The following is a 115,343-nucleotide window of genomic DNA, read 5'->3' as shown; positions in this document are numbered from 1 at the left end:
TCGATAGCCCTGCCTGGGTGCTGCTACGGGCGCGCAGCGCCGCCGCGGCGGTCGCGTTGCTGGGTGAGCACCTCGGGGGTGAGGAGCGCAGGATCCCGGCGCCGGAACTCTTCGAGCGGATCGAGCAGGACCTCGTCGTGCTGCGAGAGAACGACTTCGACATGCCACGTCCGGCGCAGGCCTACTGCGCTGAGTGGGTCGCTGACGGCATTCTCGTCCGACGATCGGTCGACGGCAGCCGTGACGAAACCTACGACCGTGACGAAACCTACGAACTGTCGCAGGGCGCCCTGGTCGCGATCCGGTTCGTCGCCCAGCTCCTCGAACCGCGCGCATCGGTGACGCAGTCACGGCTCGCGACAATCCTCGAGCGCGTTCATTCGCTGACGATCGCGACCGACCCGGACGCGTCCACAAGGCTGTCAGCGCTGCGCGCCCGACGCGACGACATCGACGCTCGTATCGCGGCCGTGGAGGCCGGCCGGTTCGACGTGCTGGAGCGTGGGCAGGCGCTTGAACAAGCGCGCGACATCCTGGCGCTCGCGGACGAACGGGTCTGCTGCACGTGCAGCGGGTCGTGTCCTGCGTCGGGCATCGAGACGGACGACCGGAGATGCGCCGACATCGACGTCCGTCGTGGGAGTATCGCGAGCGGAGTCGGACGGAAGTCCGAGATCGCCTCTGCGCCAGTTGGCGCTCGACACGCACGACGGAGGTGATGAACGTGCCGGAGTCCATATTCTCGACCGGGCGTGACGTCGCAATCGAAAGCGACGCCGCGCTCGTCGCCGCACGGGAGCTGCTCATCCGCGGGGTCTCGGGACTCCCCCACGCCCTCCCCCGTACGGCTTCGTCCGTTTGGGTGTGGCCTTCCGCGTACTGCCCCGTCGGCTGCGGGCACTGCAACTACGCGTCGCCTCGACCGACACGGCGGCTCGACCGCCGAACGGTGATCGAGGACCCAGCAGGCCTCCTTGCTTTCATCTCCGAGATGGAGCCGACTCAAATAGTGCTCTCCGGGGGCGGCGAGCCCATGACCGAGGAGGACTTCTGTCGCTACGTCATCGCGCGCGCCGACGCTCCAGAGCTGAAGGAGATCAAGCTTGTCACCAGCGGACACTTCGCCACGAGTGAGGCTGCCGCGCGGGCTTCTATCAATGGGCTTGTCGACGCCTGGCGCGCGCGTGACGAGAGCGTCTCCCGCATCAAGCTGACCCTGCGCGTCAGTCTCGATTGGTTCCATGCGGAGCGGATCGGCGTCGAACCGGCAGCGAACATCATTCGCGCAATGCAGCGACCCGAGCTTCGGGACGTCGGTCTGGCGATCCGGTCGATCGAACTTGATGATGACACGACTCTCAGCCGACTTGCAGCCGAGACCGGAGGGCTGCTGCGTCGGTCGGAAGACGGCTGGGTGCTGGAACTGGATGGGGGCCGCCCCGTCAAGATTCGTTCAGGGAGCCTGATCTTCGACGGTCGCATGAGCCGACGAAAGCTCGAACGGCTGCCGGTGCGCCCCCCCGAACGGCCTTCGACGGGCTCTCTTGCGGAGAGGGTTCGCGCTGGAGGAGGGCACTATGTGCCCGCGATGGCCTACGAGACCGCCTCGGGCCGCATGCTGGAGGGACTCCTCTGCGTCGTCGAGGACAACGGCAACGTCAAGATCCTCGACGGAAACGCACCTGACCGGACGCCGACCGTATTCACTCATCCCACATGGCGCGCGGCGCGCGACCATCTGTATGCCGACCCGCTGTCGCGCTTCCTGGTGCAGGAAGGCCCCCACGCGCTCGCCGAGCTCCTGGACGACGCGTACCCAGGCAGCACCGAAGTCGGTCGGTCGATGAATCAGTTGTACTACCTCGTGGATCCTCTACTGCGCACCCCCGCTCGTCGGCTGTACGCCACGCTGCGGGTGATCGAGGCACTCCATCTGCCAGTTTCGCGCGAGTCCGTGGCTGATGGATGGAGCGCGTGGCGCGTTTCGACCTCGTGATGTACGAGCTTGACGAAAGGCGTGCCCGGACCGTGGGGCAGGGTAAGGCGCGACCTTTCGCGGCCCGCGGGAGCGAGATCACGGCGGTCACCTCGACGTCACCTGCAGGCCGAGCGGGTCAAGGACAGTGCCGACGGCTCGGTGAGAGGATCACGCGATGATCAGCTACCCGCGGGCCCTCGCTGTAGGCGACGTCATCGGTGTCGCGGCACCATCGGCGGGGATCGGCGCGCAGCATGCCGCGCGGCTCGACGTGGCTGTCAGACACCTCTCCAGTCGGGGTTTCCCCGTCCGACTAGGTTCGCTTGTGCGTCGCGACGGTATCGCGGCCGGCTCGGCGGCGGAACGCGCCGAGGAGCTCATGGGACTCATGCTGGACCCGACTGTGCGGGCGGTGGTGCCCCCGTGGGGGGGACACCTGGCGCTGGCCCTGTTGCCGTCGATCGACTTCGATGCGCTCGCCGCAGATCCAACATGGCTGGTTGGCTACTCCGACATCTCCACGCTCCTTCTGCCTCTGACCCTGCTCACGGGAGTCGCGTCCCTCCACGGTCAGAACCTGATGGACACGCCGTTCCGGGTGCCCGCACCGATGGCGTCCTGGCTCGACGTGGTCCGCAGCCCCCCGGGTGCAGTCATCACCCAAGGATCCGCGCCGCGCTTTCGCCGCTCCGGCTTCGCCGACTTCGCGGCGGAGCCCGGTATCACCGAGTATGTGCTCGATACTCCGGGGCGGTGGTCCCGCGTCGACGCGACCGGCGACGTGCAGGTTTCGGGGCGCCTGCTCGGGGGCTGTCTCGAGACTGTCTCGCACCTCGCCGGTACGCCCTACGGCGACGTGGAGCAGTTCGCGGTGACGCATGCGCCCGAGGGGCTCATCGTCTACCTCGAGTCATCCGGCTCGGACGCGGCGGAGGTCGCCCGTCGGCTCCTCGGGCTGCGCTACGCCGGCTGGTTCACCCGCGCGAACGCCGTGCTGCTCGGCCGGTCTCGTGGCGCCGATCTTCCCGGCCTGTCGCAGCACGAGGCGGTAGGTCTCGCGCTGAGGGATCTGGGTATCCCGGTGCTGGTCGACGTCGACTGCGGTCACGTTCCCCCGCATCTCTCGCTCGTCAACGGTGCGCTGGCGACCCTCGACCACTCCGCCGAGGGTTCCACGATCACCCAGCAACTGAGCTGAGGGCACCCGGCTCGACGGATAGAGCGTCCGTGAGTTCTGTCGCGCAGTGAGCGAGGGCGTCCACGACGCGCCGGATCGTGGCCACGTCGACGAGCCGACCATTGACGACGACGGCGACCCGGCCCGTGTCTCCGTCGTCGATCACGTGCACGCTCACGCCGTCGTGGGCAGACTGGGGCGCCCACGGCAGGGTGATGATCTGCATTCTCCCGCCCGGCCACACCCACGACGGTGACATCGCCTCCTCGTCGGTGACGAACAGTCGTCGGGGCTGCGCCGGCGGCGCGTGGTCTTGGGGGGCGAGTTGCTCGGTCAACCAGCACAAGGGGGCCTCCTGGTGCTCTAGCGTCGTCCGGTATCCGCCAGCGAGCTGATCGAGGTGCGTGAGCGGCTCGTCGGCGCCCGACCCACGCAGGCGAATCGGCAGCGTGTGCGCCATCGACCCGACGATCGAGGCGGCTTCGGGAAGCCCCCGGTTCGCTGTCGGGACATGCGCGACGAGCTGACCGGGCCCCAGGACACGGTCCCAGGCGCGGGCCCACGTCGTGAGGACGACAGGAAGGCGCCCGACCCCGCGACTGCGACCTGCGTCCCGGAACGCACGCCACGTGTTCACGTCGAACCGGTGCTCGAGGCGGACGTACGGCTCCTGCTCGTCCGGCTCATCAGGAGCAGGGACCTGCAGGGTCGGGAGCGGTCCGCACGACTCCAGCTCCCGGCGCCAGAAGTCACGCAGGCGGCGCCCCTCGGCACCGGCCAGGCGGCGGCGCTGCCAGGCGGCCCAGTCGACGAAGTCCGGGCGCGCCGGTGCGACCGGGGCGCCGTCCGGGGCCGACAGGCGGTCGGCGAGCTCGTCGAGGAGGATCATGACTCCGTTCCAGTCGCAGACCAGATGGTCGACGACGCCGACGAGGCAGAGTCCCTCCTGCGTGCGCCCGAGGACGAAACGGACCAGAGGAGGGGCGCCTACGGCCGGGGCGTCGGAGATCATCTCGCGCACCCAGCGGGCCGCGGCGTCCGGCACCTCCTCGCTACCGATACCGGCGGAGCCACGGATGTCCACCAGCCGCATGACGGGGGCGGTGGCCTCGACGACCGGTACGACGAACGGGGTCGCGAAGCCACGTTGGACGTCCAGAACGAAACCCGTGCGCAGGCTCTCGTGTCTCGCCAGAACGGCGGCGAGCGCACGGCGCACGTCGTCCTCGGTGGCGGCAGTCAGGAGTACGGCGAACGGCAGGAGGCACGACTCGCCGGCGCCCCCGTCTCGGCGGTCCTTGAGCATTCCGAGGAGGTCTGCCTCCTGACCGTGGGACAGAGGGAGGGCGCTGCCGCGGGGCACCACTGGGATAGCGGGCCGCGCCTCAGCTCCCCCCTCCGACAAGAACCGGGCAAGATCCGCGAAGCGCGGATGCTCGAGCACATCGGCGATCGCGAGCTGCAGGCCGTCTGCGCGGAGCGTGGCAGTGAGCAGCGCGGCCCGCAACGAGGTCCCACCGAGGAGGAAGAAGTCGTCGCCGTCTTTCGGTTCGACGCCGAGAACGGCCTGCCACGCCGTCGCGACCTGTGCGGCCACGAGACTCTCGGACGTGGGTTCGGTCAAAGTCAAGAGGCGACCTCCGGCTGCACGAGCGTCGGCGTCGAGGCGATGCCGAGGGGGCGTTGGCCGGCGGTCGTGGACGAGTCTGCCGACGAGCACCGAAGTTAGCACGAGGCGTTTGGTCGCCTGGGGCGGTCACGCGACCAGTGATTTGGGCATTCGCCTGACGCGACTCCCCCGGAGTAGGTAGCCTGCAGTCCGGTCGCAGGGAGGAAGCGGATGAGCGAGCGCGTCGCGCCGACGAAGAGCTGGATCGACCCCGAGACACACATGCGGAAATCGCTGGGCTCCGCCTGGTACAGGGCCGTCGTGGCCCTGCAAGACAGTTTGACGTACTCAACCGTGCAGTTCTGGCGCGAGCGCGCGATCCCGTGCGGTCATCTGCCGGTGACGACGGGCTCGGTGTCCTCACCGATGGGCCTCGGCAGCGACTCCTTGCCCGTGTCCGTCGAGCTGTTCGGCGTCACGACCTACCTGGCCGACTCCATGCAGTTCGGGCTCGAGTACCTGTGTCGCCTCAGCGAAAGCGGGGCGTACTACCTCATGCCGTCGTTCCGGGGCGAGGCTGCCGACGCGACGCACCTGTGCCAGTTCTTCCACAGCGAAGCCGAGATCCCGGGTGGGCTGGACGACGTGGTCGCCCTCGTCGAGCAGTACGTCCGCAGGCTCGGCGCGGACATGCTCGCGAACCACGCGGACATCATCGAGTCCGTCGCCGGCAGCACTGCCCACGTGGAACAGCTGCTTGCGCGGCCCGAGCCGTTCACGCGCCTGACGTTCGACGAGGCGGCCGACCTGCTGGGCGACGAGCCGAGGTACGTCGAGGTCCACGACGGGTGGCGCACTCTCACCCGGCTTGGTGAGGGCCGACTGACGGAGCGGTTCGGTGACTTCCTCTGGATCTCACACTGGGACGCCAAGGCTGTTCCGTTCTACCAGGCGGTAGATGCCCAGGGTCGGGCGCTCAATGCCGACCTGCTCTTCGGGCCGGGCGAAGTCGTGGGTTGCGGCGAGCGCCATGCCAACGGCGCTGACGTCCTCGATGCCCTTGCCGCTCACGAGGTCGGCGCCTCGACCTACGACTGGTACGTCGAGATGAAGGATGTGCAGCCGATGCGGACATCCGGGTTCGGTCTCGGCGTCGAGCGGTTCTTCATGTGGCTGCTGCAGCAGGACGACATCCGCGACTTCCAGCTGCTCCCCCGTGAGAACGGCGTGAACATCGTTCCCTAAGCCGCCGTTCACTGCAGAGACGATCATGGGAGGGGCCTGTGCAGGAACTGGTCGAGTCCAGTTGGAGCGAGGACGATCGCAGCACCATACGCGCACGTCTCGTAGAGGACGGTTACGTCTACCTTCCAGGCTTCCTCGACGCAGTGGAGGTCCAGCACGCTGCGGCCGAGATCCACGGGGCGCTGCGGCGAGTCGGGTGGGTCGGTGACGCCGGAGACTTCAGGCCCGCGCAGAAGGGGCTCGCGTTCACTTCCGAGACGTTCGGGACGGTCTATCCGGAGGTGCAGCGCCTCGAGCCGCTGCACAGGCTGGCGCATACGGAGCGGCTCCTGGACCTCGCCGGGGAGATGCTCCTCGGTGAGGTGTTCTGCCACCCGGCCAAGGTGTTCCGTCTCGCTTCACCGCGGGCGTCGTCGGGCTTCACGACGCAGGCCCACCAGGACTACGTCGCCCAGATGGTCTGCTCCGACGTGCTGACCGTGTGGACGCCTGTCACGACCTGCACGCCATCTCGTCAGGGCATCCGGATCCTACCCGGGTCGCACTGCGCGGGGTTCGTCCCCACCGACGCCACGCTCCCGGGCGCCCGACCCCTCTACCTGAATGTCGACGCCGACGACCCCCGCTGGGCGACCGCCGACTTCCGCCCCGGAGACGTCGTGCTGTTCCATGGGTTCACGGTCCACGGCGGGGGCCCCAACACCAGCGACGAGTTCCGCGTGTCCATCGACGTGCGCTACCAGCGACGCGACGACCCGATGCTCGACACCTTCGCGCGGCCGCACGGCTGGCCGCGAACCCCGGACTGGGACGTGCTCTGCGACGGGTGGTCGACCAGGCGTTGGGTGGAACTGCCGCCCGACGTGCATCTGGTCGCTGCGTCGCTGCAAGACATCGCGTCCGGCGACCTCGTACCGCCGCCCTCCCGCCTGCTGTCCCGCTGAACCCGCCACACCGGCGGATTCCCCCACCCTCACGACCAGGAGCCATCAATGAACCTCATGACGGACGAGCAGTATGCCGACTTCTTCGAGCCGTACGCCGGCAACGTCGAGAAGTTCTACGAGTCGGCGTACTGGCGGCTCTCGGACGAGCTGATCAAGGAGCTCGTGCGCCGCCACCTGGACGTCACCGCAGGCGGTCACGTCGTCGACATGGGCGGTGGCACCGGCCGGTGGGGCCTCTGGCTCGCGCGCGAGCTTGGGGTGTCGGTGACGGTCGCCGACAAGTCGGTTCGCATGCTGGAGGAAGCCCGGCAGGCTGTCGCCGACTCGGGCCTCACGGACGTGCATCTCGTCGAGTGCGACATCGAGGACGCTCCCGAGCTCGGTGACCAGCAGTTCGACGCGGTGATCAGCACGTACGGTGTGCTGAGCTTCCTCAACGACCCGGCTGCCGCCTTCCGGACCGTCCATCGGGTGCTCAAGCCCGGCGGCGTCGGGCTGCTCATGTCCCACTCCCTGTCCAACGCGCTCACCTCGAAGGTGAACCGTGACGGGGCGGGGCCCGCCGAGCTGCGAGAGCTGCTGGAGACCAGGATCGTGCGCTGGGCGCCGCACGTCCCCCCGCTGCGGGTCTACTCGGCGGACGACCTCCGTCGGCTGGCGACGGACGCGGGGCTGGAGGCGCCCGCGGTGTTCGGGGTGACGTCCATCGCGTACCCCGGCCCGGAGGACTTCGGGTACCCATACACGTCGGTCAGCGGCATCTCGGCATCTCTGGAAGTCGAGGAGTACTTCCGGACGGCGCTCGACCTCGAGCTGGCTGCGAGCGAGCAGACCGACTGGGCGGAGCGCGGCGTGAACCTGATGGTCAAGGTCGTCCGTCCGTCGACCCACGCGTGACGGTCGTCGAGGGCCAGGGCGCCCGACCGTACGTGCACCTTGCCCGCGTGTACGACCGGTGGACCGCGTCGAACGACCACGGACGATGGGCCGAGTACCTTCGAGCGGCCGCCGGGCGCCTAGGCGTCACGGGCGGCCGGGCTGTGGACGTCTGCTGCGGGACCGGTCGGATGTCGGCGCTCCTGGACGAGGCGGGCTTCAGCGTCACGGGGATCGACTCCTCGCCCGAGATGCTGGACGAGGCACGTCGCGCCGTACCGGCCGTCGTCCTGCACCAGGGTGACGTGACCGACCCGCTGCCGGTGCTCGACGGGTCCCAGGACCTCGCCGTCTGCAGCTTCGACAGCGCGAACTACCTCGTGAGCGAGGGGGCGCTGGCGGCGATGTTCTCGGTGGTGGCGCGCTCGCTCCGTCCCGGTGGTGTTTTCGTCGTGGACCTGAACACCGGCTACAAGCTCGTGGAGGTGTTCGGGTCGAGCCACTACGGGGACGACCTCGGCGACTTCGCCTACGTCTGGCGCAACCGCACGGAACCGGACCGACGACGCACGGAGTTCCTCATCTCCTTGTTCGTCGAGTCCACCTCCGGTTACTCCCGGTTCACCGAGCACCACGTGCAAAGGTGGTTCACGTGGGACGAGGTCCGCTCCGCCGTCGACGCGGCCGGCCTCCGCGTCGTGGAGGTGACCGACGACTACGGCAGAGCCGCCCCGTCGGACACGACCCTGCGCGAGACGTGGGTCCTGCAACGGCCCGAGATCGCAGTTGCTTCTCTAGGATGACGACGTACGTACTGGTGAGGCATGGCGAGACCGACTGGGCCGCGGCCGCCGCCGCTGGGCTCGTCGGGCCCGCGTCGGACCTAGCGGTCCTCAGCCCGGCAGGGATCCGTCAAGCGGAGAAGCTTGCGGCGGAGCTTGCAGCTGATCCGCCGGACGAGCTCGTCAGCTCACCGATGACGCGGGCGCTCCAGTCGGCTCACCACCTGGCGAGTGCGCTGGGCAGGCCTATGACTATCGAGCCGGGCCTGCGTGAGTGGAACTGCGATCGACGCGGAACCTGGCGTGACCACTCGGAGTTCGTGACCAACTTCCACCGGCTGCTCGACGAGGACCGTGGGCTAGTGCCCCCCGGGGACGACAGCGTGTGGGAGTCGCTGGCCGAGGTGCGTGACCGCGTGCACGATGCGCTGTCACGCCACACCGGCCGCCGGGTCGTTGTCGTCTCGCACTGCCTTGCGATCTTCGCTCTGACAGGGACCGAGCTCAGGCCTGGTGAGAGCCTGACGTGGTCGGTCGACGGCACGCGCGGGCCAGACCGGTCATCGGTGTGACAGCGGGTCACCCGATGGGGCCTGGCGGGGGACGTGCGTCGCTGACAGCGAGATCCCTAGGTCACGGCAGGACGCCGCAAACTCTGGGGAGCTGAGCGCCGCGGAGTCGCTGACGCGGATCTCGCGCGCCCATTTCCAGCGCCGGGACGTCGGAGGGCAGAACCGCCGGAGGTCGTCGTGGTCCTCCGCCGGGTGGGCGACGATCATGTGCCGCCCGCTCGGGAGGGTTGCCACATGGTCGAGCAGGGACGCCAGCTTCGTCTCCGGCGGCTGGACGGACAGGTGCCACAGGGAGTCGAGACGCATGGTCAGGCCGGGGTGCGGGATGGGGTCTCGGCTTTCGAGGCCGTACCGCGAGCTCAGCTCCGCGAGGATCGTCAGGTCGAACGGCCGGATGTGCGATTCCATGTGCTGCGGACTCAACCCGGCGCCGACGACGGCCTCCACCTGCGCGACGAGCTCGTCGTAGGCCTCGTCGACGGAGGCCGACCGCAGTTCTGGTATCCCAGGGAGAAAGGCACCGTCGGCGGCGCGCAGGGTCGGAGCCGCGGTGAGCGGCGACCACCGGTAGAAGTCCCACTCGCACGCCAGCGTGAGATGGACGCCGAGCGGCATCCCGGTCCTGAAGGCGCTCGCGAGCGCTCGCGACGCATCTGGGGCCGGCGCCATGACGCTCGCCTGCGTGACGATCCCCGACTCGAACAGTCGGTCGACCCCGTCCGTGACGGCCGGGTGCATCCCGTAGTCGTCGGCCTGGACGACGAGTTCGACTGCGTTGTCGGATGTACTCAAAACGCCCTGCCGAAGCCGCAGGTCTGGCAGGCGGTCAGCGAGAAGTCTCCGCGGATGTTGCGCCGGTGCACCTCGAGCCTCTCCGGCATGCTCCACGCCTCCTCGATCGACATGTCGGCGATGTTTCCGAACACCTTCGATGCAAGAAAGTCCTCGCAGCACAGGACGAGCTTTCCGTGCGCGTTGATGTGGAGCTCGTTCATCACCACGCCGCACGCCTTGCGGCGCACGACGTCGAGGGGAATCAGGCCACCCCGGTTCGATGCGTTCGCCTTGATCTGCGCAGCCGTCTTGTAGCGGATCTTCGGATGATTCCCACCTGCACGCTCGAGGATGTCGGCAACGCCACGCGGCATCTTGTCCCCATGCTGCGTGATGATGAACGCATCGACCGATCTGTTGAGCCTGGCGAAGAGCTCTTCGGTGAGGAAGTCGCCGTTCGAATAGAGCGCGATCCTCGCCAGCGGCATCGCCGCACGTGCCGTCTCCAGGAGATCGGGCATCCGCTTGTCGGCCAGCGGCTCGCCGTAGTTGTGAGGGCTGAACTGGTTGCAGTAGTGGTTCTCGCCGAGGTCCGTGACGATCTTCTCGAACAGCTCGGTCGGCATCAGCACCTCGTTCTCGCGCGTCCCGCGGTCGAAGAGGCTGTTCGGGCAGTAACTGCACCGCCGATTACAGTAGGTGGTCGTCTCTACCTCGACGAACATGGGCTGGTGGTCGCTGAATCTACCCACGAGGCGACTCCATTCTGCTGGTCGCGAGGCGACGCGCGTAGATGAGGAGGAAGTAGCGGTAGTCGGCGGCGATGGCCAGGGGAGGCACACAGCTCCGGTTCCGCTCATTAAAGTGACTTACGACGTAGGTGTGGCCGTGAGAGTGCAGCGCTGCCAAGATCTCGTGCAGCGACTGGGGCAGGTCACTGAATCCGTGGTACTCGATGAGCACCTGGTCGATCGACCTGAGCACGTCGCCCAGCTCCCGGATCACGTCGGCCTCTGCGCCTTCGATGTTGAGCTTGACGAGCGGTGAGCCGTGCGGCACGAACGTACTCAGCGTCGCTGTGGGCACGGTGATGGGCGTCGCGTGCCAGACGTTGGCCACGATGCTGCCCCCATCCGTGCCCGAGGACAGGAAGGTGGCCGAGTTGGTCGCCGAGCCGGCGAGTGCGGCATTGACGAGTTGGATGTCGGTGAGTCCATTGCGCTCGACGTTGCGTCGCAGGATCTCGAAGATGTCCGGGTCGGGCTCGAATGCGACAATCGGAGTCTCTGGGTAGAGCTGACGAAACCTGATCACGCTGAGCCCGACCCACGCACCGCCGTCGATGATGGGCCCGGTCCCTGCGAGCGGGGCGGCATCGTAGATCCGGTCGCCAAAGATCAGGTCCACCGTCGACGCGAAGATTTCGGCATCCCGGTACTCCAGGTCGAAGGGACCGAGGCGGACGACACCGGTGTGCTGCGCCCCCGGCATTCTTAGTTCCGCGACGAGCCGGCTGACCTCGTCGACGTCGACCTCGTCCAGACGTTGGCTCACTCCGGTCCCTTTCCAGCCATGCGGAGTACCGACCACGCCCGCCCGCGATCCGGCGACGTGACCAAGCCGAGCTGCTCTGCGCCAAGCCCTCGGATCGCCCCCTCGACGCGAGCGACCACCTCCACCCAGCGAGATCCCGAATCGCCCCGGGGCTGGTAGAGGGAGACGAGCAGCTCGCCCTCGGGCGCGACCAGCGACAGCGCACGGGAGACAGCCCCGGGTGCGTCGCGGAGGTAGTAGACGACCTCGCTCATGACCACCAGGTCGAATGTGCCAGTGACCGGAAGCGCTCCGAGGTCGGCGCAGACGAACGCCCGTCGAGGATGGCGGAGCGCCGCGGCCGAGAGCGCCGTGATCGCCCAGTCCACGCCTAGGTACGCCCCGCGGTACCCGTAGACGTCGAGCGCCGTGCACAGCGGTGCCTCTCCACAGCCGAGGTCCAGGATCGACGTGACCTGCCGTGCGAGGGCCCGCTCCGCGACCAGGTTCAGACGCGCAGCCTCCTCGACCGAGTGGAGGTAGTCCCACCGCCCGGACCGGTACTCTTCCTCCCAGACCGCACGGGGCGCACCCACGGCGGCGGCGCTCTGGGCCTGGGTCACGGGAGCACCTCCCCCAGAGCAGCGGCAAGCGACGGCCGGCTCGCTTCGAGCGCGGCATCGACGTCTGCCCGCTGGTGAGAGGCGGATACGAAGTTGACGTCGCGCCGCATGAGGAAGCCACGTCGAGCCATCTCCGCCACGAACACCGTGGCGCGTCGAGTGTGCTCGTCAGGGCGATCCGCGAACCACAGGCACGGCATCGGGTCGTACCCGCGTGCGACGGCTCCCGCGCCGAGCTCGGCCGCCTGCTCGTTGAGGCCGTCACGCAGCCGTCGGCCGAGCTCGGCGATGTGGGAGTAGTAGTCGCTGCCCGCGTACTCCTGCAGCGCGGCGCGCATCACGTGGAGGCTGAGCATCTCGCCGCCGAAGGTGGTGGAGACGTGCAGAGAGCCGAGGTGCTCCATCACGTCGCGGCGGCCCGCCAACGCGGCGAGAGGCATGCCCGCCGCCAGACCCTTCGAGAAGCACAGGAGGTCGCCGTCCACACCGCTGAGCTCGCCGATGCCGCCGGGAGCGACGCGGAACCCGGTCACGATCTCGTCAAGCACGAGGACCACTCCAGCGTCGCGCGTCTTGCGGCGGATGTCCCGGAGCAGTTCGTCGGGCAGGACGCGGTGATACGGCGCAGAGATCACCACGGCCGCATACCGGGTCCCCCGAGTCTCCAGACGGTCGATGAAGAGCGCGTCGGCCGCGGTGTCGACGAGATCGATCCGCTCCGTGAGCCGAGCGATCTCGGCCGGCACCCCCGGGCCTTTCCCACCCAAGGCATCGTGCCATCCGTGGTAGCCGGCGACCAGGATCTCCTCCCGCCCCGTCACGGCGCGGGCGAGGCGGATCGCCGCCGAGCACGCCTCGGCACCGGACTTCAGGAAGCGGATCATCTCCGCCGGGCGCACCGCGGCACGCAGCGACTCGGCAGCCGTGATCTCGACGGCGGTGGGAAGCGACAGGATCACGCCGCGACCGGCGCGCTCACGGATCGTGTCCGTCACGACGGGATGGTCATGGCCCAGGGAGGCCGCTCCAAGCCCGCAGACGAAGTCGACGTAGGAGCGTCCGTCGACGTCCCACACGCGGGAGCCCGCGCCCCTTTCGAGGTAGACCGGGTACGCACCCGGAGCAAACTGTTCGGGTCGCTTCTGGAACGTCTGCGTCAGCCCGGGGATGAGGCGTGCCGCCCGGTCCTGCAGAGCGAGCGAGCGGTCAAGTACGAGTGGGCGGTCGACGGGATCGACGGGCGGGGCGGCGACGGGGACGGTGCCGGAGTGCGACGGCGTGATCCGCTTGAACCGCCGTCTGGCGGCGAGCCACTCTCGGCCGATGTCCCGCACGATCACTTCCCGCGTCCACAGGACGTTGTGCTGGTCGCGCGCACCGGTTTCGATCACCCGCTCGCGCATTCGTTCGTCCGGGCAGCGCACCGCATCGCTGGTCACTAGTGCAGCTGCGAGGGCGGGGACCCATCGCGCCGTCTTGTGCACGTGGGGGCACAACGGGAGATAGTCCGCCGCCCAGCTGTCGGGTGGCAGACGGATGAGCCGGTCTTCCGCCCCGGGCACGGTCACCACGCCGGGCACCTCGAAGGTCCCTCCACGGGCGACGTGCGTGTTGGCGAAGGCGATCTCGCTGCTGTCGTGGGCGTCTAGGTCCCTGATGAGCTGGTCGAGCGGGACGGTGCCGAAGAACTCCCAGTCGTCCTCGAGGTGCACCCCGAACTCGGCGCGGGTCTCCGCGAACAGCACCGACAGCGAGCCCTGCAGACCCACGTGCTTCTCGAAGCGGTGTACGACCACCTCCGCGACTTGTGGGAACTCTTCTCGAAGACCGTCCAGGAACTCCACGACGGACACTGTCTCTACGTCCGCCACGTCGTAAGCCGGGTCGATCGTGACGACGACGCGAAACGTCCCAGCGAACCGGACGTGGTCGAAGAAGCTCCGGTAGGTAGTGACAATCGTCTCCCTCCCGACGGACGTCGTCAGGACATCGACGAGCGGACCGCCAGGATCAGGTCCGTCGGCGCGAGAAGCAGTGCTCAGTAGAAACGCCCCCTCTCAGAGAGCATCACCTTCAGGGTCGAGCGTCCGCACGTCGTGCAAGGCGCAGCTGGCTCGCGGACCAGGGTCCCGAAGACTTTCCATCTCGGGTCCGACCGGCACGCGTCGCACACCGCCACTACAGCATCTCCCGAGAGAACATGTCGCGTGAGCCGTTCACGCACACGACTTCCGATACGGCGGTCGTGCTCCTGCAGCTGGACGTGAACGTCCGCTGGCGTCGGACGGCCCGCGAGCGGGGTGCGTCGCAGCGGCAGCCTCCCGACGCTCATCGAGCTCCCCTCGTCCAGCACCAGCGGCACGCCCTGACGGTGGAACGTGCGCTCGGCGCGCCACCGGGCCGCCGCCGACCCGGACCTGTCCCAGATCTCGGCGCGGACTCCCTCCCGGGCCGCGCTCGCGACCCAGTCGTCCCACGGCGCGCCACCGTCCCCCCCTGCGGGGACGACCCCGACCTGGGTGGGCGCAATCGTCGACGACAGGTTCAGCCCGTGGTGGTCGTGGTGGTGCGCCGCGGCGACGGCGAGCACCTTGCCCGTCCACCCGATGTCCAGAACCGCCTGTTCGACGCCTAGCGATCGTCGGTACTCCTCGGTCATCAGGTAGGCCGTGGACAGGACGGTCGGCCGTCCGTCAGGCAAGCAGGTGACGCTCAGGTAGCACACTGCCCCGTAGGAGGCGATGAGGTCCGTGCGCACGCTGACCACGAAGAGACCCACGGCGGCGAAGAAGCGTTCCAGAGCGAGCTGGTGCTCCAGGAGGACATCCTCCGCGCGGTCCGGGGAGACGAGATGCGTGAACTGCACGGCCGGCCAGATGTGCCGTTCCCGGAAGAGCGGGACCGCGCGCCCGGACATCCTCCGCAGGACGCCACCCCGCGCGAGGACCGCCTCGCCGCCCGATGACACCAGATGGTCGACGTTGGTGTGCATGTTGTCGGCGCGCAGCACCATCGGCACACTTTCGAACTGGGTGCGGTACACGTTGTCGTATGCCCCGAAGACATCGTCATAGCGAGCCGACGGCTGGAGAAAGGGGTGCTCGACCACCTCGGGGACGCACAGCGGTGCGATCGCGTCGAGGTAGGCGTCGACCAGCAGGTCTGCACACCGTAAGCCGCGCGCACGCCAGAGGGTGATGGCGTCGGGACTCGCGTCCGCGATGTACCCACCTGCTGCCAAGACCTGACGGTACGTGTCGGCGAGACCCGCCATCACGGGTGCCCGGCGGGTCGAGGCTCCGGGTACGCGGCGAGACGCAGGACGTGACCGCCGTGCACCAGCTCCTCCCGTGCCTGCACGACGAACCCCGCTGCCGAGAGGCGCTGCACGAGCTCCGCGCCGGTCGGGGTCGAGCCCGCCACCTCGTCGATGACGGCCTCGGCCAGAACGAGGCACTCGGTCTGGCCGACCGGGCTCAGTCCCCACCCGAGGCTGAAGCACCTCCGGACGCCCTGGCCGGGCCACGACCGCTGCATCAACTGAAAGGTCGTCCCGAAGGCGCGCACCGGCCACGCTGCGCCGTCCACCTCGATGGTCGTCGTAGCTGCAAAGACTCGAGATCCCGCGAGGGTTGGTGTGACCGGGACGTCAAGGATGCGCTCGAAGCCAGCATCACTCAAGAGCCAAGCCGCACGGCGCGCCGACGGGTCCCGGACGGTGCCCATCCCTCAGGCGACTGAGTCGAGGCGGGGGAACAGTGCCGCGATCGGCCCGACCTCGAGCCCCGAAAGGCCCTCGAGCCAAGCGCCCGCGCCCGGGACCGACTCGGCGGTGTCGCCGAACATGCCCAGCAGGCTGGCCGCCGGCGTCGGCAGGATCGGTAGCAGCATGCGTCCGAGTTGGCGGGTCACCCCGGCGAGCTCGACGAGAATGGCGTCGAGCTGCGCATCGGCCTCGGCGTCACCGGCAGCTGCCGACTTGGCAACAGCCCACGGGGCCGACTCGCTGACATAGGCGTTCGCGGCTCGCACCAGCTGCCAGATCGAAGAGATCGCCTCCCGGTGGTCGTATCGGTCGAGCGCCGCCTTGCTCGCCTCGTCCGTGGCCACGACCCGGCTGCCCAGCACGGTGTTGGCGCTCGTGCTCGTTGCGGGAACCCGGCCGTCGCGGTAGCGACCAATCATGCCGACGACCCGGCTCGCAAGGTTCCCGAGCCCGTTCGCCAGCGCGTCGTTGTAGGTGCCGACGAGGCGCTCCTCGCTGAAGTCTCCGTCGCGAAACGGCGAGAACTCCGAGAGGAGGTAGAACCGGACGGCCTCGCGTCCGTAGCGCTGGACCAGAACTTCGGGGTCGACACTGTTGCCCAGGCTCTTGCCGAGCTTCCGGCCGTCGGAGGTGATGTAACCGTGCACCACCACCTCGGTGGGCAGCGGCAGGCCGGCCGACATCAACATCGCAGGCCAGTACACGGCATGAAACCGGAGCACACCTTTGCCAAGGACGTGGATGCGTCGCTGGGCCGAGGTCCAGTAGTGCTCGTATGCGGGCGCGTCATGAGCCCAGCCGAGCGCGTTGATGTAGTTGGTCAAGGCATCGATCCAGACGTACATCACCTGGCCAGGATCGTCGGGAACGGGGATTCCCCAACCGCGTGCGCGCTCGACGGACCGCGAGATGCTGATGTCTTCGAGCCCCGACCCGATGAAGCTCAGAACCTCGTTCAGTCGCGACGGCGGGTTCACGACGAGCTCCCCGTCGCGCAGCGCCTGTGCGAGGCGATCTCCGTACCGGGAGAGTCGGAAGAAGTAGTTGCGCTCGCTCACGAGTTCCGGCACGGTCAGGTGCTCGGGGCACCGGCCGTCGACGAGCTCGTCCTCCGCGTAGAACTGCTCGCACCCGACGCAGTAGAGGCCGGCGTACGCCTTCGCGTAGATGTCCCCGTTCGCTGCCATCCGACGCCAGATCTCGGTGGCGCCCTCGAGGTGGTCGCTGTCGCGGCTCGTCTCGATGAACCGGTCCAGACGGACGTCCAGCATCTCGATGAGCCTGCGGAAGTGGACCACGTTGCGGTCGACGAGCTCTCGCGGGGTGACGCCTTCGCGCTCAGCGGCGAGCACGTTCTTCAGGCTGTTGTCGTCCGAACCGCTGAGGACGAACGTGTCGTCGCCAGAGAGTCGCATGTGCCTGGCGAAGCAGTCGGTCTGGGCGTACTCGAAGGCGTGCCCCAGGTGCGGTCGCCCGTTGACGTACGGGATGGTGGTCGAAATGAAGGTACGGCCAGGCATGTCTTCCCTATCGACGCGAGACTCTGCCGTGCTGGTCACCGGGCGGGACCAGCGCGGTTCCCCGCCATTCTACTGCCCCGGGCTCGCCGGCTCTGTGCGGTCCGGCTCACGGTCGGGATCGGTCGCAGTACTTCATGGCCAGTGCGCACACCTCAACGGCGTCGACGACTACGCCCCAGTCGTCCGTCGCGACCGCATCGCAAGGCCAACGCAATCCAGGCGTGATGTGGAGCTCGCAACCGACATGCACCCGGCCGCCAGGTCGATGGCAGTCGGGTGATCGGTGTGGCGCCGAGCGGATTTCGGGTCCGAGCGCCCCGCGTCGACAATGTCCGCATGATCGAGCGGGTTCTGCCGGACGGCGTCGAAGCGGCTGAGCACGCCGGGCCTCCTCTGCCGGCTCCTTTGTTCCCGGCGGAGGAGAGCGCGGTGGCCAAGGCCGTTCCCACGCGTAGGTCCGAGTACGCGGCGGTGCGTGCGTGCGCGCGAATCGCGCTGCGCCGACTCGGGGTGCCGGTCGAAGCCGTACCGACCGGGCCGGGACGTGCGCCCGTGTGGCCGCAGGGGATCGTCGGCAGCATGACGCACTGCGAGGGATATCGGGCAGCCGCCGTGGCGTCGGCCGAGGACTGGTCGGGGCTTGGGATCGACGCGGAGGTTTGGGCACCCCTGCCGCCGGAGGTGGTGGAGATGGTCATGAGCCTGTCCGAGCGGTCCGCCCTCGGAGCTGTTGACCCGGCGGTCTGCCCGGACCGGGTCCTGTTCTCCGCGAAGGAGTCCGTCTACAAGGTGTGGTACCCGATGACCAGCTCGTGGTTGGGATTCGAGGATGTGGAGGTCATGCTCGGGGACGGTACCTTCGTCGCGCGCATCGGGCCCGCCGGGTTGGGCACCGACGTGCTGCACGGCCGGTGGGCGGTCGGTGAGGGTCTCATCGTGACCGCGGTGGCGCTCGCTCGCTCGGGGGTGGTGGATCCGTGCAGCTGACCCTGCGGGGGCGGCGCGACGAGCGGCAGGACGAGCTGGTCGTCGTGGCTCTGCCGCACGCGGGAGCGGTCGGCGCGCCGCTCGGCGCCCTGCGACGCGCGCTCGGCCCGGCTGTCAGCGTCGTCGCGCCCGAGTACCCGGGGCACGGGATGCGGGTCGGGGACGCGCCGCTGACAGACCCCGAGCACCTGGTCGACGCGCTCGTGGAGACCCTGCGCCTGCTGCCGCTGGCGCGCACCGTGCTGCTCGGCATCAGCATGGGCGCCCGCGTCGCCTACGAGGTGTCCCGACGCCTGCTGGAGTTGGGCTATCCGCCTGCAGGCCTCATCTGCTGCGTCAGCCGCGCGCCGCACACAGGCATCGGCCACCCCCCTCTGGCCGCCCTGCCTCCCGACGAGTTCGCCGAGGCCGCCACCCGGCTCGGGCTGCTCGCTCCGGGGGTGCTGGGAATCCCGGAGGCGGCGGAGCTCGTCCGTGCGCTGCAGGCAGACCTGGAGATCCTTGAGCGGATGCCGCCGTGCAGCCCGCACAGGGTCCCGGTGCGGTCCGCGGTGATCGGCGCGAGAGGCGACTGGCTGGTGCCCGAGTCGTCGCTGAGGGCATGGGGCGAGGTCATGGTGGGGCCCGTGCTCCAACTGCGGCTGCCCGGCGGCCACCTCGATTGGCTCGGGATGACCGGGGACGCAGCCGACACGCTTCGGCGCGCGTGGCGCCATGTGACGCCGCTCGCCGCCGACGACGGCTGACTACGCGCGCACGTCGATCTCGACCAGCGACGTCAGCTCGTCGTGTAGGTCCAGCAACTCGGCGCGGGTCGTGAACCCGCCCACGAGCGCCACGACCGGGTAGATGGTGCGGGTCGCAGTAAACACGTCGCCCGGGCCGGCCATCGTGAGGGCCGAGATGACCGATGGGTGCTGACGCAGCTCGACGAGCCCACGGATCTCCTCCACGGTCCCGAACTCGCGTGGGTAGAAGGAGACCGCGGCGACGGCGGGCAGCCGGGAGTCGCCACGGGACGGCCCCGGCTGGCCCAACCCCAGGGCGGTGGCCTCGCTGGGGATGTCGACGCCGCGCCCGTGCCACGCCATCGCGGCCAGCAGGTGACCGCCCGGGCGGCCCGGATTGACCTCCACGAGCACGGGTCCGGCGCTCGGCGTGAGCATGAACGTCATGTTCGCGGTGCAGTTGTCGATCTCGAGGCACCGGACGACCTCCGCGGCGGCGTTCTCGAGGGCGCCGACGTCGTGCGGCGGCACCGAGAAGGGAGGGTGCACGAAGAAGGACTCACGGAAGCTGTCCGGGGCGAAGGTCACCTCGCTCACGAGGCAGACCTCGGTCCGGCCGTCGCGGACGACGAGCTCGAGATCGATCTCAGGTCCGGTGAGGCACTCCTCGACCAGGAACGCCTCCGCAGGGATGCGCGACGCGCCGTCGGGGTCGGGGACGGCTCGCGTGAAGAGCCCGCTGACGGTCTCTGCCGCCAGGAGCTGCATCTCTCGGACGTGCCGATCGAGTTCCGCCAGGGTGTCCGCCCTCCGGACCAGCGCGCTGCCGGTGCCGTTGATCGGCTTGATGATCACCGGCAGGCCGACGGCGTCGACGACGACAGCGCACTGCGCCGGGTCCGACACCAGCCCGAACCGGGGACCAGGCAGTCCCGCGTCGTCGAGCCGACGACGCATCGAGTACTTGTTCCGTGCCCGCTGCACGCCCCGCACTGAGGGGTGCGGGAACCCGGCGAGCGCGGCGGCGGTCGCCGTCGTCACGATGAGAGCGTCGTCCCAGCTCAGTAGGCCGACGCACCCCTCGACGTCGGCCGCGGCTCGCGCGACCGCCTCCGGGCTGTGGACCTCGACCCCGGAGAGGGCCACGTCGGCGAGGTGGCTCACGTCGCAGTCGTCGCACTGCGTGAGAATCGCCGGTTCGACCCCCAGCTCGTACGCGCAGATCGCGGCGCGCTCGACCCACGGGCGCAGGTGGTCGGTGACGATGCCCAGCGATTCCATCGGTGCCCGCTCTCGTGTCGGTGGCGTGGTGGCGCGCGTCAGGGGGTGGTAGACCGTGCCCGGTCGACCTCGGCCGCAAAGGCTTCGGCGGTCGGGTGCGTGAACAGGGTGCGCAGCGAGACCCTGACGCCTGAGGTCCGCTTGAGGTGCCCGACGACGCGCGCCGCGAGCATCGAGTCCCCGCCGACCGCGAAGAAGTTCTGGTCGGGGGTCAGGTCGGGGCGGCGCAGCAGTCGGCGCCAGAGCTCGAGCATCTCCTCCGTCGAGCCGTCCGCCGCCGTGGGGGCCTCGTCGGCCAGCACGGTCGGTCGCGGTGCATCGTCGTTCCTGACGCGCCGCTCGAGGGTGCCTGCGAACGTGATGCGGAACTGGCTGTCGAGCATCACGTCGGCCTGACCGGCTCGGCCGGGGGAGAGGCGGAGGGTGCCGAAGACGCCCGGCGGCAGTGCGACGCCGGTGGTATCGACGATGGCCACGGCGGTCACCGGGGCTCCGGCGTCGCCGGGTGTCGGCGCGGCACCGCGGTGGACGGCCACAGGCACACCGATCTCGTCGAGACCGAGGACAGAGCGAACAGCCACGGTGCCGGGGTCGCCGGGGACGAGGTGGACCGCGCCGCCCGTCGTCCACGCGCAGACCGCGAGCAGCAGGCCTGCCGGGCCCCCGGGCGCGAGCACGGTGGCGAGGGCTGCCGCGTGCGGGTCCAGGTGGTCGCCGAGTCGGGCCGCCCACTCGCGCAGCTCGCGGTGGGAGAACGTGCACCGGCCGCCCGCACCGTGCCACTCGAGGGCGGTGTCGTCCGGGTGGGGGCTGAGGGGCGGCAACACCGGTCCGGTGGTGCGTACCGAGACGACGCGGACCTCGCCCGGTCCTGGCGTCGCGTCCGATCCCACGACGGTCAGGGTGGAGGGGTGGTGGGGTCCGGCGCGGTCGACGGTGAGCCGGACCGTGCAGTGGGCGGACCAGGCCGCAACGACGGCGACGGCGGTCTCGACCGGGTCCTCGGTCGTGATCGCGACGGTCGCGCCCGGCCGTGCGCCGGCCGCCACCAACGACCCGGCCAGCGCGGTGGCGGAGGAGAGCAGCGCCCCGAACGTCAACGGGGCAACCCCGTCGGCCGCGACCGCCGGGGAGGCGGGCGAGGCGAACGCCGTCGTCGTCACGTCGTCGAGCACGCCGAGGTCCTGCTCGTCGGAGTGCGAGGCCCGGTCCGGGACGAGTGACGCGACCAGCGCACGGTCGGCGTGGCTCCACAGGTCGACCTCACCGAGCGTCGGTCGGTCGGTCCTGACCTGTTCCAGCACCGCCTCGACGCGTGCGAGCAGGGCGTCGACCTCGGCGGCGTCGAACAGGTCAGACGCGTAGATCGCCCGGAGCGATGTGCTCTCGGCGTCCTGCATGACGGCGAGGTCGAGGTCCATCCGACTGTGCAGCATGGGGACGTGCAGACGCTCCACGTCGGACGCGTCCCCACGGGCGGAGTGCAGGCCGACCACGTAGTTGAACAGGTAGCGCACGAGGGGGCGGCTGTCCGCGTCGTTCGCCTGGTAGGCGTCGGGCGCCACGTCGTCGAGCCCGACGCCAGAGTGCTGGATGCCCTCGAGCAGGCTCTGGGTGCACTGCCGCACGAGCACGTCGAACGGCAGGTCCCGCACCGGACGAACGCGCAGCGGCTGGATGGACGTGAAGTACCCGATGGCGTCGTGCCCGCGTGACCCCCGGTTGAACGTGGGTGCGCCGAGGACGACGTCATCGCCCGCGCCGTGCCGCGCGAGCACCGTCACGAACGCCGCGAGCAGGACAGCGCTCGGGACCGATCCCGTGCGACGGGCCACCTCGGCGACGGCCTCCCAGGACGTCGGGCCGAGCCGGTGGCGTGTGACCGCGCCCGGGAAGGCGGCGTCCCGGGACTGCTGTCGACCGATCTCCAGGTCCGGTGTCGGCCGGGCGCCCGCGAGAACCGTCCGCCAGTGCTCCACGCCCTCGTCGCCGGCCGGCTCGGGCGGCGACGCGTCGACCACGGTCGCGAGGTCGGCGGGGACCCGACCGGTAGACCGTAGCGAGCGGTAGAGGGCGAGCAGCTCCCGCTCCAGCACGCCGGCCGAGTGCGCGTCATAGACCAGGTGGTCGACGACGACGCACAGCACGTCGCGGCCGGGGGACGACAGGACGCGGACCCGGATGGGTGGCGCGTCGGAGACGTCGAACGGTTCGGAACCGACGCGGACCAGCCCGTCCTCGAGCTGGTCCGCACGCAACGTCTCGAACTCGACGGTCACCCGGGACCGCGGGCTCGACGGCTCCAGCGTCACGCGCCGCGGCTCGCCCGAGGTCAGAGGAAAGACGGTGCGCAGTGCGGGGTGGCGCCGGACGGCCGCATCCACGGCGGCCTGCAGGGCTCCCCGGTGCAGCTCTCCGGGGAGCCGGACGGCCAGCGGCACGTTCAGCACACCCACCTCGGGGGCGAACTGCTTGAACAGCCACATCGTGCGCTCTTTGGGGGTCAGCTCCCTCGACTCGAGCACATCGTGCGTCACGACGGACGTGCGCAGCGGCTCGATCACCCGGTGACCTCCAGTCGCGCCGCGGTAGCCGCCCGTGCGTCGGGCGGTTCTGGGTAGGGTCACCCTAGTCGTGCGAGTCACCCCAGGAAGGACCCTTTGTGCACCCACTGCTCGACGCCGCGGACGGCTCGGTGGACGCGATCGCGGTGGTGGGGCTCGCGGCACGCGTGCCTGGCGCCGACGACGTCGAGGAGTTCTGGTCGAACCTGGTGCAGGGCCGCGGGTCCATCGTCGCCCTGACGCGGGAGGAGCTGGCCGCCGCCGGTGTCCCGGCCGCGCTCGCGGCTGATCCCCGGTACGTGCCGGCCTGGGCGCCCGTACGTGAGGTGGAGTCATTCGACGCGGAGCTGTTCGGGATCACGGCCCGCGACGCCGCCGGCATGGACCCGCAGATCCGCCTCTTCCTCGAGGTGGCCCACACCGCCCTCGAGCACAGCGGCCACGCTGTGCCGTGGACCGATGCCAGCGTCGGGGTCTTCGCGACCGCGGGCGCCAACCGGTACGCCACGCTCAACCTGCCCGCCCGGTCACCCGCGGACGGTGTCGAGGTCGCCTTCAGCACCCTCAACCAGAGCGACTACGTCGCGACCTCGTTGTCCTACCGGCTGGACCTGCGAGGACCCAGCCTCACCGTGCGCACCGCCTGCTCGAGCGGCCTCGTGGCACTTCATCTCGCCTGTCAGGCCCTGCGGGCCGGGGACTGTGACGTCGCGGTCGTCGGCGGTGCCGACGTGGAGCTCCCGTGGGGGCACGGCTACACCTGGTCGGAGGGCGGGATCCTCTCGCGCGTCGGGACCTGCCGACCGTTCGACGCGGCGGCCGACGGGACGGTCTTCGGCAGCGGTGCCGTCGCCCTCGTGCTCAGGCCGCTCGCGGACGCCGAGCGGGACGGGGACCGGATCCACGCCGTGGTCCGCGGCAGCGCCGTCACCAACGACGGCGCCGACAAGCTGAGCTTCGGCGCCCCGAGCATCGCCGGCCACGCCGGGGCGGTCGTCGAGGCGATGGTCATGGCAGGCGCCAGCCCCGCGGGCGTCGGGTACGTGGAGGCGCACGGGACGGGGACACCGCTTGGGGACCCGGTCGAGGTCGCCGCCCTGACCCACGCGTATCGCACCCTCGCGGGCGACGAGCTGCAGGACGGGGCGTGCGGTCTCGGCTCCGTGAAGGGGAACGTCGGCCATCTCGGCCCGGTCGCGGGGCTGGTGGGTCTGCTCAAGGCGATCCTCGCCCTCGACCGCGAGCAGCTACCGCCGACGGTCGGGTTCACGGAGCCGAACCCCCGTCTGGACCTCGCGCGGACCCCGTTCCACGTGATCGACGAGCTGACGTCCTGGCCGCGCGTGGAGGGCAGCCCTCGCCTGGCGGGAGTGAGCTCGCTCGGCATCGGCGGCACCAACGCCCATGTCGTGCTCGCCGAGGGTCCGGCGGCTCCCGCCTCCGACCTGGACCACCGACCGCGGCTGCTGGTGTGGTCGGGGCGCACCGCCGTCACCTGTGACGGGATGGCGGAGCGGCTCTCGGTGCACCTCGCCCGCTCGGGCGACGCGGAGCTGGCGGACACGGTCGCGACGCTGCAGCACGGACGGGCGGCGCTGCGCGTGCGGCGCGCCCTCGTGTGCGACGACGCGCGCGACGCCCGGGCCGGGCTCGCGGACCCGGCCCGCGTGCTCGACGCCGTGCACCACCCCCCGCAGGTACGGCTCCCCGGCCTCACCGACGACGAGCCCGCTGCGTTCGTCCGGCTTCGCCGCGAGGTGCCGACCCTGGACGGGCACCTCGCGGAGTGGGAGGCGGAGCACGAGTCGGACGGCTCCGCCGCGGCCTGGGACGCGCAGACCTCGCTCGGCGCCCGGGTCGCGCTCGCGCGCACGTGGCTGGCGTTCGGTGTCGACCCGATGGCTCTGGCCGCGGACGCGCCCTTCGAGCGGGCGATCGACATCGCGACCGGACGGGTGACCGAGGGGCAGCCGGTCGACGCGGCGGTGCTGGGCGTCCCCACGCGCCCCGTCTATCACGTCGAGCGCGCGCACCTCGAGGCCGTCGCCTCGCTCTGGGTCTCCGGGCGGGACGTCTCGTGGGCCGACGCCGGCCTGCGACCGCCGCGGCGTCGGGTGGCGCTGCCCCCGTCGCCGTATGTCCGGGCACGGTTCTGGGTCGAGCGGGAGCAGGCCGCGGACGTCGAGCGTCCCGCCGTGGTGTCCCCGGTCTGGCGTGACGTCAGCGTCGGCCTGCTGGCGGACGGCGCTGACGCGCCCGAGCCGGGGATCGCCCTGGCGCTGCTGCCCCCCGACGCAGAGCTGGCGCGCACGACGGTGGTGGCGCTCCGGCACACCGGGTTCGACGTGGTCCGACTCGCCCACGGCAACGGGTTCGATCGTGACCGCGAGCGGTACACCGCGCGTCTGGACGACCCCGCGGACGTCGCGCGGGTCGTCGAGGACCTGCGGCAGCGCGGGCGCGTGCCCGACCTCGTGCTGCACGGCCTCGGCCTGGCGCCCGACGCGCAGCCGACCGGCGGACGCGACGGCATCGTGGCGCTCGCTGCAGCGCTCGGCGCGCTGGCGCACCCGCCCAGGTGGGTGACGCTCACCCGCGACGCCACCGAGATCACCGGGGCGTCCCGTCCGGCATCCGCCGCGGCGCTCACCGCGCACACCGCCCTCACGGTCGTCGTCGGCTCGACGTGGATCGACCTCGACGACGACGTCCCCCCGGACCTGCTCGGCCGCCGGCTGGCCGCTTCGCCCGGCACCGTGGCTCTGCGCGGCCGGCGGACATGGACCCTCGCCGGTGTCCCTGTCACCCGCCCGGGCCGCGCGCTCCCTCTGCGCCGGGGAACGACCGTGCTCGTCGTCGACGCGGACGGTGCGACGGCGACGGCGCTCGCGGAGGCCGTCGCCGAGGCGGGCTCCGGTCTCGAGCTCGTCGTCGTCACCGCGCCCGCGGCTGCCACCGAGGGGCGGCTCGCCCACATCGCCGACTCGGGGCCCCGCATCACCACGATCGCGTGGACGCCGACCACCGACGACCTCGGCCGAGTGTCCCGGGCGGTGGCGGAACCGGACGCGATCGTGCTGGTCGCTGACGTCGGCGGCACGTCGGTGGAGGCGCTGGCCGGAGCCGTCGCCACTGGCCACCCCCGAGGCGCCGACGTCGTGGCGGCCGTGCTGCGCCGAGAGGCCACCGCGACCGACGGCCTCGCTGCGGCGGCCGCCTGGCGTTCTGCCACCGACATCGGGCTGCTCGCGCGGGACCGCACGGTGTTCCTGGCCGCCGGCCCCGGCTCGTCGTCGCTCGGGAAGACGCTGCTCGACGCCCTGACTGGCGAGCTGCCCGACCTGGTCACGGTCACGTGACGGCAGGCGCGTCGCCCCACGTGCCCCTGGTCGGGACCTGGGAGCTCTGGTCGCTCGGGGCCCTGCGGACGGCGGGGATGCCCGTGGGCTGGCTGGACCTTCTCGGCGGCACGGCCGGCGCCCACCCGGCCCGGACCCACGAGCTCGCGGCGCATCCCGAGCTCGTCGAGGCCGTGGCGTGGCAGAACCCCGCCATCGTGACCAACTGGCTGGGCGACTTCCACCGGCGAGCGCTCGATGCCGCTCGGTCCGGCGCGGTCGACGTCGCGCTGTCCCGTCGGGGCCAGCGGGAGCAGCTGCTGGCGACGCTCGCCCAGCGGTACTGCGCCAAGAACGAGACGATCGGCTTCTTCGGACCGGTCGCCTGGGCACGGTTCGAGCCCGCCCAGCACGGCGTGACGACGTCGGGAGACCTGCAGCTGCGCTCACGCTCGGTCTTCGTCGAGGGCTGGGTGGTCGCCGCGATCGCCGCTGCCGTCAGTGCCGACCCGGAGCTGGCCGACCACCTGCCGCTGCGCCGTCACCCCCTGTGCGCTGTGCGGCCGGACGCGATCGTCCCGCCGCGTGGCGAGTGGCTCCCGGCCGCACCGGCGAGGGCCGCGATCCTGCAGGCTCTGGGTGAGCCGCGCACGCTCGCGGAGCTGACCCGGCTGCTCCCGGACGTCGTCCCCGCCGACGGCGGCGAGACCCTCGCCGGGCTCGAGGCTGACGGGCTGGTCCTGCGCGGGATCGCGGTGCCGTTGGGCGAGCACCCGGAGGCGTGGCTGCGCGCCCGGCTCGAGGGACTGGCGCCCTCTCCGGCTCGCGACCGCTGGCTCAGCCGGCTCGACGAGCTCGACCGTGCGGTCGCCGCAGCGGCGGACGCGGCCGGGGACCCCCTCCGGGTCGTGTCTGCGCTGGCTGCGTGCGGTGAGCTGGTGCAGGAGCTGGTGGGGGACACCCCTGTGGACCGCACGGGCGCGGACTACGGGCGGGGTGTCCTCTACGAGGACTGCCGGCGCGACCTCGACGCGGTCGTCGGCGGCGAGCTGCTGGACCCGCTCCGTGCCCCGCTCGGCCTGCTCCTGCAGTCGGCGCGGTGGCTCGTGAGCGAGGTCGCCGGCGAGGTCGTCCGTGAGCTGCGCGGCCGGTACGCGCGCCTGACGCGCACCGGCGCCGAGGTCACCCTCGCGCGGCTGCTGCTGGCGTCCGCGGACGTCCTTTCTGGAGCGCCGGCCACCGCCGTGCACCGCGTCGTCGCCGACTTCCAGGCACGGTGGTCCGAGGTGCTCTCCTGCGGCACCACCGTCGAGGGCGTCCTGCACCTGCGGTCCACGGACGTCGACGCGCTCGTCGAGGCCCTGTTCCCGGCCCCGGCCCGGCTCCCGTGGCAGAGCGCGCGCCAGCACAGTCCGGACCTGATGCTGGGCACCCGGGCCGACGGCTCCCCGCAGTGGGTGCTCGGCGAGCTCCACCTGGCGTTGAACACGCTCGAGAACCGCCCGTTCGTCACGCAGTCCGACGACCGGGACACCCTGCTGGCGTGGACGCGCCACGACTACCCCGACGGGCGCATCGTGCCGGTCTGGCCGCGGTCGTCACGCGAGGTGACGTCGCGGACGTACCCCCCGCTCGGCATGGACCTGCCTGATCACTACGACTACTGGTCCTACGCCACGGACGAGGGACGCGCCGACGGGGCCCGAGGGCTCGAGGCCACCGCGCTCGTCGTGCGCGACGACGGTGTGCAACTCTGGGTGGAGCCTGTCGGCCAGGCATGGTCGCGGCCGGTCGCCGAGTTCTTCGGCGAGTTCCTCTCCGCTCTGGTCGTCGACCGCTTCCACGTCCGGCCGGCGGCGCCGACGCTCCCCCGGCTCGTCCTGGACGACGTCGTGGTCGAGCGGGCCACCTGGACCGTCCCCGTGGCGGACCTCCTCGCGGGGCTCTCGTCGGGGCCGTCACCGCAGGACGCCGACACGCTCGCCGCGCGGCTCGCCGCCCTGGGGTGCCCGCGCCACGTGTTCGTGAAGCTCGGCGGAGAGCGCAAGCCCTTCCTCGTCGACCGAACCGCGCCGCTCCTCCTGCGGGCGCTGGCCCAGGCGCTGCGGCGCGAGCAGCTGCGCGGGCCGGGGTCGAACGCCAGGATCGTCGAGATGCTCCCGGCGCCCGACGAGCTGTGGGTGCGGTCCGGCGACGACGCCTTCACGAGCGAGCTCCGCGTCGTCGTGGTCGACGCAACGACTGCCGGCACCCCGGTCCGGCTGCCCCGCGAGGACGACCCTCGCTGAGGGCAACCGCCCGCTCAGACCACCTTGGCCGCGAGCCCGGCCAGCGTCGGGAAGTCGAGCAGGTCGGCGATCGAGGGCGCCGTCCCGAACTCGTCGCGGATCCGCGCCACGAGCTCGATCGCGGAGAGTGACGTGCCGCCGACGTCGAAGAAGTCGTCGTCGTCGTCGAGGTCGACCGAGCCCAGGACCGCGAGCCAGACGGCCCGCATCCGCTCGTTCGCGGTGGCCGTCGGCTCCTCCGCGTCTCCCGGGCCGGCCGTCGGCACGTCGGCGAGGTCGGGTGCGACGAGCGCCGTGGCGGGGCCGGCGGCCGGCAGCCCGACCCGCAGCGGGACAGGGAGCCCGTCGACGAACGGGCGGACCACGACCTGGCGGGGCGTGCGCGCGGACAGCAGGCGCAGGGTGAGGTCCACGCCGACCGTCGGGAGGATGCCCGGTCCGACAGCTGTCGCCGCGGGACCGGTCGGTGCCGCGCCGGCGTCCGACCGGGTCATGAACCCCTCGGCGTCGAACCGGCGCATGACGAAGTCCCGGATCGCCACGGCGACCGACCCGTCCGGGAGCACCAGGTCGATGTCCGCGGAGATGACCTCCGCGGAGGTGCGCGTGCGCCTGACCACGGAGGTGAACCGCCCGGGGAGCGTCCGGCCGACGCGAACTGACCCGTACATGAACGGGACGAACGCGCCGGCCGCGACGTCGCGGGCAGCCGCCGTCGCGCAGTCGAGCAGCGCCGGGTGCAGGGGGTGGACCTCGAGGTCCGCTGCGAACGGCGCCGCCAGGGCGATGTCCACGAGGGTGAGCTCGTCGCTGTGGTGCTCCGCACTGATCGCGTCCCAGCGCGGGCCCAGGACGAAGGAGCGGCTCGCGTCCTGCACGCGGTCGGCGACCGCGTGGCCCGTCAGACGCTCGCGCAGCGGCGCCAGGTCCACGCGCCCGAGGGTCGCGTCCTCTCCGGCGTGCTGGATGGTGCCCGAGGAGTGGGTCCGCCACGCGGCGGGGTCGGCGGAGGGCGCCGGCCGTGAGCGCACCTGCACGCGCCACGCGTGGCCCGTGGGAGTGAACGTGACCTCGACGCACGTCGGCTCGTGCGCCACCAGGGCCGCGGTGAACGCGACGTCCATGAGCTGCAGGGGACCCTCGCCGGGTCCCAGCACCGCCCGGAACGCTCGGACGACGAGGTCGACCTGCGCCGCACCGGGCAGCACGGGGACACCCTCGAGCCGGTGCTCGTCGAGCGCCCAGGTCGCCGACGGGCTGAGCTCCTCCGTGTATGTCGTGGTGCCGGTCGCCTCTTGGGTCAGGGCAGCCAGACCGGGGACAGCCATGCCGACGTCCCGCCAGCTCGGCCAGTCGACGCTGACCATCCGCATGTCGTGCAGCGGGGGCGAACCGGCCACGGCGTCGAGGAACGCGTTGGCGGCGGCGTAGTCGGCACTGCCCGCCAGGCCGGTGACGCCCGCTCGGCTGGCGAAGCTGACCCAGAACTCGGGCGCCCGCCGGTTCCGGAGCGCATCGACCAGCACGGTCGTGCCCGTGACCTTGGGGTGCAGAACGGCGCGCGCGGCCTCCAGGTCCCGCAGCGCCGCGACCCCGCCGCCGGGCAGGCCGGCAAGGTGGAAGACGCCGTCGATCGAGGACCAGCGCGCCGCGACGATGTCGAGGATCCGCTGCACGTCCCGCTCGTCGCCGATGTCTCCGGTGAGGACCCGGACCTCCGCGCCGAGCTCCGTGGCTTCCTCGATCGCCGCGTGGGCGCGCGACGGCGTCTCGGGGAGCGCGCGACGACCGACCACGGCGATGCGCGGCTGGAGGCCGGTGCGCGCGAGCCCGACGACGAGCTCCGCCCCCAGGCCGCCCAGCCCGCCGGTCACCAGGTAGACGCCGCGGCGTCGCAAGACTGTCGTCCCGCGGGCCTCGACGTCCAGCGGCTGCTCCGACGGTACCCATCGGCGCGGACCGCGGAGCGCGACGACGGGCTCGTCGACGCCGTCGGCGGCCAGCTCGTCGACGAGGTCGTCCTCCGCGACCCCTCCGTCGACGTCGACCAGACGAGTCCGGCCGGACCGGGCCTCCAGTGCGAGCGTCCGCACCAGTCCGTGGAGCGTGGCCTTGACGGGGTCGATGGTCTCGGCGCCCGACACGTCGACCGAGCGGCTGGTCAGGACCAGGAGCTCCGGGGCCGGCATAGGCGCGCGCGCGAGCTCCTGGTGCAGCTGGAGCACCGAGTCGAAGGAGGCGCGTTGCTGCGCACGGACGTTGGCGACGGCCAGGTCCTCCCACCCGTCGCACGTCGTCGCGTGGACGACCCGGTCCGGGACCTGCCCGGCGGCGAGGGAGTCCGCCAGCAGCCGGGCGAGCTGCGCGGGCTCCGTGGCGTCCAGAGTCGTGCCGCGCGCCGCGGCCTCGTAGGACGGACCGGGACGCACCGCGACCACCCGGTCGCTGGTCTGCTGCAGGGCGACGAGCAACCGTCGCGCGAGGTCGCGGTCGGCGGGCAGCAGCGCGACGGTCAGCGACGAGCGCCGCCGGCTCTGCGGTCGGTCGACGTCGTTCCACCGGATGGCGGAGTAGGGGGTGCTTACGACCGGATGGATGGCGGGTGCCGCGGAGGCGTCGACGGGGGCGGGGTCCGCGGCTCCCGACAGGGGGGCCCGCGCACGCCACGGCGGGGTGTCGACCCAGAACTGCTCCCTCTCGTAGCGGTAGCCGGGCACCGGCACCCGTCGCGAGGGGGCGTCCGCATCGAGTGCCCGGACGTCCAGGTCCACACCGAGCGTCCACGCGCGTCCCAGGGCGCCCAGGAGGTCGCGTCTCTCGCCGGGCCCGTCACCCGCGCGCTGCCGCGGCAGCGCCGGGACCGCGAACACACCGTCGTCCCGTCCGGCGGTGCGCCCGGCGACGAGGCCGGTGAGCACCTGGCCCGGGCCGACTTCGACGACGACGACGTCACGGCGCTTCTGGGTGCTCTGCGCGAGACCGCCCAGGGCGTCCACGGCGTCGGCGAAGCGCACCGGCTGCGTGAGCTGGTCCACCCAGAACTCCGGGCGGGTCGCCTCGTTGACGACTGCTCGGCCTGCGGCGGCCGAGATGAGCGTGAGCGTCGGCGGGCGCAGCGTGACGCCCTCGAACGCGGCCAGCAGCGGCTCGCATGCCCCGGCCATCGCGCGACTGTGGAAGGCGTGGGACGTGCGCAGCAGCGTGGTCCGGACGCCGTGCCCCCGCAACTCGGCGAGGAACCGCGCGACCTCGTCATCAGGGCCGGACACGACCGTCTCACGCTCGCCGTTCACGGCGGCGATGTCGAGGGTGTCCGGCATCAGGTCGCGGGTGGTGGCTTCGGCGGCGAGGACGGCCGCCATCGAGCCGCGCTCCATGGCCTGCATCGCCGACGCCCGTGCAACGACGACCTTGGCGGCGTCGACCGGCGCCAGGACGCCCGCGAACGTCGCCGCGACGAGCTCCCCGAGGCTGTGCCCGGTGACGGCCGAGACGGTGACACCGCAGTCGGTCATCGTGCGCGCGAGGGCCAGCTCCAGCGCGAACAGCACGACTTGCGCCACGTCGGTGTCCAGCAGGCGCGCCCCGGCCGTCGCGTCCTGCCACACGCTGCGCGCCCGATCGCCGGCGGGACCGCACAACGCGAAAGCGCAGTCCACGTGCGCGGCGAACCGGGTGTCAGTCGCGTACAAGTCCAGCCCGGCACCGGGACTGAGGGCGCCCTGCCCGGAGAAGGCGAGGACCACCGCGGGCGGGACCGCACCCGCGCGACCCGCGGCTACCGGCCGGGCGGGGAGCTCCCCGGCGAGAGCCGTGGCCGCGTGCTCGGGACCCTGCAGCACGACCGCGCGCCGGTGTCGGAACACCGACCGGCCACGCTGCAGCGTGGTCACGCTGTCCTCGTACCTTGCGGTCGTCGCCAGGTGGTCCGCCAGCGGACCCGCCAGCTCGTCGGCGGCGGCCGCCGACCGGGCCGACCACAGCACCAGGCGCTCGCGGCCGGACAACGGGGTGGCGGCGGCGACGGGACCCTCCTCGACGACCAGGTGGACGTTGGTGCCGCCCGCCCCGAAGGAGCTGATCGCCCCACGGCGCGGGGCGTCGGGGGTGCGCGGCCAAGGCTCGGCCGCGGTCGCGAGGCGGAACGGGGAGTCGACGGTGGTGAGCTCCGGCATCACGGTGTCGACGTTGATCGACGGGGGGATCACCTCGCGGTCCAGGGCGAGGGCGATCTTGATCAGCCCGGCAACACCGGCGGCCTGCACGACGTGACCGATGTTCGACTTGATGGAGCCGATCGCGGACGGCGGCGCGGTGCGGGGCCCGGGCTCGAGCGAGTCCCAGGCCGCCGCGAGCGCCGCGAGCTCGATCGGGTCGCCGACACGGGTCCCTGTGGCGTGCGCCTCGACGTAAGCGATCTGCGAGGGCAGGACGCCGGCGTCGCGCATGGCCGAGCGGATGCAGTCGGCCTGCCCATCGACGCTCGGCGCCCCGAACCCACCCTCCTTGACCTTGCCGTCGTTGTTGATCGCCGCGCCGCGGATGACGCAGTACACGTGGTCGCCGTCCGCGACCGCGTCCTCGAGGCGTCTGAGCACGACCGCACCGGCCCCGCTGCCGAACACCGTGCCGCCGCCCGACGCGTCGAACGGACGGCACCGGCCGTCGCTGCTGCGGACGCTCCCGGGCGCGTAGAAGTACCCGAACCGGGCGTCGAGCTCGACGTTCGCGCCGCCGGCGAGCGCCACGTCGCACTGGCCCGTGCTCAGGGACTGCACGGCGAGCTGCACCGCGGTGAGCGAGCTCGAGCAGGCTGTCAGCACCGTCAGCGCGGGCCCGGTGAGGTTGAGCCGGAACGCGACCTGGGTGGCGAAGTAGTCGCCGTTGTTCAGCATCGATAGCTGGCCCTGGTTGCTCGGATCGACCTGGGGCATCAGGTGCTCGAACAGGTAGATCGGCATCCCCGCGGCCCCGAACACAGCGACCTTTCCGGGCACGCGGAACGGGTCGACGCCTGCGTCCTCGAGCGCCGCGTGGCAGCTCTCGACGAACAGCCGCATCTGGGGGTCCGCCTGGTGCGCCTCCCGCGGCGTCATGCCGAACAGCCCGGCGTCGAACTGGTCCACGTCCGCGACCCGCGGCTCAGCGGCGATGAAGTCCGGGTGGGTGGAGACCTCGGACGGCACGCCCGCGGCATCGAGCTCCGCCTGCGTGAAGTGCGTGATGCCGTCCACGCCGGCCACGAGGTGCTCCCACAGCTCGCCCGCGTCGCGCGACCCGGGAAGTCGCGCAGCCAGACCCACGACCGCGACAGATGTGTCCATGCTCTCCTCAGATCCTGCCTTTACGGGCACGTGCGCGGTTCAGCTGCTGAACTCCAGCGTCCCGTCGGCGACACCCCGCCGGACCACGAGCCGGATGGAGAAGATCGCGACGGTGAGCCAGGCGAGCCCGACCAGGACTTCGAGCCCTGCCTCCCCGAGAATCCACGCTGTGGGGCTGCCGTCGAGCACGCCTCGGATGGCGGCGAGGCCGTGGGTCAGCGGGAGCAGGAGCGCGACGGCCTCGAGAGGCGCGGGCCAGAAGGAGGTCGGCACGTTGACCCCGCAGAACGCCATGATCGGCAGATAGCCGAGGTTGAGAATCAACCACGTGACGGAGAAGTGCCGCAGGGCGACGCTGGCGAGGAAGCAGCCGTAGCAGTAGCTGGACAGGCAGACGACGACGATCAGCGGCAGCGCGAGAGCGGCACGAGGCCATGGCAGCGGTACGCCGGTGGCGGCCGGGAGGACGACGAAGGCGATCGTCGAGGAGATCATGCCGCTCACCAGGAAGTGCAGGCCGCGGCCCAGGTAGACGGGCACGTGGCTCGTCGGGGCGATCGCGAGCAACGGAAGCGTCCCGGTCCACCGCTCCTGCACCATCAGGGCGACGACCACCATCGCCTCGAGCGCGCCGAGGGCGATCGCATTCCCGACGAGGGCGTACCGCATGCTCGCCTCGTCGCCCGTGTAACCCGCGACCATGGCGAAGAACACGACCTGCAGGAGCAGCCGGGCCATCCACGCGAAGAAGTAGGTGCGCCAGGTGTAGGTGGCGCGCATGTCCGCCCAAGCGAAACTGACAGACTCACGACCGAGGTCCAGGGCTCGCCGGAAGCCTTCGACCGGCACGACCGGTGTGTGGGTGCCGGTGCCGACCGTCATGCGAACGCCGCCGTCGCGGAGCGCCGCAGCCGTTCCCGGACCGTCCGCGTCAGGATGGTCGAGATCACCAGCGCGACTGCGCCGAGCCCGACGATCGCCCCCAGGCGTGCCGCGACCTCCGTGACCTGCGCATCCGACATCGACTCCCGGAGCAGGTCTGCACTCCATGAGAGATACACGACCTTGCTCAGCGGGCCGAGGAAGCCGGGAAGGAGCGCCGCCGGGACCACGACTCCGCCGAGTATGTAAATGGGGTAGCTCATCGCGTTCTTGTAGACGTCGACGGTCCGGGAGAGCATGAACAGCGCGGCGAGCATCGTCGCCGTCCCGGCGGTCGCGAGAATCGTGGCGACAAGGGCCAGGCCCACGATCCCTGGGTTGAGCACGGGGACCTCGACCCCGAACCCGACCCGGGCCACGAGCCACGACTCAAGGAACGCGAGCCCCCCGACGACGGTCACGGCCATGATCCGGCCCAGCACCGAAAGGTTCAGCGAGCCGGGCGACCCGATGATCAGCTCGAGCCGGCCCGTGTAGCGGTCTTCGCTGAGCATGGATCCGGCGACGTCGAGCGAGATCGACCAGAGTCCGATGAGCCCCGGACCCACTACGGCGTTCACCACCATGGCCGGGTCTCCGCCTTGGATCGCGAGCGAGAGGAAGATCGCGCTGAACAGCGGTGCCGCCACCAGCACGAGGAACTGTGCGGGGGTCCGTCGAGTGATGGCGAGTTGCAGGCGGAAGCCCGCGCCTACCAGCTGCAGCGCGATCACAGGGCCAGGCCGCGGGCGCCCACGAGCCGCACGTACACGTCCTCGAGCGACGGTTCGGCGCGTCGGGCCGAGAGCACTCCCCGGTCGACGAGCCAGCGGAGCACTGGCCCGATGCCGTCGGTATCCGTCGGGAACGCCCTCCACCCCTGAGCGACGCCGGGGAGCGGGTCGACCGTGTCGACGAACACCTGGTCGCCCAGCGCCACGACGAGGTCGGGATCCGCGGTCTCGAAGTCGACGCACTCCCGGGTGCCGAGCGCACGGGCAGCCTCGACGGTTCGAGCAGTCAGGAGCACGCGCCCCTTGTCGATCAAGGTCACGTGATCGCAGAGATCCTCGGCCTCCGCCATGTTGTGCGTGGTCAGCAGGATCGAGCGGCCCTCGGACTGCAGCTCGCGCACCAGGTCGCGGAACTCGCGCGCGGCGACCGGGTCCATGCCGCTGCTCGGCTCGTCAAGGAACAACACCCTCGGGTCGTGGATCAGCCCGCGGGCAAGGTGCAGGCGCTGCTTCATCCCACGGGAGAAGGACTCGACTGGGTGGTCGGCGTGGTCGGCGAGGCCCACGCGTTCCAGAAGCATCTCGGTGCGTTCCCGCGTAGCGCTGCGACCGAGCCCGTACAGAGCGCCCCAGAAGTACATGTTCCGCTTGGCCGAGACCCGCGTGTACAGCCCTCGCTCCCCACCAAGCACGACGCCGAGGGTGCGGCGGACGACGTCGACATCCTCGACGACGTCGTGGCCCAGGATGCGTGCGGTGCCGGTGGTGGGCAGGAGCACAGTGGAGAGGATCTTCACCAATGTCGTCTTCCCGGCGCCATTGGGGCCCAGCAACCCGTGCACCTCACCTTCGGCGACTGAGAGGTCAAGGCCGTCTAGCGCGACAACCGGGTCGCGGCCACCCCGACCGGCATACGTCCGAGAGACTGCCTGCACATCGACCGCGAGCACTGAGCGACGACCCCCTGTCAGCTACTTGGCGTGAATCGCGGCGACATGTGCTCGGACGCCGTGGGACAGAACGTACCGTGCCGCCGCCGCGGACGCTGGCGAATCGGAAATCGGGCATCGAGGTCACGATGCGCCCGCCCGGAGCAACAACGTGGCGGCGGGAACCACCAGCCGCAAGGCATAGCCGAGCGCCCGCGCACTCCCCGCCTCAGACGCGTCCACCGGCTCGGCCATCGCTACGCTTCAAGGAGCGTGCACGCCCAGTGCATGCCCCGCCCCACTCCAACGAGCGCGACGCGGTCGCCCGGGCTTACCCGCCCGCGATTGAGGGCGTCGGCGAGTGAGAGGAGCTGGTCGGCGGCGCCGACGTGCCCGGTGGCGAGCGAGGTCGCGAGGTTGGTCCGCTCGGGGTCCACACCCAGGACCGCAGCGAGCGACGACATCGCGCGGCGGTTGTCGTGCAGGAGGATCACGTGGTCGAGGTCCTCGCGGCGCAGCCCCGCGCGACCGCATGCGCGGTCGACCACCTCGCGGGCATTCTCGTCGATGAGGCGCGCGAAGTCCGTGAGCGCGCCGTCGTCGTAGTCGAAGAACTCCATGATGTCCCACGCGTCCCTGGCGGCAACCGGGCCGTCCGGCGCGGCTGGGGTCGTGAACGGCCGCGCCGCCCCACCGACGTCCATGCGGTAGAAGTCCGCGAACCGGCCGTCCGTGAGCAACTCGCTGGCCAGCCACCGGTTGCGGTCGTGGCCGCGCCGCAGCACCGCCGCCGCTGCGCCGTCCGAGAAGACCATCGACTGGGTCTGCATCCGGTTCCAGTAGGGCTCGCAGCACCGGTTCGCCCCGATGACGAGCGCTGTCGTGTAGTCGGGGCGCGTCGCAAGCCTGCCGGCGACCAGATCGATCGCGCTCAGCGACGCGGTGCACGCCTGCGTGATGACGACCGCTTCGGCCCGGCGGGCGCCCAACCGCGACTGCAGCGCGGCGGCCGCGTCCCAGTACAGGTACTCCGAGACGTCGGTGAGCCCCAGCACGAGCAGGTCGAGTTCCGACGCGCTGACCCCGGCGGCGTCGAGCGCGTTCTGCGCGGCGGCCAGGGCGAGGTCAGACACGCCGACGTCGGCGGGGGCGCGGTGCACGGTCGTGTAGCCGTAGCCGAGGATCCGCTCCGTGTCGGCGCTGTACTCACCGACGACATCAGCGACCAGGTATGGGGCCCCGAGCGTGGTCCCCAGGGCCACGATCCCGAACATCTCGACTCCTCGTCGGCTCAGCGGTGGTGTGCCATCATGCAGCCGAGCCGAGCCGAGCCGAGCCGAACGACCCGATTCGAGAGGAGTCTCGCATGCCGCCTGACGCGCGGGGAGCCGCACGGGAGAATCAGGGCGGAGGTTCAGCGACGACCCCCGGGGAAGTTGTCGCGGACGTGCTCGGCTCCGGTGGCGTGACCCGTCGACATGTCTTGGTGACCGGCGTCGTCCAGGGCGTCGGATTCCGGCCCCATGTCTATCGGCTCGCTGGCGAGCTCGGCCTTTCCGGTTCGGTATGCAATACCGAGGTGGGTGTCGTCATCGACGCCCAGGGCTTGGCCGGTCAGCTCGACGAGCTTCTCCTGCGGCTGCGACTCGAGGCCCCAGCGCTGGCGGACATTCGAGATGTCCAGGTCGTGACCGTGCAGGAGGAGCCTGGTCGTGTCGGCTTTCGCATCATCGCCAGCACCTCGGCCGACGGTCCGCGAGCCACGGTTCCGCCCGACTGTGCAATATGTGACGACTGCCTGAGGGAGCTGCTCGACCCCGCTGACCGGCGTTACCGACATCCCTTCATCACCTGCACCAACTGCGGGCCACGCTTCACCATCGTCACGGGACTGCCTTACGACAGGCCGCGTACGACGATGGCGGAGTTCCAGATGTGCCCCGCCTGCGATCGGGAGTACCGCGATCCGGCCGATCGACGCTTCCACGCCCAGCCGGTGGCGTGCCCAGCGTGTGGGCCACGGTTGTGGGCCGACGACGGCGCTCGTCGAATCTCCGGTGACGAGGCTGCGCTGACTCGAGCGCGGGCTGTCCTCGCGGACGGTGGCATCGTGGCCGTCAAGGGCCTCGGCGGCTATCACCTGGCGTGCCGTGCGGACGACGAGGATGCTGTCGCCCTGCTGCGGGAGCGGAAGTTCCGCCCCGACAAGCCTTTTGCGCTCATGGCACGCAGCGTGGCGGCTGCAGAGCGACTCGTCGAGCTCGACCCCGTGGCGATCAGGGCGCTCACGGACACGGCGCGCCCGATCCTGCTGGCCGCTCGCCGTCCCGACGCCCCGGTCGCCCTGGGGGTGGCGCCGGGGATGCCGGAGCTCGGGGTGATGATCGCGTACACCCCCCTGCACCACCTTCTGCTGAACCCTGGCCCAGCGCACGAGGGTCCGACCGAGGTACTCGTGATGACGAGCGCCAACTTCTCGGACGAGCCACTGTGCTACCGCGATGACGACACTGATCTGCTTCTTGGCCTTGCCGACCTGATCCTGGGGCACGACCGACAGATCGCAGCTCCGTGCGACGACTCAGTGATCCGGATCGTCGATGGCGAGATCTTCCCGATTCGACGATCACGCGGCTACGCGCCGCTGCCGCTGCACCTCGATCACGACTTTCCTGCGACGTTCGCCGTGGGCGCGGAGCACAAGAACACGGTGTGCGTGCTCGACGGTCGGGAGGCGGTGTGTTCTCAACACCTCGGCGATATGACCGGCTGGGAGTCCCAGCAGACATTGGCCGCCACCGCCGCCCACGTGATGGACCTCTACCAGGTCAACCCCGTTCAGTGGGCAGCTGACGCCCACCCGGAGTACCAGACGCGCGCCTGGGCCCGCCGATTCGCCACCGTGCCTCTCGTCGAGGTGCAGCACCATCGGGCGCATGCCGCTGCATTGCTTGCCGAGCAACGACTGCTCGGAACTCCCTGCTTGATTGTCTGCTTCGACGGCACCGGCTACGGCGACGACGGAGCCATCTGGGGCGGCGAGTGGTTCCGGACGGACGCAGACGTGGCGGCGCGCGGCCAGGCCGCCATGGTCCGAGTAGCAAGCCTCGTCGAGGCCACCATGATCGGTGGCGATGCGGCGGTCGGGGAGCCCTGGCGTATGGCATTGGCCCAGCTCCACCGTGCAGGACTGCCCTGGGACGAAGGGTTGGCTTCGGTCGCCGACACAGCTCCCGCATCGAGGTCGAGCCTCCTTGACGAGCTCAACCGACCTGGCGCCGGGGAGCCGACGACGTCGGTCGGGAGGCTGTTCGACGCTGTGTCCTCTCTGCTCGGGCTGCGCCACCGCATCAGCTACGAGGGCCATGCAGCGATCGAGCTGGAGATCCTGGCGGCTCTCGCCGCGGAGCAGGCACCCTCACGATGGACCGGGGACCCCGCCGTTGCCGGAGCGGAGGGGTGGACCGACGCAACCGGCACTGACACCAGACAACGCGTGCTCGACCCAGCACAGATGTTCGCTGCTCTTGTCGACGGGATCCACGACCATCGCGACCCGGCGCAGCTCGCCCTTGGGTTCCACGTCTGGCTGGCCCGTGCGATCGTCGATGCGGCGCGCTACGAGCGTGCGCAGACCGGTATCGAGCACGTCGGGCTCACCGGCGGTGTGTTTGCCAACGTCCTGCTGCTGCGCTGTGCGAGCGCACTGCTGCGGGATGCGGGATTCACGGTGGTGAAGAACCATTTCGTTCCCTGCAACGATGGCGGTCTCAGCCTCGGGCAAGCGGTTCTGGCCGCAGCGACGAGCCGGTGACCAGAGCTCGACATCAGTAGGGCGCGAGACGTGCATGTGCTCCGGCGGAGGTGTCGCCGATGCGTGTGCCCGTAAGACGTGAGCGTCGAGTCATCCACCCAGCGAAGTGGGAGGCCGCATACGGGGACGTCCCGTGGCCGACCACGACGCGCGGGTCGGGCTGGGAAGGCCGCAGCCGTCCGGTGCGCGAACAGGGTCCGCAGGGAGTCCATCTGCCCGAGGTCGGCCCGAGGTGCCTGACGACGCGTGCAGCGGACACGGACCTCTCACCCGCGGGCAGGTCGGGCGGCGCAGCAGCCGTTGTGACAGCTCGATCGTCTCCTCCGGGGAGCCATCTGCCGCCGGCGACTCGCCGGCGATCCTGGTCACCCCGGCCGGCGCAGGTGATCCGGCACTGACCGTCGAGAGCACTGTCGTCGGGCCGGAGGGTGATTCCTCGTCGGCTCGGCGGTGGTGTGCAATCATGCAGCCGAGCAGAGCCGAGCCGAAACGACCCGATGCGCGAGGAGTGCTGCATGTCGCCAGACACGCCGGTCCCGGTTGGGAAGAATCGGGGTGGTGGCCAACCGGCGGCGACGCTGGAGCAGGTCGTCGCCCAGGTGCTCGGAGCCGACGGCGCCGAAGTCCGTGGCAGCACCGGACCCTCGACCGACGCCCGGTGGACCAGCCTGAAGCACCTGCAGGTGGTGGCCGCGGTGAATCGGGCGTTCGGCGTCCAGCTCTCCCCCCGCCAGGTCCGCGCGGTGCGGAGCGTGGACGACCTCCGGCTCGTGGTCGAGGCGCACTGATGCTGAGCGACACTGCGCGAGGGCCCATGCCGGTCGGGGCCGAGTTCGCCGCGGGGTACGACGACGAGCTGCTGGCCCGTCTGCTGGAGATCCGTCACGTCGAGCTCGCCATCCTCGACGCTTTCGCGGACGGGCTCGTCGGCGGCACCGCGCACACCTGTCTGGGGCAGGAGCACGTCCCCGTGGCGCTGGCCCCGTATCTCGACGGTGACACCGTCTTCAGTAACCACCGCGGGCACGGCCATTACCTCGCGATGCACCGCGACGTCGACGGGCTGCTCGCCGAGATTTTCGGGCGGGCCGGGGCCGTGTGCAGCGGGGTGGGCGGGAGCCAGCACATCCTGCGTCCCGGCCGGTACATGTCGACCGGCGTACAGGGCGAGAGCGTGCCGGTCGCGGTCGGCGTCGCGCTGCACGAGCGGAACACCCGGTCGGGCCGGCTGGCGGTGGCGTTCGTCGGGGACGGCACCTGGGGCCAGGGGGTCGTGTACGAGGCGCTCAACATGGCGGCGCTCTGGAGCGTTCCCCTCGTGCTGGTGGTCGAGAACAACGGGATCGCCCAGTCGACGCCGACCTCCGCGCACCTGGCGGGGACGATCGCCGGCCGGGCCGCGGCGTTCGGCATCGAGCACCTGCTGGTGGATACCGACGATGTGCTGCGTGTTCGCGAGCAGGTCCAGGAGCCCCTCGACCGAGCGCGCCACACCCCCGCGCCCCTTGTCCTGGAGTTCGTCACGCGTCGGCTGGGCCCGCACAGCAAGGGCGACGACAGCCGCCAGGCGGACGAGCTCGCCGGCCTGCGGGCCGACGACTGGGCAGCGCGCTACGCCGAGCTCCACCGGGCACAGTTCGACCGGGTGGACTCCGTGACCCGCGCGCGGGTGGCGCAGGTGGTGGAGGACGTCCGAGCCCGTCCCGTCTCGTCGTGGCAGCGGGGCAGTGGTGGCTGAGCGGGTCGCGGAGGACCTCAACCGCGCCCTGGGGGAGCTGCTCGCCGGGGACCGGCCCGCCTACGTGCTGGGTGAGGACGTGCTCGATCCCTACGGGGGCGCGTTCAAGATCACGAGAGGCCTGTCCACCGCACACCCCGACCGAGTGCTGGCCACCCCCATCTCGGAGAACGGCATCGTCGGCGTCGCCAATGGCCTGGCCCTGGCCGGCAACGCGGTCGTCGTCGAGATGATGTTCGCCGACTTCGTTCTCCTGGCGATGGACCAGATTGTCAACTTCGCGGCCAAGTCCGTCTCCATGTTCGGCACCCAGGTCCCCATGCGGCTGGTCGTGCGGTGCCCGGTCGGAGGCAACCGCGGGTACGGCGCGACGCACAGCCAGAGCGTGCAGAAGTTCTTCGTCGGGGTGCCCGACCTCGAGATGTGGGAGGTGTCGCCGTTCGTCGGCGCGTCGCACATCCTCGACCGAGCGCTCGGTGCCGGCCGCCCGGCCGTGCTGATCGAGGACAAGGTCCTCTACACCCGTCGGATGTTCTCCGAGGGGCACGCGGCGCCCGGATGGTCCTTCTCGACGGATCCCACCGGTGCGGTGTGGACCCGGGTCCGGCACGAGTCCGGCGACCGGTCCGACGTGGTCCTGGTGACGGGGAGCTCCACCGTGCACCGGTGCCTGGAGGCCGCGGAGCGCCTGCGTGTCGAGGAGTCCCTCCTGGTCGAGATCGTTGTGCCTGCCCGGCTCTACCCGTGCGACCCGGGACCGGTGCTGGACGTCGTCCGCGTGGCCGGACGCGCGGCCGTGGTCGAGGAGTCGACGCCTGCCGGCAGCTGGGGTGGCGAGGTGGCACACCAGCTGCACCGCGACCTGTGGGACGACCTGCTCGGCCCGGTGGAGCTGATCACGTCCGCCGACAGCGTCATCCCGGCCGCCCCGCACCTCGAGCGCACTGTGCTGGTAGGGGTGGACGACGTGGTGCGACGGGTCCTGACGCTCGTGCGTGACCGGCCCGGGCGGCCACGCGCGCCGGCCGCCCCGCCGACGACGCCCCCAGCCGCGGTGGCCGGTGATCCCACGGAGGCGCCGCCCACCGTGCTGGCGCCGCACCTCGGGAGCAACGACGACCACGTCACGCTCGTGCAGTGGTACGTCGCCGACGGCGATCACGTGGTGACCGGTCAGCCCGTGGCAGCCGTGGAGACGTCCAAGGCCGCCGCCGACGTCGAGGCTCCCGCGACCGGTGTGGTCCGGTTGCACGTCGACGTGCTCGCGGAGTGCCCGGTGGGGTCGATCCTGGCGACGGTCGTACCGGAGGGCGGCGTGGCTCGACCGGCTGTGTCCCGCGCCGCACCGGCGGTCGCCGCCGCGCCGACCGACAGGGCCGCCCGGGTCCAGGAGGGGGTCGCGGCGGCGGTGACTGCCGGGCACCGTGACATCCCGGCAGCCTTCGTGACCGCCGACGCGGAGGTCGGACGGGCGCTCATGCTCCTCGACGAGGCCACGCAGGACGAAGGTGCCGCGATCGGGCTCGCCCCCCTGTTGCTCGCGTCGCTCGGCGCGGTGTTCGCCGAGCACGGCGAGCTCTTCGCGCCCGTCGGTCCCGACGGGCTGGCGAGCGGCCCGCCCCGGGCCGACGTCGCCGTCACCGTCGACACCGGGAGCGGTCTGTACCTGCCGGTGGTGCGGGGCGTGGCGCGGCTCTCGGTGGCGGACCTGGCGGACCGTCTGGTGGAGCTGCAGATGGCGAGCCTGACGGGCGAGCTCGGCGAGTCCGACCTGGACCTGACCGGCGTCGGGATGGGCCTGTCCCTGAACCTGGTGGCCGGCGTGACCGGCGTGCGGCCGATCATCATGCCGGGCCTGTCGTGCATGGTCTCCGTCGGCGGGGTCCGGCAGGTGGTCGTGCCGGACGCCGGGGACGGGGTGCGGGCCGCCTCGGTGGTCGAGCTCGCCCTGGCCCATGACCACCGGCGCGTCAACGGGCGTCCCGCGGCGGAGCTCCTGGTCGCGCTGGCCGGGGTCGTGGCGTCCGGAGCGGCCCTCCGTGGGCGGTGACGCCGAGGACAGGGGACCGGAGCTGACCGCGCGGTCGGCACCGCTCGGTCCCACGGCACGCCGGGTCTGGATGTGGCACCGCCTCACCCCCGGCTCGTCGGCGTACAACGTGGTGCGTGCCGTGCAGGTCGACGGCGACCTGGACGCGGCCGCCCTGCGGCGGGCGATGGGCGAGCTGGGTGCCCGGCACGAGGCGCTGCGCAGCCACGTCACCGAGCCGCGGCCCGGCGAGCCGGTCGTGGTCGTCGGTGACGTGGCGGTCGAGCTCACCGTCGACACGCTCGGGTCCCCCGGTGCGGGGCGTGACGCCGTGGACGCGGCGCTCCGTGCGGTGGCTCGGCGGCCGTTCGACCTCGAACGTGGCCCGCTCTGGAGGGTGGGGATCGTCCGGGACGCCGACGGTGCGCGCACGTGGCTGGTCCTCGCGCTGCACCACGTGATCTCCGACCTGCGCAGCACCGACGTCGTGCTGCGCGAGCTCGCCGACGCGTACTCCGCGTCCGCTGCCGGAGAGCCGTGGCGGCCCGTCGGTGCTGCGCCGTCGTTCCTCGACCACCTGGCGCACGACCGTGCTGTCGTGGCCACTGGGCGCGCCGCCCGTGACCTGGACTGGTGGGCCGCGCACCTGCGCGACGTGGGTGCGAGCCCCCCCGTCGCGTTCGTGCCCGACGCGGTGCCGGCACGCGCGCACGAGGGCGTCGTGCGCACGCTCGCGCTCACGCGGGAGGAGTCCATGGCGCTCGACGTCGCCGCCCGGACCAGCCGCACCACCCCCGCGACGCTCGTGCTCACCGCGGCGGCTGCCGTCCTGCACGCGTGGGCGGGATCCCCGGGCGAGCAGGTGGTCGGCATCCCGAGCGTGCGCCACGGGCGGTCGTCGGACGCCGCGCTGGTCGCCTTCCTGCTCGACACGTTCGCGCTGCGGGTCCCGATGCCGCGGGGTGCGTCGTTCGCCGACCTGTGCCTCGCGGTGCGCGACGCCTTCCTCGACGCCGCGGAGCACGCGCGCCCGCCCTACGACGACGTACTGCGGCGCCTCGACGCCGCGGCGGGCGGCGCTCCGGCGCGGTTGATCCGGCTCTGGTTCACCGACCTGAGCACCGCCGCGTGCCCCGCACGGTTCGGCCCCGGGCAGGCGCGGGAGTGGGACCTGCCCCCGTTCGGGGCGCTGTTCGACGTCAACCTCTCCCTCGGGCGGCTCGAGGACGGACGCCTCCGCCTGCACCTCGTGACGCCACCGCCCGGGATGGCGGCAGCCGACGCCGACGCCCTCCTCGAGCAGCTGCGGACCGTGCTGACCAGCGGCTGCGCCCGGCCGGCGTCACCGGTCCGACTTCCCCCGGGGCCCGGCGCGCCGGCGGTGCTCGACGGTCCGAGGAGGGCCGCGCCCGAAGACGCGGTCCGGCGTTGGCGCGACGAGGACCCCGGCGCGCCCGCCCTGGTAGACCAGCACGGCTCCCTCGACTACGGCCGGCTCGACGACGCGATCGACGAGCTGGCCTCGACGCTCGGCGGGGTCGCCGGGCGACGGGTGGTGCTGCCGGCCCGCCGCGACCGCACGTTCGTCGTGCGGCTGCTGGCCTGCCGGCGTGCCGGCGTCCACCCCGTGCTCGTCGACGCCGACTGGCCAGCGGAGCGTCGTCGAGCGGCTGCGCGCGCGGCCGGCGCGACGGCGTCGTTCCCGGACGACGGCGACGGCGGGCCCGTCGCCGTGCCGGTTCTCGGGCGGGAGAGGACCGAGCAGGAGCCGCCGTCCGACCGTGCGTGCCACGTGCTCTTCACGTCCGGCACCACGCGCGAACCCCTGCCCGTCGAGGTCGAGGCTACAGTCGTCGACCGCGAGCTGGACTCCTTGCGCGGCGTCATCGGCCTCGGGCGGCTCGACCGGTTCGGCTTCCTCGGCGGTGCCGCCCACGACGTCGGGCTCCGTGACGTGCTGCTCGCCTTCGCGGTCGGTGGCGTGCTGTGCGTGCCTCCGCCGGTCGCGGCCCGGGACCCCGCGCAGGTGGCCGGGTGGCTCCGCAAGGACCGGGTGACCGTGGTCAACACGACGCCCGTGCTGCTGGGGTTGGCCCTGAGGCTCGCCTCCCAGGAGCTGCCCGCGCTGCGGCTCGCGATCAGCGCCGGTGCTCCGCTGTCGGTCCGCACGCTCGGCCTCATACGGACGCGGGCGCCGTTCGCCACCGTGCTCAACGGGTACGGCTGCACGGAGACGCCCCAGCTGGTCACCGCCGAGCTGGTCCCGGCCGGTGCCGACCTGCCGGACGGCCGTGTGGCCATCGGCTCGCCACTGCCCGGCCGCCGCGTCCAGGTGCTCGACGTCGACGGTCCGGTCGGCGTGGGGGTGCCCGGGGAGCTCCACGTCGCGGGACCCGGCATCGCGCGGCGGTACCTCGGAGCAACGCGACCGGACCGGTTCCGCACGGACCCCGACGGCGTCCGGTGGTTCCGGACGGGTGACGTGGCCCGCTGGGACGGGTCCGGCCGGTTGCACCTGGCGGGCCGCACCGACCGGCAGGTGCTGGTCAACGGCTTCCGGGTCCTGCTCGACGAGGTCGAGGCGGCGGCACGCGCACTGCCCGGCGTGGCAGAGGCCACCGCGGCGCTGGTGTCCGCAGGCTCCGACGCCGACGCGGGGCAGGCCCTCGAGCTCTGGGTGCAGCCAGCCCCTGGCGCGCACCTGACCGAGCACGACGTCCGGGCCGCGATGGGCGAGTGGCTCGCCCCGCCCGCGCGCCCCAGGGTCCACCTCGTGGAGAGCCTCCCGACCAGCAGCAACCACAAGGTGCTCCCACCCGCGGCGCGACCCGCTGCGGTCCCAGTCCCCGCCTCCCAGGCCATCGAGCTCGTGCTGCGGGTGGCGGAGCGGGTGGGCGGCCGCAGGCTCGATCCCGACGTCACGTTCTTCGCGGCCGGTCTCACGTCCGTCATGCTCCTGCAGCTCATCGCCGAGCTCGAGCAGGAGCTCCGGCAGCCCGTGTCTGTCGTCCTGCCGTTCGAGCACCCGACGCCACGCGCGCTCGCGGACCGCCTCGGGCGCGGGGTCGTCGACCAGATCGGCAGAACCGGGGACGGTCGACCCGCCGGTGACACGGCCGACGCCCAACGCCGTCAGGCCCGGCGGGGCGTCCGTGCGGCCCTCAGGCGAGGGGAGGCCGTGCGTGTCGCGGGCGGACCAGCAGGACACCCAGCTGTGGAGGAGAACTCATGATCATCGCGCGTGTGCTCGAGCACGCTCGGAGCCATCCCGACGACACGGCGCTCGTCGAGCTGTCGTCCGGACACCGCACCACGTACGGCGGGCTCGCCCGACACGTCCACCGGCTCGCGTCCGCGATCGAGGGAGCCGGCTGGGCGGGCCGGACCGTCCTGGTCGCCCTCGGCGCGTCGTCCGCACTCGTCGCCGCCGAGGTCGCCGTTCGCGCGGCCGGTGCGGTCCCGGTGGTCATCGGGGGGGACCTCACGCCGGCTCGCGTGGCCGACCTGGTACAGGCGTCGGGGTGCGCGGCCGTGGTCACGGCGTCGGCCGACGGTCTGCCGCAGGACGTCGGCCGGGTCGTCGTCCCCGCCCGGCTGAGCGACTGGTCGGAGTCCTTCCCGCTGGACACCCCCGGCGGCGGTGTGGAGCCGGGCACCGGCGGACCGGGTCCCGAGACCTGCTACGGGGTGTTCACGTCGGGTTCGACCGGGACGCCGAAGCTGGTGCTGGTCGGTGAGCGCGCCCTCATGAACTTGCTGGACTGGTATACCGGCGAGTACGCGCTGCGCCGCGGCACCGTGACCGCGCTCATGGTCCGACCGGCCTTTGACGTGCACGTCATGGAGACCTGGGCGGCGCTGACTGCGGGTGCGACCGCCCTCGTCGTCGACCGCGCGGACGTGCGCGTGGATCCGCTGGCGCTCACGTCCGCCCTGCGTGCGCACGCCGTGGAGGTCGTCTTCGTGCCGACCCCGCTGGCCCGCGGGCTCTGCGACGCGCTGCTGGACTCTCCGGTGCCGCACGCCCTGCGGCACCTGCACGTCGGCGGCGACCGCCTCGACTTCTGGCCGTCGGTCCCCGGGGTGGCCGTGCACAACCAGTACGGACCCGCGGAGTGCGCCGTCGTGAGCACGGCCGTGGACGTCGCGACCGTGCGCAGTCCGCACGAGGGACCGCCTCCGATCGGGTACCCGGTGCCGGGCGCCACGTGTGTCGTCGTCGACGAGGCGGGGCAGCCGGTGGACCCCGGCGTCCCGGGGGAGCTGTGGATCGGCGGCGCTGGCGTCGCCGAGGGCTATGCATGGCGCCCGGACCTGACCGCCGAGCGCTTCCTCACCGTCGACGGCGTCCGGCACTACCGGACCGGCGACGTCGTGTGGGCCGAGCCGGACGGTCTCCTGCACTTCATCGGACGCGTCGACAACCAGGTGAAGGTCCGCGGGAACCGCGTGGAGCCCGGCGAGGTCGAGGCCGCGGCGCGCCGGTATCCCGGGGTGTTCGAGGCCGCGGTCGTGCCGGACGCGTCCAGCGGTGAGGTCCGGCTGGTCGGCTTCGTCGTGGGCGACGTCGAGCCGCGAGAGGTACGCGAGCACCTCGCGGGCGTGCTCCCGGAGTACATGGTGCCCGCGGTGGTCAGCATCCTGCCTCGGCTGCCGATGACAGGCAACGACAAGGTCGACCGCGCGGAGCTGGCACGTCGCGCCGCCGGGACGGCCACGGTCGACGAGCGCACCGACCAGCTCGTCGGCGTCGAGGGGCGACTCGCGCGCATCTGGGAACAGGTCCTCGGCGTGCCGGTCCGACCGGAGGACGACTTCTTCGACCTCGGAGGGCACTCGCTGGCCGCCATGCGCGTGGTGACGCTCGCCGAGGAGGAAGGACTCGAGGTCGGACTGCGCGCGCTGCTGACCGGTATGACCCTGAGCGAGGTCGCCGAGACGTGCACGGCGTCCAGCCTGGAGGTTGGCCCGTGAGCGAGGAGCGCTGGCAGGTCGTGCGCGGCGACGCCGCGGCGGGGGTCGTGGTCGTCGTCGACTTCGACGGGGGGCGACCCGACGGGCGGCTGGCCGAGCTGGTGGGCCGCGCCCGACCCGAGCCGGCGGTCGTCCAGCCACGAGTGACGGCCTTCGGGGTCGGCGAAGGGGTGCGGTTGGTCGACGGGTGGGCGGCGTCCGCGCGCGTCGCCGGCTGGACGATCGAGCTGGTGGTCGGACGGTGCGCGGGGGCAGCGCTGGCGTGCGGTCTGGCGGGTGCCCTTGCGCGCGGCGGCGACGCACGCCCGCAGGTCGTGCTGCTCGACCCCTACCGGGTGGGCGCCGGCGTCCTGCAGCACGAGCTGTCGGCGGCTCTCGGCCAGTTCGAGGACCTCGCCGAACCGGAGCTGCTCTCCCACGCGCACTCCCGCGTGGCGCACGCGCGGGAGTCGCTGGACCTGCACGGCTTCGGGGCAGCAGTGGTGCAGGTCTACCGCGACGTCGCGGCGGAGGTGCTCACGCCTCTCGACGTGGACGACGACGTGGTCGAGGAGCTCTGCTCGGCGTTCGGCGTGTACGTCGCGTACCTGCTGGAGTGCGCCGGCACCGGCTACACAAGCTCGCGGGACGCGGACGTCATCCTCCTCTCGGAGGACGTCCCACTGCCCGACGGGCTGGCTGGCTCGTCGCGCGTCGTGGCGGTGGACGCCGACGCGCTCTTGCGCAGCCTCGAAGCGGTCGAGGCGCTGCGCCAGCCCTGACTGACGGCATTGATTGGCCACCAGAACTCATCTAGCGGACGACGCACCCCTACAGAACGATCACGAGCCGAGAGATGTCCCTGCTGGTTGCGATCGGTGACCGACACCAAGCCCAGACCTCGCCGAGTCACTGCGCATGCAGGGGAGGGTACTCACAGCGTGCCCGCTGGCGCCGGGCACCACCGGCCACGCCGGCGCTTGCGTCGGCTCGTGTCGTGTACCTGGGATGATCCCTAGCGTGTACCTCGCCTGACCTGCGGATTCACAATGCCCCAGGTCAAGAAGTTGTCCCAAGACCCCACAGAGGGGTCTCGGGACAACCGAGACCTGGTAGTCCGGACAGCTCCCGGCAGGACGAGATCCTGTCGGGAGTTTCTGGTTTCTGAGGCTCCGCGGGAACCCTGACCAGCGCGCTGGCGTGCCATGACTTCCACTGTGCGCGACTGTCCGGTGGCAGCTCTAGGCGCACGCATGCCGACCAGCCCGGTCGCCGTGATAGCGCCGGGCTGGCTGAGTGTCGTGGAGTTCGGTGACGCCGGGAGCGTCAGGCGGCTGCGGGTCAGGATTGTGGCGCCTGGCCCCACCGGGGTGCTGGGCGGTACGTACAACGACAGCCGCTGCAAGTAAGTGGAGGAGGTGGGCCTGGTGACTGGCGCATCGCTCAAGGCCAAGTTCATTCCATGGCACCGCGCGTTCGCCCAAGTGGTCGGGCTCGGCGCCGGGACGGGGCTGTGGGTCGCAGGCACGGCCGACGCCCCTCCGTTGGGGTGGCAGGGGACCGTCGCATGGGTGCCGTTCGCGGTGCTCACGTTCCTGAACGTGCGCTGGCACCGCGAAGCCGACCGCGCTGCCGCGGTCGCAGGCCCGGCCGGTAAGGCCTGACTGCACCAACCGATGAACGCCCCCGGCAAAGGATGCCGGGGGCGATCATCATGCTCCGACCCAGCACGCACGGCGCACTCGTCACGTCCGCCAGCGCCATGGCTCTATCGCCCGACAGTCAGGAGTTTGAGGCCCGTTCGGAGGTCGCCCCACCCGTCGGCATCGTCAGTCGCTCTGAACCGCACGCAAGCCTCGACGATTCGGCCGGACCGAATCGCCTACGACGGGGGCATCGTGACCACGGACATGGCAGAAGCGAGCACGCTCGCGCCGCCAGCCAGTGAGTGGTGGCAGCGCGGGGGGAGGACGAGATCCTGTCGGGAGTTTCTGGTTTCTGAGGCTCCGCGGGAACCCTGACCAGCGCGCTGGCGTGCCATGACTTCCACTGGCGCGACTGTCCGGGGGCAGCTCTTGGCGCACGCACGCCGACCAGCCCGGTCGCCGTGATAGCGCCGGGCTGGCACCAGTCGTCTCGTCATGGCCTTATCCCGTCGACGTCGCCGCCGACACGGAACCAGTCGACATCCACGTGCCCGCCGGTCTCGGCCGTGGCGTAACAGAAGATCGCGAACCGGTACCCGGTGAAGTGGTCGAGGCTGTACTCCATCGCCAGGTCGTCGCCGATCGGCGTCCAGGCGGCGCCGTCGAGCGAGTACGCGAACGAGGCGCGGTCGGCGGCGTCCCGGAAGTCCACGTCCACGCGGAGCAGGACCGTCTCGGCCGTCAACGGCACCTGAGCGCTCGTGAAGGCGGCGTTCCCGTGCCGGTCGGCACGGCGCATCACGAGCCGGCGGGCGCCGTCGACCATCTCGATCCCCACGTACCCGTACTTCTGCTGGTACGCGGACAAGCCGGCGACGTCGCCGTCCACCATCGCGGAGACGTCCAGCGAGATCGCCGCGGTGCTCGCAGGCCCGCACGTGCGCTGGGTGAGCGTGTTGCGGGCGTCGATGATGCCCGACGCGATGCTGCCCGTGGTCAGCCGCAGGTGGCCGGGCCGGTCGGTGAGCGACCAGAACCGGTTGTCCGGGTTGTGGTTCCACTGCCACGGCAGCCCGAGGCTCGACCCGTTCCAGGCGTTCTCGTCCGACGTCGTCAGGGCACCGGCGTTGGCCGTGTTCCAGTAGCCGGCCGGCGTGGGCTGGTTGTCGAAGTCGTCCGAGACGAGGAGGTCCGTCGCTCCCGCCGACGGCGCCCCTGCGGCGACCGTCATCCTGGCGTCGAGCGTGTATACCGGCCACCCGTCCTCGTCCCAGGTCACGCGCGCCAGCTGCGGTGAGCGCCCGAGCGGCCCCTCGTCCTGGAAGAGCATGGCGTACCACTGCCCGTCAGCCGCCTGGACGACGCCTCCCTGAGCGACGCCGTCGCCCTGGCGCCCCTCGACCAGCACCGCCTGGCTGAGCACGATCCTGCCCTCCCAGGTTCCGCCCTGGGACTGCGGCGTCAGCGACGTCGACCGCCACACGACCTCCTGGCGGATCCCGTCCGTCGGCCACTCGATCATGAAGACGTAGTAGTGCTCGCCGATCTTGTAGGCGTGCGCGCCCTCGGCGTTCAGCCCGCTGGTCTGGTCGACGTTGGCGTCCTCGACGAGCCGGTTGGCCGGGCCGTCCCAGACGAAGGTCCCGTCGTCGTCCCGGCCGAGCCGGCGCAGGTCGATCACTCCGCCGCCGTAGACGAGGTAGGCGTCCTCGTTGTCGAACAGGAGGGACTGGTCGTGGGCGTAGCCGTCGAGGACCGACCTCGTCCACGGCCCGTGCTCGATGCTCGGCGTCGCGTAGATGTACGTCGTGCTCGTGGTCAGGCTGCCGACCGAGACGTAGAACGTGCCCTCGTGGTACCTGATGCTCGCGGCCCAGCTGCCCTGCCCGTAGGCGTTCTCCCCGTTGCGCAGGGCGAGCGCGTCCGTGTCGTCGAGGATCGGGCCGGTGTAGCCGGCGATCGACCAGTGCGCCAGGTCGCTCGAGCGCATGATCGGCACGCTCGGCGCGAAGTACATGGTCGTGCTGACCATGTAGTAGTGCCGACCGTCGTAGACGACGTCCGGGTCGGGGACGTCCGCGAAGATGACCGGGTTGGAGAAGGTGCGCGCCCGGTCGCCACGTTCCCTCAACGCAGGGCCAGACGGACGGTGACGTAGGAGTGGGCGGGCAGGTCGATCTCGAGCCCGCGCGAGTGGGGCCGCACCCCGTCGTGCGCGGCCGGCGCGACGGCGTCGAGCTGCTCCGGGGTGTTGTGCGCGTCCAGGGCGGGCGCGGTCAGCACCCGCGCCTCGTGCCCGACGACGTCGCGGCCGCGCAGGTCGAGCACGACCGTGCGGTCGGTGTCGGTGTCGAGGTTCGACAACGAGACCAGCGCGGCGTCGCCCTTGACCGACGCGGACGCCGAGACCAGCGGCAGCTCGGTCCCGTCAACGGTTCGGGTCTCCACGCCGCGCAGGTGTACGGCGAGCGCGGCGGCGTCGTGGTGCCCGGCGTTCATCGCGAACACGTGGTACGTCGGGGTGAGCACCAGCGCGCCCGTGTCGGGGGCTGTCAGGATCATCGCCTGCAGCACGTTGACCGTCTGAGCGATGTTCGCCATCACGACCCGCTCTGCGTGCCGGTGGAACGCATCGAAGTGCACGGACGCGACCAACGCGTCGCGCAGCGTGTTCTGCTGGTACAGGAACCCCGGGTTCGTGCCCTTCTCCACGTTCCACCAGGTGCCCCACTCGTCGACGACCAGGCCCACCTTGCGGTGTGGGTCGTACCGGTCCATCACCGTCGAGTGGCGGGTGAGCAGGTCCTCCATGCGGCGAGCCCTGGCCATCGTCGTGTACCACTCGTCCGCGCTGAAGCCGGTGGCATCGCCCTTGTCGCCCCACGAGCCCGACATCGTGTAGTAGTGCAGCGACACGGCCTGGAACGGCTGGGCCGGCGCGGCCGGGTCGGCGGCCAGGTCGTCGAACGAGCGCATCAGCGTCTCGGTCCAGTGCAGGTCCGACTCGTTCGCGCCGGCTGCGATCCGGTACAGAGCGTTGCCGCCATGGTTGCGCGCGTAGGTGGCGTACTGCCGGGCCAACGACGCGAACTGCTCCGCACGCAGGTTCCCGCCGCACCCCCACGCCTCGTTCCCCAACCCCCAGAAGGGCACCCGCCACGGCGCGTCGCGCCCGTTCGCCCGGCGCAGCGCCGCCATCGGTGAGTCGTCCGCCCGGGTCAGGTACTCGACCCAGTCCGACATCTCCGCCACGCTGCCGGACCCGACGTTCCCCGACACGTACGCGTCCGCCCCGAGCAGCTCGCACAGGTCCATGAACTCGTGGGTACCGAACGCGTTGTCCTCCACGACGTCACCCCAGTGCGAGTTGACCATCCGGGGCCGCTGCTCCCGTGGGCCGATCCCGTCACGCCAGTGATAGTCGTCGGCGAAGCAGCCGCCCGGCCAGCGCAGGTTCGGGATCTGCAGGGCCCGCAGGGCCGCCACGACGTCGGACCGGATGCCGCGCACGTTCGGGACGGGCGAGTCGTCTCCCACCCAGAAACCGCCATAGATGCACCGGCCGAGGTGCTCCGCGAAGTGCCCGTACACGTGCCGGCTGATCGTCGCACCGGGCAGGTCGAGGTCGATGATCGCTGTCGTGGTGGTCGTCATTGTCTTCCCATCACAGGGGTGCTCACGGGACTGGTCTCCTTTGACCGGGTAGCGACGTGGGTGACGCGGAGAGCCGCTCGCTCGCGTGTGGCTAGGCGCCGCCGCGGGTGGATCCGCGCACCACGAGGCGGACGGGTGCGACGACGTGCTCGGCAGGACCGGTCCAGCCCGACATCTGGCGGTGCAGCAGTCCGACCGCCGCCTCGGCCACGCCCTCGTGGTTGGCGTCGACCGACGTGATGCCCGGAGGGACGAAGCGTGACATGTCGAGGTTGTCGAACCCGGCGAGCTGGACGTCGACGGGGACGCGCAGCCCACTGTCTGCCAGGGCAGACAGCGCCCCGAGGGCGACGATGTCGGTGACGGCGAAGACCCCGTCAAATGGCAGCCCCGAGGCGATGACCTCGAGCATCGCGTCGCGACCACTGAGAGACGTGTAGTCACCGACGGGAACGACGTAGGCCGGATCGACGGCGATGCCGGCCTCGCGGCACGCCTGCTCCCACCCGACGCGGCGGTCCGTTGTCATCATGTGTGCGGCGTCGAACGAGCATCCGAGCGCAAGGATGCGGCGCGACCCGCGCTCGATCATGTGTGCCGTGGCAAGGCGAGCACCCGCCGCGTTCGCCAGGCGCACGTGGTTGAGGTGGTCGGGAACGTCGCGCTCGCCCAGCAGCACGATCGGCTTGGAGGTGCGAACCCGCCCCAGCTGCTCCAGGTCGAGACCGGCGACGGACAGCAGGACGCCGTCGTAGATCTGGAGCCGCGCGACGCTCAGCGCCTCCATCTCCTGTTCCGCGTTGGCGCTCGTCCGTTCGAGGACGAGGTGACGCCCCTCCGCCTCGATCAGCGGGGCGACCTGGTCGGCGAGCTCGCCGAAGTAGTCGTGGAAGCTCGGGACGACGAAGGCGACGGTGTCGGTCCGTCCGGCCCGCAGGTGCCGTGCAGTCAGGTTGACCTCGTACCCGAGGGCTTCGACGGCCGCCATGACGCGGGCGCGCGTCGGCTCGCCCACGGGAAGGCGCTCGTTGAGCACGTTCGACACGGTCATGACCGAGACGCCGGCCGCGAGGGCCACGTCTGCCATCCTCACCATGCGCGTCCTCCTTCCCGCGACATTCTGCCGGTCCAGCGCGCGCCCGTCCGACCCGGAGCCCGGCCACGCCGCCGTGGCGGCGCTCAATATATCGATAAAACGCAGCACTGCAAGGCCCGCACCGACGAGGCCCTCGAGCCAGCTTCCGGCGTGCCCACGCCGCCACGGACGGCGGCACCGAGCTCGCCGTTCCCGAGCAGGTAGCAGGCAGCACACCGGGCCTCAGGAGCGTCGTTCGCCGGGTTGCTGCGCATGCAGCACCGCACGCTGTGGGACGTGGCCGTGACCATTTCGAGATGCGCGAGGGCTTGACGGCTCGCGAGGGCGTCTCTACTTTAACGCTAAAATCCCGCTCGGGATGAGGACGCCAAGCCCTGGCTCGCGTCCGACGGGCACGGGTTCCGGTCAGTGACGACCGGAACTGTTCTCAAGGGAGAGACCTCGGTGCGTACCGCAAGAACGAAGTTGCTGACCCTCGTCCTGGCTGCAGCCGTGTCCGTGGGAGCTGTCGGATGTACCGGCACCCCCGACGACGCCCCTTCGAAGGATGCCGTCATTCCCGAGGGTGACCTCGCGGACCAGTCGGGAACGCTGACCCCCAGCAACCCGACGACTCTCACGACCTGGATCACGACGGCCTCGCAGGCGCCGGCCTCCGACAACAAGATCACCAAGCTGCTCGAGGACAAGCTCGGTGTCACCCTGAAGTACGAGATCGTCACGCCGGACAACGTGGACCAGAAGATCGGTGTCATGCTCGCGGGCGGCGAGTACCCCGACCTCGTCGGGACCACCGACCTGAGGATGCGTCTCCTGGAGGGCGGCGCTCTCCTGCGCCTGGACGACATGCTGGCCACCGGGGACTACCCCAACCTCGCCACGCACGTCGAGGACGACATCAAGAAGATGAGCTACGCGGGCGACGAGGTGGACCCGGGCCTGTACATCTTCCCGAACTACAACCGCTTCTACGGCGAGGTCACGGGCGGCACCTACTACGGTCCCGCGTTCTGGATCCAGAAGCGTGTGCTCGAGGACGCCGGCTGGCCGGACCTCAGCACCATGACGCTCGACCGGTACTTCGAGCTCATCGCGGACTACAAGGCGAAGAACCCTGAGACCGAGGGCGCCCCGACCATCGGCTTCGAGGTCCTGGCGTCGACCGGCCGTGAGTGGGGCATGACCAACCCGCCGGCGCTGCTGGCAGGCTCCCCGAACAACGGTGGCGTCATCGTCGACGACAACGACAACGCGGAGATCTACGCCGACAAGGACATCGCGAAGGACTTCTACAAGGTCCTCAACGAGCAGTACGCCGCGGGTCTCGTCGACCGCGAGTCCTTCACCCTGACGTTCGACCAGTACGTCGCGAAGCTGGCCACCGGCTCCGTCCTCGGCATGCACGACCAGGGCTGGGACTTCCAGACCGCGACCGACTCGCTGCGGAGCGCCGGCAAGGACGAGTACACCTACGTGCCCCTCATGCCCGTCTACGACGGGGTCGAGCCCTGGTACGCCGATCGCCCCGTCATGAACACCAACCAGGGGTTCGGCATCTCCGTCTCCAGCAAGCAGCCGGAGAAGGCGATGAAGTTCCTCGACCTGATGCTCAGCGAGCCCTGGCAGAAGGCGCTCTCCTGGGGCATCGAGGGCGAGGACTACCAGATCGGCGACGACGGCATGTTCACCCGCACGGAGGAGCAGCGTTCCAACGCCCGCGACCTCACCTGGCGTGCCTCCAACCGTCTCGAGGCGCTGCTCGACGTGCTGCCCAAGCACAACGGCCAGTTCTCCGACGGCAACGCCTACAGCCCCGACGACCAGCCGGCCGAGTTCTTCGCGACGCTGACCGACTACGACCGCGGTGTCATGGAGCAGTACGACAAGAAGACCTGGCTCGAGTTCATGAACCCGCAGCCGGAGAACCCCAAGTACTACCCGGCGTGGAACATCACGCTCTCCGACGACGCCAACCAGATCAACCAGCAGCTGACCGACGCCAACGTGCAGAACCTGCCGAAGATCATCGCCGGTGACTCTGCCGACTTCGATGCGAACTGGAAGGCCTACGTCGACACCATCAAGAAGATCGACGTCAAGGTGTACGAGGACGCGATCAACGCCGGCATCCAGGACCGCCTCGCCAACTGGTAACAGTCCGCGAGCGATCGTGGTGGGGGGCGCGCGAGCCCCCCACCACGATCCGTTCTCGGTCACCACCCGCTGCTTTCCGACGACGAGGTTGAACAGATGATCGACTCACCGGCCAACGTGGTGACCGGCACCGGGCTCGACCCGGCCGTGGGGCTCCCCAGCAAGTGGCGTCGCCGCAAGGCCCGGAAGCGCGCAGCCGAGGAGCCCAAGCGCAAGATCACGTGGGAGAGGATCAAGTCACAGCGGGTCCTGCTCCTGATGGCCATCCCGCTGCTGATGTACCAGATCCTGTTCAAGTACGTCCCGGTCTACGGCTGGGCGATCGCCTTCCAGGACTACAAGCCGGGTCGCGGCAACATCTTGAACCAGGAGTGGGTCGGCTTCGAGAACTTCGTCGACCTGTTCACCGGTGTCAACGGTGAACGGTTCCGCCGGGTCGTGGCCAACACGCTGGGACAGTCGGTCCTGACCCTGACCGTCGGGACCGTGGGGGCCATCGTCCTGGCGCTGCTGCTGAACGAGGTCAAGAACGCCCCGTTCAAGCGGATCATGCAGAACATCACCTACATGCCCCACTTCCTCAGCTGGGTCATCGTGGCGAGCCTGGCGTCGGTGGCGCTGTCGCTGCCCTCCTCCGGCGGGTTCATCAACCAGGGCCTCATGGCCCTGGGGTTCGTCCAGGAACCGGTCCTGTTCCTCACCGAGCCGAACTACTTCTGGGGGATCGTCGCCGGGACGTCCCTGTGGAAGGAGCTGGGCTGGAACACGATCATCTACCTGGCCGCGATCACCGCGATCGACCCGACCCTGTACGAGGCCGCTGAGGTCGACGGAGCAGGCCGCTGGCGCAAGATGTTCCACATCACGCTCCCGGGGATCCAGCCCACGATCGTCGTGCTGCTCATCATCAACAGCGGCTGGATCCTGTCCACCAACTTCGAGCTGCCGTACTTCCTCGGCAACGGCCTGATCGCCGAGACGGCCGAGACCATCGACGTCTTCGTGCTGCGCTACGGCTACCAGCTGGGCAACTACAGCCTCGCCGTCGTCGCGGGCATCTTCAAGGCCGTCGTCGCCATCCTCCTGGTCGGCGCGGCGAACGCGACGGCCAAGCGCTTCAACCAAGAGACGCTGGTCTAGGAGCCTTCATGTCAAGCACCACCCTTGCCCCGAAGCCTCTCTCGCGGCGCGCCGGACGGAAGAGAGCATCGCGACACAAGTGGACGACCGAGCGGATCGTCTTCACGTCCCTCAACACGACCTTCCTCGTGCTGCTCGGGGCGCTCATGGTCTACCCGCTGCTGAACACGCTCGCCATCTCCCTCAACGACGGCATGGACGCCGTCCGCGGCGGGGTCGGCATCTGGCCCCGAGTCTTCTCGCTGAAGAACTACGAGGTCGTGCTCAACATGGACTCGATCTATCAGGCGTTCATCATGAGCGTCCTGAAGACCGTCGTGGTCGTGGCGACGAACCTGTTGTTCACCTCGATGCTCGCCTACGCGCTCAGCCGCAAGGAGCTCCTCTTCCGCCGCCCGATCACCCTGATCTTCGTGCTGACGCTGTACTTCGACGCCGGGCTGATCCCCAACTACCTGCTCATCAAGGACCTGGGCATGCTGAACAGCTTCCAGGCCTACTGGGTGCCGGTGATCATCAGTGCGTTCAACCTCATCATCCTGCGCACGTACATGAAGGGGATCCCCGAGGAGATCACCGAGTCGGCGCGGATGGACGGCGCGGGCGAGTTCCGCACGTGGTGGCAGATCATCATGCCGCTGTGCAAGCCCGTGCTGGCCGTGGTGGGTCTGTTCGTGGCCGTCGGCAGCTGGAACGCGTGGCTGGACACGCTGCTGTACAACTCGGGCGATCCGGCGTTGACCACCCTGCAGTACGAGCTGCAGAAGCTGCTGGCGAGCTCGATGAACGCCGGCGCGAACTCCGCGAACTCCGCTGCCAACGCGGCCTCGGTGGGAAGCGGTGGGCAGCTCACCACACCGATCGCGCTGCGCTCGGCGATCACCATGGTGGCGGCCGTCCCCATCCTGCTCGTCTACCCGTTCCTGCAGAGGCACTTCGTGACCGGTCTGACGATCGGCTCCGTCAAGGGCTGACGGCGTCGGCCTCCCGCGCATCCCGTGGGAGGCCGGCCTCGCAGCTCCGCACACTGAAAGGCCCTGACCATCTTCCGGTTCAACCCCGCGTCGCGACTGTGGCGCATCCTGGACTCGCTCGGCTCCGTCATCCTGATCAGCCTGTTCTGGCTCGTGAGCCTCGGCCTCGTCGTGACGGCGGGAGCGGGGACGGTTGTCGCCTACGAGGTCTGCCGCCGGTACGTCCTGGGCAAGGACGCAGGCCTCTGGGCGGTCGCCATGAAGGCCTTGGGGCAGAGCTGGAGGCAGGCAACAGTCATCGGCCTGCTGGCCGTCCCGGTCGCGGCCGTCGGCATCCTCACGCTCTCCTACCTGCCCACTCTCGGGCTGGCCGGGGTCCTGGTGCCGCTCCTCGTCGCCGGGCTCTTCCTCCTGCTCCTGGTCTTCTGGTGCCTCCCCCTCGCAGCCCGCTTCACCAACCCCACCTGGCGCCAGGTGCGCAACGGGCTCACCTTGGGGCTGACGACGCCCAGCCTGACGTTCCTGCTCGGGATCGCCGTCGTCCTCGGGGGCGTCGCCATCTGGAACTTCATGCCCGCGGTGTTCGTGGCACCCGGGCTCATCCTCCTGTGGTGGTGCTACCTGCTCGAGCGGTTCTTCGTCGCCCGGGGGTACGTGCAACCGGAACCGGAGGAGGCGGAGGTCTGACGCTCCCGCGACCAGCGACGACCTCGGGCCTCACCACCACACGACTCCAGTGATCGATGAAAGGCGCTGTCGTGACCATCCTGCACGTCACCACCACCGGCTCCGACCGTGCGGACGGGTCGGCCGACGCCCCGTTCCGGACCATCAACCGGGCCGCTCAGGCTGCCATGCCGGGCGACACCGTCGCCGTGCACGAAGGCGTGTACCGAGAGTGGGTGAACCCGCTGCGCGGCGGCACGGTCGACGCGCCGATCACCTACCAGGCCGCGGTAGGCCCGGACGGGCGCTTCGAGCCCGTCACGATCTCCGGTGCCGAGGTGGTCACCGACTGGCGCCCCCACCCCGGCGCCGAGGGCCGCGTCTGGGTCACGGAGGTGCCGAACGCCCTGTTCGGAGCGCGCAACCCGTACGCGGAGCGCATCGGCGGCGACTGGTTCTTCGACCGGGTCAACACCTGGCACACGGGCGAGGTGTACCTCGACGGCAAGTCGATGTACGAGTCGCTGACGCTCGGCGGCGTCGAGCACCCCGAGGTCACCCCGGACTCGTTCGACCCGGAGGGCTCGCTGCTGACCTGGTACTGCGAGGTGGGCGACGACGTCACGACGATCTGGGCGAACTTCGGGGGCGCAGACCCGGCCTCGCACGAGGTCGAGATCAATGCGCGCACCTTCGTTCTCTGGCCCGCGGCGACGGGCATCGACTACGTCACGGTGCGCGGGTTCACCCTGACGAAGGCCGCCACGCAGTGGGCCCCGCCCACCGCGCTGCAGGAAGGCCTGATCGGCCCGCACTGGTCGAAGGGCTGGGTGATCGAGGACAACACGATCACCGACTCGAAGAACGTCGGCGTCTCGCTCGGCAAGGAGGCCAGCACCGGGCAGAACGAGGCGGCCGCGGGGCCGGACGGCGCCAAGGGCGGCACGCAGCGCGAGCGCGAGGTGATCCAGCGCGCGCTCGTCCTGGGCGGGCCCGGCGCAGGCGAACCGCACCCGTGGCACCGGGACCACGTCGGCTCCCACACCGTGCGCCGCAACACGATCCGGGACTGCGAGCAGGCCGGCGTCGTCGGGCACCTGGGGGCGGCGTTCTCGACCATCGCCGACAACCACATCTCGCGCATCCACGTGAAGCGACAGTGGCACGGCGCCGAGGTGGCCGGAATCAAGCTGCACGCCGCCATCGACACCCTGATCAGCGGAAACACGATTCACCACACGCACCGCGCGCTGTGGCTCGACTGGCAGGCCCAGGGCACCCTGGTGCGGCGCAACGTGTTCTTCGCCTCGACCGCCGAGGACTTCATGGTCGAGGTCTGCCACGGACCGTACCTCGTGGACTCGAACCTCTTCCTGTCGCCGTGGGCGGTCAAGGACATGTCCACCGGTGGCGCCTACGTCCACAACTACGTCGCGGGCCGCGTCGCCAACTGCACCGAGCACCAGCGGTACACCCCGTACCACGTCCCGCACTCCACGGCCGTCTACGGCGTCTCGAACATCCTCGGCGGCGACAACCGGTTCTACAACAACGTCTTCGTCGGTGACCGCGCCACCAGCGGACGCACCGAACCGGATGCACAGGCGGAACCGGAACTCGCCAGCTTCTGGTCCGGCGCGATCGACATGGACGGCGTGCCCGGCCAGGCGACCTTCGTGCCGACCCCCGTGGGCACCTCGCAGTACGACGCCTACCCGACGTCGCAGGAGTACCCGAACGAGACCGGCAGCGCGTTGGCCGGGCCACGGCTCCCGGTCTGGATCGAGGGCAACCTCTACGCGGATGGCGCCGAGCCGTTCCGCGCGGAGCCCACGGCCCTCGTGATCGGCACGTCACCGGTGCGCGTCGGGGTGGTCGACGCCGAAGCCGGGACCGTCCGCGTCGACGTGCTCGACGCGGGCGGCATCGACGTCGTCTCCCCGGTGACGACCGCGCGCCTCGGGACGAGCTACCAGGCCGAGATGTCCTACACCAATCCCGACGGGTCCGATCTGGACCTGAGCGCCGATGTCTTCGGGATCCCACGGGACCAGGTCGTGCCCGGGCCGTTCGCCGTGTCGGCACCCGTGACCCGGATCCTTGCCGCACCGGGCCCGGCTGGTCGGCGGCTTGGCGTGACCGCTCGTCGTTGACTGGTCGGCCGGAGAGGGGTCGCCCGAGGGCCCTACGCCGCCGGGTGCGGGTACTCGGCGGACCGGCCCTGGAACGTGAGGATCGCCTGGTTGCGGATCCGACCGTCCTCGATCTCGACCGCACGCTGGATCGTGTCCGAGGAGGCCCACGACTCGGGCCCCGCCATCACGGTGCGCAGGAACGGCATCAGCGCCTCGCTGATCTCCCACGTCGTCGAGTTCCACAACAGGGACGGGCTGTGGTCGACCGCGTAGTAGTTCGTGGTGTCACCCACCGTGAACATCGGGTCCGCGAACGACGTCGGCCGCGCCCAGCTGAAGCCCATCCCTTCGTCGACGGACACGTCGACGATGAGGCTGCCCGGCCGGAACTCACCCAGGTCCGAGGTGTGCAGGTACGTCAGCGGCGCGTTCGGGTCCTGCAACGTGCAGTTGACGACGATGTCGTTCTCGGCCAGGTACGGAGCGAGCCGGACCGGTCCACCCTCGCTGGTGACCGTGCTCTCGGACGGGTCCTCGGGATCGTGGTCGAAGTGGATGATGTCCACCGACGGGATCGGTGAGCCGACGGCAGCGATCTCCCGGTTCGTCAGCACCCGCACGTCGTGGATCCCGTGCGCGTTGAGCGCCGTGACGGCACCGCGCGCGGTCGCCCCGAACCCGATCACTACTGCGCTGAGCCTGCGCCCGTAGTCACCGGTCGACCCGCACAGCTGCAGCGCGTGCAGCACCGAGCAGTAGCCCGCCAGCTCGTTGTTCTTGTGGAACACGTGCAGGCCGAAGCCGCCGTCCGCCTGCCAGTGGTTCATGGCCTCCCAGGCGATCAGGGTGAGCCGCTTGTCGATGGCCAGCTGAGTGATGCGGCGGTCCTGCACGCAGTGCGGCCATCCCCACAGCACCTGACCGTCGCGGAGATCCTCCAGGTCCGACGCCTGCGGCTTGGGCAGCAGCACGACGTCCGCCTGGGCGATGACCTCGGCGCGGTCGGACATCTGCCCGACCAGCGGCGCGAGCTGGTCGTCGGCGATGCCGAAACGGGCGCCGTAACCCCGTTCGAGGATCATCTGCGCCCGCAGGTCCGCGTCGATGCGCTCGAGGTGACCGGGGTGGATCGGCAGTCTCCGCTCGTCGGGCTTGCGCGACGTGGCCAGCACACCCAGGCGCAACAACTCGGGCTTGGCAGGCGTTTTACTCATGCTTGATCGTAGTCGGGGGTGGGTCATCGCGGGCAGGACGGCGCGGGACTGGGACCTTCGGCCCTCAAGAGGCGCGTGAGGCCCCGGATCACCCGCGACGACGGGGGCGATCGGGTGATCGGCGCCCCCGACGTGCAACTGACGTGCTAGTCGCAGGAGGACAGTGGGTCACGGCCACAAGCCGCCGCGTCATCAGTGCTCAATGAGGAGACCCCCATGCACCCGGACCTTGCCATCGCGTTGTACCGCCACCACGAGCACGAGCTCGAGGTCCGGCTGGAGCAGCGCCGGGCCCACCTCGAGAAGGTCCCCGCCCGGACCGCTCGGCGGCAGCGGCTCCACCGGCCCTCCCTGCGCGCGCGACGGTAGCCGCGTCGGTCACAGCGGCCCGCCCCGGGCGTGTTCAGCCGGGCAGTGTCAGTGGTTCGTTGCACCCTGGATGCATGATCACTCTCTCGTGCTCGTGCGGGTCCGCCGGCACCACCCGTCGTCACCCCATGCGCGGCCTGTCCGCCGACCAGCGGGCGGCGCTCATCCGTGACGCGTTCTCGGTCAGCGGCGGCTTCCTCGCGCTCGAGGTCGACGCCTCGTGGCACCCGGGTTCCGACGAGCCGACGGAGGGGTGCGTGGTGCTCGCCGACCTGGACTCGCTCGACGCCTCGGCGGGTCTCGACGCCGACGGCGCGAAGACGATCCGCGACCTGCTCGAGATCGGGCACGTGCGGGGCCAGTCCCTGCCGGCCGCCGTGGAGGTCGGCACCGTGCGGTTCCGCGTCGCCCCTGCCGACGAGTTCGGGCCAGCCATGTCCTACCTGGTGACCGTCGGCACGGAGACACTCCTGGAGGCCACCGTGCAGGTCCCGCACGCGGACCTGTTGCCGGAGCTCGTGGCCGTGCACGAGGAGCTGGGGGCCGACGCCCTCGCGCGGGTCGACGTGGTCGCCGCCCGGACCGGTCTGGCGGCCGCGATCTCCCGTGTCCGGCAGGAACGGGCCACCGCCGTCGCCTGACCGGCCGCTCGAGCGGCGGACACGTCCCGACGCCTCGATACTCGGCGCATGACAGAGACGACGACGACCGAGCAGACCGGTCTGCGACGAGCGGTCTCCGGCCGCCTGCTGTTCCTCTTCATCCTCGGGGACGTGCTCGGCGCGGGCGTGTACGCCCTGGTGGGAGTGCTCGCGGACGAGGCGGGCGGCCTGATCTGGCTGCCCCTCCTGGTCGCGCTGGCCATGGCGCTGCTCACGGCCTCGTCGTACGCGGAGTTGGTCACCAAGTACCCGCGGGCGGGCGGCTCCGCCGTCTACGCGCAGCGCGCCTTCCGCCGCCCGCTCGTGGCGTTCCTGGTGGGCTTCTGCATGCTGGCCGCCGGGGTGACGTCCGCGGCGGGCCTCTCGCTCGCGTTCGCCGGTGACTACCTCGCCGTGTTCCTCGACGTGCCGACGGTCCCGACGGCGCTGGTGTTCCTCGCCCTCGTCGCCGCGCTGAACGCCCGCGGGATCAAGGAGTCGCTGCGGGCGAACGTGGTGATGACCGCGGTGGAGCTCAGCGGCCTGGTGCTCGTCGTCGTGCTCGGCGCGGTCGTCCTCGGCCGCGGCGACGGCGACCTCGGCCGCCTGACGCAGCTGCCGGAGGGCACGGGGGTGGCTGCGGCGACGCTCGGCGGGGCGCTCATCGCGTTCTACTCGTTCGTCGGGTTCGAGACCTCGGCCAACCTCGCGGAGGAGATCGTCGACGTCCGCCGCGTCTACCCGCGCGCGCTGTTCGGGGCGCTGCTCACGGCGGGTGTCGTCTACCTGCTGGTCGGGATCGTCGCGCCGGCGGTCGTGGCGCCGGACGACCTGGCCGGCTCGAGCGGTCCGCTGCTGGAGGTGGTCCGGGCGGCCGGCGGGGTCCCGCTCGAGCTGTTCTCCGTCGTCGCGCTGGTGGCGGTGGCCAACGGCGCGCTCCTGACGATGATCATGGCGAGCCGGCTCGCGTACGGGATGGGCGAGGAGGGCCTCCTGCCGACGCCGTTCTCACGGGTCCTGCCGGGTCGGCGCACGCCGATCGTGGCGATCGTCGTCACCACGGTCGTCGCCATGCTGCTCTCGCTGACCGGCTCGCTGGAGGACCTGGCCTCGACCGTGGTCCTCCTGCTGCTGTTCGTCTTCCTGAGCACCAACGTCGCCGTGCTGGTGCTCCGGCGCGAGCAGGTCGACCGTCCGCACTTCCGCACGTGGACCGCGCTGCCGGTGCTCGCGATCGTGTCCTGCCTCGGACTGCTCACCCAGCAGGACGCCCGGCACTGGCTGCTGGCAGGTGTGCTGCTGGCCGTCGGGCTCGTCCTGTACCTGGTCACGCGACGGTCGTCGGTGCGACCTACGCCACGCAGTACGGGCACGGCAGGGTGATCGCGACCGCGACTGCGGCGAGCACCAGGGCGCGCGCCATGTGCAGTCCCGCGCGCTGCAGGTCGGGTGGCGTGGACCGGTCGATCACCACCGCGGGGGCTGCCCGTCCGAAGCACCCGCACCCGGCCACGGCCTGAGCCGCCGGCGACACCCCGGTGGGTGCCAGGGACGCCCGCACCAGCGCGGTTGCCTGGACCGTGGCGAACCCGACCAGCAGCAGGGCGCTGACCCAGCCGACGAGGGTGACCTGCGTGCGGGTCAGGAGCAGGCCGCCCAGCGCGAGCTCGACGACGGGCAGCGCGCCCGCCGCCACGGCCAGCACCGGCACGGGCAGCGGGAGCAGGACCTGGAGCCGGTCGGGGTCGAGCGGGTGCCGCAGCTTGGCGATGCCTGCCCACACCCACATCAGTCCGAGGCCCACCGTGAGCATCCCCGCGACGGCGGATTGGGTTGCGGCGCTCAGCATGTCGGCGTGCACCGGACGGACCGCATGATGAAGCCGAGCCACGCGTAGATCGAGCCCCACGCGACGCCGGTGACCGCTGTCGCGATGGCGCACGGCAGCTGGCTGAAGATCAGCATGAGGATCGTGACGGCCGGCACCACGACGGCGACGATCCAGAACAGGATGCAGTGCAGGGTCCTCATGAGGCTGCACGGGGTGCTCGCCGCGCAGAGCAGCGCCCAGAGGATGAACAGGATGAGGCCGACGGCGGCGATGATCGCGCCGACGACGATGACCCAGGGCACGGCGATGCAGATCCCGATGATCGTGACGATGCCGCCGAGCAGCAGCAGGATCAGCGCGAGGACCAGCAGGATGGCGCAGCCGATGGGCGGCGGCGGCGACGTGCAGGTGAGGGTGGTCGACGTCGAGGCGTCGGGGCAGCCGGGACGGTCGGGGCTGCTGACGGTGGCGGTGGCGGTGCCGCTGGCTCCGGGCGCGAGCGTGACGCTCGTCGTCGGACCGGTCGCGGTCCCGCCGCCCGGCAGCGACCACGTGACGGTCGAGCCCGGTGAGCCGTCGGTCACGGTCACGGAGAGGTCGAACGTGCACGTCGTCCCCGGACGCTGCGTCGCCACGATGCCGCTCAGGGACGGGCAGGGCGGCGTCCCCCCGCCGCAGTCGACCGTCACCTGGACCGGCTCGACGTCCGTGCAGGCGGCGGGGTCCGACCCCGAGACGGTGAGCGTCACCGTGCGCGGGCCGCTGGTCCCGGTGGCGTAGGTGTGGCTGACGGGTGGCGGCGCGGACGACGTCTGACCGTCCCCGAAGTCCCACGCGTAGGTGACCGGCTGACCGCTGGGCCCGGGCGTCACGGTGGCGCTGAAGCTGAACGTGCAGGCGTTGACCGGCGTCGCGTTCAGGGGTCCGGTGATCGTGGGGCAGCTGCAGTCGGCGACGGGCACGATGCGCGTCGCGGTCACGATCAGCGGGTCGCAGGGCGCGGACCGGATGATCGCGGCGGTGACCGTGTACTGGCCGGCCGCCGGGAAGCTCATGGTCAGCGTGCTGCCGGTCGGTGTCGGGGCCGGCATCGGGACCGGGTTCATCTGGCTGTCGTGGACGTTCCAGCTGTACGGGCCGGTCCACGGCTGCGACGGCGTCGCGGTGAACGTCACCGGTCCGGTGGTGCCGCCCTGCACGCAGAGGTTCTGCCGGCTCGCGGTGAGGGTCAGCGTCGGGCACGGGGGTGTCCCGCAGACGGGGACGACGAGTCCGGCCCCAGGTGACGACTCGAGCTGGATCGTCGTGACGGTCGGCGTGCCGCCGCCGGGCGGCGTGAGGATGACGACGACCGACGGGAGGTAGGTGCCCGGCGGGTAGGCCACCGTCGTCCGGAGCCCGGCCAGAGGCATCGGGCCGACGGTCGCCGGGGGCGTCGTGGGCGGAGGTGCCTGCGTCGAGTTCCAGGACAGCTGGTAACCCCAGCCGGACGGCAGCGGCGGCGTGAAGGTGACCACGAGCTCCACCGGTCGCTTGCCGTTCGCGTCGCAGTCGCCGATCACCACGGACCCGGTGGCCACGACCGCCACGGGCGCCGTCAGCTCCTCGCCGTCGACCTCGACCCCGAGGATCCCCTCGTACTCGTTCCCGAACGGGGACACGTACGACTCGGACACCGCGTTGGCCGGCCCGGCGGCCGGAGGGAGGAGGGCCGGCTGCGAGACGGACGCCGCAGGGGCGCGGTCGATCAGCACGCTCCAGATGCCCCGGCCGTCGGCGATCCCCGCGGGCACGGTCACCCACGCCGTCCAGCCGAGGACGCTGGGCACGGTGGCCAGGACGGCACCGCTGGGTGCGACGACGGTGAAGGTGAAGCCCGTGCCCGGGTTGACGCCGAGGTACAGCCGGACCCGGTTGACGCGGAACCCGGTGGCCGCGGCCGAGTAGCCCTCGTCGAGGGTGTCGGGCGGAAGACCTGCGCCGCTGTCCCACGGCGGTGGCGGGCTGCCGGCCCAGGTGGGGCCCGCCGCCCAGCCGGCCGACTCGAGGTCGCCGAGCCGCACCACCGGGAACCAGACGTGATGGAGGTCCTTCGGCCCCACCGGTCCCGGTGGGCCGCTCCAGGTCGGCGGCCGTGTCAGCCCGGAGACCGGGTCGAGGTCGAACGGCTGCAGCGGCACCGTGCCCGGGTAGCCCCCCGTCCACGCCGGCGGTGGCTGGAGGACCGGGGTCCCCGCGGGAGGGGCGTCACACCAGTGCGTGCGGACGTGAAGCAGGACCATGGCCCGATCCCTTCCTCGCGGTTGTCACGGGAAGGAGCAGGTCGGAGGCCTCCTAGATACCCGCGCCCGGCGCATGGCGGTCCAGGAACCGGTAGACCTCCGTGGTGTCCACCCCGGGGAACACGCCCACCGGCAGCGCGGCCAGCAGGGAGGCGTGCGGACGGGCGCTCGGCCAGGACTTGTCGGTCCAGCGCGCGGCCAGGTCGGCGGGGGGCTGGCGGCAGCACATCGGGTCCGGGCACTTCGACGCCGCGCGCTCGGTGGTCTCGCGGCCGCGGAACCAGCGCACGTGCGCGAACGGCACCCCGACCGACACGGAGAACGCCCCCTGCGACGACGGCTGCACGCGGCTGGTGCACCAGTACGTGCCGGACGACGTGTCGGTGTACTGGTAGTACGGCGAGAACCGGTCGGGCAGGGTGAACACCACGCGGGCGGTCCACTGGCGACAGACGGGCTGCCCCTCGATCGCGCCCAGCGGGTCCGCCGGGAACTTCACGCCGTCGTTCTCGTACGCCTTGTGCAGGGTGCCGCCCTCGTGGACCTTCATGAAGTGCACGGGGATGCCGAGGTGGCGCGTCGCCAGGTTGGTGAACCGGTGGGCGGCGGTCTCGTAGGGCACGGCGAAGGCGTCGCGAAGGTCCTCCACCGACAGCCGGCGCTCGGCCTTCGCCTCCTGGAGGAACGGCACCGCCCCGTCCTCCGGGAGCATGAGCGCGGCGGCCAGGTAGTTGGCCTCGACGCGCTGGCGCAGGAAGTCGCCGTAGTCCTTGGGCTCCGCGTGGCCGAGCACGTGGCTGGCGACGGCCTGCAGGAGCGGTGAGCGGGCGTCGCTGGCGCCGGGGTTGCCCTGCGGCAGGTAGATGCGGCCGTTCGCCAGGTCGGTGACCGAGCGCGTGGAGTGCGGCAGGTCCGGCACGTAGTGGAGGCTGAAGCCCAGGTGGGCGGCGATGTCCGCGGTCCCGCGCTGGCTGAGCGGGCCGCCGGGGTGGTCGATCGCGGTGAGCAGGCGGCGGGCGTGGTCCTCGAGCTCCGGGAAGTAGTTGTCCTGGGCGCGCATGCGGATGCGCAGCTCGGCGTTGGCGCGGCGGGCCTCCTCCGGCGTCGCCGCGTTCTCGGTGAGCAGCCGCTGGATCTCGGCCTGCAGGCGGACCAGCGCCTCGAGGGCGTCGGCCGGCAACGAGCGGCCCACCTTGACCGGCGTGACGCCGAGGGACGCGAACAGCGGCCCGCGCTGGGCGCGCTCGAGCTCCACCTCCAGGGCGGCCCGCCGGGTGGGCGGCTCGGTGCGCAGCAGCTCCGACAGCGGGACCTCGAGGGCCTCCGCCACCTGCGCCAGGAGCGACAGCTTGGGCTCGCGGTGACCGTTCTCCAGCATCGAGACCTGGGACGGCGCCCGGCCGATGGCGGCACCGAGGTCGTCGAGCGTCATGTTCCGGCCCGTGCGCAGGTGCCGGATCCGTCGGCCGAGCACGAGGGTGTCCAGCGCGCCGGCGGTCGTCGTCGTCATGCCTCCACCATCGCCCGAGCCTGCGCTTCTGTCCAGGAGAAGTTCCGCCGATCTTCTGCGCACTTCGGTGGAGAAGAACGGCTCGCCATCCAGGAACGTAGAGGTCAGGCCGAAGGGCCGAGAAGAACCGCCAAAGACGGAGGACACCATGAGCACGTACAGGCACGGCGACCAGACCGAGACCGCGGCCGAGCTCGCGGCGAGCTGGGACCTCGACGCGCGCTGGGCCGGCATCCGCCGCACCCACACGGCCGAGGACGTCGTCGCCCTGCGTGGGTCGGTCCGCGAGGAGAGCACGCTCGCCCGCCGCGGGGCCGAGCGCCTGTGGGAGCTGCTGCACTCGCGCACGCTGCTCCCGGCGCTCGGGGCGCTCACCGGCAACCAGGCTGTCCAGCAGGTGCGCGCCGGGCTCGAGGCCATCTACCTGTCCGGCTGGCAGGTCGCGGCCGACGCCAACCTCTCGGGCCAGACCTACCCGGACCAGTCCCTGTACCCGGTCAACTCGGTGCCCGCCGTGGTCCGCCGGATCAACAACGCGCTCCTGCGGGCCGACCAGATCGAGTTCGCGGAGAACGGCCGCCGCACACGGGAGTGGCTGGCGCCGATCGTCGCGGACGCCGAGGCCGGGTTCGGTGGGCCGCTGAACGCCTACGAGCTCATGCACTCGATGATCCAGGCGGGCGCGGCCGGCGTGCACTGGGAGGACCAGCTGGCGGCCGAGAAGAAGTGCGGCCACCTGGGCGGCAAGGTGCTCGTCCCGACGTCGCAGCACGTGCGGACCCTGTCCGCCGCGCGGCTCGCGGCCGACGTCGCCGGCGTCCCGACCGTCATCGTCGCCCGGACGGACGCCCTCGGTGCCGACCTGCTGACGTCCGACATCGACAGCCGCGACGAGCCGTTCCTCACCGGGGAGCGGACCGCCGAGGGCTACTACCGGGTGCGCCCGGGACTGGACCCCGTCGTCGCCCGCGCCGAGGCGTACGCGCCGCACTCCGACCTCATCTGGGTGGAGACGTCGACGCCGGACGTCGCCGCCGCGATCGAGTTCGCCGAGAGGATCCACGACCGGTTCCCCGGCAAGCTCCTGGCGTACAACTGCTCGCCGTCGTTCCACTGGCGCTCGCAGCTGGACGACCTGCAGATCGCGCGGTTCCAGCGGGAGCTGGCCGGCCACGGGTACGTGTTCCAGTTCATCACCCTGGCCGGGTTCCACGCCCTCAACCACTCGATGTTCGACCTCGCCCGCGGCTACGCCGAGCGCGGCATGAGCGCGTACGTCGAGCTGCAGGAGGCCGAGATCGCCTCCGAGACCGACGGGTACACCGCCACGCGCCACCAGCGCGAGGTCGGCACCGGCTACTTCGACCGCGTCGCCACGGCGATCAGCCCGGAGAGCGCCACCCTCGCGCTCGCGGGCTCCACCGAGACGGCCCAGTTCACCCACTGACCCTCTGCCCGGGCCGCGAGAACGGCACTTTGCGACGAGAACGGCAGGTCGAACTGCCGTTCTCACACCCAACTGCCGTTCTCGCCGCCCACCGCCCACTGACCCAGGAGCACCTGCCATGACCATCACCATCCCCCCGCCGCTGATCCGACCCCACCTGACACAGTCCGGGCCCTCCGTGTCCGGCGCCAGCGAGATCCTCACCACCGAGGCGGTCGACTTCCTCACCGACCTGCACCTCCGCTTCTCCAGCCGGCGCCACGACCTGCTGCTGGGCCGCCAGCACCGCCGGACGCGGTTCTCCAACGGCGCCGACCCCGACTTCCTGCCGCTGACGGCGGGCATCCGGGCGGACCCGAGCTGGCGCGTGGCCGGCCCCGGTCCGGGCATGGAGGACCGGCGTGTCGAGATCACCGGCCCCACCGACCGCAAGATGACGATCAACGCGCTGAACAGCGGCGCCAAGGTCTGGCTCGCGGACATGGAGGACGCCACCAGCCCCACGTGGGCCAACGTCATCGGCGGGCAGCACAGCCTGTTCGACGCCATCCGCGGGCAGATCGACTTCACGTCTCCGGAGGGCAAGGAGTACACGGTCGGGTCGGTCACCCCGACGATCGTGTTCCGGCCGCGCGGCTGGCACCTGACCGAGAAGCACCTGGAGTTCACCGACCGGGCGGGTCAGACCTGTGCGGCGTCGGCAAGCCTGGTCGACGCCGGGCTGTACCTGTTCCACAACGCGCAGGCGCTCATCGACTCGGGCCGCGGCCCGTACCTGTACCTGCCCAAGCTGGAGAGCCACCTGGAGGCGCGACTCTGGGACGAGGTGTTCCGGTTCACGGAGACCTACCTGGGGCTGAAGTACGGGACGATCCGCGCGACGGTGCTCATCGAGACCATCACGGCCGCGTTCGAGATGGAGGAGATCCTCTACGAGCTGCGCGACCACTGCGCCGGCCTGAACGCCGGCCGCTGGGACTACATCTTCAGCGTCATCAAGAACTTCCGCGCTCGCGGACCGCGCTTCGTCCTGCCGGACCGCGGCAGCGTGACGATGACGGTCCCGTTCATGAAGGCGTACACCGAGCTGCTCGTCGCCACCTGCCACAAGCGGGGCGCGCAGGCCATCGGCGGGATGAGCGCGTTCATCCCCGACCGCCGCGACCCGGAGGTCACCGCCGCGGCGCTGGCGAAGGTCCGGGCGGACAAGCAGCGGGAGGCCGGGCAGGGGTACGACGGCACCTGGGTGGCGCACCCGGACCTCGTCCCGGTGGCGCGGGAGGTGTTCGACGAGGCGCTCGGCGACCGGGTCGACCAGCGGCACCGGCTGCGCGAGGACGTGCACGTCACCGCCGCGGACCTGCTGGACATCCCGTCGGCCGGCGGCGGCGAGCCCGGCGCGGTCACCGACGGCGGGCTGCGCGGCAACGTGTCGGTGGGCGTCCGGTACCTCGAGGCGTGGCTGCGGGGCATCGGCGCCGTGGCGATCGACCACCTCATGGAGGACGCCGCCACGGCCGAGATCTCGCGCTCGCAGGTGTGGCAGTGGGTGCACCAGGAGGTCGTCACCGCCGAGGGCACGCGCATCGACGCCGCGCGCGTCGAGCAGGTGCTCACGGAGGTCCTGGCGGAGCTGCCGCGGACGGAAGGCGACCGGTACGACGACGCGGCCGACCTGTTCCGGCAGGTGGCCCTGGCGGAGGACTTCCCGACGTTCCTCACCGTGCCGGCGTACACGCAGTTCCTGGTCGACCGCGCCTGAGCGACGACCGCGTCACGGCCCGGGTCAGCGTCGACCCGGGCCGTGTCGCACCCGCCACGCTGCCTGAGCCGCCGGCACGGGCGAATCGGGGCTCGTCGGCGCCCGGAGCCGTGGGCCAGGATGGTCCGCATGGCCGACGACGAACGCCCCGTGCTGGTCACCGGCGGCACCGGGACCCTGGGCCGCACGCTGGTCCGCACGCTCCTCGACGCCGGCCGGCCGGTGCGGCTGCTCAGCCGGCGCGGCCCGACACCGGCAGCGCCCGCGGCGGTGGACTGGGTGGTCGGCGACCTGCGGACGGGTGACGGTGTGCGCGAAGCGGTCGACGGCGTCGCCGCCGTGGTGCACTGCGCCAGCGCCCCGCGCCACCCCGACCACGACCTGGACGCCGCGGTGCAGCTGCTGCTCGCGGCCCGCGCGGCGGCGGTCCCGCACCTGGTCTACATCTCCATCGTGGGCGTCGACCGGGTGCCGTTCCCGCTCTACCGGGCCAAGCATCGCGTCGAGGAGATCATCGAGGACGGCGGAGTGCCGTGGACGACCCTGCGCGCGACGCAGTTCCACGACTTCGTGGCCGGCGTGCTGGACGCCCTCTCGCGCGCACCGGTGGCGATCGCTCCGGCGGGTGTGAGCGACCAGCCCGTGGACGTGCGCGAGGTGGCGACGCGGCTGGTCGAGCTGGTCGACGCGGGACCGTCCGGACGGGTCGACGACCTCGGCGGTCCCGAGGTGCTCACCACCACCGACCTGATGCGCACGTACCTCGCGGTGACCGGTCGACGCCGACCGGTGTGGACCGCCCCCGTCCCGGGGCTGGGCGGGTTTCGTCGCGGGGACCATCTGACGCCCGCGCACGCGGTCGGCCGCGTGACGTTCGCCGAGTGGCTCGGGGGCGTCAGCTCTCGAACAGGCAGAACGGGTGGCCGGCCGGGTCGAGCATGACGCGGACCTCGTCCTGCGGCTGGAAGCCGGCGAGCGTGGCGCCCTCGGCGAGCGCGTGCTCGACCCCCCTGTCCAGGTCGTTCACCCAGATGTCGAGGTGCTCCATCATCTGCTGGTGGTCGGTCGTCGCGGGCCACACCGGCGTCTCGTAGAGCGGGTCGGAGCTGAACGAGATCCCCGTGCCGCCGCTGGGCGGTCGCAGCATGACCCAGCCGGGCTCCTCGGCCATCACGCGCCAGCCCAGCAGGCGTCGGTAGAAGTCCGCGAGCGCGTTGGCGTCGCGCGCCTCGAGGACCGTCGTCGACAGGGAGAGCTCGAGCCCGGCGTGGCGGGTGATCGGCTCGCGACCGAGCGGCGACGGGTGCTGCGGCTCGTACAGCCCGAGGGAGCCGCCGCTCGGGAGCGGGATCCGGGTGACGACGCCCCACGACTCGGTGTGCGGAGGGTCGAGCGGGCGGACGCCCTTCGTCGCCAGGTCCGCCAGCGTGCCGTCCAGGTCCTCGCACATGAGGTGCAGCGTGGCGCCGTCGGCGGAGTCGCCCGGGTGCACCCCCAGCTCCGCCGGTGGCAGGGCGAAGATCAGCCAGCCGTCGCCGGACGTCGCGTCCTCGACCGACGACCACCCGAGCACGTCCCGCAGGAAGGCGCGGTCGGCCGCCGGGTCGGAGCTGGCCAGCAGCACGTGCAGCCCGGAGATCACCCCTCCAGGGTCCTCACGTGTTCCCGTGTTCGCCACCCGGAAAACCCCTTGGCGCGCGCGTGGATCCGGACGTACGGTCGTCGGACACGGGAAGGAGGTGGTCCAGGACATGTTCTATTCCAGGACGCGTGAGGTGACTGTCCGCTAGTCGCCCGAAAGTACTCGGACGGATTGCACAGGCGATCCGCCCGCAGGCCCACCCGGACCGGCGAGCGAATCCATGGCAGTCACCGCAGCCCGTGGGAGCCGCGACCTCGTCCTTCGCGGCAGGGCCTCCTCGGAGGTCCGGCCCACGGGCTGTTGCCTGCCCATCTCGTGGCAGGGTGGAGCCGTGGCTCTCAAGAACCCCTCCCAGATCGACCAGATGCGTCCTGCCGGCACGTTCGTCGCCGGCGTGCTCTCCTCCTTGCGTGACGTCGCCCGCGAGGGGATGACCCTCAAGCAGCTGGACACCCACGCGCACCGGATGATCGACGCCGCCGGTGCGCACTCCGTCTACCTGGGCTACCACCCGTCGTTCGGCGCGATGCCGTACCCGGGCGTGCTGTGCACCTCCGTCAACGACGCCGCGCTGCACGGCCTCCCGTCCGACTACGTGCTGGCCGACGGCGACGTGCTCAGCATCGACTTCGCCGCGCAGGTCCAGGGCTGGGTGGCCGACTCCGCGCTCACCTTCCAGATCGGCACGCAGTCTCCCGAGGTCACCGCGCTCATCGAGACCACCGAGCGGGCTCTCGACGCCGGCATCGCGGCCGCCCGTGCCGGCGCGCGGATGGGCGACGTCTCGTCGGCCATCGGCGACATCGGCCGCGCGGGCGGGTACGGGATCAATGCCGACTTCGGCGGGCACGGCGTCGGCCGGACCATGCACGAGGACCCGCACGTGCCCAACCTCGGGCGCCGCGGTACCGGTCAGAAGCTCAAGGCGGGCCTGGTCATCGCGATCGAGCCCTGGTTCATGGCCGGCGGCGACGAGTACACGATCGACGACGACGGCTGGACCATCCGCACCGCCGACGGCTCCCTCGCCGCCCACGCGGAGCACACGATCGCCATCACCCCCGACGGCCCCCTGGTCCTCACGGCCCGCGACTGACCCCGCAACGTCCGAGCAGATGCAGGCCCGGGCTCACCTCTGCTCGGACGCTGCGACCCCGGCACCCGACCCCCGCCCCGCGGCCGAGCCCTGCTCGCCGCCACCCTCGCCATCGGCTGAATCGATCCAGAACAACGTTGGGTGCGTTCTGCCCCCGCATCGCGCGCTCAACGTTGTTCTCGCGGCCTCCGCACCGTTGTTCTCGCGGCCTCCGCACGCTGTCTTGACGGCGGACTTAGATTGGCTCGATCCGGCAACGCCGGCGGATCCGCACGGAAGAGGGCCCCTGATGTCCGCGCTCGTCGAGACTGCTCCGCTCATCGGTCACGTCGTCGGGGGGCAGGTGACGACGCCCGAGGGGTCACGGACCCAGGACGTGTTCGATCCCGCGACCGGGCAGGTGTCCGGTCGGGTCCTGCTCGCGGAGCAGGCCGACGTCGACGCAGCGGTCGCGGCGGCCGTCGTCGCGGCGGAGTCGTGGTCGCAGGAACCCGTCGCCAAGCGCGCCGCGGTGCTGTTCGCGCTGCGCGAGCAGATCGTGCAGCACACGGACGAGCTGGCCGCCATCATCACCGCCGAGCACGGCAAGGTGCTCGCCGACTCCCACGGGGAGATCGCCCGCGGCCTGGAGGTCATCGAGTACGCGTGCGGGATGCCGCAGCTGCTCAAGGGCGAGTACACGGACCAGGCCGCGACGGGTGTCGACGTGTTCTCGTTCCGCGAGCCGCTCGGTGTCGTCGCCGGCATCACCCCGTTCAACTTCCCCGCGATGGTGCCCCTGTGGATGTCGCCGATGGCCATCGCCACGGGCAACGCGTTCATCCTCAAGCCGTCCGAGCGGGACCCGTCGGCGTCCCTGTTCCTGGCGAGGATGTGGAAGGCGGCCGGGCTGCCGGACGGCGTGTTCTCGGTGGTGCAGGGTGATCGGGTGGCCGTCGACGCGCTCCTGACCCACCCCGACATCGCGGCCGTCTCGTTCGTCGGCTCGACGCCGATCGCGCAGCACGTGCACGCCACCGCGACCGCGCACGGCAAGCGGGTGCAGGCGCTCGGCGGGGCCAAGAACCACGCGGTCGTGCTGGCCGACGCCGATCTGGACCTGGCGGCGACGCACCTGACCGGCGCGGCGTTCGGCGCGGCCGGCGAGCGGTGCATGGCGATCTCGGTGGCGGTCGTCGTCGACGAGGTGGCGGACGCGCTGCTCGAGCGGCTGCGCGCGGGGGCGGAGAAGGTCCGGGTGGCGCCCGGCAACGACCCGGACTCCGACATGGGTCCGGTGATCACGAAGGCGTCGCAGCTGCGCATCGAGGAGATCGTCACCGACGCGGTCGACAACGGTGCGTCCGCCGTCGTGGACGGTCGCGGGCACACGGTGGTCGGTCACGAGAACGGGTTCTTCGTCGGCCCCACCGTCCTCGACGGCGTCTCCACGGACATGCGCGCGTACGTCGAGGAGATCTTCGGGCCGGTGCTCGTGGTGATCCGGGCGGCGGACCTGACCGAGGCGATCGCGCTGGTGAACGCCAACCCGTACGGCAACGGCACCGCGCTGTTCACGTCCTCCGGCGACGCCGCCCGCACGTTCCAGCGGGCGGTGAACGTCGGCATGATCGGCATCAACGTGCCGATCCCGGTGCCGGTGGGGTGGCACTCGTTCGGCGGCTGGAAGAACTCGCTGTTCGGCGAGAGCCACATCTACGGCCCCGAGTCGGTGCGCTTCTACACGCGCGGCAAGGTGGTCACCAGCCGCTGGCCCAGCAGCCCGGCGACGGCCCGCTTCCACTTCGGCCGCACCACCAGCCACTGACGTCCGAGCAGAAGGTCGCTGGAGCCCCCAGCTGCTCGGACGTCCCGCAGGAAGCACGCAACGTCCGAGCATGTGGCTGCTCCAGCAACCACATGCTCGGACGCCCGCTGGGGAGAGACCGCAGCGTCCGAGCATGTGGTCGCCAGGGCAGCCACTTCCTCGGACGCTGCACGAACGGCCCGCACCCTCGCCTAGGGTGCGGGCCGTCGCGGGGTGGGTCAGTCGACGCGGACGACGACCTTGCCCCGCACGTGGCCGGTCTGGCTCGCTTCGTGGGCCGCGGCGGCGTCGGCCAGCTCGAACACCTCGGCGACGTCGACCGCCACGGTGCCGGCGTCGATCAGGGCCGTGAGGGCGTCGAGGTCCTCGGTGCTGGGCCTGACCCAGACGTAGTGGCCGCCGAGCTCGTCGCGAGCGGCGGCGTCGACGATCGACGCCACGACCCCGTCCGGGGCGAGCACGGCACGGGACGTCTCGACGAGGTCGTCCCCACCGAAGTCGAGCACCACGTCGACACCGTCCGGCGCCAGGGCGCGGACGCGGTCCACCAGACCGTCGCCGTACTCCACCGGCTCCGCGCCCAGCCCGCTCAGGTACTCGTGGTTGCGCGACGAGGCCGTGCCGATGACCCGTGCGCCGAGCGAGCGGGCGATCTGCACCGCGAACGCGCCGACGCCGCCCGCCGCCGCGTGCACGAGGACCGTCTGTCCGTCGTGGACGCCGGCACGCCGGATCACCTGGTACGCGGTCAGCCCGGCCAGCGGCACGGCGGCCGCCTCCTCGAACGAGAGGGTCGACGGCTTGCGCGCGAGGGTGCGCACCGGGGCTGCGACGTACTCCGCGAACGTGCCGCCGTGCAGCCAGTCGCGACGCACGTACCCGTAGACCTCGTCGCCCACCTGCAGCTCGGGGGTGTCGAGCCCGACCCGCTCGACGACGCCGGCGACGTCCCAGCCGGGTACCGCGGGGAACGTGATGTCCATGATCGCGTCGAGGTAGCCGGCGCGGACCTTCCAGTCCACCGGGTTGACCGAGGCGGCGCGCACGCGGACGAGCACGCTGTCCGGGCCCACCTTGGGGGTCGGCTGGTCGGTGAGCTCGAGGACGTCGGCGCCGCCGTAGCGGGAGTAGGTGATGGCTCGCATGCCCCCCACAACTCGGCACCGGCGACGGGTGTTCCGATCGTCACCTGCTGGCCCTGGCCCGTTCACCCGGCCGCCCGGAATCGGACATCTGTCCTGGTCACCCTCGGGGCACACCGATCGAAGGGGACCTCGATGCCGCACGCCCGCCGCGCACTCGTCGCGCTGACCTGCACCGCCGTGCTCTGCGCGGGACTCGGAGCGACCACCGCGGCGGCGCACCCCCAGCCGTCCCCCCAGGGCGTGTTCCACCGCCTCGCGACCTACCCCGTGTACCTGAACCGCCCGGCGGACGTGCCGGCCGCCGACCCGACGGTCGCGGAGATCTCTGCCGTCAGCGAGGACGGCCTGACGTTCATCCACACCGACGCGCTCGCGGGCCGGATCGGTTTCGTCGACATCACGGACCCCGCGACGCCGCGGGGCCTCGGCACCCTCGACCTGACGGCGGACCTCGGGGTGGGCGACCACGCGGAGCCGACGTCGGTGGCCGTGGTCGGCGGCTACGTGCTGGTCGTCGTCGACACGTCGGAGAGCTTCACCAACCCGTCGGGACTGCTCGCTGTGGTCGACCTGGCGACGCACGCGCTCGTGCGGACCCTCGACCTCGGCGGCCAGCCCGACTCGATCGCGCTCACGCCGGACAGGGCGCACGCGGCGATCGCGATCGAGAACCAGCGCGACGAGGACGTGGCCCCGGCCGGTGGGAAGAAGGGCGACCTGCCGCAGCTGCCCGGCGGCTTCCTGCAGCTGGTGGACCTGCCCGGCCCGGACCCGGCTGCCTGGAGCACCCGCGCGGTGCCGTTCCCCGCGGAGGCGCTCGCCGGGCTGGACACCCCGCAGGACCCGGAGCCGGAGTACGTCGCGGTCGACCCCACCGGGACCACGGTCGCCGTGACCCTGCAGGAGAACAACGGCATCGCGCTGGTCGACATCGCGTCCGGGACGCTCAGCTCCGTGTTCAGCGCGGGGAGCGTCGCGGTGAGCGGGATCGACACCGGGCAGGACGGGGTCATCACCCAGACCGGGTCGATCCCGCTCACCCCGCGGGAGCCCGACGCGGTGGCGTGGCTCGACGCGACCCACCTGGCTACCGCCAACGAGGGCGACTGGAAGGGCGGCACCCGCGGGTGGACCGTCTTCGACACGTCCGGCGCGGTGGTCTGGGACGCCGGCGCCGAGCTCGAGCGGCTGGCGGTCCGGACCGGGCTGCACTCCGAGTCGCGAGCCGGGAAGAAGGGCGTCGAGATCGAGGGTCTGGCCGTCGCGACCCTCGGCGGCCGGCGGTACGCGTTCGTCGGGTCTGAGCGGTCGAACTTCGTCGCCGTGTACGACGTGGACGACGCCGCGCACCCGCGGTTCGTCCAGGTGCTGGCCACCACCAACGGCCCGGAGGGCATCCTGCCGGTGCCGTCGCGGGACCTGCTGCTGGTGTCGAGCGAGACCGACGACGCGTCCGTCCTGGTCCGGTCGTCGGTCACCGTGTTCGGCCGCGGCAAGGCCTTCGCCAGGGCGGCCGGCACCCCGCAGTTCCCGAGCGTCGTCTCCGCCGACGACGCCGCGGGCAACCCGATCGGCTGGGGCGCCCTCGGCGCGCTGAGCGCCGACCCGACCGACAGGAAGCACCTCTGGACAGCGAGCGACGCGGCCTACGGAGCCGCGCACCTGCTCCGGCTGGACGTGTCGCGCAAGCCCGCGGTGATCGATCGCGATGTCGTCGTGACGCAGGGGGGCACGCCGGCATCGTTCGACATCGAGGGCGTCTCGGCCCGTCGTCAGGGCGGGTTCTGGCTCGGCTCCGAGGGGGCCACCGGTGCCGCGAACGCGCTGGTCCGGACGGACGCGGCGGGCGCGGTGCAGCAGACCGTGCCGTTGCCCGCCGACGTCGCGGCGGGGCTCACGAAGTGGGGCATCGAGGGGGTGGCTGCCACCCAGGACTCGCGCGGCGAGCACGTCTGGGTCGCCCTCCAGCGCGGGCTCAGCGGTGACGAGGCCCGTGCGCGCATCGGCCGCTACGACGTGTCGACCGGCGGCTGGGCGTGGTTCGCCTACCCGCTGGGCACGACGACGACGGCCGGCGACTGGATCGGGCTCTCGGAGATCACCGTCGTCGACCGCGACACCCTCGCCGTGATCGAGCGCGACAAGCTCAACGGTCCGGACGCCAGGGTCAAGGCCGTCTACGCGGTGCAGATCCCGAGGAAGGACCCCGCGCCCGGCACGGTCGGCACGCTCACCAAGACGCTCGTGCGGGACCTGGTGCCGGACCTGCGGGCGACGAACGGGTGGACGCAGGAGAAGGTCGAGGGCCTGACCATCGGCGGTGACGGGCAGGTCTACGCCGTGACCGACAACGACGGGCTCAAGGACGCGACGGGCGAGACCGTGCTCCTGCGCCTCGGCTCGGCGGCGAAGGTGTTCCGGGCGCACAGGTGACGCCCGAGCAGCGATCATGACGGGATGCCCACCCCGTACTCCGTCATGGTCGTCTGCACCGGCAACATCTGTCGCTCCCCGATGGCCGAGGTGGTGCTGCGGGAGCGGTTCGCCGCCGCGGGCCTGGCGGACCGGGTGGTGGTCGACTCCACGGGCATCAGCGACGAAGAGCGCGGCAACCCGGTGGACCGTCGCGCCCGGACCGTCCTGCTGGGCCACGGCTACCCCGCCGGCGACGGCCACCGCGCGCGCCAGGTGCGAGCCGGCGACGCTCGCGACCTGGTGCTGGCGATGACCACCGTGCACGCCCGGGCGCTCCGCAGGCTTGACTTGGAACCCGTGCTCTTCCGGTCGTTCGACCCCGCCGCCGACGAGCGTGACCTCGATGTGGCGGACCCCTGGTACGGCGGCGCGCAGGACTTCGAGGACTGCCTGGCGCAGATCGAGGCGGCGGCGGACGGGATCGTGCAGCACGTCCGGGCGGCGCTCGGGAATGCCCGCGTCCCCGAGCACGGTTGACCGAGGCATGTCCCTCGACGAGATCCCGCTGACCACCCTGCACGGCGACACGACGACGTTCGGCGCCTACTCCGACCAGGTCAAGCTGGTGGTCAACGTCGCCTCGCGGTGCGGCCTGGCTCCTCAGTACGAGAAGCTCGAGCAGCTGCAGAGGACGTACGGCGACCGCGGGTTCACGGTGCTGGGCTTCCCCAGCAACCAGTTCCTCCAGGAGCTCGGGTCCGAGGAGGCCATCGCGGAGTACTGCTCGGCGACGTGGGGCGTCACGTTCCCGATGTTCGCGAAGACCAAGGTCAACGGCCGGTCGGCGCACCCGCTGTACGCGGCGCTGACCAAGACGCCCGACGCGTCCGGCAAGGCCGGCCGGGTCACGTGGAACTTCGAGAAGTTCGTCGTCACGCCGGACGGGGCGGTGCACAGGTTCCGCCCGCAGACCGAGCCGGACGCCCCCGAGATCGTCGGGGTCATCACGGCCGCCCTGCCGCCGACGGAGTGACTGCGAGGCGGAACCGGGCACTCCGGCCCGCAGAGGGACACACTGGCGGTACCGCCGACGCACGCCGGCGGCACCGTGGAAGAAGCCCTCGGAGGATCGCGTGAAGTTCGAGATCGTCAAGGACAAGGCCGGCGAGTTCCGGTTCAAGATCGTCGCCACCAACGGGAACGTCCTCGCCAGCAGCGAGGGGTACTCGGCGAAGGCGTCGGCACAGAACGCCATCGACCGCATCAAGTCCGACGCGGCCGCGGCCGTGACCGTCGACAACAGCTGATCAGGACGCACGGGCCCGGCGACGATGCCGGGCCCGTGCGGCACGATGGGCGCGTGAAGGTAGCCGCGCGTGCCGACGTCCCGCCGTTCGCCGTGATGGAGATCCTGGCCGCCGCCAACGCGCGCAGGGCAGCCGGCGAGGACGTGCTGAACCTCTGCGCGGGCGAGCCGTCGACCGGTGCCTCGGACGTGGTGCGGCAGCGCGCGATCGAGCTGCTGACGTCGGGCGACCTGGGCTACACCGAGTCCCTGGGCGCGCCGGCCGTGCGGGCGGCGATCGCGCAGCACTACCGCGACACCTACGACGTCGTCGTCGACCCCGGCCGGGTCGCGGTGACCACCGGCTCCTCGGGCGGCTTCCTGCTCGCGTTCCTCGCGGCGTTCGACGTGGGCGACCGGGTCGCGCTCGCGGTCCCGGGCTACCCCGCCTACGCCAACATCCTCGCGGCGCTCGGGTGCGAGGTGGTCGTCGTGCCCTGCGGCCCGGAGACCCGCTACCAGCCGACCGTCGCGCAGCTCGAGGCGCTGGACCCCCCGGTCGAGGGGCTGGTGGTGGCCAGCCCGGCGAACCCGACCGGCACGATGATCGACCCCGACGAGCTGGCTGCGCTGGCGCACTGGTGCGGCCGGCACGGAGTCCGGCTGGTCAGCGACGAGATCTACCACGGGATCACCTACGGGTCCGAGCAGACGGCCACAGCTGCCCACTACCTCGACCGCGGCGCCGTCGTCGTCAACTCGTTCTCCAAGTACTGGGCGATGACGGGCTGGCGGCTCGGCTGGCTGGTGCTGCCCGAGGACCTGGTCACGCCCGTCGGCGCCCTCGCCGGCAACGTCGCCCTCTGCCCGCCCGCGCTGGCGCAGCACGCCGGGATCGCCGCGTTCAGCCCGGAGGGGTACGCCGCCGCACGAGAGAACGTCGAGCGCTACGCCGCCGCGCGGGACCACCTCCTGGCGCGCCTGCCGGAGCTCGGCTGGGCACGCGTCGCGCCGGCGGACGGCGCCTTCTACCTGTACGGGGACATCTCGGCCAGCGGCCTGGACTCGATCACCTGGTGCGCTCGGCTGCTCGACGAGGCCGGGGTGGCGCTGACCCCCGGCACGGACTTCGACCCGGTGGACGGCCACCACTGGGTGCGACTGTCGTTCGCGTCGTCGGTGGACGTGGTGCGTGAGGCCGTGGACCGGATCGTGGCCTGGCAGCGAACCCTGCCGTAACACGGGGCACCTACAGTCGCGGCCATGGACGTGGCGGTGCTCGGCGCGACAGGGGACGTGGGACGGCAGATCTGCACGCAGCTGGTCGAGCGGCGGATCCTGCCGACGAGCTCGCGCCTACAGCTGGTCGGTCGCTCGGACGGTGCGTCGGGGCGCGCGGTGCACGGTCTGCGGGCCGACCTGATCGACGCGTACGACGAGCACGCGCCCCTGCTCGACGTCGCGCTGGACCCGTCGGACGTGGTCGCGGACGTCGTCGTGGTCGCGGCGGGCAGGACCGCGCCGCCGTCGCCGGACGGTGTCCCCATGAGCCGCGCGGACCTCGCTGCGCACAACGTCGGGGTGTTCACCGCCTACGCCGACGCGCTCGCCCGACACGGCTCCGGGCAGGAGGTGGTCGTCGTGGTGTCCAACCCGGTCGAGCTCGGCGTCGCCGTGATGGCCGCCGCGCTGGGCCGGCACCGGGTGATCGGGATGGGCGCGTGGCTGGACACCCTGCGGTTCCGGCGGGAGATCGCGGTGTCGCTCGGGGTCCGACGCCACCGCGTGGGCGGGTTCGTCGCCGGGCAGCACGGCGACGACCTGGTGCCCCTGTGGTCGACCGTACGGATCAGCGGGCTGGACGTGGCGGAGCGGCGCAGGGCGGTGGCCCGGCTGCGCGGCGCGCGGTCGCTGGACGGGTTCGGCGCCGAGATCGCGTCGGCGAAGGAGCAGCTCGCCGCCACCCGGGACCTGGGTCGGGCGTTCGCGCTCATCGACAGCTGGCCCCCGGACCTGCGGGTGGTCGCGCGCCCCTGGATGACGCACCAGAGCGGGGCCAAGACGGCCGCGGGCACCGCGAGCGCCACGATCGACCTGGTGGACACCATCCTGGACGGGCGGGAGATCGTCGTCGCCGGCCAGGTGGCGCTCGCGGGCGAGGTGCTGGACCGCCCGGGCGTGCTGGGTGTCCCGGTGGTGGTCGGGCAGGAGGGCTGGACGCGGGTGCTGCTGGACGAGCCCGCGCCCGACGAGGCGCGCCGGCTGACGGCCGTGGCGGAGCGGATCGACGCCGCCAACCTGTCCTGGCTGGGGGTCGGCGCGTGATCTCCGAGGACGACGACCGCTGGGTGGCGTTCGTGCGGGCGGACCACCGGACGGGCACCATCGCCGCCCTCGCCGGGGTGTTCGCCACGCGCGGCGTGAACTTCGACTCGCTGGCCACCGGCAACGTGGAGGGCGACCACGGCCTGGTCGTCGTGACGTTCCGCACGGGCGAGCGGCGTCAGCGGATGCTCGTGCGCAGCGTCGAACGGCTGGAGGCGGTGCGCAGCGTCCTGGTCCGCCGCGCCGAGGACCTGGGCGTGCGGGCCGCCGCGGTCGTGCACCTGCCGCGCGACGTCGAGTTCCGCCCGCCCAGGCACGCCGCGGTGAGCTGGTCGGGCGCGTCGCTCCTCGGTCAGCCGGTGCTGGTGGAGGGGCCGCTGGTCGACGTCGAGGCCGTCGTCGCGTCGGCTCGCGCCGCCGGTGCCCGCGCCGAGGCGACGGTCATCGAGCCGCCCGTCACGTCGTAGGTTGGCTCCGTGCCTCTGCCCGCCCTGGTCGCCCCGGGACCGCCGCTGACCCCCGCGCAGGTCGAGCGCGGCTCGCGGCACCTGCTGCTCGCGGAGCTCGGCGTCGACGGCCAGCGGCGGCTGCGCAACGCGCGCGTCCTCGTGGTCGGGGCGGGGGGCCTCGGTGCGCCCGTGCTGCAGTACCTCGCGGCGGCGGGCGTGGGGACGCTCGGGATCGTCGACGACGACGTGGTCGACGTCAGCAACCTGCAGCGCCAGGTGATCCACGGGTCCGCCGACGTGGGACGCGCCAAGGTCGACAGCGCGCGCGACGCCGTGGCGGCGCTGGACCCCGACATCCGCGTGGTGGCTCACCGCACCAGACTGACCAGCGAGAACGTGGACGAGATCCTGGGCGGTTACGACGTGGTCGTCGACGGGACCGACAACTTCCCCACCCGCTACCTGGTCAACGACGCGTGCGTGCGTCTCGGCCTGCCGGAGGTGTGGGGGTCGGTGCTGCGGTTCGACGCGCAGACCACGGTCTTCTGGGGGCGGGCAGGCGTCGAGCTGCGCGACCTGTTCCCCTCGCCTCCCGCGCCGGACGAGGTGCCGTCGTGCGCGGAGGCCGGCGTGCTCGGTGCCCTGTGCGGCCAGATCGGCTCGATCATGGCCACCGAGGTGGTCAAGCTGATCACCGGCACCGGCCAGACGCTGCTCGGCCGCGTGCTCGTGGTCGACGCCCTCCGCGGTCGCTGGACCGAGGTCCCGCTCGCCGCAACCCACCACGCAGAACGTCCCCCGGAGGAACAGCCCATGTCCGAGGTCCCCGTCGTCACCGCTACCGAGCTGGTCCAGCGCCTGGCCGCCCGGGAGGCGGGCACCGACGACTTCCTGCTCATCGACGTGCGCGAGCCGGCCGAGCACGCCCAGGGCGCCATCCCGGGCGCCGTGCTGGTGCCGCTCGGGTCGTTCTTCGACGGCTCGGCGCTGGCCGACCTGCCGCGCGACGGGGAGATCCTGGTGCACTGCGCGGTCGGTGCCCGCTCGCTGGCCGCCGCGCAGATCCTGCGCAGCGCGGGGTACGACGCCGCGAACGTCGACGGCGGCATCCAGGCGTGGCTGGACGTGCGCTGACCGTGCGCTCCCTGACGGACCACCGCGCGGCCGCGCTCGCCCTGGCCGCGCCGCTGCCGGCCGTCGACGTGCCGCTGGAGGACGCCGACGGCCTGGTGCTGGCCGAGGACCTGCGGACCGACCAGCTCCTCCCGCGCTGGGACAACTCGGCGATGGACGGGTACGCGGTCCGGCACGCCGACGTGGTGGACCTGCCGGCGACCCTGCGCGTGGTGGCGGACCTGCCCGCGGGATCGGCCGACGAGCCCGTCGTGGGTTCCGGCACCGCCGCACGGATCATGACCGGAGCCCCGGTGCCGGAGGGCGCGGACACGATCGTGCCCGTCGAGCTCACGGACGCCGGGACGGTGACGGTCGTGGTGCGCGAGGCGCCGGCGCCGGGGGTGCACGTGCGCCGCGCGGGCGAGGACGCCGTGCCCGGTGACGTCGTCGTCGCCGCCGGCATGCTGCTCGGGCCCGCCGCGATCGCCGCCGTCGCCTCGCTCGGTCACGCCACGGTCCGGGTGCACCGGCGCCCCCGCGTCGCGGTCGTCTCCACCGGGGACGAGCTGGTGGCCCCGGGCACCCCGCTGCGCCGCGGGCAGCTCCCCGACTCGAACTCGTGGCTGCTCGCCTCCGCGGTCCGCCACGCCGGTGGCACGCCGGTGCGCATCGGTCCGGTGCCCGACGACGTCGAGGCGCTGCGCGCGGTGCTCCGCGACCTGGACGGGACGGTCGACGCGATCGTGACCTCCGGCGGCGTGAGCGTCGGCGCGTACGACGTGGTCAAGGCCGCGCTGGCCGACGAGCCCGGCGTGGAGTTCCTCGCGGTGGCCGTGCAGCCCGGCAAGCCGCAGGGTCTGGGCCGGCTGCCGGGCGGCACCCCGATCTACACGCTCCCGGGCAACCCGGTGAGCTCGTTCGCGTCGTTCGAGATGTTCGTCCGGCCCGCGATCCTGCGCCTGCGTGGGCTGGTGGACGTCGAGCGAACGTCACTGGTCGCGGTCGCGGACGAGGGCTGGACCACGCCGCCCGGCCGCGCGCAGCTCATGCCCGTGCGGTGGGTGGGACCGGACCGCGTGGCGCGGGCGACCGCGGGAGGCTCCGGCTCGCACCTGGTGGCCCGCCTCGCGCTGGCCGAGGGGCTCGCCGTCATCCCCGCCGAGATCGACCGGGTCGCCGCCGGCGACCGCGTCGCCGTCCTGAAGGTGGTCCGATGAGCCAGCAGCCCGAGCAGTTCACGCACCTCGACGCCGCCGGGCACGCCCGCATGGTCGACGTGACCGCCAAGCAGCCCACCGTCCGGTCGGCCACCGCGAGCGGTCGGGTGGAGTGCGGCCCGCACGTGGTCGCGGCCCTGCGGGACGGGGCGGTGCCGAAGGGCGACGTGCTGGCGGTCGCACGGATCGCGGGCATCGCCGCCGCCAAGCGCACCCCCGAGCTGCTGCCGCTGGCGCACGTCATCGGGGTGCACGGCGTGGTGGTGGACCTCGAGATCACCGACGACGGCGTCGCGATCACCGCAACCGTCCGCACCGCCGACCGCACGGGCGTCGAGATGGAGGCCCTCACCGCGGTGTCGGTCGCCGCGCTGGCGGTCGTCGACATGGTCAAGGGTCTTGACAAGTCCGTGCGCATCGTCGACGTGCAGCTCGAGGCCAAGTCGGGTGGCCGCTCGGGTGACTGGCGGCGCGACGCGTGAGCGTCGACGGTCACCAGTTCGACGCGGTCGTGCTGGCCGGCGGGCGGGCGCGACGGCTCGGCGGCGCGAGCAAGCCGCACGTCGAGATCGGCGGGGTGGCCCTGCTCGACCACGCGCTCGCGGCCGTCGCGGACGCCTCGCACGTCGTGGTCGTCGGTCCGCCGCAGCTGGCCCGGCCGGGCGTCGCCACCGTCCTCGAGGACCCGCCGGACGGTGGCCCGGTGGCGGGTCTCGCGGCCGGCCTCGACGGGCTGCCCGACGACGGACCGGAGCTGGTGGTCGTCCTCGCCTGCGACGTGCCCGGTGCCCGCTGGGTGGTGCCGGCGCTGCTCGCATCCGTGCAGGACGCCGACGGCGCGCGCATGGTCGGCCCTGGCGGTCGTCACCAGCACCTCGTGGCTGTGTACCGCCGGACCGCCCTGCGCGCGGCCCTCGACGGGCTCCCCGCGGTGCACGGCGCCGCGATGCACCGGCTCGTCGTCGGGCTGCGGCTGGTCGACGTCCCCGACGACGAGGGCGCGACGGCCGACGCCGACACCTGGGCCGACGTCGCGCGCCTGGACGCGGAGCTGAGTGACAGGATCGAGCCATGACCGACGACCCCCGCCGCGCGCCCGGCGCCGACCTGCCCGAGTGGATCGACCAGATCACCGCCGCGCTCGGCGTCGAGCGCGAGCTCGTCGACATCGACCGGCTGCTCCAGGTGTCCTCCGACGTGGCGCACCAGGTGGCCCGCCCCGCCGTGCCGGTGACGATGTTCGTCGCCGGTCTGGCCGCGGCGGGCTCCAACCCCTCGGACGTCCTGGCGTGGATCGAGGCGCGGGCCGCCTCCTGGACCCCCTCGTGATCACCGTCCGCTACTTCGCCGCCGCCGCGGAGGCCGCCGGGGTCGACACCGAGCAGCTGCCCGCCGGGACGGCCGCGCAGGTCAGGTCGGCGATGGTCGGCGCGCACGGTGCCGGCCTGGACCGCGTGCTGGGCCGGTGCGCCCTGCTGGCGGACGGCACCCGCGTGGAGGGCGACGACCCCGTGCTCGCCGGCGCGATGCTGGACGTGCTCCCCCCGTTCGCGGGCGGCTGACCCGCCGCGCGTCAGCCGCCGATCGCGCTCATCGGGCGGTCTGGCTGCAGGAAGGACGGGTCGTCGATGTCGTGCCCGGCCTTCTTGCCCGCCAGGCAGCGCCGGTACGCGTCCGCCAGGGCGGCGTCGACGTCGGCCGCGGGTGTGGGTCGCTCCGGGGCGGTCGCGCCGATGCGCAGCGCCTGGCCGGGTCCGACACCGAGCTCGGCGGGCGGCTGCTCGGAGCCGCGCAGCAGGTCCCGCACGTTGGTCTCCGTCTGCGAGAACAGGCACGCGCGCAGCTGTCCGTCGGCCGTGAGGCGCAGCCGGTCGCACGCGCCGCAGAAGGGCGCGGTCACCGACGCGATCACGCCGACCGTGGCCGGTCCGCCGTCGACCGTCCAGAGCTCCGCGGGCGCGGCCCCGCGGCCGGGCACCTCCTCGAGCGTGAACGCCGCACGCAGCCGGCCCAGGATCTCCGCCTGCGTCACCATCTCCGCGCGGTCCCACGTGTGGCCGGCGTCGAGCGGCATCTGCTCGATGAACCGCATCTGGTAGCCGCGCTCCACGGCGAACCGCGTCAGGGCGACCACCTCGTCGTCGTTCACCCCGCGCATGGCGACCGCGTTGATCTTCACGGGGTGCAGCCCGGCGGCGTCGGCGGCGGCGATCCCGGCGAGCGTCTCCACCAGCTTGTCCCGGCGCGTCAACGACAGGAACTTCGCGCGGTCGAGGGTGTCCAGGCTGATGTTCACGCGGGACAGGCCGGCGTCCTTGAGGTCGGAGGCCAGTCCCGGCAGGCGCAGGGCGTTCGTCGTCAGTGACACCTCGGGGCTGCCGGAGGGACCGGTGAGCGCGGTCAGCCGCCGGACGACGTCGACGATGTCCACCCGCAGCAGCGGCTCGCCACCGGTCAGCCGGATCTCGGTGATGCCCAGGGAGACCCCGACGCGGGCGACGTGCACGATCTCCTCGGTGCTGAGCATGGTGCTCCGCGCGAGCCACGGGACGCCCTCGGCGGGCATGCAGTAGGTGCACCGCAGCGAGCAGCGGTCGGTCAGCGAGATGCGCAGGTCGCGGTGCACGCGCCCGAACCGGTCCACCAGCTGCTCGGTCATGTCATCCCCACCCACACGTGCGAGCCGTCCCCGAGGACCTCACGCTTCCATACCGGCAGCTCGGCCTTGACGGTCTCGACGAGCGCGCGGCACGCCTCGAACGCCTCGGACCGGTGCGCGGTGGCCACTGCCGCCACGATCGCCGCCTCCCCGACGGCCAGGTGCCCGACGCGGTGGCTCACCGCGATGCCGAGCACGTCGTCGGTCACGGCCTTCTCGACGATCTCCCGCAGGACCGCCTCCGCGGACGGGTGCGCGGTGTAGTCGAGCCCCACCACCCGGCCCTCGACCGACGGGTCGTGGTCGCGCACCAGCCCGACGAACGTGGCGACCGCTCCGGCGCGCGGGTCGCTGACATGTTCCACGTGGAACTGCAGGTCGAGCGGCTGGTCGACGACGCGGGCGATCACGAGTGGTCACCGCCGCTGAGCTGGTCGAGCACGTGGTCGACCAGCGGGAGGAGCACGTCGAGCCCCTCGGTGACCCCGCCGGGCGAGCCGGGCAGGTTGACCACGAGCGATCCGCCGTCGGTGACCCCGGCGACGCCGCGCGAGAGCACTGCCGTCGGCACCGTCCACGCGCCGTCCCGGCGCAGCAGCTCGGCGATCCCCGGCAACTCGCGGTCGATCACGGCACGGGTGCCCTCGGGGGTGCGGTCCCGCGGGCCGACGCCCGTCCCACCCGACGTGAGCACCAGCCGAGCCCCTGCCGCGAGGGCGGTGCGCAGGGCACCCTCGACCGACTCCGCCCCGTCCGGCACCACGGTCACGTGCACCGGGCGGAAGCCGGCGTCCAGCAGCCGGGACGCGGCGGCAGGGCCGGACGCGTCGGGCCGGACGCCCGCAGCGGACCGGTCCGACACCACGATCACCGTCGCGGGGCGCGGGGGCGTCTGCACCGGGCCAATCTACGCACGCGAACCCGCCGCGTGGACGTCCGCCTGCTCCCTGGACAGCGCCCGGTACGCTGGCCCCACAACTTCACACGCTGCTCGAACCGCGGCGGGAGAGCTCCCGCACCTGGTTGCGGGGCGCCGAAGGAGCAACCCTCCCCGGGAATCTCTCAGGCCCCTGTACCGCCACGGCGAGGCAACTCTGGAAAGCGGACCGACTCCTCTCGGGGAACAGGTCCCACCGACGGTGCAAGCCGGCGCGCCCCGACAGGCGGACCGGCAAAACTCTCAGGTTGCGCACACCTGCGCAGATGACAGACGGGGAGCCCACCCACCGTCCCGGCACGTCCGGACGACCCTGCGGAGCAGCCCGTGACCGATCTGAGCCAGTTGCACGACGCCGTCGTCCACGGTGTCCCCGCCGTCCACCTGGACACCAGGTCCGACGCCGTCCCGTTCACCAGCGTGGAGCACACCCCGGCCGCCGAGGTCTTCGCCGACCGACACATCGGCCCCCGCGGCGGCGAGACCGCGCACATGCTCTCGGTCGTCGGCTACCACTCGCTGGACGACCTCGTCGACGCCGCCGTCCCCGCGAGCATCCGCACCGACCGCCCGCTGGACCTGCCCGCCGCGCGCTCCGAGGAGGAGGTCCTCGCCGCGCTGCGCACGATCGCCGGCAAGAACCGCGTGATGACGCAGATGATCGGCCAGGGCTACTCCGACACGATCACCCCCGCGGTGATCCGCCGGAACGTGCTCGAGTCGCCCGCCTGGTACACCGCCTACACGCCCTACCAGCCGGAGATCTCGCAGGGCCGGCTCGAGGCGCTGCTCAACTTCCAGACGATGGTCACCGACCTCACGGGCCTGGACCTGGCCAACGCGTCGCTTCTCGACGAGGCCACCGCGGTGGCCGAGGCGGTCGCGCTCATGTGGCGCGCGGCCCGCGGCAAGACCGGCACGGTGGTGCTCGACGCCGACCTGTTCGGCCAGTCGCTCGCCGTGACGCTCGGCCGCGCCGAGGCGATCGGCCTGCCGGTGGTCGTCGCGAACCTCACCGACGGGCTCCCGGAGATCGAGGGCGACCTCATCGGCGTGGTCGTGCAGCAGGTCGGTGCCTCGGGCCGCGTGCGTGATCTCCGTCCGGTCATCGAGGCCACGAAGGCCCGCGGCGGGCTGGTCACCGTCGCCGCCGACCTCCTGGCGCTCACCCTGCTGACCTCCCCCGGCGAGCTCGGTGCCGACGTGTCCGTCGGGTCCGCGCAGCGCTTCGGCGTCCCGCTGTTCGGCGGTGGACCGCACGCCGCGTTCATGGCCGTCCGGAACGGCCTCGAGCGGATGCTGCCGGGCCGGCTGGTGGGCGTCTCCATCGACGCCGACGGTGCCCGCGCCTACCGCCTCGCCCTGCAGACGCGCGAGCAGCACATCCGCCGCGAGAAGGCGACGAGCAACATCTGCACCGCGCAGGCGCTGCTGGCGATCGTGGCGTCGATGTACGCGGTCTACCACGGGCCCGATGGGCTCCGGGCGATCGGCGAGCGCGTGCACGCCCGGGCGGCGGGCCTCGCGGAGCTCCTGGGCGGCGTCGGCGTCACGGTCGAGCACGACAAGTTCTTCGACACGGTCCGCACCGTGGTCCCCGGCAAGGCGCGCGAGGTCGTCGCGCAGGCGGCCGAGGCCGGCGTGAACCTGTGGGCGCCCGACGACGACCACGTGCAGGTCGCCTGCGACGAGCGCACCACGGACGACCACCTGCTCCAGATCGTGCTGGCGTTCGCGGCAGCCGGGACGACGACCCTGGAGCAGGAGGACGGGACCTACGCGTTCGGGTTCCTCGGCACCGACGGCTCGAACGCCCTGCCCGCGCAGCTCCGCCGCAGCACCGCCTACCTGACGCACCCCGTCTTCCACCTGCACCGGTCCGAGACTGCGATGCTGCGGTACCTGCGCCGCCTCTCCGACAAGGACCTGGCGCTCGACCGCACGATGATCCCGCTGGGCTCGTGCACCATGAAGCTCAACGCCACCGCGGAGATGGAGCCCATCTCCTGGCCGGAGTTCGCAGGAATCCACCCGTACGCCCCCACCGACCAGACCGAGGGCTACGCGGAGCTGGTCACGGAGCTGCAGGACTGGCTGGCGGAGATCACCGGCTACGCGGCCGTCTCCGTGCAGCCGAACGCGGGCAGCCAGGGCGAGCTGGCCGGCCTGCTCGCCATCCACGGCTACCACGCGTCGCGCGGCGATCAGCGCGACGTCTGCCTGATCCCCGCGTCCGCGCACGGCACCAACGCGGCGTCGGCAGCGCTGGCGGGCATGCGCGTGGTGGTCGTCGCCACGGCCGACGACGGCTCGATCGACCTGGACGACCTGCGCGCCAAGCTGGAGAAGCACGGCCCGACGGTCGCGGCGATCATGATCACGTACCCCTCGACGCACGGCGTCTACGAGGAGGGTGTCCGGACGGTCTGCGACCTGGTGCACGAGGCGGGCGGGCAGGTCTACATCGACGGCGCCAACCTCAACGCGCTCGTCGGGCTCGCCCGTCCGGCCGAGCTCGGCGGCGACGTGTCCCACCTCAACCTGCACAAGACGTTCTGCATCCCGCACGGCGGCGGCGGTCCCGGCGTCGGACCGGTCGCGGTCGCCGCGCACCTGGCCCCGTTCCTGCCCGGGGACCCGACGCCGACGGCCACCCGGAAGGGGACAGCCCCGGTCAGCGCGGCGCCCTGGGGCTCGGCCGGCATCCTGCCGATCTCCTGGGCCTATGTCGCCCTCATGGGACCGGACGGGCTCACGGCGGCCACCGAGACGGCCGTCCTGGCGGCGAACTACCTGGCCACCCGCCTGTCGGGCCACTTCCGGGTGGTCTACACCGGCCCGAACGGCCTGGTCGCGCACGAGTGCATCCTCGACCTGCGGGACATCACCAAGGAGACCGGGGTGACCGCCGAGGACGTGGCCAAGCGCCTGATGGACTACGGCTTCCACGCGCCGACCCTGTCCTTCCCGGTGGCCGGCACACTCATGGTGGAGCCCACCGAGAGCGAGGACCTGGCCGAGCTGGACCGGTTCGTCGACGCGCTGGTCTCCATCCGCGGCGAGATCGACGCCGTGGAGGCCGGCCGCTGGCCGATCGCCGACTCCCCGCTGCGCAACGCGCCGCACACCGCCGCCGCGCTCAGCGCGAACACGTGGGAGCACGCGTACGACCGCGAGCTCGCCGCCTTCCCCGTGGCGGCGCTGCGCGAGGGCAAGTACTGGCCGCCGGTCCGCCGCATCGACGGCGCGCACGGCGACCGGAACCTCGTGTGCTCGTGCCCGCCCGTCGAGTCCTACGCCGAGTGAGAGAGACCACCGTGAGCGACACACTGAGCCCGCTGCACGACGAGCACGTCGCCCTCGGCGCGGCCCTCACCAGCTTCGCCGGCTGGCAGATGCCCCTGCGCTACACCAGCGACATCGCCGAGCACACCGCGGTCCGCACCGCGGCGGGGCTGTTCGACCTGTCGCACATGGGCGAGATTGGGGTGACCGGTCCGGACGCCGGTCGATTCCTCGACCACGCCCTCGTCGGCAACCTGTCCACGCTGAAGCTGCTGGGCGCGCGCTACACCATGATCTGCGCCGAGGACGGCGGTGTGGTCGACGACCTCATCGTGTACCGGGACACCGAGGACACGTTCCTGGTCGTCGCCAACGCGTCCAACCACGAGACCGTGCTGGCCGAGCTCGCCGAGCGGACCGTGGGGTTCGACGTGACCGTCGAGGACCGCTCCCCGCAGACCGCCTTGATCGCGGTCCAGGGCCCCCGCGCCCTGGAGATCCTGCGCGCCACGGAGGGCCTCGCCGAGGCGGGTGTCGACGCCGAGACGCTCAAGTACTACGCGGCCATGCCGATGACGTTCCGCGGCGAGCCGGTCCTGGTCGCGCGCACCGGGTACACCGGCGAGGACGGCTTCGAGTTCTTCCTCGACGCCGCGCTCGCCCCCGCCCTGTGGCAGGCGTTCCTCGCGGCCGGCGAGCCGTTCGGGCTGGTCCCCGCCGGCCTGTCCGCACGCGACAGCCTCCGCCTGGAGGCCGGCATGCCGCTGTACGGCAACGAGCTCGACCGCACGACCACCCCCCACGACGCCGGCCTCGGCAGGGTGGTCAAGCTCGACAAGGTCGACGCCGACGGCCACCCGTTGCCGTTCGTCGGCCGGACCGCCCTCGAGGCCCGCGGTCGGTCCGAACCGGCCCGCGTTCTCGTCGGGCTCGAGGGCCTGAGCCGGCGGGCCGCCCGACACGGCTACCCCGTCGTGCTCTCGACCGCCGCCGACGCCCCGAGGATCGGTACCGTCACCTCCGGAGCGCCCTCCCCGACGCTCGGCCACCCCGTGGCGATGGCCTACGTCAGCCCCGAGGTGAGTGCCCCGGGGACGGAACTGGCGGTCGACGTGCGAGGACGGCTCGAACCGGTCCGCGTCGTCGCTCTTCCCTTCTACCGCCGACCCCGGTAGACCAAGCCCTAGCGAAGTACCGACAGGAGCGAACCATGTCCGCGGAGCTGCCCACCCACCTGCACTACACGATCGAGCACGAATGGCTGGATGACGGCGCCCCGGCGACCGTCGGCATCACCGGGATCGCGGCCGACGCGCTCGGCGACATCGTCTACCTCGAGCTCCCCGCCGTGGGCGAGGAGATCACCGCCGGCGCGGTGGTGGGCGAGATCGAGTCGACCAAGTCGGTGTCGGAGCTCTACTCGCCGGTGTCCGGGACGGTGGTCGAGGTCAACCAGGCCGCCGTCGACGACCCGTCGGTGGTCAACTCCGACCCGTACGGAGCCGGATGGCTGCTCAAGGTCGACGTGACGTCGGCCGGGCCGGTGCTCACGTCCGAGGAGTACGCGGCGCAGAACGCCGGCTGAACCCTGCGGGCAACACCGCCGTTACACAGACGTCATGTTCGCTCGTTCGTGACTACCCCATCCGGGTGAAAACTCGCTGGCGCCCACACGTCCGGCGTATCTAGCGGAGCGATCGACGTTCATTGTGGGTGGCACGCGCGAATCGGCGCATGGCGGGGGGGAACCCGCGCATGAGGAGATTGCTGGAAGTGGCGTCATGGCTCACGACCAGCCCTCTCTCATCCGGTACGCAGCCCACAGCGTGGTCCGGACCCACTGGATCACGCAGCACACCGGAGGACATCATGAGCATGTTGGAGACGAGCAGGTCCGTCGGCCTGACGAACGACGCACTGACGCGCCGCGAGCGGGTCGTCCTGGCGGAGCTCGCCGAGGACGTCACCCTGGAAGAGATCGCGACCCGGCTCTTCGTGACGCGCAACACCGTCAAGTCGCAGGTCCGCAGCGTCTACCGCAAGATCGGCGCCTCGACGCGTGCCGAGGCCGTCGCCTGGGCGATCGAGCACGGCATCCGCTGACCGTGCCCCGACGGCTCAAGACACCGGGCCGTCTCCCGGTCCGCCGGTCCGCGTCCTGCGGGCCTGGCAGACTCGCCGCATGAATCCTCCCGTGCTCGTCGTGGCCGCCGCGATCGTCGACGACCTGGACGACCCACGTGAGCTGCTCGCTGCCCGTCGGGCAGTGCCGGCACGACTGGCCGGACGCTGGGAGTTCCCCGGCGGCAAGGTGGACGGCGACGAGACGCCCGAGGACGCCCTGCACCGCGAGATCCGCGAGGAGCTGGGCGTGCGCATCGGCCTCGGTGACGAGGTGGTCGGTCCGGACGACGGCATGTGGCGCCTGTCGGACGAGTACGTGATGCGTCTCTGGCTGGCCGAGGTGGTCGAGGGCGCGCCGGAGCCGCTCGTCGAGCACGACGAGCTGCGGTGGCTTCCGGTGCACCAGTGGCACGACGTGCCGTGGCTCGACGCGGACGTGCGCATCGTGGACAGGCTGGCGAGCCTGACCGTTCGGTCGAGCCAGCGCGGCTGACCGGCTGGGGCGTCAGCTCACCAGCGGTGGTTGGCGTTCTTCATGCACACCTGGCCGGTCCCGCGGCAGAAGCTGCACTCGCCCGACCAGCGCTTGCGACCGGCCCCGTCGCAGCGCTCGCAGATCTGCACGGCACCGCTGCACTCGTCGCACTTCGTCACGTCTGTCTCCCCATACATCGTTGTACGCGCCTGCCCTCGCGGGGCCTGCCTCCGAGAGATCGGCACGTCCCGGGGGTCGACATGAGCCCTCGAGCAACCGCCTTTGGTCACGAATCGGTTGCGACGCGGGAGGTCAGCCGCCGAGACCGCGTGCGAGCCGGTCCACCGCCTCGGTCAGCGTGGACGTCGAGGCCGCCAGGTTCAGGCGCACGAACCCGGCCCCCTGCGCACCGAAGGTCGGCCCCGAGCTGACCGCCACGCGTCCGCGCACGAGGGCGAGCCGCGCGGGATCCTCCCCCGCCCGGACCGCGGGCACCGCGCGCAGGTCGATCCACGCGAAGTAGGTGCCGGCGGGTGGTGACCAGCGCGCGGCGGGCAGCCGGTCGGCGAGCAGGCGCGACACCAGCTGCTGGTTCTGGGCGAGCCCGCGCAGGAGCTCGTCCAGCCACGGCCCGCACTCCCGGTACGCGGCCGTCTGCGCGATCGCACCCAGGTGGCTGACGCCGTGGCCGACGATCACGGGCAGCCGTGCGAGGTCCGCCACCGCGTCCGGCCCCGGCACGGCCACCGCCGAGCGGAGCCCCGCCAGGTTGAAGGCCTTCGACGCCGAGTGCAGGGCGATCGCGTCGGGGATCTGCGTCGTCGTCGGCACGAAGCGGTCGGGCCCCTCGACCACCAGCGGCGCGTGGATCTCGTCGGCCACCACCCGCACGCCGTGACGGCGGGCCAGCTCGCCGACCGCCCGCAGCTCCTCGGCCGTGTGCAGCGTCCCCGTGGGGTTGTGCGGATGGCACAGCAGGTAGGCCGCGCGACGCCGGCCGGTCGTCGCCTGGCCGAACGCGTGGTCCAGGGCGTCCAGGTCGAGCCGCCCGTCCGAGCCCAGCGGTGCGTCCACCACGGCGCGGTCGGCCGACCGGACGAACGACGTGAACGGCGGGTACACCGGCGGGTTGATCACGACCGCGTCGCCGGGACCCGTCAGCAGCCGCAGGACCTCGACGGCGCCCGTCATCACATCGGGCAGCGTCCGCGTGCCGGCGACGTCCACCGTCCAGTCCCACCGCTGCGCGGCGAACGACGCCATCGCCTCCGCATACCCGTGGCCGGACGGGTAACCGGTGTCGCCGCGGCGCATCGCGTCCGTGACCGCGTCGATCACCGGCTCGGACTGCGGGACGTCCATCTCGGCGACGAACAGCGGCAGGACGTCCGGCGGGTAGTGCCGCCACTTCTCGCTGGTGCGGCGGCGCAGCTGGTCGAGCGGGACCCGGTCGAAGATGGTCGTCACCCGCACGACCGTACGTCGGCGCGTTCTCCGACCGCGAACGGGCCGCACACATCTGGCACTCTCCACCCGAGAGTGCTAGAACATTGCTCGTAGCCATCCGGTGCGGACGGAGCACCGGAGCAGACCACGGCCCCGGGCGGTCCGGGGCCCGCATCGAGGAGGTGAGGGGCGTGGCTACGCGTATCGACCCGTTCCAGGAGATCGACCGCCTCATGGGCCAGGTGTTCGGTGCCCAGGCCGGACGCGCGGCGGCGACCATGCCGATCGACCTGTACCGCGACGGTGACCACTACGTCCTGCACGTCGACCTGCCGGGTGCCGACCCGGGGACGATCGACGTCAACGTGGAGGACCGTACGCTGACCATCCGCGCCGAGCGCACCGCCCGCACGCAGTCCGACGTGCAGTGGGTGGCCAAGGAACGGCCCGCCGGCACGTACGCACGGCAGCTCATGGTCGGACAGGGCCTGGCGCTGGACAACATCTCGGCCACGTACAACGACGGCGTGCTCACGCTGACGATCCCCGTCGCGGAGGAGGCCAAGCCGCGCCGCATCGAGGTGCAGCACGGCTCCACCGCGCAGCAGTCGATCGAGGCCTGACGCCGGACGCACGACGGCCCCGGCCCCCCGAGGGGTGCCGGGGCCGTCTGCTGTGCTCAGAGCGTCGCGCGGACGGCCCGGGTGGCCGCGAGGATGTGCTCCAGGGAGGGCACGACCTCCTCGTAGCGGCGGGTCTTCAGGCCGCAGTCGGGGTTGACCCAGAGCTGGTCGACGGCGATGGCCTTGACCGCCTCGGTGAGCAGCTCCTCGACCTCCTCCTCGCTGGGGACGCGCGGCGAGTGGATGTCGTAGACGCCCGGGCCGATCCCCCGCGGGTAACCGGCCGCGGAGATGTCCCCGAGGATCTCCATCTTCGAGCGCGCGGCCTCGATGGAGGTCACGTCCGCGTCCAGGCCGTCGATCGCGCCGATGATCTCGCCGAACTCCGAGTAGCACAGGTGCGTGTGGATCTGCGTGTCCGGGCGGACCCCGGCCGTGGCCAGCCGGAACGAGCGCACCGACCAGTCGAGGTAGGCGGCGTGGTCCTCGACCCGCAGCGGCAGGAGCTCGCGCAGGGCGGGCTCGTCCACCTGGATCACGGCGATGCCGGCGGCCTCCAGGTCGGCGATCTCGTCGCGCAGGGCCAGGCCCACCTGGTTGGCCGTGTCACCGAGCGGCTGGTCGTCGCGGACGAACGACCACGCGAGGATCGTCACCGGCCCGGTGAGCATGCCCTTGACCGGCTTCTGGGTGAGCGACTGCGTGTAGGCCGACCACTCGACCGTGATCGGCTTCGGCCGCGAGACGTCGCCCCACAGGATCGAGGGGCGGGTGCAGCGCGAGCCGTAGGACTGGACCCAGCCGTTCTGCGTCACGGCGAACCCGTCCAGGTTCTCCGCGAAGTACTGGACCATGTCGTTGCGCTCGGGCTCGCCGTGCACCAGCACGTCGAAGCCGATCTTCTCCTGCAGCTCCACGACGCGGCGGATCTCCGCCTTCATCTCCTCGTCGTACTGCGCCTCCGTCAGCTCACCCTTGCCGAACGCCGCACGGGCGGTGCGGATCTCGGTGGTCTGCGGGAACGAGCCGATGGAGGTGGTCGGCAGCGGCGGCAGGTTCAGCCGGGCGGCCTGGGCGACCTTGCGCTCGTCGAACGAGCCGCGGCCGAACGCGTCCTCGCCCAGGGCGGCGACGCGGTCGCGGACCTCGGGGTTGACGACGCCGGGCGCCGTGCGGCGCGAGCTGACGGCGTCGGTGGCCGCGAGCAGCTGCTCGTGGATGGCCTCGCGGCCCTCGGTCAGACCCTCCGCCAGGGTGACGACCTCGACCACCTTCTCGTCGGCGAACGCGAGCCACGTCTTCAGGCCGGCGTCGAGGTTCGGCTCGTCCGTGAGCGTGTGCGGCACGTGGAACAGCGACGTCGAGGTGCCCACGGTGACCGCGGCCGCGCCGAGCCCCTCCAGCTGCTCGAGGATCGCCAGCTTGGCGTCGAGGTCCGCGCGCCAGATGTTGTGGCCGTCGATGACGCCGGCGACCAGGGTCTTGGTGGACAGGCCCGGCACCGTCTCGGTGGGCGCGTGGCCGCGGACCAGGTCGATGCCGATCGCGTCGACGTCCGTGGCGGCGAGCACGGGGAACGCCGCGCCGAGGTCGCCGTAGGGCGCGGCGACGAGGATCGCCGGGCGCTCGGGCTGGGTCAGCTCGGTGGCCAGCGCGCGGTAGGCCTCGATGACGGACGCGAGGAGCTGCTCGGCCGGCACGGCGACCGAGTCGGAGACCAGCGCGGGCTCCTCCAGCTGGACCCACGTGGCACCCGCCGCGGCGAGGTCGCGGAGCAGCTCGGCGTAGACCGGCAGCAGGTCCGGCAGGCGGTCGATCGGGGCGAAGCCCTCGGGGGCGTCCTCGGTGGCCTTGGCCAGTGCGAGGTACGTCACCGGGCCGACGATCACCGGACGCGTGAGGACGCCGTCCGCGAGGGCCTCCGTGAACTCCCGCACGGGGCGGTCGCTGGCGTAGCGGAACACCGTCTCCGGGCCGATCTCCGGGACCAGGTAGTGGTAGTTGGTGTCGAACCACTTGGTCATCTCGAGCGGCAGGTCGTCGCCGCGGCCGCGGGCCACGGTCGAGTACCCCGCCAGGTCGAGGGCGCCGTCGGCACCCACCACGTCCGCGAAGCGGGCCGGCACGGCGCCGACCACCGCGGTGGCGTCGAGCACCTGGTCGTAGAAGGAGAACGCGCTGGGGATGGCCGGCACGTCGGTGGCCAGGCCGAGCTCGGCCAGGCGCGTGCGGGTGCGCCTGCGCAGGTCGGCGGCGGTCGCCTCGACCTCGTCGGCCGACGTCCGTCCCGCCCAGAACGCCTCGAGGGCCTTCTTCAGCTCGCGGCGCGGGCCGATGCGGGGGTAGCCGAGCACGGAGCTGGCGGGGAAGATCGGGTGGGTCTCGCTCATGTTCAGTCCCTCGGGGGTCGGGCGGGAGCCGTGTCCTGCGGCCAGCTGGCCCGGTCGGGAGCTGTCCGAGCTCCGCCGTCGAGGTGTGCACCCTCGAGCAGGTCAAGTGCGGCGTGGTGCTGGTTGAACGTGTAGAGGTGGACGCCGGGTGCTCCGCCGTCCAGGACGCCGTTGACCAGGTCGACGCTGGCCCGGATGCCGCGGCGATGACGGTCGAGCTCGTCGTCGGCGGAGCCGAGCAGGTCGATCAGGTCCGACGGCACCGGGACGCCGGTCAGCTCCTGCACGCGCAGCAGCCGGGCCGGGTCGGTGGTCGGGATGATGCCGGGGATGATCGGGATGGTCACGCCCGCCTCGCGGGCCTCCGCGACGATACCGAGATAGTCGTCCGCGTCGAAGAACACCTGCGTGATGGCGAAGTCGGCGCCGGCCTGCTGCTTGGCCAGCAGCGAGGCGACGTCCTGCGCGCGCGTGCCGCCGGTGGCGTGGTTGCCGCGCGGGAAGGCGGCGACGGCCACGGACAGCGGACGCACGCGCGCCCGCACCGCCTGCGACGGGCTGTCCGCGCACCGCTGTGCCTCGATGTCCCGGAGCAGCTCGACCAGCTCGGCCGCCGTCTGCAGGCCGTCGGGGTGGGCCTCCCAGTCGCTCTGGTCGGTGGGCGGGTCCCCGCGCAGCGCGAGGAACGATCGCAGACCCTCGTCGAGGAACTCCTCGACGATCGTCGTGATCTCCTCGCGCGAGGTGCCGACGCAGGTGAGGTGGGCGATCGGGTTGAGCGTGGTCTCGCGCAGCAGCCGGCGGACGAGCGCGCGCGTGGTGACCCGGGTCTTGCCCGAGGCGCCGTAGGTGACCGACACGAAGTCCGGGTGCACCGACTCGAGCTCGCGGATCGTGGCCCACAGGCGGGGGGCGGCGTCGGGGTTGCGCGGCGGGAAGAGCTCGAACGAGATGGTCGGGCGGTCGTTCGCGGTGGTGGCACGGGGTGCGGGAGCCGCGTGCAGGCCGGGCGTGCGGGGCTCTGCGGTGGCGGCGCTCATGGCGCGACCACCGGCGTCGTCGGCACCGGTGCGGTGCGGGGACACGTGACCTGCGAAGACATCGCTCACTCCATCGCCCCTGGCGGAAGCACCCACACCCTCGTCGAGGAGGGGGGTTGCTGCGGCGTCGTCGAGCCAGGTCTCTCGGCCGCTCTGGATGGTAGGCGCGATGGTAGTCCGCCGACCACATGCTGGGCAACAGTGCTCGGTGCGTGAGACGAGGGCGTCCGCGGTACGTGCGTGGCGCTCCGCGACGGTGGCCTGGCCGGTCCGGTCGACCGGCGGCGGGTCAGTGCGGGCGGCGGGTGGTGAGCGTGCCGGTCTGCATGCGGTTGCGCTGCGAGGGCACGTCGAACCACGAGGTGGGGGACCCGGCGGCCACGGACAGGAGACCGTCCTGCACGGCCTCGAGGATCACGACATCGGGGACGACGTCGTCCGCCAGGGCCTCGGCCGCCGCCCGCGCGGCAGCACGCCGGACGTCGTCGTCGGGCATCTCTGTCATGGGCGGCACTGTAGCCCGCTCGTCGGCGGCTGCCGAGACCCGACAGGCGGTATCACCCTCCAGGAGTAGCACCTCACCCGGTCCCGGCGGGGGCGCCGACGACGCTCGGGCAGCCGGCCAGGTGGTCGTCGACGACGCCGCACGCCTGCATCGCGGCGTAGGCGGTGACGGGGCCGACGAACCGGAACCCGAGCACCTTGAGCTCCTTGGCCAGCGCCCGGCTCTCCGGTGTCTGCGCGGGCACCCCCGCCCAGCCGGCGGGCCGCTGGTACCCGGTCCGGTCCGGCGCGTGCGACCACAGCACCTGGTCGAGCGTGCGCCCGGCCGCGTGCAGCGTGCGCAGGGCGCGGCCGTTGGCGATCGTCGCCTCGATCTTGGCGCGGTTGCGCACGATCCCGGCGTCGGCCATGAGGCGTGCCACGTCCTCGTCACCGAACTCCGCCACGACCTCCGGGTCGAAGTCGGCGAACGCGGTCCGGAACGCGGGCCGCTTGCGCAGGATCGTGATCCAGGCCAGGCCCGACTGGAAGCCCTCCAGGGCAAGCCGCTCGTACAGGGCGTGCTCGTCGTGCACGGGCTTGCCCCACTCCTCGTCGTGGTACTGCTCGTACAGCGGGTTCCCGTCGCCGAAGCAGCGGCCGGTGCGGGAAACGTCGGGCGAGGTCATGCGGGTGAGTCTGCTCCCCGACACCGACAGCGCGGGCGGACCCTGTGGGGAGCCCGGGGCTGTGGGCGGGTCAGCCGGCGAGGGCGATGAGCCGGTCGATGCCGTCGAGGATGAGCACGGTGCCGAAGTCCAGCTCGCTCTCCTGCTCGGACGGCTCCTCAGGGATCGAGAAGGCGCCCTCCCCGGCTGCGCGCAGGAGTGCGGGGTGCTCGGCGGGCGAGGCCAGCACCGTGATGAGCTCTCCGAGGTCCGGCACCGGACGGCCGTCGTCGGTCGCGCCGAGGACGGCGGTGCGGCCCGCCCGGCTCAGCTCCTCGCCGATCCGCAGCTGGTCCAGGGTGTGCGACGCCAGCAGGCCGATCGCGCCGACCTTCTGGTGCTCCGTCAGCGGGGTGCCGTCCAGCGCCGAGAGCATCGCCTCCATCCAGGCCAGCCGGCTCGGGCCGACCGCGTGCAGGACCTCGGACGAGCGCGCGAGCCACGGGTGCGCGTGCAGGATGGGCTGCTGGACGGCCAGTACCAGCTCGAGCCGGTCGCGCCAGCCGCCGACCTCCGGACCGACCACCGGCGGACGCCCGGACGCGCGGTCCGACATGAGCACCAGGACCTCGTCCTTGGACGAGACGTAGCGGTACAGCGACATCGTCGTGAACCCGAGCGACTCGGCGATCCGGGCCATGGACACGGCGCCGATGCCCTCCACGTCCGCCAGGGCGATCCCGGCGTCCGCGATCTGCTCCAGCGTGAGGCTCGGCCGCGGTCCGGGACGACCCGGCGCCGGGGTCCGCCACAGGACCGCGAGGCCGGGGGGCAGGTCGACGGGTGGGCTGTCCGCGCCGGCGACGCGCACCGCGTGGCGACGCGCCTTCTCGGCCTCCCGTGCAGCCTGCTGCTGGACGAGGGTGGCCGCGCGCTGGGTCTTCTCCGCCTCCCGCAGCTGCCGGGCGGCCTCCTTGACGGCCTGCTGCGCCGCGCGCTCCTGCTCCCGGCGGCGCCGGTCCTCCTCCTTGGCGACGTCCTGCTCGGCCTTCAGCCGGTCGCGCTCGCGGCGGTCGGCCGCCTTCTGCGTGTCGCGGTCGGCCTTGTCCGAGTCGCGGCGGCGGCGCTCCGCCTCCTTCGCCTCGGCGCGCTCGGCCTTCTCCCGGTCCCTGCGCAGGAGCTCGGCCTCGCGCCGGCCCTCCTCGGCCTCTCGTGCCTCGACGTCGTCCACGGCACCTCCTTGACCGCTGATCCTACAAGTGTGTATGAAGTACACACACAGTTTACGGCATACACAGAAAGCGAGACCACGATGAGCGACCCAGTCGTCGTCGCCCGGGGGCTGCGCAAGTCCTACGGCGACCTGACCGTGCTCGACGGCGTCGACCTGCACGTCGACGCGGGAGAGGTCCTGGCGCTGCTCGGACCCAACGGCGCCGGGAAGACCACCACGGTGCGGATCCTGTCCACGTTGCTGCGTCCCGACGCCGGCACGGCGCACGTCGCCGGCTGGGACGTGGTGCGGCAGGGGGCACAGGTCCGCGCCGCCATCAGCCTTACGGGTCAGTTCGCGGCCGTCGACGACCTGCTCACCGGCGTCGAGAACCTGCACCTCATGGCCCGCCTGGCGCACCTGGGGCGGTCCGAGGTGCGCACCCGCAGCGCCGAGCTGCTCGAGCTGTTCGACCTCACCGACGCCGGCGGCCGGGTGGTGAGGACGTACTCGGGCGGCATGCGCAGGCGCCTGGACCTGGCCGTGGGGCTGCTGTCCCGCCCGCAGGTGGTGTTCCTCGACGAGCCGACGACAGGGCTGGACCCGCGCAGCCGCAACGACCTGTGGGACGTCATCCGGTCCGTCGTCGCGGCGGGCACCACGGTGCTGCTCACCACGCAGTACCTCGAGGAGGCGGACCGCCTGGCCGACCGCATCGCCGTCATCGACCACGGTCGGGTCATCGCCGACGGCACCGCCCGCGAGCTCAAGCGGGCCGTCGGCTCCGCCCACGTCGAGCTGCGGTTGCGTGACGGCCGCGAGGAGCGGCTGCTCACCGACGGCTCGGTGGCGGACGTGCGGCGGATCCTCGCCGACGTCGAGCGCCGCGGGGTCGACGTCGAGCACTGGGAGGTCCGCTCCCCCACGCTCGACGACGTCTTCCTCACCCTCACCGGCCGGTCTTCGGAGGCCGCCCTCGTCGCCTCCCGGGAGTTCTGATGACCACGCTCACCACCGCGCCGCCGGCCCTCGGCTGGACCGTGCACGACACCTCCGCGCTGGTCGGCCGGTGCGTCCGTCGGTCGCTGCGGCAGCTCGACACCGTCCTGATGGCGGTGATGCTCCCCGTGATCCTGCTGCTGATGTTCGTCTACGTGTTCGGCGGTGCCATCCAGACCGGTGGCGACTACGTCAACTGGGTGGTCCCCGGGATCGTGCTGCTCACCGCGGGCTACGGCTCGTCGACCACGGCCGTGGACGTCGCCAGCGACATGACCGGCGGGATCATCGACCGCTTCCGGTCCCTGCCCATCCGGTCCACCGGAGTGCTCACCGGACACGTCGTCGCGAGCATGGTCCGCAACGCCGTGTCGACCGCGCTGGTGATCGGCATCGCGTTCGTCATCGGGTTCGACGTGGAGGCGACCCCGCTGGAGTGGCTGGCCGCGATCGGCCTCATCGGGCTGTTCGTCCTGGCGCTCACGTGGGTGGCCGTCGCCATCGGGGTGGTCGCGTCCGGGCCGGAGGCCGCCAGCGGGTTCACCTTCGCCATCCTGTTCCTGCCGTACGTGTCCAGCGCGTTCGTGCCGCCGGAGTCGATGCCGGCCGTGCTGGAGGCCATCGCCACCTACAACCCGGTCACCCCGATCACCGACACCCTGCGGGGGCTGCTGCTCGGCACCGGCGCGGGGGACTCGGCGCTCGCGGCAATCGCCTGGTGCGTCGGGATCTTCGTCGTGGCCCGGCTGGCGGCTGCGGTGCTGTTCCGGCGCGTGCGCTCTCAGTAGGCGGCGAGCGCCTTCTTGATGCGGGTGGTCGACACCGGCCCCGGGGTGCCCAGCTGCTGGGCGAACAGGCTGACGCGCAGCTCCTCGAGCATCCAGCGGACCTCGGTCAGGGCGGGGTCGCCCGGGTGCTTCGCGGCGGCCTTGTCGTAGAGCGCCTCGACGTCGTGCGCCTGCCAGGCCAGGTCCGCGTCGCGCTGGGGGTTCTCCGCCGCCTTGACCAGCCGGTGGCGGGCGGCCCGCAGGTACCGGGCCAGGTGCGGGAGCCGGTCGACGCCGACCTCGCTGACGAACCCGTCGTGCACGAGCCGGGCGGCCTGCGCGCGGACGTCCTGCGCGGTGGCCAGCAGGGCCAGGCTGGACCGGGCCCGGACCTCGGCGTCGAGCTCGCGCCACGCGGTGAGCACGGCGACCAGGTCGGTGACGACGCCGAACACCGTGTCCTCCAGCCGGTCCCGGACGACCGTGCGGACCCGGGCGTAGGCGTCGGCGGTGCGCACCGGCTCCGTCGTCAGGGTCTCGATGGCGGCCAGCTGCACGTCCCTGACCAGCGCCTCCGTGCTCGGGTACGGGCTGGCCGCGAGCGTGAGGGCCTGCGTGCCGGTCCAGCGGGTGGTGATCCGGCCCTGCGTCAGGCCGACGTCGAGCAGCAGCAGCCGGCGCAGACCGCGGCGCGACGCCTCCGCACGCAGGGACTCGTCGGCCAGCGCCCGGACGGCGACGGACTGCCCCTCCTCGACGAGCGTCGGGAAGGCGCGCACCTTGCCGGCCTCGACGACCTCGGGCAGCTCCGGCAGGTCGGGGGGCCAGGTGGTGAGGCCGGTGCGCTCGAGGTCGAGGGCGACCGGCGGCGGGGCGTCGACCGGCGCAGCCTTGCGCGCCTCCTCCATGGCCGCGCGCACGGCGGTCCGCACCGCGTCGTCGACCGCCTTCTGCGTGCGGTCGGCGAGGCGACGCTGCAGGACGGGCAGGTCCTTGCCCTCGTCGACCACTCCCCCGCTGTCGCCCACCACGCGGAACGTCATCCGCAGGTGCGGGGGCAGGCGGTCGTCGTCGAACGCGTCCTGCGGCACGTCGACGTCGCGCAGCTCTCGGACCGCCCGGCGGAAGACCTCCTGGAACGACGGAGCGGCGTCGCCCGCGCGCACGGTGTCCTCCCAGTCGGCGGTGTGCTCGCTGATCCAGGCGTCGACGCCGCGGGCCACGTCGGGCGCGGGCACCAGCTGGACGCGCACCGGCTTGGGCAGGGCGCGGATGGTGGCGGTGATCAGCTCCTCGCGCAGGCCGGGGACCATCCAGCCGAACCCGTCGGGCGTGAGCCGTGCGAGCGTCGACAAGGGGATGTGTACGGTCACGCCGTCCGCTTCTGTACCGGGCTCGAACTGGTAGGTCAGCGGCAGGCGCAGGTCGCCCTGCGGCCAGCGCGACGGGAACGCCGACTCGTCGATCGCGCCCGCCTCACCGACCAGCAGCTCGCGCGTGAACGTCAGCAGGTCGGGGTTCTCGCGTCGCGCGGCCTTCCACCACTGGTCGAAGTGCCGGCTGGACACCACGTCGTCGGGGACGCGCTCGTCGTAGAACGCGAAGAGGGTGTCGTCGTCGACCACGAGGTCCCGGCGGCGCGCCCGCGCCTCCAGGCCCTCGGCCTCGGCCAGCAGACGACGGTTCTCGTGGAAGAACGCGTGGTGGGTGGTCCACTCGCCCTGCACCAGCGCGTGCCGGACGAACAGCTCGCGCGCGTGCTCGGGGTCGACCTTGGCGTACAGCACCCGGCGCTGGTTGACGATCGGGACGCCGTAGAGCAGCACCTTCTCGAAGGCGGTCGCGGCGCCCTGCCGGGTGGACCACGCCGGCTCGGAGTAGGTGCGCTTGACCAGGTGGGCGGCCAGCTCCTCGGCCCACTCCGGCTGGATGCGGGCGACGTCGCGACCCCAGAGGCGGGAGGTCTCGACGAGCTCCGCGGCCATGATCCAGGCGGGAGGCTTCCGGGCGAGGCCGGACCCGGGGAAGATCGCGAACCGTGCACCGCGGGCACCGAGGTACTCGTTGCGGGCGCGGCGGTCGGGGCGGCCGGGCGTCCTGCCCCGCGTCGAGACCTCGGTCGCCTCCTGCATGCCGATCTGGGACAGCAGCCCGGCCAGGATCGCCACGTGGATCCGGTCGCCGTCCCACTCGAGCTGGAGGCCGTCGTCGTCGGACGGTGGTCGCGGCGCGTTCATGACGATCCCCAGCGGCTTGGCCAGCTCTCGCAGCTGCGTCACCACGTCCTGCCACTCGCGGATGCGCAGGTAGTTCAGGTGCTCCGCCCGGCACATGCGGCGGAACGCCGACCCCGACAGGTCCCGCTGCTGGTCCTTGAGGTACTGCCAGAGGTTCAGGTAGGTGAGCAGGTCAGAGGTGGGATCGGCGAACCGGGAGTGCGACAGGTCCGCCTTCTCGCGCTCCTCGACCGGCCGCTCGCGCGGGTCCTGGATCGACAGGGCGGCGGCGATGATCATCACCTCGCGCGCGACGCCACGGCGGCCGCCCTCGACGATCATCCGTGCCAGCCGGGGGTCCATGGGCAGCTGCGCCAGGGCGCGCCCGACGTCGGTCAGCCGACCGTCCCCCAGCGCACCCAGCTCGGTGAGCAGCTGCACGCCGTCGCGGACCGCGCGGGTGTCCGGCGGGTCCACGAACGGGAAGTCGCCGATCTCCTCGGGGGTCGCGGCGACGCCCACCGCGATCATCTGCAGGATCACCGACGCGAGTGATGTACGGAGGATCTCCGGCTCGGTGTACAACGGCCGCGCGTCGAAGTCGTCCTGCGAGTACAGCCGGATCGCGATGCCGTCCGCAACGCGTCCGCAGCGCCCGGAACGCTGGTTGGCCGACGCCTGCGAGATGGGCTCGATCGGCAGGCGCTGGACCTTGGTGGCCTTGGAGTACCGGGAGACGCGCGCGGTGCCGGGGTCGATGACGTACCGGATCCCGGGCACCGTCAGCGACGTCTCGGCGACGTTGGTGGAGAGGACCACGCGGCGGTTCTGGTGGCGCTCGAACACCCGGTGCTGCTCGGCGGCGGACAGCCGGCTGTACAGCGGGAGCAGCTCGACGGCACCGGGCGTGCGCGGGTCGCTGACCCGGGTGCCGAGCGACGACCGCAGGGCGTCCTCGGCGTCCCGGATCTCCCGCTCACCGGAGAGGAACACCAGGATGTCGCCCGGCCCCTCGCCGACGAGCTCGTCGACGGCCTCGCAGATCGCCGTCATCGGGTCCCGGTCCTCGGCCGCCCGCTTCTTGGCGGGTGCACCCTCCTCGACATCCGGCGACAGCGGCCGGTAGCGGATCTCGACGGGGTACGTGCGGCCGGTGACCTCGACCACGGGGGCGGGTGCGCCGTCCGCGGAGGCGAAGTGCCGCGCGAACCGGTCGGAGTCGATCGTGGCCGACGTGATGACGACCTTGAGGTCCGGCCGCTGCGGGAGCAGCCGCGTGAGGTAGCCCAGGATGAAGTCGATGTTGAGCGACCGCTCGTGGGCCTCGTCGATGATGAGCGTGTCGTAGGCCCAGAGCATGGGATCCCGCTGGATCTGCGCCAGCAGGATGCCGTCGGTCATCACCTTGACCAGCGTCGACTCGCTGGACTCGTCGGTGAACCGCACCTGGTAGCCGACGACCCCGCCCAGCGGTGCGTCGCCGACGAGCTCCTCGTTGATCCGCTCCGCGACGCTGCGCGCGGCGATCCGGCGCGGCTGCGTGTGCCCGATCTGCCCCGCACGCCCGCGGCCGAGCTCGAGCGCGATCTTGGGGATCTGGGTCGTCTTGCCCGAACCCGTCTCGCCGGCGACGACGACGACCTGGTGGTCGCGCAGCGCGTCGCTGATCTCGGCGCGACGGGCGCTGACGGGGAGCTGCTCGGGGTAGACGATCGGCGGGAGGTCGACCGCCCGCCGGATCGCGGCGGCCCGCTCGCGGCGGGCGGTGGAGCGGGCGGCGTCGTCGCGACGGGTGGGCTGCTGCGTGCGTCCACGGCCTCGTCGCGACCCCCTGCGGGGTCGCCCGCCACCGGACCCGGGCGGGTCGACGGGGGAGGAGGACGGCGTGCTCACGACGGCCCAGTCTCCCAGGTGCTGGGCGCAGACCGCTCGTTCATTCGTCGCGACCCCGTCCTACAGTGACCGGATGAGCGACGCACCCGCTACACCGACCGAGGGCGAGCGCCGCGCGCTCTCCGGACTGGAGTCCACCGGGATCGCGTTCGACGTCACCCGGCACGGTCCGGTCCGGTCGCTGGCCGAGGCCGCCGAGGCCCGCGGCGTCGACCCGGCAGGCATCGTCAAGACGATCGTCGTGCGCCGCGGCCACGACGACTTCCTGTTCGTCCTCGTCCCCGGCGACCGGACGATCTCCTGGCCCAAGCTGCGTGCCCTGCTCGGGGTGTCGCGGCTGTCGATGCCGGACGCGGCCACCGCCAAGGACGTCACCGGCTACGAGCGCGGCACGATCACGCCGTTCGGGTCGCTGGTCGCGTGGCCCGTCGTCGCGGACTCGCGGGTGTCCGCACGGACCGTGTCCATCGGGGGCGGCGCCCACGGTGTCGCGGCGAGCGTGGACGGCGCGGACCTGGTGCAGGCCCTGGATGCGACGGTCGCAGACGTGACCGAGCCCGAGGCGCCGGCTACTTCTTGACGAACGCCGTCGGCCGGACGGTGAGGATCACGCGCGTCGCGGCGTCGGTGATCTCGTAGTCCTGGCCGTAGCGCGTCTGCAGCGACTTGTAGAAGCTCGCGACCTCGTCGTCCGGCACCGTCGACTCCACCGTGCCGCGCACCTCGAGGTAGCGGTACGGGTTCTCCGGGTCGTGCACCGAGATCGCGACGCGGGGCTCGTGCTGGAGGTTCTTGAACTTCTGGCGGGTGGACGTGTGCGTGAACCGCAGGACCTCGCCGTCCCACGCGAACCACATGACGCTGGTGTGCGGCGAGCCGTCGGGAGCGACCGTGGCGAGATGGGCGAACAGCGGGCGTTCGAGCAGGTCGGCGTGGCTGGGCGGGAGCACGGAGGAAGCCATCCCCCGAGGCTAACCGGGAACCGCGGGACAGCGATGTCCGTTCCTTCTCGAGTGGCGCCTCGCGGCTGGACGGGTAGCGTCATCCCGCCGGAATGCAGCTCCGGCGGCCCGTCGGGGCACGGACTGAGGAGCGATGGACCTGATCGAGCACGCGGCCGCGGCCGGCACCATCCGGGTCGAGCCCGCGGACGAGCGCACCGTGATCGTCCTGGTCGGGGAGATCGACGCCGCACTGCGCGACGAGGCGAGCATGTGCATGGGCCTCGCGCTCGTGGCGGGCAACCCCGTGGTCATCGACTCCACCCTGGCGACCTTCATCGACTCCTCCGGCATCGCGTTCGTCCTGCAGCTGCACCTCGCGGCTCGCGAGGCCGGCATCCCCGTGTCGCTCCTGGACCCGCACCGCGTGCTGCGTGACGTGCTGGACATGGTCGGGCTGTCCGACGAGCTCCCCGCGGAGCCTGTGACGTCCGTCTGACGCAACACCCCGGGCCGGTCGGCGGGTGTGTCGGTGGGCTGGTCTACGTTCGCGGCATGCGGTTGTTGCACACGTCGGACTGGCACCTGGGCCGGACGCTGCACGGGGTCGATCTGCTCGACCACCAGGCGGCGTACCTGGAGCACCTGGTCGATGTCGTGCGCGCCGAGCAGGTCGACGCCGTGGTCGTCGCCGGGGACGTGTACGACCGTGCGATCCCGCCCGTCGAGGCCGTGACCCTGCTGTCCGAGACGCTCGCGCGGCTGGCGGAGCGCACCACCGTCGTCGTCACGTCCGGCAACCACGACTCCGCGACGCGGCTCGGGTTCGGGTCCGCGCTGATGCGGGACCGCGTCCGGCTGCGCACGCGGGTGGCGGGTCTCGCGGAGCCGGTGGTGCTTCGCGACGACGAGGGCGAGGTGCTCGTCTACGGGATCCCGTACCTCGACCCCGACTTCGCGCGCGTCGAGCTGGCGGACGGTCCGGAGCTGCTCGCGCGCTCGCACGAGGCCGTGGCGTCCGCGGCCATGCGACGCGTCCGGGCGGACCTGGCCGCGCGGTCCGGGCCGGCGCGGCCGCGCTGCGTGGTCGCCGCACACGCGTTCGTGATCGGCGGCGCACCGACGGAGTCCGAGCGGGACATCCGCGTGGGCGGGGTGGACCAGGTGCCGGCGGGTGTGTTCGCCGGGGCGGACTACGTGGCCCTCGGGCACCTGCACGGACCGCAGAAGGTCACGGGCGTGGACGGCACGGTGCTGCGCTACAGCGGCTCCCCGCTCGCCTACTCGTTCTCCGAGCAGCACCACGCCAAGTCCACCGTGCTGGTGGACCTGTCCGGCGGTGCCGTGCGGACGTCGCTGGTCGACGCCCCCGTACCGCGCCGGCTGGCGGACGTGACCGGCACGCTCGAGCAGCTGCTCGGCGCCGCAGGGGAGCCGCACACCGAGGCCTGGACGCGCGTGACCGTCACCGACGCGCACCGCCCCGACGACCTGTACCGCCGCGTCAAGCAGCGGTTCCCGCACGCACTCGTCGTCCAGCACCGCGCGGCCGAGCAGGCCGGTGCCTCACGTGCGGCGGTGGTCACGGCGGCGCACGACCCGCTCGTCGTCGCCGCGGACTTCCTCGCGCACGTCACCGGACGCGGGCCGACGCCGGCCGAGGTCGACGTGCTGCGCCGCGCCTACGAGGACGTGGCGGACCTGGACCGGAGCGCCTGATGCACCTGCGCAGCCTCACGCTCCAGGCGATCGGACCGTTCGCCGGTCGGCACACGGTGGACTTCGACGCGCTCGGGCAGGCCGGTCTCTTCCTCCTGGAGGGACCGACCGGCTCCGGCAAGTCGACGCTCATCGACGCCATCGTGTTCGCGCTGTACGGGAAGGTCGCGTCCAGCGAGGCGTCGGAGGACCGGCTGCGCTCGGCGTACGCCGGGGACGACGTCGAGAGCCTGGTCGACCTGGTCTTCGAGGTGCCGGCGGGCGTCTACCGCGTCCGGCGCACCCCCGCCTACCAGCGGGCCAAGCGGCGGGGCAGCGGGACCACCACGGCGAACGCGACCGTCAAGGCGTGGCGGCTGCCCGCAGGCGTGGACCTGACCGGTGGTCCGGACGCGCTCGACGCGCTCGGCGTGCCGCTGGGCAACCGGCTGGACGAGATCGGCGCCGAGATCCAGAAGGCGGTCGGGCTGGACCGCACCCAGTTCGTGCAGACGATCGTGCTGCCGCAGGGCGAGTTCGCGCACTTCCTGCGCGCCAAGCCCGAGGAGCGGCGCGGGCTGCTGCAGAAGATCTTCGGCACCGAGGTGTACGAGCGGCTGCAGCAGCGACTCGCGGAGATGCGGCGCGAGGGCGACCGTGCCAGCGCGGCGGCACGCGCGGCGCTGACGTCCGGCGCGTCGCAGCTGGTCGGTGCCGCGCGGCTCACCCCCGAGGAGGCCGCCCAGGTGCGCGCCGCGATCGACGCGGCCGTTCAGGACGGTGTCGACCTGGTTCCGGCCGTCCGAGCGGCGGTGACCGAGCGGACCAAGGTGCTGGACCAGCTGGCCGCCCGCACGCGGTCCGCGGCGGTGTCCGCGGACGCGGTCCGGCGGTCGGCACGCGAGCACCTCGACCGGTCGACCGCAACGGAGGCGCTGCTCCGGCGACGTGACGTCCTGCGGGCCGAGCACGCCGCGCTGGACGCCGCGGCCGACATGAACGCGGAGGCGATCCTGCAGCTGACCGCCGCCCGCGCCGCCCAGGCCGTCCGGCCGCTGCTGCTGGGCGCCGACCGCGCGGAGACTGCGCTGGACGCCGCCCGCAAGACCCTCGACGCCGCCCTGGACGGAGCGCCGGGGGACGTGGGCAGCCCGCCGTCCGGCGTCGACCTGCGGACGCACGTGCAGACGACCGGCCGGTCCGCCGTGGAGGAGGCAGCAGCCCTGAGCCGACTGGTCGACGTCGAGGCGGGGCTCGAGTCCCGTCGGCGCGCGGTGCGCGAGGCGCGGCACGCCATCGACGACCTGGTCGCCGCGATCGCGGGCGACGACGCGTGGCTGGCTGCGCGGCCGGCGGCGCGGGCCACCCTCCTGGCGGAGCTGGAGGGCGCCCGGGCCCTCGCGGCTGCCTCCGGGGAACGGCATTCGGCGCTGTCGGC

General features: G+C 72.0%; 95 protein-coding genes and 2 riboswitches (1 of these 97 running past the window's edge). Of the genes, 58 read left to right on the top strand and 37 right to left on the bottom strand.

Annotated elements, in window-relative coordinates; all coding sequences use genetic code 11:
* The 3 genes from RYN42_RS02560 to RYN42_RS02550 form a co-directional block, all read left to right on the top strand.
* A protein-coding gene (locus RYN42_RS02560) for a DUF3375 family protein (RefSeq protein ID WP_315093450.1) crosses the window boundary here: on the top strand, positions 1–719 show its 3' portion. 22 nt of this gene lie to the left of the window's left edge; only the last 719 of its 741 coding nucleotides appear in the window; its start codon lies off the left edge, out of view; it ends in the stop codon at positions 717–719.
* Positions 719–1,996: a hypothetical protein gene (locus RYN42_RS02555; protein ID WP_315093448.1), complete on the top strand. Its 1,278-nt coding sequence runs from the start codon at positions 719–721 to the stop codon at positions 1,994–1,996. The genes RYN42_RS02560 and RYN42_RS02555 overlap by 1 nt, the downstream gene beginning before the upstream one ends.
* A gap of 157 nt (positions 1,997–2,153) precedes the next feature.
* Positions 2,154–3,176: an LD-carboxypeptidase gene (locus RYN42_RS02550; protein WP_315093447.1), complete on the top strand. Its 1,023-nt coding sequence runs from the start codon at positions 2,154–2,156 to the stop codon at positions 3,174–3,176.
* Here RYN42_RS02550 and RYN42_RS02545 read toward each other — a convergent pair.
* Positions 3,157–4,752 carry a condensation domain-containing protein gene (locus RYN42_RS02545; RefSeq protein WP_315093446.1) on the bottom strand — a complete coding sequence of 532 codons (1,596 nt, stop codon included), beginning with the start codon at positions 4,750–4,752 and terminating at the stop codon, positions 3,157–3,159. The genes RYN42_RS02550 and RYN42_RS02545 overlap by 20 nt on opposite strands.
* A gap of 243 nt (positions 4,753–4,995) precedes the next feature.
* Here RYN42_RS02545 and RYN42_RS02540 point away from each other — a divergent pair, with 243 nt between their 5' ends.
* From RYN42_RS02540 to RYN42_RS02520, 5 genes are read left to right on the top strand one after another with little or no spacing between them, the layout of a single operon-like run.
* Positions 4,996–6,009 (top strand): amino acid--tRNA ligase-related protein, encoded by a 1,014-nt coding sequence (locus RYN42_RS02540; protein WP_315093443.1) that lies wholly within the window; start codon positions 4,996–4,998, stop codon positions 6,007–6,009.
* Positions 6,010–6,047: 38 nt separating this feature from the next.
* Complete coding sequence (locus RYN42_RS02535; RefSeq protein ID WP_315093442.1) at positions 6,048–6,953, top strand: phytanoyl-CoA dioxygenase family protein; 906 nt, start codon at positions 6,048–6,050, stop codon at positions 6,951–6,953.
* 48 nt (positions 6,954–7,001) lie between these two features.
* Positions 7,002–7,853 (top strand): class I SAM-dependent methyltransferase, encoded by an 852-nt coding sequence (locus tag RYN42_RS02530; protein ID WP_315093440.1) that lies wholly within the window; start codon positions 7,002–7,004, stop codon positions 7,851–7,853.
* Positions 7,850–8,635, top strand: coding sequence for a class I SAM-dependent methyltransferase (locus RYN42_RS02525; protein ID WP_315093438.1), 786 nt, complete (start codon positions 7,850–7,852; stop codon positions 8,633–8,635). The genes RYN42_RS02530 and RYN42_RS02525 overlap by 4 nt, the downstream gene beginning before the upstream one ends.
* Positions 8,632–9,186: a histidine phosphatase family protein gene (locus RYN42_RS02520; protein WP_315093436.1), complete on the top strand. Its 555-nt coding sequence runs from the start codon at positions 8,632–8,634 to the stop codon at positions 9,184–9,186. The genes RYN42_RS02525 and RYN42_RS02520 overlap by 4 nt, the downstream gene beginning before the upstream one ends.
* Here the strand turns inward: RYN42_RS02520 and RYN42_RS02515 are convergent.
* From RYN42_RS02515 to RYN42_RS02480, 8 genes are all read right to left on the bottom strand, one after another.
* Entirely contained in the window at positions 9,175–10,074 is a 900-nt protein-coding gene (locus RYN42_RS02515) for a ChbG/HpnK family deacetylase (protein WP_315093434.1), read from the bottom strand. The two genes, RYN42_RS02520 and RYN42_RS02515, sit on opposite strands and share 12 nt — an antisense overlap.
* On the bottom strand, positions 9,975–10,685 hold the full coding sequence (locus tag RYN42_RS02510) for a radical SAM protein (RefSeq protein WP_315093433.1): 711 nt from the start codon (positions 10,683–10,685) through the stop codon (positions 9,975–9,977). Before RYN42_RS02510 ends, RYN42_RS02515 begins: the two co-directional genes overlap by 100 nt.
* A gap of 19 nt (positions 10,686–10,704) precedes the next feature.
* The gene (locus tag RYN42_RS02505; RefSeq protein WP_315093430.1) at positions 10,705–11,514 is read right to left on the bottom strand and encodes an FkbM family methyltransferase; all 810 of its coding nucleotides are present in this window, start codon (positions 11,512–11,514) and stop codon (positions 10,705–10,707) included.
* Entirely contained in the window at positions 11,511–12,089 is a 579-nt protein-coding gene (locus tag RYN42_RS02500; RefSeq protein WP_315093428.1) for a class I SAM-dependent methyltransferase, read from the bottom strand. The genes RYN42_RS02505 and RYN42_RS02500 overlap by 4 nt, the downstream gene beginning before the upstream one ends.
* Before the next feature lie 23 nt (positions 12,090–12,112).
* A complete protein-coding gene (locus RYN42_RS02495) occupies positions 12,113–13,960 on the bottom strand; it encodes an aminotransferase class III-fold pyridoxal phosphate-dependent enzyme (RefSeq protein WP_315093426.1) in 1,848 nt (615 codons plus the stop codon).
* 194 nt (positions 13,961–14,154) lie between these two features.
* Complete coding sequence (locus tag RYN42_RS02490) at positions 14,155–15,390, bottom strand: hypothetical protein (RefSeq protein WP_315093425.1); 1,236 nt, start codon at positions 15,388–15,390, stop codon at positions 14,155–14,157.
* On the bottom strand, positions 15,390–15,653 hold the full coding sequence (locus RYN42_RS02485) for a hypothetical protein (RefSeq protein WP_315093424.1): 264 nt from the start codon (positions 15,651–15,653) through the stop codon (positions 15,390–15,392). The genes RYN42_RS02490 and RYN42_RS02485 overlap by 1 nt, the downstream gene beginning before the upstream one ends.
* A gap of 192 nt (positions 15,654–15,845) precedes the next feature.
* Positions 15,846–17,441, bottom strand: a complete 1,596-nt coding sequence (locus tag RYN42_RS02480) for a methionine--tRNA ligase (protein ID WP_315093423.1) — start codon at positions 17,439–17,441, stop codon at positions 15,846–15,848.
* Positions 17,442–17,678: 237 nt separating this feature from the next.
* On the opposite strand from RYN42_RS02480, the gene RYN42_RS02475 reads away from it, so the two are divergent.
* Both RYN42_RS02475 and RYN42_RS02470 read left to right on the top strand, forming a co-directional pair.
* Positions 17,679–18,389 (top strand): 4'-phosphopantetheinyl transferase superfamily protein, encoded by a 711-nt coding sequence (locus tag RYN42_RS02475; protein WP_315093422.1) that lies wholly within the window; start codon positions 17,679–17,681, stop codon positions 18,387–18,389.
* Complete coding sequence (locus RYN42_RS02470; RefSeq protein ID WP_315093420.1) at positions 18,380–19,135, top strand: alpha/beta fold hydrolase; 756 nt, start codon at positions 18,380–18,382, stop codon at positions 19,133–19,135. Before RYN42_RS02475 ends, RYN42_RS02470 begins: the two co-directional genes overlap by 10 nt.
* Here the strand turns inward: RYN42_RS02470 and RYN42_RS02465 are convergent, their stop codons facing one another.
* Positions 19,136–20,398 (bottom strand): ATP-grasp domain-containing protein, encoded by a 1,263-nt coding sequence (locus RYN42_RS02465; protein WP_315093419.1) that lies wholly within the window; start codon positions 20,396–20,398, stop codon positions 19,136–19,138.
* Positions 20,399–20,436: 38 nt separating this feature from the next.
* Positions 20,437–22,962 carry a condensation domain-containing protein gene (locus RYN42_RS02460; protein WP_315093418.1) on the bottom strand — a complete coding sequence of 842 codons (2,526 nt, stop codon included), beginning with the start codon at positions 22,960–22,962 and terminating at the stop codon, positions 20,437–20,439.
* Between the two features lie 98 nt (positions 22,963–23,060).
* Here RYN42_RS02460 and RYN42_RS02455 point away from each other — a divergent pair, with 98 nt between their 5' ends.
* Both RYN42_RS02455 and RYN42_RS02450 read left to right on the top strand, forming a co-directional pair.
* The gene (locus tag RYN42_RS02455; RefSeq protein ID WP_315093417.1) at positions 23,061–26,321 is read left to right on the top strand and encodes a beta-ketoacyl synthase N-terminal-like domain-containing protein; all 3,261 of its coding nucleotides are present in this window, start codon (positions 23,061–23,063) and stop codon (positions 26,319–26,321) included.
* Positions 26,318–28,588, top strand: a complete 2,271-nt coding sequence (locus tag RYN42_RS02450; protein ID WP_315093416.1) for a lantibiotic dehydratase — start codon at positions 26,318–26,320, stop codon at positions 28,586–28,588. The genes RYN42_RS02455 and RYN42_RS02450 overlap by 4 nt, the downstream gene beginning before the upstream one ends.
* 14 nt (positions 28,589–28,602) lie before the next feature.
* Here the strand turns inward: RYN42_RS02450 and RYN42_RS02445 are convergent, their stop codons facing one another.
* The 5 genes from RYN42_RS02445 to RYN42_RS02425 all read right to left on the bottom strand — a co-directional run bounded on the left by RYN42_RS02445 (position 28,603) and on the right by RYN42_RS02425 (position 37,770).
* Positions 28,603–33,912 (bottom strand): SDR family NAD(P)-dependent oxidoreductase, encoded by a 5,310-nt coding sequence (locus RYN42_RS02445; RefSeq protein WP_315093415.1) that lies wholly within the window; start codon positions 33,910–33,912, stop codon positions 28,603–28,605.
* Positions 33,913–33,951: 39 nt separating this feature from the next.
* Positions 33,952–34,692 carry an ABC transporter permease gene (locus tag RYN42_RS02440; protein ID WP_315093414.1) on the bottom strand — a complete coding sequence of 247 codons (741 nt, stop codon included), beginning with the start codon at positions 34,690–34,692 and terminating at the stop codon, positions 33,952–33,954.
* Positions 34,693–34,790: 98 nt separating this feature from the next.
* Positions 34,791–35,567 carry an ABC transporter permease gene (locus tag RYN42_RS02435; protein WP_315093412.1) on the bottom strand — a complete coding sequence of 259 codons (777 nt, stop codon included), beginning with the start codon at positions 35,565–35,567 and terminating at the stop codon, positions 34,791–34,793.
* Complete coding sequence (locus RYN42_RS02430) at positions 35,564–36,502, bottom strand: ABC transporter ATP-binding protein (protein ID WP_315093462.1); 939 nt, start codon at positions 36,500–36,502, stop codon at positions 35,564–35,566. Before RYN42_RS02430 ends, RYN42_RS02435 begins: the two co-directional genes overlap by 4 nt.
* A gap of 251 nt (positions 36,503–36,753) precedes the next feature.
* Entirely contained in the window at positions 36,754–37,770 is a 1,017-nt protein-coding gene (locus tag RYN42_RS02425; protein WP_315093410.1) for a 3-oxoacyl-[acyl-carrier-protein] synthase III C-terminal domain-containing protein, read from the bottom strand.
* Between the two features lie 212 nt (positions 37,771–37,982).
* On the opposite strand from RYN42_RS02425, the gene hypF reads away from it, so the two are divergent.
* The 8 genes from hypF (at position 37,983) to RYN42_RS02385 (ending at position 50,694) form a co-directional block, all read left to right on the top strand.
* On the top strand, positions 37,983–40,310 hold the full coding sequence (gene hypF, locus RYN42_RS02420; RefSeq protein WP_315093408.1) for a carbamoyltransferase HypF: 2,328 nt from the start codon (positions 37,983–37,985) through the stop codon (positions 40,308–40,310).
* 515 nt (positions 40,311–40,825) lie between these two features.
* Positions 40,826–41,098: an acyl carrier protein gene (locus RYN42_RS02415; protein WP_315093407.1), complete on the top strand. Its 273-nt coding sequence runs from the start codon at positions 40,826–40,828 to the stop codon at positions 41,096–41,098.
* 26 nt (positions 41,099–41,124) lie between these two features.
* Positions 41,125–42,048 (top strand): thiamine pyrophosphate-dependent dehydrogenase E1 component subunit alpha, encoded by a 924-nt coding sequence (locus RYN42_RS02410; protein ID WP_315093405.1) that lies wholly within the window; start codon positions 41,125–41,127, stop codon positions 42,046–42,048.
* A complete protein-coding gene (locus tag RYN42_RS02405; protein ID WP_315093403.1) occupies positions 42,041–44,098 on the top strand; it encodes a 2-oxo acid dehydrogenase subunit E2 in 2,058 nt (685 codons plus the stop codon). The genes RYN42_RS02410 and RYN42_RS02405 overlap by 8 nt, the downstream gene beginning before the upstream one ends.
* Positions 44,088–47,309 (top strand): AMP-binding protein, encoded by a 3,222-nt coding sequence (locus RYN42_RS02400; protein ID WP_315093400.1) that lies wholly within the window; start codon positions 44,088–44,090, stop codon positions 47,307–47,309. The genes RYN42_RS02405 and RYN42_RS02400 overlap by 11 nt, the downstream gene beginning before the upstream one ends.
* On the top strand, positions 47,306–49,051 hold the full coding sequence (locus RYN42_RS02395) for a non-ribosomal peptide synthetase (RefSeq protein WP_315093398.1): 1,746 nt from the start codon (positions 47,306–47,308) through the stop codon (positions 49,049–49,051). Before RYN42_RS02400 ends, RYN42_RS02395 begins: the two co-directional genes overlap by 4 nt.
* Entirely contained in the window at positions 49,048–49,812 is a 765-nt protein-coding gene (locus RYN42_RS02390; protein ID WP_315093397.1) for a hypothetical protein, read from the top strand. The genes RYN42_RS02395 and RYN42_RS02390 overlap by 4 nt, the downstream gene beginning before the upstream one ends.
* Positions 49,813–50,457: 645 nt before the next feature.
* Positions 50,458–50,694, top strand: coding sequence for a hypothetical protein (locus RYN42_RS02385; protein ID WP_315093396.1), 237 nt, complete (start codon positions 50,458–50,460; stop codon positions 50,692–50,694).
* A gap of 475 nt (positions 50,695–51,169) precedes the next feature.
* Here RYN42_RS02385 and RYN42_RS02380 read toward each other — a convergent pair whose 3' ends face one another.
* The 3 genes from RYN42_RS02380 to RYN42_RS02370 all read right to left on the bottom strand — a co-directional run bounded on the left by RYN42_RS02380 (position 51,170) and on the right by RYN42_RS02370 (position 55,426).
* Positions 51,170–52,807: a glycoside hydrolase 43 family protein gene (locus tag RYN42_RS02380; RefSeq protein WP_315093395.1), complete on the bottom strand. Its 1,638-nt coding sequence runs from the start codon at positions 52,805–52,807 to the stop codon at positions 51,170–51,172.
* Entirely contained in the window at positions 52,804–54,330 is a 1,527-nt protein-coding gene (locus tag RYN42_RS02375; protein WP_315093394.1) for an alpha-L-arabinofuranosidase C-terminal domain-containing protein, read from the bottom strand. The genes RYN42_RS02380 and RYN42_RS02375 overlap by 4 nt, the downstream gene beginning before the upstream one ends.
* A gap of 91 nt (positions 54,331–54,421) precedes the next feature.
* Positions 54,422–55,426: a LacI family DNA-binding transcriptional regulator gene (locus RYN42_RS02370; protein ID WP_315093392.1), complete on the bottom strand. Its 1,005-nt coding sequence runs from the start codon at positions 55,424–55,426 to the stop codon at positions 54,422–54,424.
* A gap of 444 nt (positions 55,427–55,870) precedes the next feature.
* Here RYN42_RS02370 and RYN42_RS02365 point away from each other — a divergent pair, with 444 nt between their 5' ends.
* The 5 genes from RYN42_RS02365 to RYN42_RS02345 all read left to right on the top strand — a co-directional run bounded on the left by RYN42_RS02365 (position 55,871) and on the right by RYN42_RS02345 (position 62,513).
* A complete protein-coding gene (locus tag RYN42_RS02365; RefSeq protein ID WP_315093391.1) occupies positions 55,871–57,580 on the top strand; it encodes an extracellular solute-binding protein in 1,710 nt (569 codons plus the stop codon).
* Positions 57,581–57,676: 96 nt separating this feature from the next.
* A complete protein-coding gene (locus RYN42_RS02360) occupies positions 57,677–58,720 on the top strand; it encodes an ABC transporter permease subunit (protein WP_315093389.1) in 1,044 nt (347 codons plus the stop codon).
* Positions 58,721–58,728: 8 nt separating this feature from the next.
* Complete coding sequence (locus RYN42_RS02355; protein WP_315093387.1) at positions 58,729–59,694, top strand: carbohydrate ABC transporter permease; 966 nt, start codon at positions 58,729–58,731, stop codon at positions 59,692–59,694.
* Between the two features lie 153 nt (positions 59,695–59,847).
* Positions 59,848–60,381: a hypothetical protein gene (locus tag RYN42_RS02350; protein ID WP_315093385.1), complete on the top strand. Its 534-nt coding sequence runs from the start codon at positions 59,848–59,850 to the stop codon at positions 60,379–60,381.
* Positions 60,382–60,452: 71 nt separating this feature from the next.
* Positions 60,453–62,513 carry a right-handed parallel beta-helix repeat-containing protein gene (locus RYN42_RS02345; protein WP_315093384.1) on the top strand — a complete coding sequence of 687 codons (2,061 nt, stop codon included), beginning with the start codon at positions 60,453–60,455 and terminating at the stop codon, positions 62,511–62,513.
* Positions 62,514–62,545: 32 nt separating this feature from the next.
* Here the strand turns inward: RYN42_RS02345 and RYN42_RS02340 are convergent, their stop codons facing one another.
* The gene (locus RYN42_RS02340) at positions 62,546–63,709 is read right to left on the bottom strand and encodes a N(5)-(carboxyethyl)ornithine synthase (protein WP_315093383.1); all 1,164 of its coding nucleotides are present in this window, start codon (positions 63,707–63,709) and stop codon (positions 62,546–62,548) included.
* Between the two features lie 216 nt (positions 63,710–63,925).
* On the opposite strand from RYN42_RS02340, the gene RYN42_RS02335 reads away from it, so the two are divergent.
* From RYN42_RS02335 to RYN42_RS02325, 3 genes are all read left to right on the top strand, one after another.
* Entirely contained in the window at positions 63,926–64,078 is a 153-nt protein-coding gene (locus RYN42_RS02335; RefSeq protein ID WP_315093382.1) for a hypothetical protein, read from the top strand.
* A 74-nt stretch (positions 64,079–64,152) separates the two neighbouring features.
* Positions 64,153–64,719, top strand: a complete 567-nt coding sequence (locus tag RYN42_RS02330; RefSeq protein WP_315093381.1) for a hypothetical protein — start codon at positions 64,153–64,155, stop codon at positions 64,717–64,719.
* A 48-nt stretch (positions 64,720–64,767) separates the two neighbouring features.
* Entirely contained in the window at positions 64,768–66,102 is a 1,335-nt protein-coding gene (locus RYN42_RS02325) for an APC family permease (RefSeq protein ID WP_315093379.1), read from the top strand.
* Here RYN42_RS02325 and RYN42_RS02320 read toward each other — a convergent pair.
* From RYN42_RS02320 to RYN42_RS02310, 3 genes are all read right to left on the bottom strand, one after another.
* A complete protein-coding gene (locus RYN42_RS02320; protein WP_315093377.1) occupies positions 66,071–66,568 on the bottom strand; it encodes a MauE/DoxX family redox-associated membrane protein in 498 nt (165 codons plus the stop codon). The genes RYN42_RS02325 and RYN42_RS02320 overlap by 32 nt on opposite strands.
* On the bottom strand, positions 66,562–68,730 hold the full coding sequence (locus RYN42_RS02315) for a PKD domain-containing protein (protein WP_315093376.1): 2,169 nt from the start codon (positions 68,728–68,730) through the stop codon (positions 66,562–66,564). The genes RYN42_RS02320 and RYN42_RS02315 overlap by 7 nt, the downstream gene beginning before the upstream one ends.
* Positions 68,731–68,884: 154 nt before the next feature.
* Positions 68,885–70,342, bottom strand: a complete 1,458-nt coding sequence (locus RYN42_RS02310; protein WP_315093375.1) for a helix-turn-helix domain-containing protein — start codon at positions 70,340–70,342, stop codon at positions 68,885–68,887.
* Between the two features lie 148 nt (positions 70,343–70,490).
* On the opposite strand from RYN42_RS02310, the gene aceA reads away from it, so the two are divergent.
* From aceA to RYN42_RS02295, 3 genes are all read left to right on the top strand, one after another.
* The gene (aceA, locus tag RYN42_RS02305; protein ID WP_315093373.1) at positions 70,491–71,789 is read left to right on the top strand and encodes an isocitrate lyase; all 1,299 of its coding nucleotides are present in this window, start codon (positions 70,491–70,493) and stop codon (positions 71,787–71,789) included.
* Between the two features lie 118 nt (positions 71,790–71,907).
* On the top strand, positions 71,908–73,551 hold the full coding sequence (aceB, locus tag RYN42_RS02300; RefSeq protein WP_315093372.1) for a malate synthase A: 1,644 nt from the start codon (positions 71,908–71,910) through the stop codon (positions 73,549–73,551).
* Positions 73,552–73,680: 129 nt separating this feature from the next.
* Positions 73,681–74,493, top strand: coding sequence for an NAD(P)H-binding protein (locus tag RYN42_RS02295; RefSeq protein WP_315093371.1), 813 nt, complete (start codon positions 73,681–73,683; stop codon positions 74,491–74,493).
* On the opposite strand, the gene RYN42_RS02290 is transcribed toward RYN42_RS02295, so the two are convergent.
* Positions 74,447–75,193, bottom strand: coding sequence for a VOC family protein (locus RYN42_RS02290; RefSeq protein WP_315093369.1), 747 nt, complete (start codon positions 75,191–75,193; stop codon positions 74,447–74,449). The genes RYN42_RS02295 and RYN42_RS02290 overlap by 47 nt on opposite strands.
* Positions 75,194–75,524: 331 nt before the next feature.
* Here RYN42_RS02290 and map point away from each other — a divergent pair, with 331 nt between their 5' ends.
* Both map and RYN42_RS02280 read left to right on the top strand, forming a co-directional pair.
* Positions 75,525–76,289: a type I methionyl aminopeptidase gene (map, locus tag RYN42_RS02285; RefSeq protein ID WP_315093367.1), complete on the top strand. Its 765-nt coding sequence runs from the start codon at positions 75,525–75,527 to the stop codon at positions 76,287–76,289.
* 289 nt (positions 76,290–76,578) lie between these two features.
* Positions 76,579–78,096, top strand: coding sequence for a CoA-acylating methylmalonate-semialdehyde dehydrogenase (locus tag RYN42_RS02280; protein ID WP_315093366.1), 1,518 nt, complete (start codon positions 76,579–76,581; stop codon positions 78,094–78,096).
* Between the two features lie 218 nt (positions 78,097–78,314).
* On the opposite strand, the gene RYN42_RS02275 is transcribed toward RYN42_RS02280, so the two are convergent.
* Positions 78,315–79,241: an NADP-dependent oxidoreductase gene (locus tag RYN42_RS02275; RefSeq protein WP_315093364.1), complete on the bottom strand. Its 927-nt coding sequence runs from the start codon at positions 79,239–79,241 to the stop codon at positions 78,315–78,317.
* Positions 79,242–79,373: 132 nt separating this feature from the next.
* On the opposite strand from RYN42_RS02275, the gene RYN42_RS02270 reads away from it, so the two are divergent.
* The 13 genes from RYN42_RS02270 to RYN42_RS02210 all read left to right on the top strand — a co-directional run bounded on the left by RYN42_RS02270 (position 79,374) and on the right by RYN42_RS02210 (position 89,610).
* A complete protein-coding gene (locus RYN42_RS02270; protein ID WP_315093362.1) occupies positions 79,374–81,674 on the top strand; it encodes an esterase-like activity of phytase family protein in 2,301 nt (766 codons plus the stop codon).
* A 24-nt stretch (positions 81,675–81,698) separates the two neighbouring features.
* On the top strand, positions 81,699–82,193 hold the full coding sequence (locus RYN42_RS02265; RefSeq protein ID WP_315093360.1) for a low molecular weight protein-tyrosine-phosphatase: 495 nt from the start codon (positions 81,699–81,701) through the stop codon (positions 82,191–82,193).
* A gap of 7 nt (positions 82,194–82,200) precedes the next feature.
* A complete protein-coding gene (locus tag RYN42_RS02260) occupies positions 82,201–82,689 on the top strand; it encodes a glutathione peroxidase (RefSeq protein ID WP_315093359.1) in 489 nt (162 codons plus the stop codon).
* A 100-nt stretch (positions 82,690–82,789) separates the two neighbouring features.
* Complete coding sequence (locus tag RYN42_RS02255) at positions 82,790–82,963, top strand: DUF1508 domain-containing protein (protein WP_315093357.1); 174 nt, start codon at positions 82,790–82,792, stop codon at positions 82,961–82,963.
* Positions 82,964–83,016: 53 nt separating this feature from the next.
* Positions 83,017–84,180, top strand: coding sequence for a pyridoxal phosphate-dependent aminotransferase (locus RYN42_RS02250; RefSeq protein WP_315093356.1), 1,164 nt, complete (start codon positions 83,017–83,019; stop codon positions 84,178–84,180).
* Between the two features lie 24 nt (positions 84,181–84,204).
* Positions 84,205–85,266, top strand: a complete 1,062-nt coding sequence (locus RYN42_RS02245; RefSeq protein ID WP_315093354.1) for a lactate/malate family dehydrogenase — start codon at positions 84,205–84,207, stop codon at positions 85,264–85,266.
* Positions 85,263–85,733, top strand: coding sequence for a hypothetical protein (locus RYN42_RS02240; protein ID WP_315093352.1), 471 nt, complete (start codon positions 85,263–85,265; stop codon positions 85,731–85,733). Before RYN42_RS02245 ends, RYN42_RS02240 begins: the two co-directional genes overlap by 4 nt.
* A gap of 9 nt (positions 85,734–85,742) precedes the next feature.
* The gene (gene moeB, locus RYN42_RS02235) at positions 85,743–86,849 is read left to right on the top strand and encodes a molybdopterin-synthase adenylyltransferase MoeB (protein WP_315093351.1); all 1,107 of its coding nucleotides are present in this window, start codon (positions 85,743–85,745) and stop codon (positions 86,847–86,849) included.
* The gene (gene glp / locus RYN42_RS02230; protein ID WP_315093350.1) at positions 86,831–88,048 is read left to right on the top strand and encodes a gephyrin-like molybdotransferase Glp; all 1,218 of its coding nucleotides are present in this window, start codon (positions 86,831–86,833) and stop codon (positions 88,046–88,048) included. The genes moeB and glp overlap by 19 nt, the downstream gene beginning before the upstream one ends.
* Positions 88,045–88,530 carry a cyclic pyranopterin monophosphate synthase MoaC gene (moaC, locus tag RYN42_RS02225; RefSeq protein ID WP_315093348.1) on the top strand — a complete coding sequence of 162 codons (486 nt, stop codon included), beginning with the start codon at positions 88,045–88,047 and terminating at the stop codon, positions 88,528–88,530. The genes glp and moaC overlap by 4 nt, the downstream gene beginning before the upstream one ends.
* Positions 88,527–89,123, top strand: coding sequence for an NTP transferase domain-containing protein (locus RYN42_RS02220; RefSeq protein WP_315093346.1), 597 nt, complete (start codon positions 88,527–88,529; stop codon positions 89,121–89,123). The genes moaC and RYN42_RS02220 overlap by 4 nt, the downstream gene beginning before the upstream one ends.
* The gene (locus RYN42_RS02215; protein ID WP_315093344.1) at positions 89,120–89,377 is read left to right on the top strand and encodes a DUF6457 domain-containing protein; all 258 of its coding nucleotides are present in this window, start codon (positions 89,120–89,122) and stop codon (positions 89,375–89,377) included. Before RYN42_RS02220 ends, RYN42_RS02215 begins: the two co-directional genes overlap by 4 nt.
* Complete coding sequence (locus RYN42_RS02210; RefSeq protein WP_315093342.1) at positions 89,374–89,610, top strand: MoaD/ThiS family protein; 237 nt, start codon at positions 89,374–89,376, stop codon at positions 89,608–89,610. Before RYN42_RS02215 ends, RYN42_RS02210 begins: the two co-directional genes overlap by 4 nt.
* An 11-nt stretch (positions 89,611–89,621) precedes the next feature.
* Here the strand turns inward: RYN42_RS02210 and moaA are convergent, their stop codons facing one another.
* Genes moaA through RYN42_RS02195 form a run of 3 tightly spaced genes read right to left on the bottom strand, consistent with a single transcriptional unit; the run spans position 89,622 to position 91,605 of the window.
* A complete protein-coding gene (gene moaA, locus RYN42_RS02205) occupies positions 89,622–90,707 on the bottom strand; it encodes a GTP 3',8-cyclase MoaA (protein WP_315093340.1) in 1,086 nt (361 codons plus the stop codon).
* A complete protein-coding gene (locus tag RYN42_RS02200) occupies positions 90,704–91,117 on the bottom strand; it encodes a molybdenum cofactor biosynthesis protein MoaE (RefSeq protein ID WP_315093338.1) in 414 nt (137 codons plus the stop codon). The genes moaA and RYN42_RS02200 overlap by 4 nt, the downstream gene beginning before the upstream one ends.
* On the bottom strand, positions 91,114–91,605 hold the full coding sequence (locus RYN42_RS02195; RefSeq protein ID WP_315093337.1) for a MogA/MoaB family molybdenum cofactor biosynthesis protein: 492 nt from the start codon (positions 91,603–91,605) through the stop codon (positions 91,114–91,116). Before RYN42_RS02195 ends, RYN42_RS02200 begins: the two co-directional genes overlap by 4 nt.
* Before the next feature lie 94 nt (positions 91,606–91,699).
* Positions 91,700–91,795: riboswitch (glycine riboswitch) on the top strand.
* Between the two features lie 269 nt (positions 91,796–92,064).
* Here RYN42_RS02195 and gcvP point away from each other — a divergent pair.
* The 5 genes from gcvP to RYN42_RS02170 all read left to right on the top strand — a co-directional run bounded on the left by gcvP (position 92,065) and on the right by RYN42_RS02170 (position 97,546).
* Positions 92,065–94,950 (top strand): aminomethyl-transferring glycine dehydrogenase, encoded by a 2,886-nt coding sequence (gene gcvP / locus RYN42_RS02190; protein ID WP_315093461.1) that lies wholly within the window; start codon positions 92,065–92,067, stop codon positions 94,948–94,950.
* Positions 94,951–94,961: 11 nt separating this feature from the next.
* Positions 94,962–96,104 carry a glycine cleavage system aminomethyltransferase GcvT gene (gene gcvT / locus RYN42_RS02185; protein WP_315093336.1) on the top strand — a complete coding sequence of 381 codons (1,143 nt, stop codon included), beginning with the start codon at positions 94,962–94,964 and terminating at the stop codon, positions 96,102–96,104.
* A gap of 35 nt (positions 96,105–96,139) precedes the next feature.
* Positions 96,140–96,514, top strand: a complete 375-nt coding sequence (gene gcvH / locus RYN42_RS02180; RefSeq protein ID WP_315093335.1) for a glycine cleavage system protein GcvH — start codon at positions 96,140–96,142, stop codon at positions 96,512–96,514.
* Between the two features lie 284 nt (positions 96,515–96,798).
* On the top strand, positions 96,799–97,032 hold the full coding sequence (locus RYN42_RS02175) for a LuxR C-terminal-related transcriptional regulator (RefSeq protein ID WP_315093334.1): 234 nt from the start codon (positions 96,799–96,801) through the stop codon (positions 97,030–97,032).
* Positions 97,033–97,111: 79 nt separating this feature from the next.
* On the top strand, positions 97,112–97,546 hold the full coding sequence (locus tag RYN42_RS02170; protein WP_315093332.1) for a (deoxy)nucleoside triphosphate pyrophosphohydrolase: 435 nt from the start codon (positions 97,112–97,114) through the stop codon (positions 97,544–97,546).
* A 17-nt stretch (positions 97,547–97,563) separates the two neighbouring features.
* Here RYN42_RS02170 and RYN42_RS02165 read toward each other — a convergent pair whose 3' ends face one another.
* On the bottom strand, positions 97,564–97,707 hold the full coding sequence (locus RYN42_RS02165; protein WP_315093330.1) for a hypothetical protein: 144 nt from the start codon (positions 97,705–97,707) through the stop codon (positions 97,564–97,566).
* Positions 97,708–97,840: 133 nt separating this feature from the next.
* Positions 97,841–98,995 (bottom strand): aminotransferase class I/II-fold pyridoxal phosphate-dependent enzyme, encoded by a 1,155-nt coding sequence (locus RYN42_RS02160; RefSeq protein WP_315093328.1) that lies wholly within the window; start codon positions 98,993–98,995, stop codon positions 97,841–97,843.
* Positions 98,996–99,165: 170 nt separating this feature from the next.
* Here RYN42_RS02160 and RYN42_RS02155 point away from each other — a divergent pair, with 170 nt between their 5' ends.
* A complete protein-coding gene (locus RYN42_RS02155) occupies positions 99,166–99,597 on the top strand; it encodes an Hsp20/alpha crystallin family protein (protein ID WP_315093325.1) in 432 nt (143 codons plus the stop codon).
* A 56-nt stretch (positions 99,598–99,653) separates the two neighbouring features.
* Here RYN42_RS02155 and metE read toward each other — a convergent pair whose 3' ends face one another.
* From metE to RYN42_RS02130, 5 genes are all read right to left on the bottom strand, one after another.
* Entirely contained in the window at positions 99,654–101,987 is a 2,334-nt protein-coding gene (metE, locus tag RYN42_RS02150) for a 5-methyltetrahydropteroyltriglutamate--homocysteine S-methyltransferase (RefSeq protein WP_315093324.1), read from the bottom strand.
* Between the two features lie 2 nt (positions 101,988–101,989).
* A complete protein-coding gene (locus RYN42_RS02145; RefSeq protein WP_315093323.1) occupies positions 101,990–103,027 on the bottom strand; it encodes a methylenetetrahydrofolate reductase in 1,038 nt (345 codons plus the stop codon).
* Positions 103,028–103,094: 67 nt separating this feature from the next.
* Positions 103,095–103,191, bottom strand: a riboswitch (SAM riboswitch).
* A 125-nt stretch (positions 103,192–103,316) separates the two neighbouring features.
* Entirely contained in the window at positions 103,317–103,532 is a 216-nt protein-coding gene (locus tag RYN42_RS02140) for a hypothetical protein (protein WP_315093321.1), read from the bottom strand.
* Between the two features lie 73 nt (positions 103,533–103,605).
* Complete coding sequence (locus RYN42_RS02135; protein ID WP_315093319.1) at positions 103,606–104,199, bottom strand: DNA-3-methyladenine glycosylase I; 594 nt, start codon at positions 104,197–104,199, stop codon at positions 103,606–103,608.
* Between the two features lie 70 nt (positions 104,200–104,269).
* Positions 104,270–105,409: a TetR/AcrR family transcriptional regulator C-terminal domain-containing protein gene (locus tag RYN42_RS02130; protein ID WP_315093318.1), complete on the bottom strand. Its 1,140-nt coding sequence runs from the start codon at positions 105,407–105,409 to the stop codon at positions 104,270–104,272.
* Between the two features lie 81 nt (positions 105,410–105,490).
* On the opposite strand from RYN42_RS02130, the gene RYN42_RS02125 reads away from it, so the two are divergent.
* Together RYN42_RS02125 and RYN42_RS02120 are read left to right on the top strand one after the other, a co-directional pair.
* A complete protein-coding gene (locus RYN42_RS02125; RefSeq protein WP_315093317.1) occupies positions 105,491–106,390 on the top strand; it encodes an ATP-binding cassette domain-containing protein in 900 nt (299 codons plus the stop codon).
* The gene (locus RYN42_RS02120; RefSeq protein ID WP_315093315.1) at positions 106,390–107,178 is read left to right on the top strand and encodes an ABC transporter permease; all 789 of its coding nucleotides are present in this window, start codon (positions 106,390–106,392) and stop codon (positions 107,176–107,178) included. Before RYN42_RS02125 ends, RYN42_RS02120 begins: the two co-directional genes overlap by 1 nt.
* On the opposite strand, the gene hrpA is transcribed toward RYN42_RS02120, so the two are convergent.
* Complete coding sequence (gene hrpA, locus RYN42_RS02115; protein WP_315093313.1) at positions 107,172–111,266, bottom strand: ATP-dependent RNA helicase HrpA; 4,095 nt, start codon at positions 111,264–111,266, stop codon at positions 107,172–107,174. The two genes, RYN42_RS02120 and hrpA, sit on opposite strands and share 7 nt — an antisense overlap.
* Positions 111,267–111,339: 73 nt before the next feature.
* Here hrpA and RYN42_RS02110 point away from each other — a divergent pair, with 73 nt between their 5' ends.
* On the top strand, positions 111,340–111,846 hold the full coding sequence (locus RYN42_RS02110) for a YbaK/EbsC family protein (protein WP_315093311.1): 507 nt from the start codon (positions 111,340–111,342) through the stop codon (positions 111,844–111,846).
* Here the strand turns inward: RYN42_RS02110 and RYN42_RS02105 are convergent.
* Positions 111,836–112,228 (bottom strand): PPOX class F420-dependent oxidoreductase, encoded by a 393-nt coding sequence (locus tag RYN42_RS02105; protein WP_315093310.1) that lies wholly within the window; start codon positions 112,226–112,228, stop codon positions 111,836–111,838. The genes RYN42_RS02110 and RYN42_RS02105 overlap by 11 nt on opposite strands.
* Positions 112,229–112,361: 133 nt before the next feature.
* On the opposite strand from RYN42_RS02105, the gene RYN42_RS02100 reads away from it, so the two are divergent.
* The 3 genes from RYN42_RS02100 to RYN42_RS02090 all read left to right on the top strand — a co-directional run.
* On the top strand, positions 112,362–112,706 hold the full coding sequence (locus RYN42_RS02100; protein ID WP_315093309.1) for an STAS domain-containing protein: 345 nt from the start codon (positions 112,362–112,364) through the stop codon (positions 112,704–112,706).
* A gap of 56 nt (positions 112,707–112,762) precedes the next feature.
* Positions 112,763–113,926, top strand: coding sequence for an exonuclease SbcCD subunit D (locus tag RYN42_RS02095; protein WP_315093307.1), 1,164 nt, complete (start codon positions 112,763–112,765; stop codon positions 113,924–113,926).
* Positions 113,926–115,343, top strand: a 1,418-nt coding sequence (locus tag RYN42_RS02090) for an SMC family ATPase (RefSeq protein ID WP_315093305.1), incomplete at its 3' end; no start/stop codon positions are given. The genes RYN42_RS02095 and RYN42_RS02090, both read left to right, overlap by 1 nt.

Origin of the sequence: uncultured Cellulomonas sp., from assembly GCF_963527515.1 — a bacterium.
GTDB lineage: Bacteria > Actinomycetota > Actinomycetes > Actinomycetales > Cellulomonadaceae > Cellulomonas.
This window is presented reverse-complemented; position numbering and strand designations above follow the sequence as displayed.

Coding starts and splice junctions, on each gene's coding strand:
- RYN42_RS02120 (WP_315093315.1), top strand. CDS start 106,390: ATGACCACGCTCACCACCGCGCCGCCGGCCCTCGGCTGGACCGTGCAC.
- gcvH (WP_315093335.1), top strand. CDS start 96,140: ATGTCCGCGGAGCTGCCCACCCACCTGCACTACACGATCGAGCACGAA.
- RYN42_RS02265 (WP_315093360.1), top strand. CDS start 81,699: ATGCCCACCCCGTACTCCGTCATGGTCGTCTGCACCGGCAACATCTGT.
- RYN42_RS02145 (WP_315093323.1), bottom strand. CDS start 103,027: ATGAGCGCCGCCACCGCAGAGCCCCGCACGCCCGGCCTGCACGCGGCT.
- RYN42_RS02530 (WP_315093440.1), top strand. CDS start 7,002: ATGAACCTCATGACGGACGAGCAGTATGCCGACTTCTTCGAGCCGTAC.
- aceA (WP_315093373.1), top strand. CDS start 70,491: ATGAGCACGTACAGGCACGGCGACCAGACCGAGACCGCGGCCGAGCTC.
- RYN42_RS02510 (WP_315093433.1), bottom strand. CDS start 10,685: ATGTTCGTCGAGGTAGAGACGACCACCTACTGTAATCGGCGGTGCAGT.
- RYN42_RS02445 (WP_315093415.1), bottom strand. CDS start 33,912: ATGGACACATCTGTCGCGGTCGTGGGTCTGGCTGCGCGACTTCCCGGG.
- RYN42_RS02215 (WP_315093344.1), top strand. CDS start 89,120: ATGACCGACGACCCCCGCCGCGCGCCCGGCGCCGACCTGCCCGAGTGG.
- RYN42_RS02260 (WP_315093359.1), top strand. CDS start 82,201: ATGTCCCTCGACGAGATCCCGCTGACCACCCTGCACGGCGACACGACG.
- RYN42_RS02375 (WP_315093394.1), bottom strand. CDS start 54,330: ATGACGACCACCACGACAGCGATCATCGACCTCGACCTGCCCGGTGCG.
- RYN42_RS02425 (WP_315093410.1), bottom strand. CDS start 37,770: ATGTTCGGGATCGTGGCCCTGGGGACCACGCTCGGGGCCCCATACCTG.
- RYN42_RS02310 (WP_315093375.1), bottom strand. CDS start 70,342: ATGACGACGACGACCGCCGGCGCGCTGGACACCCTCGTGCTCGGCCGA.
- RYN42_RS02465 (WP_315093419.1), bottom strand. CDS start 20,398: ATGGAATCGCTGGGCATCGTCACCGACCACCTGCGCCCGTGGGTCGAG.
- moaC (WP_315093348.1), top strand. CDS start 88,045: ATGAGCCAGCAGCCCGAGCAGTTCACGCACCTCGACGCCGCCGGGCAC.
- RYN42_RS02520 (WP_315093436.1), top strand. CDS start 8,632: ATGACGACGTACGTACTGGTGAGGCATGGCGAGACCGACTGGGCCGCG.
- RYN42_RS02135 (WP_315093319.1), bottom strand. CDS start 104,199: ATGACCTCGCCCGACGTTTCCCGCACCGGCCGCTGCTTCGGCGACGGG.
- RYN42_RS02325 (WP_315093379.1), top strand. CDS start 64,768: ATGACAGAGACGACGACGACCGAGCAGACCGGTCTGCGACGAGCGGTC.
- RYN42_RS02170 (WP_315093332.1), top strand. CDS start 97,112: ATGAATCCTCCCGTGCTCGTCGTGGCCGCCGCGATCGTCGACGACCTG.
- metE (WP_315093324.1), bottom strand. CDS start 101,987: ATGAGCGAGACCCACCCGATCTTCCCCGCCAGCTCCGTGCTCGGCTAC.
- RYN42_RS02095 (WP_315093307.1), top strand. CDS start 112,763: ATGCGGTTGTTGCACACGTCGGACTGGCACCTGGGCCGGACGCTGCAC.
- RYN42_RS02100 (WP_315093309.1), top strand. CDS start 112,362: ATGGACCTGATCGAGCACGCGGCCGCGGCCGGCACCATCCGGGTCGAG.
- RYN42_RS02395 (WP_315093398.1), top strand. CDS start 47,306: ATGATCATCGCGCGTGTGCTCGAGCACGCTCGGAGCCATCCCGACGAC.
- RYN42_RS02320 (WP_315093377.1), bottom strand. CDS start 66,568: ATGCTGAGCGCCGCAACCCAATCCGCCGTCGCGGGGATGCTCACGGTG.
- aceB (WP_315093372.1), top strand. CDS start 71,908: ATGACCATCACCATCCCCCCGCCGCTGATCCGACCCCACCTGACACAG.
- RYN42_RS02110 (WP_315093311.1), top strand. CDS start 111,340: ATGAGCGACGCACCCGCTACACCGACCGAGGGCGAGCGCCGCGCGCTC.
- RYN42_RS02105 (WP_315093310.1), bottom strand. CDS start 112,228: ATGGCTTCCTCCGTGCTCCCGCCCAGCCACGCCGACCTGCTCGAACGC.
- RYN42_RS02540 (WP_315093443.1), top strand. CDS start 4,996: ATGAGCGAGCGCGTCGCGCCGACGAAGAGCTGGATCGACCCCGAGACA.
- RYN42_RS02295 (WP_315093371.1), top strand. CDS start 73,681: ATGGCCGACGACGAACGCCCCGTGCTGGTCACCGGCGGCACCGGGACC.
- RYN42_RS02140 (WP_315093321.1), bottom strand. CDS start 103,532: ATGACAGAGATGCCCGACGACGACGTCCGGCGTGCTGCCGCGCGGGCG.
- RYN42_RS02410 (WP_315093405.1), top strand. CDS start 41,125: ATGCCGGTCGGGGCCGAGTTCGCCGCGGGGTACGACGACGAGCTGCTG.
- RYN42_RS02340 (WP_315093383.1), bottom strand. CDS start 63,709: ATGAGTAAAACGCCTGCCAAGCCCGAGTTGTTGCGCCTGGGTGTGCTG.
- RYN42_RS02490 (WP_315093425.1), bottom strand. CDS start 15,390: ATGGCGGGTCTCGCCGACACGTACCGTCAGGTCTTGGCAGCAGGTGGG.
- RYN42_RS02335 (WP_315093382.1), top strand. CDS start 63,926: ATGCACCCGGACCTTGCCATCGCGTTGTACCGCCACCACGAGCACGAG.
- RYN42_RS02270 (WP_315093362.1), top strand. CDS start 79,374: ATGCCGCACGCCCGCCGCGCACTCGTCGCGCTGACCTGCACCGCCGTG.
- RYN42_RS02485 (WP_315093424.1), bottom strand. CDS start 15,653: ATGCAGCGGTCGTGGCCCGGCCAGGGCGTCCGGAGGTGCTTCAGCCTC.
- RYN42_RS02370 (WP_315093392.1), bottom strand. CDS start 55,426: ATGGTGAGGATGGCAGACGTGGCCCTCGCGGCCGGCGTCTCGGTCATG.
- RYN42_RS02415 (WP_315093407.1), top strand. CDS start 40,826: ATGTCGCCAGACACGCCGGTCCCGGTTGGGAAGAATCGGGGTGGTGGC.
- RYN42_RS02360 (WP_315093389.1), top strand. CDS start 57,677: ATGATCGACTCACCGGCCAACGTGGTGACCGGCACCGGGCTCGACCCG.
- moaA (WP_315093340.1), bottom strand. CDS start 90,707: ATGACCGAGCAGCTGGTGGACCGGTTCGGGCGCGTGCACCGCGACCTG.
- RYN42_RS02440 (WP_315093414.1), bottom strand. CDS start 34,692: ATGCGCGCCACCTACACCTGGCGCACCTACTTCTTCGCGTGGATGGCC.
- RYN42_RS02125 (WP_315093317.1), top strand. CDS start 105,491: ATGAGCGACCCAGTCGTCGTCGCCCGGGGGCTGCGCAAGTCCTACGGC.
- RYN42_RS02280 (WP_315093366.1), top strand. CDS start 76,579: ATGTCCGCGCTCGTCGAGACTGCTCCGCTCATCGGTCACGTCGTCGGG.
- RYN42_RS02245 (WP_315093354.1), top strand. CDS start 84,205: ATGGACGTGGCGGTGCTCGGCGCGACAGGGGACGTGGGACGGCAGATC.
- RYN42_RS02550 (WP_315093447.1), top strand. CDS start 2,154: ATGATCAGCTACCCGCGGGCCCTCGCTGTAGGCGACGTCATCGGTGTC.
- RYN42_RS02555 (WP_315093448.1), top strand. CDS start 719: ATGAACGTGCCGGAGTCCATATTCTCGACCGGGCGTGACGTCGCAATC.
- RYN42_RS02275 (WP_315093364.1), bottom strand. CDS start 79,241: ATGCGAGCCATCACCTACTCCCGCTACGGCGGCGCCGACGTCCTCGAG.
- RYN42_RS02355 (WP_315093387.1), top strand. CDS start 58,729: ATGTCAAGCACCACCCTTGCCCCGAAGCCTCTCTCGCGGCGCGCCGGA.
- RYN42_RS02175 (WP_315093334.1), top strand. CDS start 96,799: ATGAGCATGTTGGAGACGAGCAGGTCCGTCGGCCTGACGAACGACGCA.
- RYN42_RS02330 (WP_315093381.1), top strand. CDS start 64,153: ATGATCACTCTCTCGTGCTCGTGCGGGTCCGCCGGCACCACCCGTCGT.